Below are 115,343 nucleotides of genomic sequence, written 5' to 3'. Positions count from 1 at the left end.
TCAACCGGCACTTCCAGGTTGAAGCTCTGCAGGCTCAGGGAGGTCTGCCAGGTGTTGGTGTTCACCATGAAGACCGGCAGGCCGGTAGCGAACGCGCGTTCGCACAGCTTGCTGACGCGTGGGTCCATCTCGTAGGCACCGGTCAGCAGGATCGCACCGATTTCCACGCCGTTCATTGCGGCCAGACAGGCTGCAACCAGAACGTCAGGACGGTCTGCGGAAGTCACCAGCAGGGAACCTGCGCGGAAGTGTTCCAGCATGTGCGGAATGCTACGCGCACAGAAGGTCACGGACTTCACACGACGGGTGTTGATGTCGCCTTCGTTAATCACGGTCGCGTTCAGGTGACGCGCCATGTCGATTGCACGGGTGGCAATCAGATCGAAGCTCCATGGCACCGCGCCCAGAACCGGAAGCGGGCTGGATTCCTGCAGCTTAGCCGGGTCAACTTTGATGACTTTCGCTTTGGACGAGTCGTCGAAGATCTCGGACAGGTCAGGGCGAGTACGGCCCTGCTCATCCACTGGCGCGTTCAGCTTGTTGACGATCACGCCGGTGATGTTGGTATTTTTCGCGCCGCCGAAGCTGCTGCGCGTCAGTTCGATACGCTCGTTCAGCTGCTCTGGGGTATCAGTGCCCTGAGACATCACGAAAACGATCTCTGCGTTCAGGGTTTTCGCGATTTCGAAGTTCAGAGACTGGGCAAACTGGTGTTTGCGGGTTGGCACCAGACCTTCAACCAGCACCACTTCCGCGTCTTGCGCGTTAGCATGGTAGTTGGCGATGATCTCTTCCATCAGCACGTCTTTCTGGTTGCTGGACAGCAGAGATTCAACGTGGCTCATCTTCAGCGGTTCGGCCGCCGGCAGATTGGAGTTCTTGCGAACGATGGTGGTGGTCTGGTCTGGCGCATCGCCACCGGCACGTGGCTGGGCGATTGGCTTAAAGACGCTCAGACGAACGCCTTTGCGTTCCATAGCACGGATCACGCCAAGGCTGACGCTGGTCAGGCCGACGCTGGTTCCGGTAGGGATCAGCATAATAGTACGGGACACGGTTTATCCTCTTTCGTTACCGCCCAAATGGGGCGGGTTACAAAACAGCACCGCCAGCATTGCTGGCGGTGTGGAATCAGGCAGTCAGGCGGTGCGCGTCTTGCGCGATGACCAGCTCTTCGTTAGTTGGGATAACGAGAGCAGGGCGGGTGCCTTCTTTGTTGATGAAGCCAGACTTGCCGAAGCGGGCAGCCAGGTTACGCTCGTGATCAACTTCGAAGCCCAGAACGCCCAGTTTGCCCAGGGACAGTTCACGAACCATTGCCGCGTTCTCACCGATACCACCGGTGAAGATAACCGCGTCCAGACGGCCTTCCATCAGCGCAGTGTAAGAGCCGATGTATTTCGCCAGACGGTGGCAGTAAACGTCCATTGCACGTTTAGCGTCTTCTTTCTCTGCGTAGTTGTCTTCAACGTAACGGCAGTCGCTGGTGACTTCGGTCAGACCCAGCAGGCCAGACTCTTTGGTCAGCATTTTGTTGATCTGGTCAACGCTCATGCCCAGGGTGTCGTGCAGGTGGAAGATGATCGCCGGGTCGATGTCACCGGAACGGGTACCCATCACCAGACCTTCCAGCGGGGTCAGACCCATGGAGGTATCAACACATTTACCGTTGCGGATAGCCGAAACAGAACCACCGTTGCCCAGGTGGCAGGTGATGATGTTCAGTTCTTCAACCGGCTTGTTCAGCACTTTTGCCGCTTCCTGAGTCACATAGAAGTGGCTGGTGCCGTGCGCGCCGTAACGACGTACGCCGTGCTCTTTGTACAGGCTGTATGGCAGGGCATAGAGGTAAGATTCTTCCGGCATGGTCTGATGGAACGCGGTGTCGAATACGGCCACGTTTTTGTCTTTCAGATTCGGGAAGGATTTCAGCGCTTCAGCGATACCGATCAGGTGAGCCGGGTTGTGCAGCGGTGCGAAAGAGGCAGAGTCTTTGATGCCCTGGATCACAGAGTCGTCGATCACGACGGAGCTGGTGTATTTTTCGCCGCCGTGGACGATACGGTGACCAATCGCAGTCAGCTGAGCAGACAGTTCTGGTTTTTGTGCCAGAATAGTGTTAACGATAAAGTTCAGCGCTTCACTGTGAGCGGCGCCTGCACCTAAAGCCGCTTCTTGTTTGCTGCCGTCCATCTTCCACTTGATACGTGCTTCAGGCAGATGGAAACATTCGGCCAAACCAGAGAGGTATTCGTCACCGTTGAGCGCATCGATGATGGCGAATTTCAGTGAGGAGCTACCGCAGTTCAGAACCAGTACTAACTTACTCGACATGGAAGTACCTATTATTGATACGTGGCTAAAAAAACGTCAGTGAGTCTAACAGCGTAACGCATGATGACTCGGACATTTATGATTAACATCATGCCAAACGAACATTGTGGCATGATGGAAGAAATAACTATGATTTTATGCCATTTTGCACAATTTTCAGCCAATGGCATAATATGCAATAATTTGACGAGCTAATGATTCTCGTCTATGGCCCTATCAGGCTGGCACAGGATACCCGATACGGGGTAGAGATGACAAAATATTTTGAACGTTGTCATAGCTTGTTGTGGTTTTGCACGAAAATTTTAATTTTTATATGTGAAGTTGAGGTACAGCCATGTCGACACCAGAGAACCCGTCCGTAAATTTCTTCAGTCTGTTTCGTCGGGGACAGCATTACGCAAAGACGTGGCCAATGGAAAAGCGCCTTGCGCCGATGTTTATTGAGAATCGCACCATCCGCGCCACGCGCTATGCGATTCGCTTTATGCCGCCTGTCGCTATCTTTACGCTGTGCTGGCAGATTGCGCTGGGTGGGCAGCTTGGACCTGCCGTTGCCACGGCGCTCTTCGCATTAAGCCTGCCGATGCAGGGTCTGTGGTGGTTAGGTAAACGGTCCATCACGCCACTTCCTCCTTCTATTTTACACTGGTTTTATGAAGTGCGCGGTAAGCTGGAAGAGGCCGGTCAGGCGCTCGCCCCGGTGGAAGGCAAGCCGGATTACCAGGCGCTGGCGGACACGTTAAAGCGTGCTTTTAAGCAACTGGATAAAACATTCCTCGATGATTTGTGATTGATCATCGAAACGACGACGAAAAGAGGGCACAGTAACAATCAGTTACCGTGTCTTTTTTTTAAGTGCAATGCGCTACAGGAGTCGAAAGATGGAAATGACCCATGCTCAACGTCTGATTTTGTCCAACCAGTACAAGATGATGACTATGCTTGATCCCGATAACGCTGCGCGCTACAGCCGCCTGCAAACCATCGTCGAACGCGGCTTTGGTCTGCAAATGCGCGAACTGGACCGCGAGTTTGGCGAGCTGAAAGAAGAAACCTGTCGCATCGTGATCGACATTATGGAGATGTATCACGCCCTGCACGTCTCCTGGACGAATCTCAAAGATCAACAGTCCATTGACGAGCGCCGCGTCACCTTCTTAGGCTTTGATGCCGCAACGGAAGCGCGTTATCTGAGCTATGTTCGCTTTATGGTGAATACAGAAGGGCGTTATACCCACTTTGACGCGGGTACCCACGGCTTCAACGCGCAGACCCCGATGTGGGATAAATATCAGCGCATGCTGAGCGCGTGGCATGCCTGCCCGCGTCAGTACCATTTAAGCAGCAACGAAATTCAACAAATCATTAATGCCTGACGGAGGTGCGTGTGCAGTGTAGAGGTTTTCTGTTTGATCTGGACGGTACGCTGGTGGATTCGCTGCCGGTTGTGGAACGTTCCTGGTGCCATTGGGCTGACAGACATGGCATCGACCATCAGGACGTGCTGAATTTTATCCATGGCAAACAGGCCATCACCTCGCTACGGCACTTCCTGGCCGGACGCTCTGAGGACGACATTCAGGCGGAGTTCAAATACCTGGAACACATTGAAGCCACCGATACGGACGGCATCACCGCGTTACCGGGCGCGCGCGAACTGCTTGAGCATCTGAACGAGGCGCAGATCCCGTGGGCTATCGTCACCTCCGGTTCCGTGCCGGTTGCCCACGCCCGACACAAGGCGGCAGGGTTGCCGACGCCGGACGTGTTTATCACGGCGGAGCGCGTGAAGCGGGGTAAACCGGAGCCTGACGCATTTTTACTGGGCGCTGAACTGCTGGGCCTCGATCCTGCAGAGTGCGTGGTGGTGGAAGATGCGGCGGCTGGCGTACTGGCCGGGTTGAACGCAGGTAGCCACGTCATCGCCGTTAACGTTCCGGCCGGTTCGCCCCGCCTGGAGGAGGCGGATTTGGTGCTGGATTCCCTGACGGCACTGTCTGTTTCAAAAGCCTCTGACGGAGTTGTAACCGTCTCGCTAAAAGTGTAATCCCATGATATGGCCCCACATTGCTGGGGCTTTTTTATGGCAAAATTCCTCATCTTCCACTGACAAGGATAGGTTGTGAACGGTGAACTGATTTGGGTCCTGAGCCTGCTTTTAATCGCCATCATTCTTTTTGCCACGGGCAAGGTACGCATGGACGCCGTCGCCCTGTTTGTTATCGTCGCGTTTGTGCTGAGCGGAACGCTGACGCTGCCGGAAGCCTTCTCCGGATTTAGCGATCCCAACGTTATCCTGATTGCCGCCCTGTTTATCATCGGGGATGGGCTGGTGCGCACCGGCGTAGCGACCATCATGGGGTCGTGGCTGGTGAAGGTGGCGGGCAGCAGCGAAACCAAGATGCTGATCTACCTGATGGTGACCGTCGCCGGACTGGGGGCGTTTATGAGCTCCACGGGCGTGGTCGCCATCTTTATCCCGGTGGTGTTGAGTGTTTCCATGCGGATGCAGAGCTCGCCGTCGCGCCTGATGATGCCCCTGAGTTTTGCCGGTTTGATCAGCGGGATGATGACGCTGGTGGCCACGCCGCCGAATCTGGTCGTTAACAGCGAACTGATCCGGGAAGGATTTGAGGGCTTCAGCTTTTTCAGCGTCACCCCGCTTGGGCTGGTCATTCTGGTCATGGGCGTGGTCTACATGCTGCTGACCCGGTTCGCCCTGAAGGGTGAAAAACAGGACAAAAACAAAGAAGGATGGAAGCGACGCACCTTCCGCGATTTGATTAAAGAGTACCGCCTTACCGGGCGCGCGCGCCGTCTGGCTATTCGCCCCGGCTCGCCGATGGTGGGACAGCGGCTGGATGACCTGAAGCTGCGTGAGCGCTATGGCGCGAACGTGATCGGCGTAGAGCGCTGGCGGCGGTTTCGTCGGGTGATCGTCAACGTCAACGGGGTGTCGGAATTCCGCGCGCGTGACGTCCTGCTGATTGATATGTCCACCGCGGATGTGGACCTGCGCGAGTTTTGCAGCGAACAGCTGCTGGAGCCGATGGTGCTGCGCGGGGAGTATTTCTCCGATCAGGCGCTGGATGTCGGCATGGCCGAGGTGTCGCTGATCCCGGAGTCGGAACTGTTGGGTAAAACCGTGCGGGAGATGGGGTTCCGTACCCGCTATGGCCTGAACGTCGTGGGGCTGAAGCGCGATGGCGTAGCGATGGAAGGGGCGGTGGTGGATGAGCCGATCCTGCTGGGCGATATCTTTCTCGTTGTCGGTAACTGGAAGCTCATTAGCCAGCTCGGACAAAAAGGGCGTGATTTTGTGGTGCTCAACATGCCTGTCGAGGAGAGCGACGCATCGCCAGCGCACAGCCAGGCGCCACACGCGATTTTTTGTCTGGTGCTGATGGTGGCGCTGATGCTGACCGATGAGATCCCCAATCCGGTCGCCGCAATCATCGCCTGCCTGTTGATGGGCAAATTCCGCTGCATTGACGCCGAAAGCGCCTATAAAGCCATTCACTGGCCGAGCATCATTCTCATTGTCGGGATGATGCCCTTCGCCCTGGCGCTGCAAAAAACCGGTGGGGTGGATCTGATCGTTAAAGGCTTAATGGACGTGGGCGGCGGGTATGGGCCGTACATGATGATGGTCTGCCTGTTTATCATGTGCGCCACCATCGGCCTGTTTATCTCGAACACCGCGACGGCGGTACTGATGGCGCCTATCGCGCTGGCGATGGCGAAGTCCATGGGCGTGTCGCCGTATCCGTTTGCGATGATGGTGGCGATGGCCGCATCCGCGGCATTTATGACGCCGGTCTCTTCACCGGTGAACACGCTGGTGCTGGGACCGGGGAACTATCGATTCAGCGATTTCGTGAAGCTGGGCGTGCCGTTCACCGTGCTGGTGATGGTGGTGTGCGTGGTACTGATACCGGTCCTGTTTCCGTTCTGAGCATTTTGCCGGGTGGCGGCTACGCCTTACCCGGCCTACAACCCCGTAGGCCCTGCAAGCGCAGCGCCGCTGGGCGAAAATCAGAGTGGCGAATCCTGGCTGATTTCATCCAGCGATAAATGGAAGCTCGGTACAAACACCTGCATAAAGTAATCCATCTCTTCGCTGCGGCGGGATTCCAGCGTTTTTTCCAGGCGCGTTTTCGCCAGCAGGAATTCGTTATTCCCTGCGGACAACTCTTCGAGACACTTCAGATAGGCACACAGCGCGTCGGCCTGTTTGACCAGCGACTTTTCATCTTCCGTATACTGATGCTCGCTGATAAGCGGCTCGAAGATATCACGCAGTTCTTCGGGCACCATCTCAATCAGCTTCTGCTGGGCAATTTTCTCAATGGCCTTATATTCCTGCGCAATTTGCGAGTTGAAATATTTCACCGGCGTAGGCAGATCGCCGGTCAGCACTTCTGACGCATCGTGGTACATCGCCAGCAGGGCGATGCGCTCTGGATTGACCTGACCGTTGAATTTGCGGTTTTTAATGGCGGCCAGCGCGTGAGCGACCATCGCAACCTGCAGGCTGTGCTCTGACACATTTTCCGTGCGAACATTGCGCATCAGCGGCCAGCGGTTGATGAGTTTCAGGCGGGAGAGGTGGGCAAAGAAATGACTCTGACTCATAGGTTACCTTTTGTCTTCACTGCGACAGGCGTTCATTGTGCGGGGAGGGGAGGCAAGATGCAAATTTGCGGATTTTGTAGGCCGGGTAAGCGAAGCGCCACCCGGCCGAAAGGCAATGTTACTGATGGTATCCGGAGAGGAAGCGCCCGAAGCGGCTGATGGCCATTTCGAGGTCATCTTCGCGCGGCAGCGTCACGATACGCACGTGATCCGGCCACGGCCAGTTAAACGCCGTCCCCTGAACCAGCAGCACTTTTTCCTGCAGCAGGAAATCGAGCACCATTTTCTGGTCGTCGTGAATATTGAAGCGCTTCGCGTCAATTTTCGGGAACATATAGAGCGCCCCGTTCGGCTTCACGCAGGAGACGCCCGGGATATCGTTGATCAGCTCCCACGCGCGGTTACGCTGTTCGTACAGGCGACCACCGGGCACGATAAACTCGCTAATGCTCTGATAGCCGCCGAGCGCGGTCTGGATCGCGTGCTGTGCCGGAACGTTGGCGCATAAACGCATGGAGGCCAGCATCTCCAGCCCTTCAATATAGCCTTTGGCGTGCTTTTTCGGACCGTTTAACACCATCCAGCCCTGACGGAAACCGGCCACGCGGTAGGTTTTAGACAGGCCGTTAAAGGTGACGGTCAGCAGATCCGGGGCCAGCGCAGCGATTGAGTGGTGCTGTGCCGCGTCATACAGGATCTTGTCGTAGATTTCGTCGGCGAAGATGATCAGGTTGTGCTGACGCGCCAGCTCGACGATCTCCATCAGCAGCTCTTTTGAGTAGACCGCGCCCGTCGGGTTGTTCGGGTTAATAATGACGATACCGCGCGTGCGGGGCGTAATTTTTGCGCGAATATCGTCCAGGTCCGGGAACCAGTCAGAGGATTCGTCGCACAGATAGTGCACCGCTTTACCACTGGACAGCGACACGGCAGCCGTCCACAGCGGATAGTCCGGCGCAGGGACCAGCATTTCGTCCCCGCTGTTCAGCAGGGCCTGCATGGCTTGCACAATCAGTTCGGAGACGCCGTTGCCGATATAGATATCTTCAACGGTAACATCGCGCATACCACGTGCCTGGTAGTGCTGCATGATGGCTTTACGTGCGGAGTAAAGTCCTTTTGAATCGCAATAGCCTTGTGCAGTGGGAAGATTGCGGATCACATCAACCAGAATTTCATCCGGCGCTTCAAAACCAAATGGCGCAGGGTTACCAATGTTGAGTTTCAGAACCTTGTTGCCCTCTTCTTCAAGGCGTTTTGCCTCTTTCAGAACCGGGCCGCGGATGTCATAACAGACGTTATCTAGCTTGCTGGATTTTTCGATAGGGGACATGAACCTTTAACCTTTTCGCTATTATTGCCGCTCCCTGCCGTGGAAGTCAGCACGGAATAATGTACTCCCCCCTCGCTTCGTTTTGAAGGGTGTGCAGTAGAAGATTTTGTGCGGGGTGCAAATTTTTGATGAATCTTTTTCGCTGCGGGTACGCTTTTTCACTGTCTTAAAGTTGTGCGCATAGCGAGAGCATAGGTTAAATGTGCTATTCATTTACCAAAATACTGTATAATGTGCTGTTAAAAATAAGTGGTGAGCTGGACAGCGGTGGCAGTCACCCTGAGTGACTTTTCGTAAAACCTGAATGCTTGATACCTGTTTCTGTAATAGCATACTGTGGATAAAAGTTACCCATGTGAAATTAATGTTAAGTGCCATTAATGAATGGTCTTAATCTAAATTAAAATTTATTTATTATTAACCTATAAAATGCAACTTTAGTTAATTTTAATAAAATTAGTTTAGAAGCTTAACATTCTTCTTTAATCCTTAATATTGCAATAAGACTTATAAATAAAGTGGATTTGGGTTAAGATGTCTTCCAGGAAAGCAGAGGGCAGATGCACGTTTTTTGTATATCTGACCCTGGTTTTCCGAATTAATTGATTGTTATTGTTAGAGTTATCTCTGGCTGGAATGTGTCGCACATCTCCTGCTACGTTGACAGCGCTGCGATACAGATGGCAGAAAAGGTGTTATACCTTTAATGTAATTTACATAAACCTGCGAACATCTAAATATCCTGAACGTTTAAGAGAATAAAAATATCGTCATGAAACGTGCTTTCTGACTGTTGATATAAAGCAGCACAATAACTATCTGTCAGGCAGTCTGCCGGGCCGGGATGCGAGGGAAAATCTTCAGAGGGAATTGCTTAACTGTACACACACAGCTTCAACCCGGGCAGCTCCGCACGAGCAACCTGAAAGTGAATAGATATGATAAATGCAAATCGTCCGATAATGAATCTCGACCTCGATCTGCTGAGAACGTTTGTTGCGGTCGCCGATCTCAACACTTTTGCAGCAGCTGCTGCCGCCGTTTGCCGAACTCAGTCCGCCGTCAGCCAGCAAATGCAGCGGCTGGAGCAACTGGTTGGTAAAGAGCTTTTTGCCCGTCACGGGCGTAATAAGCTCTTAACGGAACACGGTATTCAGCTTCTGGGTTATGCCAGGAAAATTCTTCGCTTTAATGATGAAGCATGTATGTCATTAATGTTTAGCAACCTTCAGGGCGTGCTAACGTTAGGTGCATCTGATGAGTCGGCGGATACTATATTGCCGTTTCTTCTCAATCGTATTAGTTCGGTTTATCCGAAGCTTGCGCTGGACGTGAGCGTAAAGCGCAATGCTTTTATGGTTGAGATGTTAAATGAGAATAAAGTCGACCTGGTGGTCACCACGCATCGTCCCGGGCAGTTTGACTGCCTGACGCTGCGTACATCGCCTACGCACTGGTATTGCGCGGCCGAATACGTGCTGCAAAAAGGGGAGCCGGTGCCGCTGGTGTTGCTGGATGACCCGAGCCCGTTCCGCGATATGGTACTGACGGCGCTGAATGAGGCCAATATTCCGTGGCGTCTGGCGTATGTGGCATCCACGCTGCCAGCGGTGCGTGCCGCCGTGAAAGCCGGTCTGGGTGTCACCGCCCGTCCGGTAGAAATGATGAGCCCCGATCTGCGCGTTCTGGGCAAATCCGATGGCCTGCCTGCACTGCCGGATACGGAGTATCTGCTCTGCCACAATTCGTCCAGTCATAACGAACTGGCGAAGGTGGTGTTCGAGGCGATGGAAAACTACCATAACCCATGGCAGTTCGAGCGCGTTACCTCCGAAGGGGGGGATGACTCCCTGATCGTTGAAGGGGATTTTGAGTGATCGCCAGCTCAGAATTCTGGTAACAAAATGTAAGTGTAAAAAAAAGCCACTCGTGTGATTTTCACATGCAGTGGCTTTTTTTTAGCAAAAATACCCGCTTATGGTGCGTGGTTTTTAAGGATGTTCTATATTTATCAATGAACTAAATGCTTTTGTCTAAAACTTGTCCGCTTTCCGTTCTAACTTCATCCACATCCCTCCTATGTTAAAAAAACAGGAAATATGTTGCCGTTTTCCAGGTTGAATTAACAAAAGCGTGTCGCAGATCAAGAAAATACTCCTATTTGGGGGGAGGAATCGTTGGCAAATCCTGTCAAAATAGGAGGGTTATTTTTTTTACTTCCGAAACGGACACGATTCAACAACATACATTTGACGGAAAGTCATGTACCCACCAGGGTTAAAGGGCACCAAATGTTAATGAGAATCGCTCGATGTAATTTAATGTGAAGAAACCTTTGTTAAAGTTGACAATAGGTTATAGAAAGGAGTAAAAAACCCCATCATTTTGCTGTCTACGTCTCATTTCTGACAGTTAGTGTAAGGTTATTTGTTCCTCCCCATGAATCGATGTGATGCCCATCTGCCAGCAAGAGCAGTGTCGTTGGTATCACTTTTGATGAGTAAGCAATGAGTATGTCAACATCCACAGAAGTCATCGCTCATCACTGGGCATTCGCAATCTTTCTTATTGTAGCCATTGGCCTGTGCTGCCTGATGTTAGTCGGCGGCTGGTTCCTGGGCGGTCGCGCCCGTGCAAGGCACAAAAACACACCTTTCGAATCAGGTATTGATTCAGTAGGTACCGCTCGCTTACGCCTGTCTGCCAAGTTTTATCTGGTAGCCATGTTCTTCGTCATCTTCGACGTGGAAGCGCTTTACCTTTTCGCATGGTCGACCTCCATTCGCGAAAGTGGTTGGGTGGGCTTTGTCGAGGCCGCAATTTTCATTTTAGTGCTACTGGCCGGTCTGGTTTATCTGGTGCGTATTGGCGCGCTTGACTGGACGCCTGCGCGTTCACGTCGTGAACACATCAACCCGGAAAACAGTATCTCTAATCGTCAGCAGTAACAGCGAGGCAATAAGATGGATTATACGCTCACCCGCATAGATCCTAACGGTGAGAATGACCGTTACCCCCTGCAAAAACAGGAGATCGTAACCGACCCCCTGGAGCAAGAAGTCAATAAAAGCGTGTACATGGGCAAACTCGAACATGCCATGCACGATATGGTCAACTGGGGTCGTAAGAACTCCATCTGGCCTTACAACTTTGGCCTTTCTTGCTGCTACGTTGAAATGGTGACGTCATTCACTGCGGTGCATGACGTTGCGCGTTTTGGGGCAGAGGTACTGCGTGCTTCCCCACGTCAGGCTGACCTGATGGTGGTAGCCGGTACCTGCTTTACCAAGATGGCACCTGTTATTCAGCGTCTTTATGACCAGATGCTGGAGCCAAAATGGGTTATCTCCATGGGCGCATGTGCTAACTCTGGCGGTATGTACGACATCTATTCCGTCGTACAGGGCGTAGATAAATTTATCCCAGTGGATGTGTATATCCCGGGTTGTCCGCCTCGTCCGGAAGCCTACATGCAGGCGCTGATGCTGCTGCAGGAGTCTATCGGTAAAGAACGTCGCCCACTGTCGTGGGTCGTTGGCGATCAGGGTGTGTATCGCGCGAACATGCAGTCTGAGCGCGAGCGTAAACGTGGTGAACGTATTGCCGTCACCAATCTGCGTACGCCTGACGAAATTTAATTTGCGCCTGTAGGCCTGGAGAACACCTTCGCATATCACTACTCAAATAGCGCGAAGCCAGGCTCAACAGTCACCACGGACCATTTGCAATGGTGAACAATATGACCGACTTAACCGCGCAAGAAGCCGCCTGGCAGACCCGGGATCATCTGGATGACCCAGTCATTGGCGAACTGCGCAACCGTTTTGGGCCGGATGCCTTTACTGTTCAGGCTACCCGCACCGGGGTACCCGTTGTTTGGGTGAAGCGTGAACAATTGCTGGAAGTTGTCGATTTCCTCAAGAAATTGCCAAAACCGTACGTCATGCTGTTTGACTTACACGGCATGGATGAACGTCTCAGAACGCACCGCCAGGGTCTCCCTGCTGCGGATTTTTCCGTTTTCTACCACCTGATCTCAATAGACCGTAATACGGATATCATGCTCAAGGTGGCATTGTCTGAAAACGACATGCATCTGCCGACGATCACCAAACTTTTCCCGAACGCCAACTGGTACGAGCGTGAAACCTGGGAAATGTTCGGCATGACCTTTGACGGCCACCCGCACCTGACGCGCATCATGATGCCGCAGACCTGGACCGGCCACCCGCTGCGTAAAGACTACCCGGCACGTGCCACCGAATTCGATCCGTTTGAGCTGACCAAAGCCAAGCAGGATCTGGAGATGGAAGCGCTGACCTTCAAACCGGAAGACTGGGGCATGAAGCGCGGTACCGACAACGAGGACTTCATGTTCCTCAACCTCGGTCCAAACCACCCGTCTGCGCACGGTGCATTCCGTATTATTCTTCAGCTCGACGGCGAAGAGATTGTCGACTGCGTGCCTGACATCGGTTACCACCACCGTGGTGCTGAGAAGATGGGCGAGCGTCAGTCCTGGCACAGCTACATTCCGTATACCGACCGTATCGAGTACCTCGGCGGCTGCGTCAACGAAATGCCATACGTGCTGGCCGTTGAGAAACTGGCGGGTATTGTTACGCCGGATCGCGTTAACGTGATTCGCGTCATGCTGTCAGAACTGTTCCGTATCAACAGCCACCTGCTGTACATCTCCACGTTCATTCAGGACGTCGGCGCGATGACCCCGGTCTTCTTCGCCTTTACCGACCGTCAGAAAATCTACGATCTGGTAGAAGCCATTACCGGTTTCCGTATGCACCCGGCCTGGTTCCGTATCGGCGGTGTGGCACACGATCTGCCGCGCGGCTGGGACCGTCTGCTGCGTGAATTCCTCGACTGGATGCCGAAACGTCTGGCGTCTTACGAGAAAGCCGCGCTGCGCAACACTATCCTGAAAGGCCGTTCCCAGGGCGTTGCTGCCTACGGCGCGAAAGAGGCGCTGGAGTGGGGGACGACAGGGGCAGGTCTGCGCGCAACCGGTATTGATTTCGACGTGCGTAAAGCCCGTCCTTACTCTGGCTACGAGAACTTCGACTTTGAAGTCCCGGTGGGCGGCGGCGTGTCCGACTGCTACACCCGCGTGATGCTGAAAGTGGAAGAGCTGCGCCAGAGTCTGCGCATCCTTGAGCAGTGCCTCAACAACATGCCGGAAGGCCCGTTCAAGGCGGATCACCCGCTGACGACGCCGCCACCGAAAGAGCGCACGCTGCAACATATCGAAACCCTGATCACCCACTTCCTGCAGGTTTCCTGGGGTCCGGTCATGCCGGCGCAAGAATCCTTCCAGATGATTGAAGCGACCAAGGGTATTAACAGTTACTACCTGACCAGTGACGGCAGCACCATGAGCTACCGTACCCGCGTGCGTACGCCGAGCTTTGCGCACCTGCAGCAGATCCCGTCCGCCATCCGCGGCAGTCTGGTCTCCGACCTGATTGTGTATCTGGGTAGTATCGATTTTGTTATGTCAGATGTGGACCGCTAATTATGCACGAGAATCAACAACCACAAACCGAGGCTTTTGAGCTGAGTGAAGCAGAACGTGCCGCCATTGAGCACGAGATGCACCACTACGAAGACCCGCGTGCGGCGTCCATTGAAGCGCTGAAAATCGTACAGAAACAGCGTGGTTGGGTGCCGGATGGGGCGATCTATGCGATCGCGAAAGTGCTGGGTATTCCGGCAAGTGACGTAGAAGGCGTAGCCACGTTCTACAGCCAGATCTTCCGTCAGCCGGTGGGCCGCCATGTGATCCGCTACTGTGACAGCGTGGTCTGCCACATCACCGGTTATCAGGGCATTCAGGCTGCGATTGAGAAGAAGCTCAATATCAAGCCGGGCCAGACCACATTCGATGGTCGCTTTACTCTGCTGCCAACCTGCTGCCTGGGTAACTGCGACAAGGGGCCGACCATGATGATTGATGAGGACACTCACAGCCATCTGACGCCGGAAGCGATTCCTGACCTGCTGGAGCAGTACAAATGAAAACTGTAATTCGTACTGCTGAGACGCATCCGCTGACCTGGCGTCTGCGTGATGACAAACAGCCGGTATGGCTCGACGAATATCAGAGCAAAAACGGCTATGCCGGTGCGCGTAAAGCCCTTGGCGGCATGGCGCCGGACGACATCGTTAACGCGGTAAAAGAGTCTGGCCTGAAAGGCCGCGGCGGCGCGGGCTTCTCCACTGGTCTGAAGTGGAGCCTGATGCCAAAAGACGAATCCATGAACATCCGTTACCTGCTGTGTAACGCCGATGAAATGGAGCCGGGCACCTATAAAGACCGCCTGCTGATGGAGCAGCTACCGCACCTGCTGGTGGAAGGCATGCTGATCTCCGCGTTTGCGCTGAAAGCGTACCGTGGTTACATCTTCCTGCGCGGTGAGTACATCGAAGCAGCGGAAAACCTGCGTCGCGCGATTGCCGAAGCCACCGAAGCGGGACTGCTGGGCAAAAACATCCTGGGCACCGGGTTTGACTTCGAACTGTTCGTGCACACCGGTGCCGGGCGTTACATCTGCGGTGAAGAGACTGCGCTGATTAACTCCCTTGAAGGCCGCCGCGCGAACCCGCGTTCCAAGCCACCGTTCCCGGCCAGCTCCGGCGTGTGGGGGAAACCGACCTGCGTAAACAACGTCGAAACCCTGTGTAACGTTCCGGCTATCCTCGCGAACGGCGTGGAGTGGTATCAGGGCATCTCCTCAAGCAAAGATGCCGGTACCAAGCTGATGGGCTTCTCCGGTCGCGTGAAAAATCCTGGCGTCTGGGAACTGCCGTTCGGTACCACCGCGCGCGAAATTCTTGAAGACTACGCCGGCGGCATGCGCGATGGCCTGAAATTTAAAGCCTGGCAGCCGGGTGGGGCAGGGACAGACTTCCTGACCGAAGCCCACCTTGACCTGCCGATGGAATTCGAAAGCATTGGTAAAGCAGGCAGCCGTCTGGGTACGGCGCTGGCGATGGCCGTCGACCACGAGATCGGCATGGTGTCGCTGGTGCGTAACCTGGAAGAGTTCTTCGCCCGTGAGTCCTGCGGCTGGTGTACACCGTGCCGTGATGGTCTGCCGTGGAGCGTGAAGATCCTGCGTGCAATCGAACGTGGCGAAGGCCAGCCTGGCGATATCGAAACACTTGAGCAACTGTGTCGATTCTTAGGCCCGGGTAAAACCTTCTGTGCCCACGCACCGGGTGCCGTCGAACCTCTGCAGAGCGCGATCAAATATTTCCGCGACGAGTTCGAAGCAGGCATCAAGCAGCCGTTCAGCAATACCCATGCGATCAATGGGATTCAGCCGAACCTGCTTAAAGCGCGCTGGTAACGACAAGAATTTTGATTAACGCTCGGTTTCGACCGAGCCAACTGGAAGCATGCTAATGGCTACGATTCATGTAGACGGCAAAGAATACGAAGTCAACGGGGCGGACAACCTGCTGGAAGCTTGTCTGTCTCTTGGCCTCGATATTCCGTACTTTTGCTGGCATCCGGCGCTGGGCAGCGTCGGTGCTTGCCGCCAGTGTGCGGTGAAGCAATATCAAAACGCGGAAGACACGCGTGGTCGCCTGGTGATGTCCTGTATGACGCCAGCCACCGAAGGCACCTTTATTTCGATTGATGACGAAGAAGCCAAACAGTTCCGCGAAAGCGTGGTGGAGTGGTTGATGACCAACCACCCGCACGACTGTCCGGTTTGTGAAGAGGGCGGTAACTGCCACCTTCAGGATATGACCGTGATGACCGGTCACAGCTTCCGTCGCTATCGCTTTACCAAGCGTACCCACCGTAACCAGGATCTGGGGCCGTTCATCTCTCACGAAATGAACCGCTGCATCGCCTGCTATCGCTGCGTGCGTTACTACAAAGACTATGCAGACGGTCAGGATCTGGGCGTGTATGGCGCGCATGACAACGTCTACTTCGGTCGTCCGGAAGACGGCGTGCTGGAGAGCGAATTCTCCGGTAACCTGGTAGAAATCTGCCCGACCGGCGTCTTCACGGATAAAACTCACTCCGAGCGTTACAACCGTAAATGGGACATGCAGTTTGCGCCAAGCATCTGCCAGCAGTGTTCCCTCGGCTGTAACACCAGCCCGGGTGAGCGCTACGGCGAACTGCGTCGTATCGAAAACCGCTACAACGGTACCGTTAACCACTACTTCCTGTGCGACCGCGGTCGTTTCGGCTATGGCTATGTGAACCTGAAAGACCGTCCGCGTCAGCCGGTTCAGCGCCGTGGCGACGATTTCATTACCCTGAACGCAGAACAGGCGATGCAGGGCGCGGCAGATATTCTGCGCCAGTCGAAGAAAGTGATCGGTATCGGCTCCCCGCGTGCCAGCATCGAAAGCAACTTCGCGCTGCGCGAGCTGGTCGGGGCGGAAAACTTCTATACCGGCATCGCCCAGGGCGAGCAGGAACGTCTGCAGCTGGTACTGAAAGTGCTGCGTGAAGGCGGTATCCATACCCCTGCGCTGCGCGAAATCGAATCCTATGATGCGGTCCTGGTGCTGGGTGAAGACCTGACCCAGACCGGCGCCCGCGCGGCTCTGGCGGTTCGTCAGGCGGTGAAGGGTAAAGCACGTGAAATGGCAGCGGCGCAAAAAGTGGCTGACTGGCAGATTGCGGCGATCCTGAACATCGGTCAGCGCGCGAAGCATCCTCTGTTTGTGACCAACGTCGACAATACCCGTCTGGACGATATCGCGGCGTGGACCTACTGCGCCCCGGTTGAAGATCAGGCGCGTCTTGGTTTTGCCATTGCCCACGCGCTGGACAACAACTCACCGGCCGTTGAGCTGGATCGCGACCTGCAAAACAAGGTTGACGTGATTGTTCAGGCCCTGGCCGGTGCGAAGAAACCGCTGATTATTTCCGGTACCAACGCCGGTAGCGCAGAGATCATTCAGGCCGCAGCCAACGTGGCCAAAGCTCTGAAAGGCCGCGGTGCTGACGTCGGTGTGACCATGATTGCCCGTGCGGTGAACAGCATTGGTCTGGGCATGATTGGCGGCGGCTCGCTGGAAGCCGCGTTAAGCGAACTGGAATCCGGTGCCGCTGATGCCGTGGTGGTGCTGGAAAACGACCTGCATCGTCATGCTTCTGCCGCTCGCGTTGACGCCGCGCTCTCCAAAGCGCCGCTGGTGATGGTGATTGACCATCAGCGCACCGCGATTATGGACAAAGCGCACCTGGTGCTCTCTGCGGCAAGCTTCGCAGAAAGCGACGGTACCGTTATCAACAACGAAGGCCGCGCGCAGCGTTTCTTCCAGGTTTATGACCCGGCTTACTACGACAGCAACACCGTGATGCTGGAAAGCTGGCGCTGGCTGCACTCCCTGCACAGCACCGTGCAGAGCCGTGAAGTGGGCTGGACGCAGCTCGACCACGTTATCGACGCGGTGGTGGAAAAACTGCCTCAGCTGGCAGGCATTAAAGATGCCGCGCCTGAAGCCAGCTTCCGCATTCGCGGCCAGAAACTGGCGCGTGAACCGCACCGTTACAGTGGCCGTACCGCAATGCGCGCCAATATCAGCGTGCACGAACCGCGCCAGCCGCAGGATAAAGACACCATGTTCGCCTTCTCCATGGAAGGGAACAACCAGCCGTCTGCGCCGCGTTCGCAAATCCCGTTCGCATGGGCACCGGGCTGGAACTCCCCGCAGGCATGGAACAAGTTCCAGGCTGAAGTGGGCGGTTCCCTGCGCCACGGCGATCCGGGCGTGCGTCTGATTGAAGCTTCCGAAACCGGTCTGGACTTCTTCACCACCGTACCGGCGAGCTTCCAGGCGCAGGACGGTAGCTGGCGTATTGCGCCGTACTACCACCTGTTCGGTAGCGACGAGCTGTCCCAGCGTTCACCGGTCTTCCAGACCCGTATGCCGCAGCCGTACATCAAGCTTAACCCGGCGGATGCCGCGAAGCTTGGCGTTAACGCGGGTGCGAACATCGCCTTTAGCTATGACGGCCAGACTATCAGCCTGCCGCTGATTATTTCTGAAAGTCTAACAGCAGGGCAGGTCGGTCTGCCGATGGGTATGCCTGGCATCGCGCCGGTTCTGGCGGGTGCGCGTCTTGATAATCTGCAGGAGGCAAAAGCATGAGTTGGTTAACGCCGGATCTTATCGACATCCTGCTGAGCATTCTGAAAGCGATTGTTATCCTGCTGGTGGTGGTCACCTGCGGCGCGTTCATGAGCTTTGGTGAACGTCGTCTGCTCGGTCTGTTCCAGAACCGTTACGGACCGAACCGCGTGGGCTGGGGTGGTTCACTCCAGCTGGTCGCGGATATGATCAAGATGTTCTTTAAAGAGGACTGGATCCCGCGCTTCTCGGATCGCGTGATCTTTACTCTGGCACCGATGATCGCCTTCACCTCGCTGCTGCTGGCGTTTGCTATCGTGCCGGTCAGCCCGACCTGGGTGGTCGCTGACCTGAACATCGGCATTCTGTTCTTCCTGATGATGGCAGGCCTCGCGGTTTACGCGGTCCTGTTCGCAGGCTGGTCCAGTAACAACAAATACTCGCTGCTGGGTGCGATGCGTGCTTCCGCGCAGACCCTGAGCTACGAAGTGTTCCTGGGGCTCTCCCTGATGGGCGTGGTGGCGCAGGCCGGTTCATTCAACATGACCGACATCGTCAACAACCAGGCCGACATCTGGAACGTTATTCCGCAGTTCTTTGGGTTTATTACCTTTGCCATCGCGGGCGTGGCAGTGTGTCACCGTCACCCGTTTGACCAGCCAGAAGCCGAACAGGAACTGGCCGACGGTTACCACATCGAATATTCCGGTATGAAATTCGGTCTGTTCTTCGTGGGCGAGTACATCGGTATTGTCACCATTTCCGCGTTGATGGTAACGCTGTTCTTCGGTGGCTGGCATGGCCCGTTCTTACCGCCGTTCATCTGGTTCGCGCTGAAAACCGCGTTCTTCATGATGATGTTCATTTTGATTCGCGCAGCGTTACCGCGTCCGCGTTATGACCAGGTAATGTCCTTCGGCTGGAAAGTGTGCCTGCCGCTGACGCTCGTCAACTTGTTGGTAACGGCCGCTGTCATTCTCTGGCAGCAGCCATAAGGGGCAATAGACCATGACCTTAAAAGAATTACTGGTAGGCTTCGGTACCCAGGTACGTAGTATCTGGATGATCGGCCTGCATGCGTTTGCCAAACGCGAAACCCGGATGTACCCGGAAGAGCCGGTATATCTGCCGCCGCGCTACCGTGGCCGTATCGTGCTGACGCGCGACCCGGACGGTTCCGAGCGCTGCGTTGCCTGTAACCTGTGTGCGGTAGCGTGCCCGGTCGGCTGTATCTCTCTGCAGAAAGCCGAGACGGTAGACGGCCGCTGGTACCCTGAGTTTTTCCGCATCAACTTCTCACGCTGCATCTTCTGCGGTCTGTGTGAAGAAGCGTGCCCAACCACGGCGATTCAGCTGACTCCAGACTTCGAACTGGGTGAGTACAAGCGTCAGGACCTGGTGTACGAGAAAGAGGATCTGCTGATTTCCGGTCCGGGCAAATACCCGGAATATAACTTCTACCGGATGGCGGGTATGGCAATCGACGGCAAAGATAAGGGCGAAGCAGAGAACGAAGCTAAGCCTATCGACGTCAAGAGCCTGTTACCGTAAGGAGAGGGCAATGGAATTCGCTTTTTATATCTGTGGCCTTATCGCCATCCTGGCTACGCTGCGAGTGATCACGCACACCAATCCGGTGCATGCGCTGCTGTACTTAATCATCTCGCTGCTGGCCATTTCCGGGGTGTTCTTCGCACTGGGCGCGCACTTCGCCGGTGCGCTGGAAATCATCGTCTACGCCGGGGCCATCATGGTGCTGTTCGTGTTCGTGGTGATGATGCTGAACCTGGGCGGCTCTGAAATTGAGCAGGAACGTCAGTGGTTAAAACCGCAGGTGTGGATCGGCCCGGCAATTTTGTCGGCCATCATGCTGGTGGTGATCGTTTACGCCATTCTGGGTGTTAACGATCAGGGCATCGACGGCACGCCGATTGGCGCGAAAGAGGTGGGTATCACGCTCTTTGGCCCATACGTTCTGGCAGTGGAACTGGCCTCAATGCTGCTGCTGGCAGGTCTGGTTGTGGCTTTCCACGTTGGCCGCGAAGAGCGTGCTGGCGAGGTGCTGAGCAACCGCACTGACGACCGCGCGAAAAGAAAAACGGAGGAGCGCGCATGATCCCCTTAACACATGGACTGATCCTCGCTGCGATTTTATTCGTTCTGGGTCTGACCGGTCTGGTTATCCGCCGCAATCTGCTGTTTATGCTGATCGGGCTGGAAATCATGATTAACGCCTCCGCGCTGGCCTTCGTGGTCGCAGGAAGCTACTGGGGCCAGACCGATGGTCAGGTGATGTACATTCTCGCCATCAGCCTCGCGGCTGCCGAAGCGAGTATTGGCCTGGCGCTGTTGTTGCAGCTCCATCGTCGCCGCCAGAATCTGAACATCGATTCAGTAAGTGAGTTGCGTGGATGAACATGCTTGCCTTAACCATTATTTTTCCGCTGATTGGCTTCGTGCTGCTGGCGTTTTCTCGCGGCCGCTGGTCTGAGAATCTGTCTGCAACCGTCGGCATGGGCTCTGTTGGCCTGGCCGCGCTGGTGACAGCGTATGCGGGTATCGACTTCTTTAACAACGGGCGTCAGCCTTTCAGCGTGCCGCTGTGGACCTGGATGTCAGTCGGTGATTTCAACATCGGTTTCAACCTGGTGCTGGATGGTCTCTCCCTGACCATGCTCTCCGTGGTCACCGGCGTCGGCTTCCTGATCCACATGTTCGCCTCCTGGTATATGCGCGGTGAAGAGGGGTACTCCCGCTTCTTCGCCTACACCAACCTGTTTATCGCCAGCATGGTGGTTCTGGTCCTGGCCGATAACCTGCTGCTGATGTATCTGGGCTGGGAAGGCGTGGGTCTGTGTTCTTACCTGCTGATCGGTTTCTACTATACCGATCCGAAGAATGGCGCAGCGGCCATGAAAGCGTTCGTCGTGACCCGCGTGGGTGACGTCTTCCTCGCTTTCGCGCTGTTCATTCTTTACAACGAACTGGGCACGCTGAACTTCCGCGAAATGGTGGAACTGGCGCCAGCGCACTTCGCCGCAGGCAATAACATGCTGTGGTGGGCAACGCTGATGCTGCTGGGTGGTGCCGTGGGTAAATCCGCACAGCTGCCGTTGCAGACATGGCTGGCCGACGCGATGGCGGGTCCAACCCCTGTCTCCGCGCTGATCCACGCTGCGACCATGGTTACCGCCGGTGTCTACCTGATTGCGCGTACCCATGGCCTGTTCCTGATGACCCCGGAAATTCTGCATCTGGTGGGTATCGTCGGTGCGGTCACGCTGGTGCTGGCAGGCTTTGCCGCGCTGGTGCAGACCGACATCAAGCGCGTTCTCGCGTACTCAACCATGAGCCAGATTGGTTACATGTTCCTCGCGCTGGGCGTTCAGGCGTGGGACGCGGCCATTTTCCACCTGATGACGCACGCGTTCTTTAAAGCGCTGCTGTTCCTCTCATCCGGTTCGGTGATTCTGGCCTGCCATCACGAGCAGAACATCTTCAAAATGGGCGGACTGCGTAAGTCTATCCCGCTGGTCTATGTCTGCTTCCTGGTGGGCGGCGCGGCGCTGGCGGCACTGCCGCTGATCACCGCGGGCTTCTTCAGTAAGGACGAAATCCTTGCGGGTGCCATGGCGAATGGTCATATCAATCTGATGGTTGCGGGTCTGGTCGGTGCGTTCATGACCTCCCTGTATACCTTCCGTATGATTTTCATCGTATTCCACGGTAAAGAACAAATTCATGCTCACGCAGGGAAGGGGATTACCCATCACCTGCCGCTGATTGTGCTGCTGGTACTGTCCACCTTCGTTGGCGCGATGATTGTGCCTCCGCTGCAGGGCGTACTGCCAGACACCACCGAGCTTGAGCACGGTCGCGTTCTGACGCTTGAAATCACCTCCGGTGTGGTCGCTATCGCGGGCATCCTGATCGCAGCATGGCTGTGGCTGGGCAAACGTACGCTGGTCACTGCTGTGGCCAACAGTGCGCCGGGCCGCCTGCTGGGCACCTGGTGGTACAACGCGTGGGGCTTCGACTGGCTGTACGACATGATCTTCGTTAAGCCGTTCCTGGGCATCGCGTGGCTGCTGAAGCGCGACCCGCTGAACAGCCTGATGAATATCCCGGCGATCCTTTCCCGCTTTGCAGGCAAAGGCCTGCTGTACAGCGAGAACGGTTACCTGCGCTGGTATGTGGCGTCCATGAGCATCGGTGCGGTTGTCGTGCTGGCGCTGCTGATGGTGTTGCGTTGATCGTTAAGTGAATTTTATTCGAATTCGTTGAAAATCAGGCCCCTGCTGGGGGCCTTAAAAAGGAATGTAAATCGCCATGTTACTACCCTGGCTAATATTAATTCCCTTCATCGGCGGCTTCCTGTGCTGGCAGACTGAACGCTTTGGCGTGAAGATGCCGCGCTGGATCGCGCTGATCACCATGGGATTGACGCTCGCGCTTGGCCTGCAACTGTGGTTGCAGGGCGGTTACTCACTGACCCAGTCTGCGGGTATTCCGCAGTGGCAGTCTGAGTTCATCCTGCCGTGGATCCCACGTTTCGGCATTACGATCCACCTGGCGATTGACGGTCTCTCACTGCTGATGGTGGTGCTGACCGGTCTGCTCGGCGTTCTGGCGGTACTCTGCTCCTGGCGTGAAATCGAAAAATACCAGGGCTTCTTCCACCTGAACCTGATGTGGATCCTGGGCGGCGTAATCGGCGTGTTCCTTGCCATCGACATGTTCCTGTTCTTCTTCTTCTGGGAGATGATGCTGGTGCCGATGTACTTCCTGATCGCGCTGTGGGGCCACAAGGCGTCCGACGGTAAAACGCGTATCACGGCGGCAACCAAGTTCTTCATCTATACCCAGGCGAGTGGTCTGGTGATGCTGATTGCCATTCTGGCGCTGGTGTTTGTTCACCACAACGCGACCGGCACCTGGACCTTCAACTACGAAGACCTGCTGAAGACCCCAATGTCGCACGGCGTGGAATATCTGCTGATGCTGGGCTTCTTCATCGCGTTCGCGGTGAAAATGCCGGTGGTTCCGCTGCACGGCTGGCTGCCAGACGCGCACTCTCAGGCACCAACGGCGGGTTCCGTTGACCTGGCGGGCATCTTGCTGAAAACGGCGGCCTACGGTCTGCTGCGTTTCGCTCTGCCGCTGTTCCCGAACGCCTCCGCAGAATTCGCACCGATTGCCATGTGGCTGGGTGTGATCGGTATCTTCTACGGTGCCTGGATGGCCTTCACCCAGTACGACATCAAGCGTCTGATTGCTTATACCTCCGTTTCCCACATGGGCTTCGTGCTGATTGCTATCTACACCGGCAGCCAGCTGGCGTACCAGGGGGCGGTGATCCAGATGATTGCGCACGGTCTGTCCGCAGCCGGTCTCTTCATCCTGTGCGGCCAGCTGTATGAACGTCTGCACACTCGCGACATGCGTATGATGGGCGGTCTGTGGAGCAAAATTAAGTGGCTGCCAGCGCTCTCCATGTTCTTCGCGGTGGCGACTCTGGGGATGCCGGGCACCGGTAACTTCGTCGGCGAATTTATGATTCTGTTCGGCAGCTTCAAAGTGGTACCGGTGATTACCGTGATCTCCACCTTTGGTCTGGTGTTCGCTTCCGTCTACTCGCTGGCGATGCTGCACCGCGCTTACTTCGGTAAAGCGAAGAGCGAAATTGCTGCACAAGAACTGCCGGGGATGTCGCTGCGTGAGCTGTTCATCATCCTGCTGCTGGTCGTACTGCTGGTGCTGCTGGGCTTCTTCCCGCAGCCGATTCTGGATACCTCGCACAGCGCGATGGGCAATATCCAGCAGTGGTTTGTTAATTCTGTTTCTACTACAAGGCCGTAATTCGCCATGACAATAACTCCACAACAACTGATCGCGCTGCTACCGCTGCTGATCGTCGGATTGACGGTGGTGGTTGTGATGCTCTCCATTGCGTGGCGACGCAATCACTTCCTGAATGCCACGCTGTCGGTCATCGGCCTGAACGCCGCGTTAGTCTCTCTCTGGTTTGTTGGCCAGGGTGGGGCGATGGACGTCACCCCGCTGATGCGCGTTGACGGTTACGCCATGCTGTATACCGGTCTGGTGCTGCTGGCGAGCCTGGCAACCTGTACCTTTGCGTACCCGTGGCTCGAAGGCTACAACGACAACAAAGAAGAGTTTTACCTGCTGGTTCTGATTGCCGCGCTGGGCGGCATTCTGCTGGCGAATGCGAACCACCTGGCCGCGCTGTTCCTCGGCATTGAGCTGATCTCTCTGCCGCTGTTCGGTCTGATTGGTTACGCTTTCCGCCAGAAGCGCTCGCTGGAAGCAAGCATCAAGTACACCATCCTGTCTGCGGCGGCGTCCTCGTTCCTGCTGTTTGGTATTGCGCTGGTGTACGCACAGTCCGGTAACCTCTCCTTTATGGCGCTCGGCAAGAGCCTCGGTGACGGCATGCTGCATGAGCCGCTGCTGCTGGCGGGTCTGGGCATGATGATTGTTGGCCTTGGCTTCAAACTCTCTCTGGTGCCGTTCCACCTGTGGACGCCAGACGTTTACCAGGGCGCGCCAGCGCCGGTGTCGACCTTCCTGGCGACGGCGAGCAAAATCGCCATCTTCGGGGTGGTTATGCGTCTGTTCCTGTACGCACCGGTGGGTGACAGCGAAGCGGTTCGCGTAGTGCTGGGCATTATTGCGTTCGTCTCCATCATCTTCGGTAACCTGATGGCGCTGAGCCAGACCAACATCAAACGTCTGCTGGGCTACTCGTCTATCTCTCATCTGGGCTACCTGATGGTGGCGCTGATTGCGCTGCAGAGCGGTGAGATGTCAATGGAAGCCGTGGGCGTCTATCTGGCCGGTTACCTGTTCAGCAGCCTCGGCGCCTTCGGCGTGGTGAGCCTGATGTCCAGCCCGTACCGTGGTCCGGATGCCGATTCACTGTTCTCCTACCGTGGTCTGTTCTGGCACCGTCCGATCCTGTCTGCGGTGATGACGGTGATGATGCTCTCTCTGGCGGGTATCCCGATGACGCTCGGCTTTATCGGTAAGTTCTACGTGCTGGCCGTCGGTGTGCAGGCGCACCTGTGGTGGCTGACTGCGGGCGTGGTGATCGGCTCCGCGATTGGTCTCTACTACTACCTGCGCGTGGCCGTGAGCCTGTACCTGAGCGCGCCTCAGCAGCTCAACCGTGATGCCCCAACCAACTGGCAGTACAGCGCTGGCGGTATTGTGGTTCTCATCTCCGCGCTGCTGGTGCTGATCTTCGGTATCTATCCGCAGCCGCTGATTGATATCGTGCAGCGAGCGATGCCATTAATGTAAAAACAAAAAACCCGCCTCGGCGGGTTTTTTTATGGTTTTCTCCCTCTCCCTGTGGGAGAGGGCCGGGGTGAGGGCACCAGCCCGCACCATGCTTAAGCCAGCTGTTTGCGGCTAATCAACGGCCCGTCAATCTTCTTCATCGAGCGGTCCAGCACTTCCTCAATCACTGACGACAGCTCGTTCAGCTCAAACTTCGCGACGTAGCCATCCGCTTTCACCTTACGAATATGGTCTTCGTTGGCGTTGCCGGAAAGGGAAGAGTGGATCACCACCGGAATATCTTTCAGTACCGGGTCGGTTTTGATTTTGCGCGTCAGCGTAAAACCGTCCATCTCCGGCATTTCGAGGTCGGTCAGCACCAGCGCGATCTTATCGGTGATGGGAACGCCTTCAGCCTGCGCCTGTGCGGCCAGAACCCCAATTTTCTCCCACGCCTCTTTGCCGGTAATATGCAGCTGCGCCGGGATCTCCATCGCCTGCAGACCTTTCTCCAGCATCGAGCGCGCCACTTTGGAGTCTTCCGCGACGATGGCGACCGCGCCCGGCTTAATATGGAATTTGGTCGTCTTTAGATTGGTGGCGTGCAGATCGTGATTGGCCGGGGTGATGTCGTACAGGATCTGCTCAACGTCCAGCACCATCGCCAGATCGTTGGTATCGCTCTTCTCGTCAAGACACGCAATGCTGGTGATGTAGCGACCGCTGACGGCGGTTTCCGCCGCGTGCACCTGCTTCCAGTCCAGACGCATGATGTTCTCAACCGACTCCACGGCAAACGCCTGCACGCTGCGCGCGTATTCGGTGATCAGCAGGATATTCAGCCCGGTGGTAGGCTTACAGCCCGCCACGGCGGCCAGGTCGATCACCGGGATCACCTGATCGCGAATATTCACCATTCCCATCAGCGGTGATTTCATCCCGGCGGGTTTCGTGAACTCCGGCATCGGCACAATTTCACGCAGCTTAAAGACGTTAATGCCAAACAGCTCAGATTTATTTTCGTTTAGAGAGGTGCCAAGACGGAACAGCAACAGTTCAAAACGGTTCGACAGGGTCAGATTCGCCCTGTCATCAATATCTTTCTGGAAATTATCCATTCTACCCTCGAGAGAAATGCTGACCTTTTAATCGTTATCGGCATCCTGAGGGAAAAATGAAGGACTAAACGCTGACCTGAGCGAAATCTTCGGCCAGCTCACATTCCGGGAACAGCGCGCGACACTCTGTCAGCAGCTTTTCACAGCCCCGCGCGTCGTAGCGGGAGCTGACGTGGGTGACGATGAGCCTCCCGACGCCCGCGTCACGGGCCAACTGCGCCGCCTGTCGCGTCGAGCTGTGGCCCCGGCTGTTGGCTTTCTCTTCCATCGCCGTTTCAAGCGTCGCTTCATGTACCATCACGTCCACGCCCTGGGCCAGCGTGAGCGCCGCCCGGCACGGGGCCGTGTCGCCAAAAATAGCCAGCTTCTTGCCGGGCTGCGGTGCGGCGAGATAATCCTGACCGTTAATGACGCGCCCGTCCTCCAGCGTGACGGTCTCACCGTGCTTCAGGCGCTGGAACAGCGGTCCGGGTTTTACGCCATCGGCCATCAGCGCGGCGGCGTCCAGCGCGCCGGGTTTGTCATGCGCGTCAATGCGATAGCCATAGCACTCGACAGGGTGATTGAGCGGCTGAGCGCTCACCTTATAATCGCCGTCATCGAAAATCAGGCCTTCGCTAATCTCAACGACCTCCAGCGGATAATCCGTCCACGACCCGCTCAGGCGCAGCGTAGTTTCAACAAATTCACGAATACCCGCAGGCCCGTAAATCGTCAGCGGGTTGGCGTTACCGGCCATCGAGCGGCTGCACAGCAGGCCGGGAAGGCCAAACAGATGGTCGCCATGCAGATGGGTGATAAAAATTTTATCCAGCTTGCCGGGGTGATAAGCGGTGTGTAACAGCTGATGCTGCGTCCCTTCACCACAGTCAAACAGCCACAGCCCGCCGCGGGTGGGGTGTTTAAGATCCAGCAGAATCGCCGTCACATTTCGTGAGCGGGTTGGCACGCCCGCGGACGTACCCAGAAAAATCAGTTCCATAACGCAATCAGCCCTTTGCCGAACGGGGAGGGGTTTAGTATAACGTGATGAACCCCAGGAAGGAGACTGACATGATCCAGTGGCAAGATTTACACCATAGTGACCTCACCGTTCATTCACTTTACGCCCTGCTGAAACTGCGCTGCGAAGTGTTCGTGGTTGAACAGACCTGCCCGTATCAGGACATCGACGGCGACGATCTCGTCGGCGAGAACCGCCATATCCTCGGCTGGCGGAATAACGAGCTGGTGGCGTATGCGAGGATTCTGAAAAGCGAAGACGATTTTGAGCCTGTCGTCATTGGCCGCGTCATCATCAGCGGCAAAGCGCGCGGTGAAAAACTGGGCTATCAGCTGATGGAGAAAACGCTGGAGGCATGCCAGAAACAGTGGCCGAACAAGGCGTTATACCTGGGCGCGCAGGCGCACCTGCAGTCCTTCTACGGCCACTTTGGTTTCGTGCCGGTCACCGAGGTGTACGATGAAGACGGCATTCCCCACATCGGCATGGCGCGGGAAGCGAAGCAGGCGTAATGGCGAGTCGTTGGCTATAGTTAGCGGACTGGTGTACTAACATGGAGAAAAATATGTCATTTCAATCCTGGGATACCCGTATCGACGACGACCTGGCCTTACTGAGCGAAACGCTGGAAGAGGTGTTACGTTCCTCGGGCGACCCTGCCGATCAGAAATATATTGAGCTAAAAGCCCGCGCCGAGCAGGCGCTGCATGAAGTGAAAAACCGCGTCAGCCATGCGTCTGATACCTACTACTACCGCGCCAAAAAAGCGGTGTACCGTGCCGATGATTACGTGCATGAAAAACCGTGGCAGGGTATTGGAGTAGGTGCTGCCGTCGGGCTGGTACTGGGGCTGCTCTTAGCCCGTCGTTAAGCCGCTTAACCACTCCCTATACGTGGGTACTGCTATTTATTGCCAGTACCCCGTATAATACGAGGTTTTAACAGGGAGAGGTTCGCGTGAATTCGATTTTCCTCGCGCTGGAGCAATTGCGTACCCAGCTTTCGCAAGCGTTACCCGCAACACCCGGCATATGTCATTTCGACGTCTCTTTCCCGTTAAACGACGCTTTCGACCCTCTCGCCTGGCTTGGGGCGCAGCAGTGCTATCCGCAGTTTTACTGGCAGCAGCGTAACGGCGATGAAGAACTGGCTGCGCTGGGGGCGGTGATCCCCTTTTCCTCTCTGGCGTTAGCCACGCAGTTTTTGCGCGAGCAAAACGCGGCAGGTGATACCCGTATCTGTGGCCTGAACGCCTTTACTCCGGAGCAGGGCAGCCTCTTTTTACCGCGGCTGCTCTGGCGACGTACCGCCGGCACCGCTACGCTGCGTCTGCAGCTGTGGAGTGATTATTCACTTCAGGAAGATGCCCTCGCCGCGCGGGATTTTTTACAGCAACTCCGTCCTGCGAGATCTATCCGTCCGCTATCCGTTCAGGTTGAGCACGAAACCCATCAGCCGCAGCAGGCCGAATGGCTGACGCTTATCCGCAGAGCGACAGAGACCATCGCGCGCGGTGATTTCGAAAAGGTGGTTCTCGCCCGGGCAACCGATATCCGGTTTACACAGCGCGTTAACCCTGTCGCGCTGATGGCGGCCAGCCGCGCCCTGAATTTACATTGCTACCATTTCTGCATGGTATTCGACGCCAGCAACGCGTTTCTTGGCTCGACCCCCGAGCGTCTCTGGCGGCGGCGCGGCACGCTGCTGCGCACCGAAGCGCTGGCGGGCACCGTCGCCAGCCATGCCGATGATGGCGAGGCGCAGCGTCTCGGCGAGTGGCTGCTGAACGACGATAAAAACCAGCGCGAAAATATGCTGGTCGTGGAAGATATTTGCCAGCGTCTTCAGCACTACACGCAGACGCTTGAGGTACTGCCCCCCCAGGTGGTGCGCCTGCGTAAAGTGCAGCATTTGCGCCGCTGTATCTGGACCGAACTCAAACAGGCCGACGACGAGCAGTGCCTGCATATGCTACAGCCGACGGCGGCCGTTGCCGGTTTGCCGCGACAGCCTGCGCGCGAATTTATTCAGAAGGTTGAGCCCTTTAACCGCGAGTGGTACGCCGGTTCTGCCGGGTATTTATCGCCTGACCAGAGTGAATTTTGCGTGGCGTTGCGCTCCGCCCGCGTCCAGGATGACTCCCTGCGGCTCTACGCCGGGGCGGGCATTGTCAGCGGGTCTGACCCGGAACAGGAGTGGCAGGAGATCGAAAACAAAGCGGCCGGATTGCGCTCTCTGCTCCTTAGGGATTAATACTGATTCGCGCAATCCCGATTCATATCAAAATTCCAATTTTTTCTATTATTTATACTGTGTCGCATTCTTGATACCGGACAATCTCATGTCAGTAAGTTCTTTTAACCGACGCTGGGCGGCGGTGATCCTTGAAGCCCTGACGCGCCACGGCGTCAGGCACGTGTGTATTGCACCGGGTTCTCGCTCAACGCCGCTGACGCTGGCGGCCGCCGAAAACCGGGCGTTGATTCACCACACCCACTTTGATGAGCGTGGCCTCGGGCATCTCGCGCTGGGTCTGGCAAAGGTCAGCAAAGAACCCGTGGCGGTGATTGTTACTTCCGGTACTGCCGTGGCGAACCTCTATCCGGCTCTGATTGAAGCCGGGTTAACCGGTGAAAAGCTGATTCTGCTGACGGCCGATCGTCCCCCTGAGCTTATCGACTGCGGCGCCAATCAGGCCATCCGTCAGCCGGGACTCTTTTCTTCGCATCCTTCGCAGACGATTTCGCTGCCCCGTCCCACCCAGGATATTCCGGCAAGCTGGCTGGTCTCCACCGTCGATCATGCCATGGAGACGCTGCGCAGCGGGGCGCTGCATATTAACTGCCCGTTTGCCGAGCCGCTGTACGGCGAGCTGGACGATACGGGTCTTGACTGGCAGCAGACCCTCGGCGACTGGTGGCAGAGTGAGAAACCGTGGCTGCGCGAGCAGACGCACCTTGAGAGCGCGAAACAGCGCGACTGGTTCTTCTGGCGGCAGAAGCGCGGCGTGGTTATCGCCGGGCGCATGAGCGCCGCCGAAGGCAAGCTGGTCGCCGAGTGGGCGCAAACCCTGGGTTGGCCGCTGATAGGCGACGTGCTTTCCCAGACCGGGCAGCCGCTGCCGTGCGCGGATCTCTGGCTGGGTAATGCCAAAGCGGTCACCGAGCTGTCGCAGGCGCAGATTGTGGTCCAGCTTGGATCGAGTTTAACCGGCAAACGGTTACTGCAGTGGCAGGCCACCTGCACACCGGACGAATACTGGCTGGTGGACGCGCTGGAAGGGCGTCTTGACCCGGCGCACCATCGCGGTCGTCGTCTGGTCAGCCATATCGACGCCTGGCTGGCGCTCCATCCGGCTGAAAAACGCAAACCCTGGGCGGTTACCCTCCCGGACCTGTCGCGCCAGGCGTGGGAACTGACCCATGCGCGCTGTGAAGCGTTCAGCGAGGCCGGGCTGGCGCACCGTATTCGCCAGTACCTGCCCGAGCAGGGGCAGCTGTTTGTCGGCAACAGCCTGGTCGTGCGGCTGATAGACGCCTTTTCGCAGCTGCCAGCAGGCTACCCCGTGTACAGCAACCGTGGCGCCAGCGGCATCGACGGGCTGATCTCCACGGCGGCAGGCGTGCAGCGCGCCAGCGCGAAATCGACGCTGGCCATCGTGGGGGATCTCTCCGCGCTCTACGATCTCAACGCGCTGGCGCTGCTGCGTCAGGTGTCAGCCCCGTTCGTGCTGATTGTGGTCAACAACAACGGCGGGCAGATTTTCTCCCTGCTGCCTACGCCGCAGAGCGAGCGCGAGCGCTTCTATCTGATGCCGCAGAACGTGCAGTTCGAACACGCCGCAGCGATGTTCAGCCTGAAATATCATCGCCCGGAAAGCTGGGAACAGCTGGGTGCCGCGCTCGGTACAGCCTGGAAACAGCCCGGCGCGACGCTGATTGAGCTGGTGGTGAACGAGGCTGACGGTGCGCAGACCCTGCAAAGCCTGCTGGCGCAGGTGAGCCAGCTGTGATCCTCTCGGGCGTGCAGCAGGCCGGAAAACCAGGCTATCCCTGGCTGGTCTTTTTGCACGGTTTTTCCGGCGATTGCCGCGAGTGGCAGGGTGTTGGGGAGCGACTTCGTGACTATCCCCGGCTGTATCTGGATCTGCCGGGTCACGGTGGATCCCGGCACCTGGGCGTCGAGGGCTTCGACGAGATGAGCGCGTTGCTCACCCGAACTCTGATTAGTTACAACATACTGAAATTCTGGCTCGTCGGGTACTCCCTCGGCGGCCGCATTGCGATGTTCCATGCCTGCCAGCAGCCAAAGGGGCTGTTGGGCCTGACGGTAGAAGGGGGACATCCGGGCCTGCAGGATGCTGATGCGCGACAGGCGCGGCTGGCATCCGACCGCCGCTGGGCAGCACGTTTTCGCAGCGAACCGCTGGATAAGGTGTTCGCTGACTGGTACCAACAGCCCGTGTTTGCCTCCCTGACGGACGCCCAGCGCGACGCGCTGATTACCCTGCGCAGCCAGAACTGCGGCGCGGCGCTGGCGATGATGCTCGAGGCAACGTCGCTGGCCGTGCAGCCCGATCTGCGTGCTGCCTTGAGCGCGCGCCATTTCTCTTTTGATCATCTCTATGGCGAACATGATGAGAAGTTTGCGGCCCTTGCCGCGGAGCTGAATGCTGTTCGCCATGCAATTCCCAACGCCGGACACAACGCCCACCGGGAAAACCCCGATGCGGTTGCGGCAAGTCTGGCTCAGATACTGCGTCTTCGAATAAAGGACACTCTATGATCTACCCTGATGAACACATGCTTTACGCCCCGGTTGAATGGCAGGACTGCTCCGAAGGCTACACCGACATTCGTTACCACAAATCCACCGACGGCATTGCCAAAATCACCATCAACCGCCCGCAGGTGCGTAACGCCTTCCGTCCGCTGACCGTGAAAGAGATGATTCAGGCCCTGGCGGATGCGCGCTACGACGACAACATCGGCGTGATTGTCCTGACCGGCGAAGGCGAGAAAGCGTTCTGCTCCGGTGGCGATCAGAAAGTGCGCGGTGACTACGGCGGATACCAGGACGACGCGGGTACGCATCACCTGAACGTCCTCGATTTCCAGCGTCAGATCCGCACCTGTCCAAAACCGGTGGTGGCGATGGTGGCGGGCTACTCCATCGGCGGCGGCCACGTGCTGCACATGATGTGTGACCTGACCATTGCCGCCGAGAACGCCATCTTCGGCCAGACGGGCCCGAAAGTGGGATCTTTCGATGGCGGCTGGGGGGCCTCATACATGGCGCGCATCGTCGGTCAGAAAAAAGCCCGCGAAATCTGGTTCCTGTGCCGTCAGTACAACGCGCAGGAAGCGCTGGATATGGGCCTGGTGAACACCGTGGTGCCGCTTGCCGATCTCGAAAAAGAGACCGTGCGCTGGTGCCGTGAAATGCTGCAAAACAGCCCGATGGCGCTGCGCTGCCTGAAGGCCGCGCTCAACGCCGACTGCGACGGTCAGGCGGGTCTGCAGGAGCTGGCGGGCAATGCCACCATGCTGTTCTACATGACCGAAGAGGGTCAGGAAGGGCGCAACGCGTTTAACGAAAAACGCCAGCCGGACTTCAGCAAATACAAACGGAACCCGTAATGCGTCGCGCGCAGGTTTACCGCTGGCAGATACCGATGGACGCGGGCGTGGTGCTGCGTGAACGGCGGTTAAAAACCCGTGACGGCTTCTTCGTGCATCTGCAGCAGGGCGAGCGGGAAGGCTGGGGCGAGATTTCGCCTCTGCCGGGGTTTAGCCTCGAGTCGCTGGATGACGCGCGGGCGGCCTTGCTGGCGTGGGCGGACGCGTGGCGCGAGGGTGCAAATCCGGCGCTGCCGGAGGTGCCTTCCGCGGCCTTTGGTATCAGCTGCGCGCTGGCCGAGCTGGACGGCAGCCTGCCGGAGGCGGGGAATTACCGCGCAGCACCGCTCTGCACGGGCGATCCGGACGAGCTGTTCGCGCTGCTCTCCGCCATGCCGGGCGAGAAAGTCGCGAAAATCAAAGTCGGGCTGTATGAAGCGGTGCGCGACGGCATGGTCGCCAACCTGCTGCTGGAGGCGATCCCCGATCTGCATCTGCGTCTGGACGCCAACCGCGCCTGGACGCCGCTTAAGGCGCAGCAGTTTGCGAAGTACGTCAACCCGGCCTACCGGAGCCGTATTGCCTTCCTGGAAGAGCCGTGCAAAACCCGCGAGGATTCGCGCGCGTTTGCCCGCGAAACGGGGATTGCCATCGCCTGGGATGAAAGCCTGCGCGAGGCCGATTTTGAATTCGCTGCCGAGCCCGGCGTCAGCGCGGTGGTGATTAAACCGACGCTGACCGGTAGCCTGGCGAAAGTGCGCGAGCAGGTCGCGGCGGCGCATGCCTTAGGGCTGACGGCGGTGATCAGCTCGTCGATTGAGTCCAGCCTTGGGCTAACCCAGCTGGCGCGCATGGCCGCCTGGCTAACGCCGGATACGGTTCCTGGCCTCGACACGCTGAACCTGATGCAGGCTCAGCTTCTCCGCCCGTGGCCGGACAGCGCGCTGCCGTGCCTCGACGTCGCGGCGCTGGAGCCGTTGCGATGAGTTTTACCGACTGGCCGTGGCGACACTGGTGCGCGCTGTTTGCCGATAAACCGGCCCTGAGGCTGAACGACGAGGTGCTCAGCTGGCAACAGCTGTGCGCGCGCATCGACAGCCTTGCGGCAGGCTTTCACCGGCAGGGCGTGGAGGAGGGCTGCGGCGTGCTGCTGCAGGCCCATAATCATCCGCAAACCCTGCTGGCGTGGCTGGCGCTGCTCCAGTGCGGAGCGCGTATTCTTCCCGTTAATCCGCAGCTACCGCGCCCGCTGCTGGACGTGCTGCTCCCGCAGATGACGCTGCGCTTTGCGCTGGTGCTGGACGGCAGCTACGACGGCCTTCCTGCCCTGCGCATGCACGAGACAGCCGATGCGTATTGCGCTGCGTGGCAACCGGCGCGGCTGGCCTCCATGACGCTGACCTCCGGCTCCACCGGACTGCCGAAAGCGGCGGTCCATACCTGCGAGGCCCACCTTGCCAGCGCGCGCGGCGTTTTGGCGCTGATGCCCTACGGTGAAGACGACGACTGGCTGCTTTCGCTGCCGCTGTTTCACGTTTCCGGCCAGGGGATCTTATGGCGCTGGCTGCAGGCCGGCGCGCGGTTAACCGTACGCGAGAAACAGCCTCTGGAGCAGGCGCTGTGCGGCTGCACCCACGCCTCGCTGGTGCCAACCCAGCTCTGGCGTCTGCTGAATGCCCACCAGCCTGTCGCACTGAAAGCGGTGCTGCTGGGCGGGGCGGCCATCCCTGTTGAATTGACCGAACAGGCGCGAGAGCAGCATATACGCACCTTCTGCGGCTACGGTCTGACCGAGTTTGCCTCTACCGTCTGTGCGAAAGAGGCGGACGGCGAGCCGGACGTGGGCTGTGCGCTGCCGGGCAGAGAGGTGCAGGTCGTTAACGGTGAAGTCTGGATCAGGGCGCAAAGCATGGCCTCAGGCTACTGGCGGGATGGCGAACTGATTCCGCTGACCAACGCGCAGGGATGGTTCGCCACACGCGATCGCGGCGAATGGCATGACGGCCGTCTGACGATCCTTGGCCGCATGGACAACCTCTTTTTTAGCGGCGGAGAAGGGATCCAGCCGGAATCGCTGGAGCGGGTTATCGCCACGCACCCGCAGGTTAACCAGGTGTTTATCGTTCCGCTGGACGACGCTGAATTCGGGCAACGCCCGGTGGCGGTCGTGGAGTGCGAGCCGGGAACGGATATCACCTGCTTACCCGACTGGGTGAGGGACAAGGTGGCGCGTTTTGAGCAACCTGTCCGCTGGTTGCTGCTGCCGACCGAACTCAAAAATGGCGGCATTAAAGTTTCGCGCCGCGCGCTGCAGGAGTGGGTTAACGCAACGCTGAAGGGATAATAGCCGTTTCAAATAGTTACAATCTACTGACCTGCCGCACGCAGAGTGCTTGATCCCCGGAAGACCCAGGTTAAAATCTCGCGGTTTTGGGACTTCTCTATAAAAATTGTGCGGGATCACGACAATGAAAAAAGTGGCATTACTGGGCTTCGGCCTGATGGTTGTATCTGCGGCGGCGAACGCCATTAGCATTAACGGCTCGGCGGGTCAGGATTATACCCACCTGGGCTTTGGCATGGGTACCGAGACATCCGGTCTGGCGATGACCGGCGGCTGGACGCATAACGATGACGACGGCGACGCGGCCAGCCTCGGCCTGGGTCTCAACGTTCCTCTTGGCCCGTTCCTGGCGACCGTCGGCGGTAAAGGTATCTATACCAACCCAAATGATGGTGATGAAGGGTATGCGGCGGCAGTGGGCGGCGGTCTGCAGTGGAAAATTGGCGACAGCTTCGGGCTGTTTGGTGAGTACTACTACTCTCCGGATTCCCTCTCAAGCGGTATCGACAGCTATGAAGAGGCCAACGCTGGCGCACGCTGGACCATCATGCGTCCAATCACAATCGAAGCAGGCTATCGCTATCTGAACCTGGCCGGCAAAGACGGTAACCGCGATAACGCGCTGGCCGACGGCCCGTACGTGGGCGTCAGCGCAGGCTTCTAATCTCTCCGGCGCGGCATGCTGTCGCGCCAGTTTCTCTCTGCTCCACCCCGCATTTGCGCTATAGTGTTTTGACCAAATAAGCGGGAGAACACAATGATTAACGTGGAGATGTTATCCACCGGCGACGAAGTGCTGCATGGACAAATTATTGATACCAATGCTGCCTGGCTGGCCGATCTTTTCTTTGAGCAAGGATTACCGTTAACGCGCCGCAATACGGTGGGCGACAATCTTGAGTCACTGGTCGCAGTTCTGCGCGAGCGCAGTGAACAGTGCGACGTGCTGATTGTGAACGGCGGGCTCGGTCCCACCAGTGACGATCTCAGTGCCCTGGCCGCCGCGACCGCAAAAGGCGAAGGGCTGGTGCTGCATGAGGCGTGGCTCTCGCAGATGGCGCGTTTTTTCTCCGAACGTGGCCGCGTCATGGCCCCCAGCAACCGCAAACAGGCTGAAATTCCCGCCAGTGCTGAACTGGTCGATAACCCGGTCGGTACCGCGTGTGGGTTTGCCATGCAGCTGAACCGCTGTCTGATGTTCTTCACGCCGGGCGTGCCCTCAGAATTTAAAGTGATGGTCGAGCAGCAGATCCTGCCGCGCCTTCGCGATCGTTTTACCCTGCCGGAACCGCCGCTGTGCCTGCGTCTGACCACCTTTGGCCGCTCGGAAAGCGATCTGGCCCAGAGCCTCGATCACCTTCCGCTGCCGCCGGGCGTGTCCATGGGCTATCGCTCCTCCATGCCGATCATTGAACTTAAGCTGACAGGCCCGGCCGAACAGAAAGAGGCGATGCTGGCGTTGTGGCCCGAGGTGCAGCGCGTGGCGGGCGAAAGCCTGATCTTTGAAGGTACGGAAGGGTTGCCCGCGCAGATTGCGAAGCAGCTGCAGGCGCGTCAACTGAGCGTGACCTTAAGCGAGCAGTTCACCGGTGGCCTGCTGGCACTTCAGCTGTCGCGCGTCAACGCGCCGCTGCTGGCGAGCGAAGTGGTGCCGTTCCAGCAGGAGACCCTGGCGCAGACCGCCCGCTGGGCGTCCGAGAGAAGGGTGAAGCATTTTGCCGGTCTGGCGCTGTTTGTCGGCGGGCTGGATGAAGAACATCTCAACTTCGCGCTGGCGACGCCCGAGGGCACCCACGCCCTGCGGGTAAAAATGAGCATTACCCGCCACAGTCTGGCGGTGCGTCAGGAGGTGTGCGCTATGATGGCGCTGAACATGCTGCGCCGCTGGCTGAATGGCAAAGAGGTGGCCAGCGAGCACGGCTGGATTAACGTGGTTGAGTCGCTGTTCGTGGAGTAACGCCTGTGCCGGGGCCTTTCGCCCCGGCCATGTTCACCCGAGCGCCTTTGCCAGCAGCGTAATCGGATGCTCGCAGCGCTTGCTGGTGGACATCTCAATCTGCCACTTGCAGGTTTCGCAGTCCGTCACCACGATATCCGCGCCGCTCTCCTCAATCTGACGGAACAGCGGAGCGCCGATCGCCTGCGACGTTTCGTAGTTTTCACGCTTAAAGCCGTAGGTTCCCGCAATCCCGCAGCAGCGCGAGTCCAGCACCGTCAGCTCCAGCCCTGGGATTAAGCGCAGCAGCTCCAGCGTATAGAGCGACCAGCCCATCTTCTCCATATGACACGGCGTGTGATACACCACTTTCAGCGGCAATTTCCCCAGCGGCAACCTCTGCCCGCTGTCCAGCTTGCGCCACAGGAAGCGTGTTGCCAGCTCGATGTGCTCTCGCAGGCCGGTGTTGTCCACGTCCAGCAGATGCGGATACTCATCGCGCAGGGTGAAGGTACAGGTGGACGAGGTCGCCAGCACCGGTATGCCTTTGTCGACGATGGCTTCGCGCAGGGAGGTGACATTGCTTTGAGCCTGCCTGCGCGCTTTATCGGTAAACCCGTTAGCAATCAGCGGCACGCCGCAGCACTTCTCCTTGCTAAGCAGCTGTACGCCGGTTCCCATGGCGTTCAGCACCTTCAGCAGATCTTTACCCAACTGCGGATGGTTGTAATTCACATAGCAGCCGTGGAAAAAGGCCACCTGCTCGGCGTACTGCGCCTGCTCCGCCGCCAAGGATTTATACCAGCGGCGGAAGGTGCCGTGGGAATATTTCGGCAGGCTGCGGTGATGGTCTATCTTCAGCGTGGCATCCAGCAGCTGGCGCACCGGTTTGAGAGAGGTCGCGGCATTCACCAGCGGGGCAAACGGCGTAGAGACGCTGCCCATCAGATCGGTGTGGCTCAGAATCGCGTCCCGCAGCGACGGCTTTTGCGTACTGTAGCGCGCCCTAGCGCGCTGGATGATATCGCCGATTTTCACATCCGACGGGCAGGCGACTTCGCAGCGTTTGCAGTTGATGCAGTATTTCAGCGCCTCATCGTACAGCTTGCCGTCCTTCAGGCGCAGACGCTCGCCGTCCGGCCCGGCCTGTTTAGGGCCGGGATAGCGTGGGTTCACGCCGCTGACCGGGCAGACGGTGGTACACACCGTGCATTTGATGCAGCTTTCAAAACGGGTGTCGTTCATTGTTCAGCCTCCGTGCGCTGGCTAATCTGCTCTGCCACATACAGCGCCGTGATGGCGCAGACGCCGCCACCGCATCCCTGGGCGATGGGATCGTATCCGCCCAGCAGCGAACCGATGGCAAAAAGAGTACTGACGGGCTTACCGGAAAGCTGCGGATGCAGGTGGTTATCGACAATCACGCCGAACTGCTGCCAGGGCTGCGGCGAGAAGAAATCACTCTGATACCAGTCCGCGCGAGAGGCTCGCTGGCGAACATCCAGCCCCATAATGGCTTCCCGAATGCCTTCCCGGCTGCTCAGCAGCCCGTTGCTGAAGAAACTGCCGCTTGCCAGCACCGTATAGCGGGCGCGAAGCGGAATATCCTCGTGGTTTCGCGTCCAGATTTCGCTTACCGCGCCGTCCACCAGGGTAATTTTCTTCACCTCATCCCCCGCCATCCACACGCCGCCCTGGGCAACAAACTGGCGCTGGAGCTGGGTGTGCAGGCGGATGCCGGGGACTGACGGGGGCAGCGTTGGCAGCAGGCCGAGCGAGCAGGGCAGACGATCCGAGAGCCAGCGCCAGAGCCGGTTGTCGCGTAAACCGAAGCAGGCGGGCATCAGCAGGGCGTCACAGTTGTCGCTAAGCGGCCTGAGGGCGTCATACAGCAGCGGCCATTTTTCTTCGTTATCCAGAAAACGGGCGATATTCACCGCGCGAAACTCGCTCGGGTTATCGCGCAGGACATCAAGCTCAGGTAGTTCTATCTCTGCCGTTTCGGCGTTAACGCCCTGGCGACAAAGCGACGCCGCCGCGAGATGGGGCTGGAAATCCAGAAAGCCGCTAATCCCTACCACCCGCACGCGTTCCGCGCGAATGGGGGCAACGGGCACCTCCTCCGGGCTGAGCCACGCGGAACGCAGGGTGCCGAGCGGCGTGACGCGCTGATGATTGAGCCGGGCGCTGCCCTGCAGACGTGCGCCGCAGTCCGCCAGCAGCGCTTCGGTCTCCAGCGCAAAGCGGTCAATATGCTGCGCGCCAATCAGGTGATACGGGTGCTCGGGTGGCAGCTTATCGCGGTACGTTTCGTCCACCAGATCCAGCGAGCCCGACGAGAAGTGCAGGGCGCTCTGCCCCCGGGTGATAATCGCGCAGCGCAGCCCCTGCTTCGTGAGCTTAATGCCGCAGAGCAGGCCCGCCAGCCCGCCGCCGACAATCACGGTATCAAATTTCATCGTGTTGCTCCTTCTCAAGACCGCAAAGCCCCTGGTAGACCCAGCGGGTAAATTCACTTTCACGCAGGGCATCGCCCCAGGCGACAGGCTGTATGCCTTTCCAGCGTTCGTTTAAAAACGCGCTGAGCTGATCGAGCGACTGGGTAGCGGTGGTGGTGTGAAAACGCTGCAACAGCCCGGCGGCGCGACAGGCGCACAACTCGCCCTGGCAGGTGCCCATTCCGACGCGAGTGCGTCGGCGAAGATCGAGCAGGCTGGTGACCGTCAGGTTCTCCACCGCGTACTGCACCTCACCGGCGGTGACGGCTTCGCACTCGCACACGAGGCTTCTACTCAGTCGTCCTTCACCGAGCCACGGTGGCGTTCTGTCGCCGTGGCGGTATACCGCGGACCCGCGCAGCGGCGCAGGCAAAGAGATGATTTTTTGCAGCGTTTTTTCGGTGGACTGCCGCGATCCTGGCAGCGGCTGTTCTGCCGTCACGCACGGCCTGGTATTCCCCAGCTTGCGGCAGACGGCATCGGTTGCCCACTCGGACATCAGGCGATAGGTCATCAGCTTGCCGCCGGTGATGGTGATAAACCCGTCCATGCCGTCGCGCGCGGCGTGATCGAGCAGCACAATGCCCCGGCTGACGTTACGTCCGCTCGGATCGTTGTCGCTGGCGACCAGCGGACGCACGCCCGCGTAGGCGCGCAGAATGCGCGTCTGCGCCATCACCGGCGCCAGTTTTTCCCCTTCGCGCAGCAGGATATCCACCTCTTCAGCGGTGACGCGGTTGTAGTCAATTTCGCTGTAGTCCACGTGGGTTGAGGTCGTCCCGATTAACGAAATGGTATCTCCTGGCACGAGGATATCGGCGTCAGACGGTTTGCGGCAGCGGTTGATCACGTGGTTATTAATGCGGTGGTCGAGGATCAGCAGCGAGCCTTTCGCCGGGAACATGCGCACCGACAGGTCAGCGTATTCCGCAATCCGTTGCCCCCAGATCCCCGCCGCGTTGACCACCACGGTGGCATACAGCTCGCTGTGTTCATTGTATTGCGCATTAAAAAGCCGTACGCCGCAGATGCGGTGGCCTTCGCGGATAAGGCCGGTCACTTCGTGCCCGGTGAGGATATGTGCGCCATGCTCCCGGGCGTCCAGCATGTTGGCGGCGGTCAGGCGGAACGGATCGACGGTGCCGTCAGGGACTTTCACCGCGCCGATAAGCGCCGGGTTAACTGACGGTTCCAGCCTACGCGCCAGCGCCGGATCCATGGCTTCAGCCTGAATGCCCGCGGCGCCGCAGGCGGTAATAAAGGTGTCCTGAAAGGCGAGGTCATCTTCAGGAAGGGTAATAAAGAGGCCGTCGGTCGGTTCAATGCAGTGTCGGGCGATACGCTTGAGGATCTGGTTTTCAGCAATACATTCGCGTGCGGATTCCGCGTCGGTGACCGCATACCGGGCGCCGCTGTGCAGCAGGCCGTGGTTACGCCCGGTTGCGCCCGTGGCGATATCATGGCGTTCCAGAAGCGTGACGCTTAAGCCGCGAAGGGCGCAATCGCGCGCGATCCCGGCGCCGGTTGCGCCACCACCAATGATTATCACATCACTATAACGAGGATCGTGACTGGTCATTGTTTACCCTCTATGTTCGTTTTTTATCATTTAGCCATATTAATTTTGTGGTTTGTTTGATTTCGAACATAAACGCGCGGAATTCGAAAGTGAAACGTGATTTCATGCGCTTTTTTGCGCATTCTGTCATATTTCTGTAACAATCTGTGCGTTGATTCACAGTAACAATCACCGTGATTTCTTAACATCCCCGCCTCTGGAATTCAGGTGCGAGCCACCTGCTCATTCATTTCAAGGCCACGGAGGCTGTTATGCTCAGTATCTTCAAACCTGCGCCCCACAGGGCGCGTCTGCCAGAGGCAGAAATAGATCCGCTCTATCGCCGCCTGCGTTGGCAAATCTTCCTGGGGATCTTCTTCGGGTACGCGGCGTACTACCTTGTACGTAAAAACTTCGCGCTCGCCATGCCGTATCTGGTGGAGCAGGGCTTTTCCCGCGGCGATCTGGGGTTCGCGCTGTCGGGGATCTCTATCGCCTACGGTTTTTCCAAATTCATCATGGGCTCCGTGTCGGATCGCTCGAATCCGCGCGTGTTCCTGCCCGCCGGTCTGATCCTGGCGGCCGCGGTCATGCTGTTTATGGGCTTTGTACCATGGGCAACCTCCAGCATTGCCATCATGTTCGTGCTGCTGTTCCTCTGCGGCTGGTTCCAGGGGATGGGGTGGCCGCCGTGCGGGCGTACCATGGTGCACTGGTGGTCGCAGAAAGAGCGCGGCGGCATCGTGTCGGTGTGGAACTGCGCCCATAACGTGGGCGGCGGTATTCCGCCTCTGCTGTTCCTGCTGGGGATGGCCTGGTTCAACGACTGGCACGCGGCGCTCTACATGCCTGCCTTTGGCGCCATTCTGGTGGCGATTATTGCCTTCGCCCTGATGCGCGATACGCCGCAGTCCTGCGGCCTGCCGCCGATTGAAGAGTACAAAAACGACTATCCGGATGATTACAGCAAGGAACATGAAGAAGAGCTGACCGCAAAACAGATCTTCATGAAGTACGTGCTGCCGAACAAGCTGCTGTGGTACATCGCGGTCGCGAACGTGTTCGTTTACCTGCTGCGCTACGGCATCCTCGACTGGTCGCCAACCTACCTGAAAGAGGTGAAGCACTTCGCGCTGGATAAATCCTCCTGGGCGTACTTCCTGTATGAATACGCCGGGATCCCAGGCACGCTGCTTTGCGGCTGGATGTCGGACAAAGTGTTTAAAGGTAACCGCGGTGCGACGGGCGTGTTCTTTATGACGCTGGTGACCATCGCGACCGTGGTGTACTGGCTCAACCCGCCGGGCAACCCATCAGTAGATATGGCCTGCATGATCGTCATCGGCTTCCTGATTTACGGTCCGGTGATGCTGATCGGTCTGCATGCCCTGGAGCTGGCGCCGAAAAAAGCGGCGGGCACGGCGGCGGGCTTTACCGGCCTGTTCGGCTACCTCGGCGGTTCGGTCGCGGCGAGCGCCATTGTGGGCTACACCGTTGACTTCTTCGGCTGGGACGGCGGCTTTATGGTGATGATCGGCGGTAGCGTGCTGGCGGTACTGCTGCTGATTGTTGTGATGATCGGAGAAAAACGTCACCACGCTGAAGTGCTGGCGCGTCGTCAATAAGGAGCTTTGCGATGAAATTAACTCAGTTAGCGACAGGCCTGCTGCTGGCGGGCCTGATGACCGGGTCCGCGCTGGCGGCGGATAAAATCGTTATTGCCCACCGCGGCGCGAGCGGCTATCTGCCGGAGCATACGCTGCCGGCGAAAGCGATGGCCTATGCGCAGGGCGCGGATTACCTGGAGCAGGATCTGGTGATGACGAAGGACGACCAGTTGGTCGTCCTGCACGATCACTATCTTGACCGCGTGACGGACGTGGCGGAGCGCTTCCCTGACCGCGCCCGTAAAGATGGCCGCTTCTATGCCATCGACTTCACGCTGGCGGAGATCCGCTCTCTGAAGTTTACCGAAGGCTTCGAGATTGAAAACGGCAAGAAGGTACAGGTCTATCCGGGACGTTTCCCGATGGGCAAATCTGACTTCCGGATCCATACCTTCCAGGAAGAGATTGAGTTTGTTCAGGGGCTGAACCACTCAACCGGTAAAAACATCGGCATCTATCCGGAAATCAAAGCGCCGTGGTTCCACCATCAGGAAGGGAAGGACATTGCCGCGAAGACGCTGGAGGTGCTGAAACAGTACGGCTACACCAGCAAGAAGGACAAGGTCTACCTGCAGTGTTTTGATGCCGCCGAGCTGAAGCGCATCAAAACCGAGCTGGAGCCGAAGATGGGCATGAACCTCAACCTGGTGCAGCTGATTGCCTACACTGACTGGAATGAAACCCAGGAGAAGCAGCCGGACGGGACGTGGGTGAACTACAACTACGACTGGATGTTTAAGCCGGGCGCGATGAAGCAGATTGCGCAGTACGCCGACGGCATTGGGCCGGATTACCATATGCTGGTGGCGGAAGGCTCAACGCCGGGCCACGTGAAGCTGACGGCGATGGTGAAAGAGGCGCATGCCAGCAAGATGCAGGTGCATCCGTACACCGTGCGTGCAGACCAGCTGCCGCCGTATGCCACGGATGTGAATCAGCTTTATGAGGTGTTGTATAAGCAGGCGGGCGTGGACGGCCTGTTTACGGATTTCCCGGATAAAGCGGTGAGCTTTTTGAAGGATTAACGCTGAAATTGCCGGGTGGCGGCTGCGCCTTACCCGGCCTACGAACTGCGGTTTTGTAGGTCGGGTAAGCGAAGCGCCACCCGACACACTCACATCTCGATCTCGATATCGCCTTTTGCCCGGCAGCAGCAGGGCAAAATTTCCCCTTCGTTGATGAAGGCCAGCGGTTCGGTCAGCCAGTCCACCTGGCCGGCGACCAGACGGCAGCGGCACGAGCCGCAATAGCCTTCACGACACTGGTACTCGACCTCCACCTGATGCGCTTCAAGCGCCACCAGCAGGGAAGGGTGCTCTTCCTGGCACAGCACTTCTGTACCCGAAAGGCTCAGCGTGACGCGCGTCATCAGAGCTGGAAATCGCTCAGGTCGTCGGTGTTGACTTCAGAATCAATCTGACCGACCAGATAAGAACTCACTTCCACTTCCTGCGGCGCGACCTGCACGTTATCGGACACCAGCCAGGTGTTGATCCACGGGATAGGGTTAGAGCGCGTCTGGAACGGCAGGTCGAGACCGACCGCCTGCATGCGGATGTTGGTGATGTACTCCACGTACTGGCACAGGATGTCTTTGTTCAGGCCAATCATGGAGCCGTCACGGAACAGGTAGTCTGCCCACTCTTTCTCCTGCTGGGCCGCCAGCACGAACAGGTCGTAGCACTCCTGCTTGCACTCTTCGGCGATTGCCGCCATCTCAGGATCGTCCGTGCCGCTGCGCAGCAGGTTCAGCATGTGCTGGGTACCGGTCAGGTGCAGGGCTTCATCACGGGCAATCAGACGGATGATCTTGGCGTTGCCTTCCATCAGCTTGCGCTCGGCAAAGGCGAAGGAGCAGGCGAAGCTCACGTAGAAGCGGATCGCTTCCAGCGCGTTAACGCTCATCAGGCACAGATACAGCTGCTTTTTCAGCGCACGCAGGTTTACGGTGATGGTTTTGCCATCCACGTGGTGGGTGCCTTCGCCCAGCAGGTGCCAGTAGCTGGTCATCTCGATCAGCTCGTCGTAGTAATGGGCAATGCCTTCCGCGCGCTTCTGGATCTGCTCGTTGGTGACGATATCGTCAAACACCACCGCCGGATCGTTCACGATGTTGCGGATGATGTGGGTATAAGAGCGGGAGTGGATCGTCTCGGAGAACGCCCAGGTTTCCACCCAGGTTTCCAGCTCTGGAATCGAGATCAGCGGCAGCAGCGCCACGTTCGGGCTACGGCCCTGAATGGAGTCCAGCAGCGTCTGGTACTTCAGGTTGCTGATGAAGATATGTTTTTCGTGATCCGGCAGCGACTGGTAATCAATACGGTCGCGGGAGACGTCCACTTCTTCCGGACGCCAGAAGAAGGAGAGTTGCTTTTCAATCAGCTTTTCGAAGATGTCATATTTTTGCTGATCGTAGCGTGCCACGTTGACCGGCTGGCCGAAGAACATCGGCTCTTTGAGCTGGTCGTTTTTCGTCTGTGAAAAGGTGGTATATGCCATTGCGGTGAGTCCTGTTGAGATTTTATTGCCCGGCGGCACTGCGTTTGCCGGGCCTACAAAACCGTAGGCCGGGTAAGCGTAGCGCCACCCGGCGAAGTGCTTAGATCTTACATGCGCCGCTTTCGCAGCCATCGTCCTGAATTGACGGAACCAGGTCGTCCTGCGCGTCTTCCGCACCATCACGGGTGTTGTGATAGTACAGCGTTTTCACGCCAAATTTGTAGGCGGTGAGCAGGTCTTTCAGCAGTTGCTGCATCGGAACCTTGCCTGACGGGAAGCGCGTCGGGTCATAGTTGGTATTGGCAGAGATCGACTGGTCGATAAACTTCTGCATGATACCCACCAGCTGCAGGTAGCCGTCGTTGTTTGGCATTTCCCACAGCAGCTCGTAGTTGTCACCCAGCGTCTCGTAATCCGGCACCACCTGACGCAGCACGCCGTCTTTCGAGGCTTTGATGCTGACGTGGCCACGCGGTGGCTCAATGCCGTTGGTGGCGTTAGAGATCTGCGAAGAGGTCTCAGACGGCATCAGGGCAGAGAGCGTGGAGTTACGCAGGCCGTGCGTTTTGATGGACTCGCGCAGGCCTTCCCAGTCGAGATGCAGCGGCTCGCTGACAATCGCATCCAGGTCTTTCTTGTAGGTGTCGATCGGCAGAATGCCTTTCGCGTAGGTGGTCTCGTTGAACCACGGGCACGCGCCTTGCTCTTTCGCCAGCTCGTTGGACGCTTTCATCAGGTAGTACTGAATGGCTTCGAACGTCTGGTGCGTCAGGTTATTAGCGCTGCCGTCAGAGTAACGCTTGCCGTTTTTCGCCAGCCAGTAGGCGAAGTTGATCACGCCGATACCCAGGGTACGGCGGCCCATCGCACCGCGTTTCGCTGCCGGGATTGGGTAATCCTGGTAGTCCAGCAGAGCGTCGAGGGCACGAACTGCCAGCACGGCCAGCTCTTCCAGCTCGTCCAGGCTCTTAATTGCGCCCAGGTTGAATGCGGACAGCGTACACAGCGCAATTTCACCGTTTTCGTCGTTCACGTCTTCCAGCGGTTTGGTCGGCAGGGCGATCTCCAGGCACAGGTTAGACTGGCGCACTGGCGCAACGACCGGATCAAACGGGCTGTGGGTGTTGCAGTGGTCAACGTTCTGGATGTAGATACGGCCGGTAGAGGCACGTTCCTGCATCATCAGGGAGAACAGATCGACCGCCTTCACGCGCTGCTTGCGGATGCTGTCGTCTTTTTCGTATTTGGTGTACAGACGCTCGAACTCGTCCTGATCGGCGAAGAACGCGTCGTACAGGCCCGGGACGTCGGACGGGCTGAACAAGGTAATGTCTTCGCCCTTCAGCAGACGGGTGTACATCAGCTTGTTGATCTGCACGCCGTAGTCCATGTGACGCACGCGGTTGCCTTCGACACCACGGTTGTTCTTCAGAACCAGCAGGCTTTCCACTTCCAGGTGCCACATTGGGTAGAACAGGGTCGCAGCACCGCCGCGCACGCCGCCCTGAGAGCAGGATTTTACTGCCGTCTGGAAGTGCTTATAGAACGGGATACAGCCGGTGTGGAACGCTTCACCGCCGCGAATCGGGCTGCCCAGCGCACGGATGCGGCCGGCGTTGATGCCGATACCGGCGCGCTGGGAAACGTATTTCACAATGGCGCTGGAGGTGGCGTTGATGGAATCCAGGCTGTCACCACACTCGATCAGCACGCAGGAGCTGAACTGACGGGTAGGGGTGCGCACGCCAGACATGATTGGCGTCGGCAGAGAAATCTTGAACGTCGATACCGCATCGTAGAAACGCTTCACGTAATCCAGACGGGTATCACGTGGGTAGTTTGAGAACAGGCAGGCGGCCACCAGAATGTAGAGGAACTGGGCGCTTTCGTAGATCTCACCGGTTACACGGTTCTGAACCAGGTATTTGCCTTCGAGCTGCTTCACCGCCGCGTAGGAGAAGTTCATGTCGCGCCAGTGATCGATAAACCCGTTCATCTGCTCGAACTCTTCTTCCGTATAGTCTTCCAGCAGATGCGTGTCGTATTTGCCCAGCTCAACCATTTTCACCACGTGATCGTAAAGCTTCGGCGGCTCAAACTGGCCATAGGCTTTTTTACGCAGGTGGAAAATCGCCAGACGTGCAGCCAGGTACTGATAATCCGGTGCTTCGCGGGAGATCAGGTCCGCCGCCGCTTTGATGATGGTTTCGTGAATATCAGACGTTTTGATGCCGTCGTAGAACTGAATATGAGAACGCAGTTCAACCTGGGAGATAGATACGTTGTTCAGTCCTTCTGCTGCCCAGTCGAGAACTCGATGGATTTTGTCCAGATTGATACGCTCGGTAGTACCGTCGCGCTTTGTCACCAGCAGACTCTGATTCATGTGGGTTTTACCTGTCCGTGAAATAAAAAATATCCCCCGCTTATCCACAGAACCGTCTTGTGACTAACTCTGTGGATAAATACTACATATAGGGGGTTTGCGATAAGAAAAACGCTATATGGTGAGTATTCTAGTATCGAATCTTTTCAGCACAAGGGTTGATTTTGACGTTAAATTGAGGTTGTGAAAGGGTAAAAAAGGCTAAGTCCTCGTACCGTAAGGCCTGGAAGACATGTCAATAATTAAGAAAAAAAATTCAAAATTTGATCGAGTGCTGATTTCTTCAACGGGAGGTCAGAATTGCGCAACATGATGTCGCGCAATCTTTATAAGAATAACGAATGACGTTAGTCGTTTTTGGCGGTTGTGTGCAACATATAGTTAACATCAACGCCCGGTGCGAGTTTGAATTTATTGGTCAGCGGATTGTAGTGCAGGCCGGTGATGTGCTGCTCCTTGAGCCACGTCTGGTCAACCCAGCTTAACAGCTCCGCCGGCTTGATGAATTTCTTCACGTCGTGCGTGCCTTTCGGCACCATGCGCAGCACATACTCCGCGCCGACGACGGCCATCAGCCAGGCTTTAGCGTTGCGGTTGAGGGTTGAGAAGAAGACCTGGCCGCCCGGTTTCACCAGTTTTGCACAGGCGTGCACCACGGACTGCGGATCGGGAACGTGCTCCAGCATCTCCATGCAGGTCACCACATCGTACTGATGGGCATGTTTTGCCGCATGTTCTTCCACGGTTTCCTGCACGTAGTCTACCTGTATGCCAGACTCCAGCGCGTGAAGACGGGCAACCTGCAGCGGTTCAAAACCCATATCCAGGCCCGTGACGTTCGCCCCTTCGCGCGCCATGCTTTCCGCCAGGATACCGCCGCCGCAGCCGACATCGAGCACTTTTTTACCGAACAGACCGCCGGAACGCTCCGCGATATAGCCCAGACGCAGCGGGTTAATACGGTGCAGCGGTTTGAACTCACCTTCGAGATCCCACCAGCGGGACGCCACCGCTTCAAATTTGGCAATCTCTTCGTGGTCAACGTTGTGAGCCACCGGGGATTTTTCGGCATTCATGGGCGCTTTTACTCCTTATTTAGCAAGACGAATGAGTATATCAGGCAATCCCTGTGAATAAAGCGTATAGGTTTACCTCAATCACCTCGGCTGTGTTATAATTTGCGACCTTTGAATCCGGGATACAGTAGAGGGATAGCGGTTAGATGAGCGACCTTGCGAGAGAAATTACACCGGTTAACATCGAGGAAGAGCTGAAAAGCTCCTATCTGGACTATGCGATGTCGGTCATTGTTGGCCGTGCGCTGCCGGACGTCCGCGATGGCCTGAAGCCGGTACACCGTCGCGTACTATACGCCATGAACGTATTGGGCAATGACTGGAATAAAGCCTATAAAAAATCTGCCCGCGTCGTCGGTGACGTCATCGGTAAATATCACCCGCATGGTGATACCGCCGTTTATGACACCATCGTTCGTATGGCGCAGCCATTCTCCTTGCGCTACATGCTGGTAGATGGCCAGGGTAACTTTGGTTCAGTCGACGGCGACTCCGCTGCAGCGATGCGTTATACGGAAATCCGTATGTCGAAAATCGCTCATGAGCTGATGGCCGACCTGGAAAAAGAGACCGTTGATTTCGTCGATAACTACGACGGCACCGAGCGCATCCCAGATGTGATGCCCACCAAGATCCCGAACCTGTTAGTGAACGGTTCGTCCGGCATCGCGGTCGGTATGGCAACCAACATTCCGCCGCACAATATCACTGAGGTGATCAACGGCTGTCTGGCCTATATCGATGATGAAGACATCAGCATTGAAGGGCTGATGACACACATTCCGGGCCCGGACTTCCCGACGGCGGCGATCATCAACGGTCGTCGCGGTATTGAAGAAGCGTACCGTACCGGCCGCGGCAAGATTTACATCCGTGCCCGCGCCGAAGTGGAAGCGGACGCCAAAACCGGCCGTGAAACTATCATTGTTCACGAGATCCCGTATCAGGTGAACAAAGCGCGTCTGATTGAAAAAATCGCCGAGCTGGTAAAAGAAAAACGTGTTGAAGGCATCAGCGCGCTGCGTGACGAGTCTGACAAAGACGGTATGCGCATCGTGATTGAGATCAAACGCGATGCAGTGGGTGAGGTTGTCCTGAATAACCTGTACTCCCAGACGCAGCTTCAGGTCTCCTTCGGTATCAACATGGTTGCACTGCACCATGGTCAGCCGAAGATCATGAACCTGAAAGAGATCCTGAGTGCGTTCGTCCGTCACCGCCGTGAAGTGGTGACCCGTCGTACTATCTTCGAACTGCGCAAAGCGCGCGACCGTGCGCACATCCTTGAAGCGCTGGCGGTTGCGCTGGCCAACATCGACCCGATCATCGAACTGATCCGTCGTGCGCCAACCCCGGCGGAAGCGAAAACTGCGCTGATTTCCCGTCCATGGGATCTGGGCAACGTCGCCGCGATGCTGGAACGTGCGGGTGATGACGCAGCGCGTCCTGAGTGGCTGGAACCTGAGTTCGGCGTGCGTGACGGTCAGTACTACCTGACGGAACAGCAGGCTCAGGCGATTCTGGATCTGCGTCTGCAGAAACTGACCGGCCTTGAGCATGAAAAACTGCTCGACGAATACAAAGAGCTGCTGGAACAGATTGCTGAGCTGCTTCATATTCTGGGCAGCGCAGAGCGCCTGATGGAAGTGATCCGTGAAGAGCTGGAGCTGGTCCGCGATCAGTTCGGTGACGAGCGCCGCACCGAAATCACCGCCAACAGCGCGGACATCAACATCGAAGACCTGATCAACCAGGAAGACGTTGTTGTGACCCTGTCTCACCAGGGCTACGTGAAGTATCAGCCGTTAACCGACTACGAAGCACAGCGTCGTGGCGGTAAAGGTAAGTCTGCAGCACGTATTAAAGAAGAAGACTTCATTGACCGCCTGCTCGTGGCGAACACCCATGACACGATCCTCTGCTTCTCCAGCCGCGGCCGTCTGTACTGGATGAAAGTCTATCAGTTGCCGGAAGCAAGCCGTGGCGCGCGTGGTCGTCCAATCGTTAACCTGCTGCCGCTGGAAGCGAACGAACGTATCACCGCTATCCTGCCGGTACGCGAGTACGAAGAGGGCGTGAACGTCTTTATGGCGACCGCCAGCGGTACAGTGAAGAAAACCGCGCTAACCGAATTCAGCCGTCCGCGTTCTGCCGGTATTATCGCCGTGAACCTGAACGAAGGCGACGAGCTGATTGGCGTGGATCTGACCTCCGGTTCCGATGAAGTGATGCTCTTCTCTGCTGCCGGTAAAGTGGTGCGCTTCAAAGAAGACGCCGTTCGTGCGATGGGCCGTACCGCGACGGGCGTGCGTGGTATCAAGCTGGCTGGCGAAGATAGCGTTGTTTCTCTGATTATTCCGCGCGGTGAAGGGGCTATCCTGACCGTGACGCAGAATGGTTACGGTAAACGTACGGCGGAAGGGGAATACCCGACCAAGTCTCGCGGCACGCAGGGCGTAATCTCCATCAAGGTGACCGAGCGCAACGGTTCCGTTGTCGGCGCGGTGCAGGTGGACGATGCGGACCAGATCATGATGATCACCGATGCCGGTACCCTGGTGCGTACCCGCGTGTCTGAGATTAGCGTGGTGGGTCGTAACACCCAGGGCGTGATCCTCATCCGTACAGCGGAAGATGAAAACGTGGTGGGTCTGCAGCGCGTTGCCGAGCCGGTGGATGACGAAGAGCTCGACTCCATCGATGGTAGCGTCGCGGAAGGCGATGAGGATATCGCGCCGGAAGCCGACACCGACGATGACGTAGCGGATGACGCTGACGAGTAATGTCTCCTGATGCAAAAAAGGGCCGGATTCCGGCCCTTTTCTTTTGCACAAGCAGATAAGTCAACGTTGCGACCTGGCGCGTTTACCGCTACCTTAACCACATTCTTTTGACCCCGACGGCGGAGCCTCGCCCCCTTGAAATACCTCGTCTCCTTTCGTACTACGCTGAAAGTCTCTCGCTATCTGTTTCGGGCGCTGGCGCTCCTGCTTTGGCTGCTGGTAGCCCTGTTCTCGGTGTTTTACATCGTTAACGCCCTGCACCAGAAAGAAGCGGAGATCCGCCAGGAGTTTAACTTAAGCTCCGACCAGGCCCAGCGCTACATTCAGCGAACGTCTGACGTGATGAAGGAGCTGAAGTATATTGCCGAAAATCGTCTGACGGCGGAAAACGGTATCCTTGCGCTTCGCGGGCGTGATGATAAAACCGAAGTCCCGGATTTCCAGCCGCTGTTCCCGGATTCCGATTGCTCCACCATGAGCAATACCTGGCGCGGCTCTCTGGAATCGCTCGCCTGGTTTATGCGCTACTGGCGCGACAATTTCTCCGCCGCCTATGACCTGAACCGCGTCTTCCTGATTGGCAGCGAGAATCTCTGCATGGCTGACTTTGGCCTGCGCGACGTGCCCGTTGAGCGTGACGATGCGCTGAAAAGCCTGCATGAACGTATTGTCAAATACCGCAATGCACCGCAGGACGAGCGCGGCAATAACATCTTCTGGGTGAGCCAGGGCCCGCGTCCGGGCGTGGGCTATTTCTACGCCCTGACGCCGGTTTATCTGGGCAATCGCCTGCAGGCGCTGCTGGGGATTGAGCAGACCATTCGCATGGAAAACTTCTTCACCCCGGGCAGCCTGCCCATGGGCGTGACCATTCTGGATGAAAACGGTCATCAACTGATCTCGCTTGCCGGGCCTGATAACCGTCTAAACGTCGAACCGCACTGGATGCAGGAGCGGTCGTGGTTTGGCTATACCTCAGGTTTCCGCGAGCTGGTGCTGAAGAAGAGCCTGCCGCCTTCGTCGCTCAGTATCGTCTATTCGCTGCCGGTGGATATGGTGCTTGAGCGGATACGCATTCTTATTATGAATGCAATTCTGCTCAACCTGCTGGCCGGGGGCGCGCTGTTCACGCTGGCGCGCATGTATGAGCGGAAAATCTTTATTCCTGCCGAAAGCGACGCCCAGCGACTGGAGGAACACGAGCAGTTTAACCGCAAGATTGTTGCCTCGGCGCCGGTGGGGATCTGTATTCTGCGTACCCAGGACGGGACCAATATCCTGAGTAACGAACTGGCACATAACTACCTGAACATGCTGACGCACGAAGACCGGCAGAGGCTGACGCAAATTATCTGCGGTCAGCAGGTTAACTTTGTCGACGTGTTGACCAGTACGCACACCAACCTGCAGATCAGCTTTGTGCATTCCCGCTATCGCAATGAAAACGTGGCGATTTGCGTGCTGGTGGATGTCTCCGCGCGCGTGAAGATGGAAGAGTCCTTGCAGGAGATGGCGCAGGCGGCAGAGCAGGCCAGCCAGTCGAAGTCCATGTTCCTTGCCACCGTCAGCCACGAGCTGCGTACGCCGCTGTACGGGATTATCGGTAACCTCGATCTGCTGCAGACCAAGGAATTGCCGAAAGGCGTTGACCGGCTGGTGACGGCGATGAACAACTCCTCCAGCCTGTTGCTGAAGATCATCAGCGATATTCTCGACTTCTCTAAAATCGAGTCCGAGCAGCTGAAAATCGAGCCGCGCGAGTTTTCGCCGCGCGAGGTGATGAACCATATCAGCGCCAACTATCTCCCGCTGGTGGTGCGTAAACAGCTGGGGCTCTACTGCTTTATCGAACCGGACGTGCCGCTGACGCTGCACGGCGATCCGATGCGCCTGCAGCAGGTCATCTCTAACCTGCTCAGCAACGCCATTAAATTCACCGATACCGGCTGTATTGTGCTGCACGTCTGCCGGGCGGGGGATTACCTGAGCATTCGCGTGCGCGACACGGGCGTCGGCATCCCGGCGAAGGAAGTGGTTCGCCTGTTCGACCCGTTCTTCCAGGTCGGTACCGGCGTGCAGCGTAACTTCCAGGGAACCGGACTGGGGCTGGCAATTTGTGAGAAGCTCGTCAGCATGATGGATGGCGACATCTCCGTGGATACCGAGCCCGGCATGGGCAGCCAGTTCACCATCCGCATTCCGCTCTATTCGGCGCAGTATCCGGCAAAAGCCACGGTAGACGGGCTGAGCGATAAGCGCTGCTGGCTGGCGGTGCATAACGCCTCGCTGAATGACTATCTGACGGCACTGCTTACCCACAGCGGCGTGAGGGTGTGCCGCTATGAAGGTCAAACACCGGATGTGGACGATGTGCTGATCGCCGACGAGATGCTGGAACAGCCGTGGCAGGGGAGAGGGTCAGTGCTCTTCTGCCGTCGCCACATCGGTATCCCGGTTGAGCGTGCGCCAGGGGAATGGGTACACAGTGTCGCCACCCCGCACGAGCTGTTGAGCCTGCTGGCGCGCATCTACAAAGTGGAACTGGAAGAGAGCGACGGTGCGGGCGGACTGCCGTCACCGGAGTCTCTGGCGTCGGTGAATGACGATATGATGATTCTGGTGGTGGATGATCATCCGATTAACCGTCGCCTGCTGGCTGACCAGCTTGGATCGCTGGGCTACCAGTGCAAAACCGCCAATGACGGCGTGGATGCGCTGAACGTGCTGAGTAAGAATCATATTGATATCGTGTTGAGCGACGTCAACATGCCTAACATGGACGGCTACCGTCTGACGCAGCGCATCCGACAGCTTGGCCTGACGCTGCCGGTGGTGGGCGTAACGGCGAACGCGCTGGCGGAAGAGAAGCAGCGCTGTCTGGAGTCAGGCATGGACAGCTGTTTGTCGAAACCGGTGACGCTGGACGTGCTGAAGCAGACATTGTCGATTTACGCGGAGCGCGTGAGAAAAACACGGATATAAAAAAGGCCCGGAAGGGCCTTTTTAATTGCCCGGCGGCACTGCGCTTGCGCGGGCCTGCGGGTTCTGTAGGCCGGGTAAGCGCGAGCGCCACCCGGCATAAACAGCGGCGATTAATCCTTGTCGGTTGCGCTCAGCGTGACGGAGGAGAGATAGTTCAGCAGAGCAATATCGTTGTCCACGCCCAGCTTCATCATCGCTGATTTCTTCTGGCTGCTGATGGTTTTAATACTGCGGTTCAGCTTCTTGGCAATCTCGGTCACCAGGAAACCTTCTGCGAACAGGCGCAGAACTTCACTCTCTTTCGGCGACAGGCGTTTGTCACCGTAGCCACCCGCGCTGATTTTTTCCAGCAGACGAGAAACGCTTTCAGGCGTGAACTTCTTGCCTTTCTGCAGCGCCGCAAGCGCTTTAGGCAGATCGGTCGGTGCGCCTTGTTTCAGCACAATCCCTTCGATGTCCAGATCCAGTACCGCGCTCAGGATCGCCGGGTTGTTGTTCATGGTCAGAACAATGATCGAGATATCCGGGAAGTGACGTTTAATATATTTGATGAGCGTGATCCCATCACCGTATTTGTCTCCAGGCATGGAGAGATCGGTAATGAGCACGTGTGCATCAAGCTTTGGGAGGTTATTGATCAGTGCTGTAGAGTCTTCAAATTCACCGACTACATTCACCCACTCGATCTGTTCAAGTGATTTGCGAATACCGAACAGTACAATCGGATGGTCATCGGCAATAATTACGTTCATATTGTTCATGTATAAGGCTACCTTGCTACAGCAAGCTTTTGACGTAGGCGTCAATGTCGCTGATGTATTTTTCAATGCCAGAGGCATCTTTCTCACGAATTAGATGTTCCAGCGTTTCACATAACTGCTTGCCGGGAACCAGATTAAGCATGGCAAACACCCCTTTAAGCCGGTGTGCTGTCTGTGCCAGCGCTGCAAAATCATTCGCAGCGGACTCAGTATACAACCGCTTAACATCATCTGGTACTGTATCAACAAAGAGTGAATAGTATCCGCTGGCGTGAAGCTCGGCATTTTCATTACCGCCTAACGGTGATTCCGCTATCTCTTCCTGCGCCAGCTGCTCTTCTATTAGTTGTAGTACAGCTTCCTGCATCGCATTGCTTATATTAAAGTTGACGCGCAGCTGGCCAGGGCCGATTTTCCGCACGCCTGACTCATCATCGCTTAAAAGCAAGCCGGAGGCAGTAAGATTAGACGGATTATCAGTTAAAAACAGATCAAATTCTTGACTTGCAAGTCTTTCATCCGGTGTGATGCAGGCCGCACCCCAGTTTTCTAACTGACGAACGACGATATTGCGGATCTCGTTCGACGTAACATCGACCATCACCACGACATCATCCAGCAGACGTTCTTCATCTTCTTCCTGCGGATTGGCCGCCATTTTCACGTGCAGAGAATAGCGGGTGCCGAGAGATTCACGGGCCTTGATATTGAGATGGCCACCGAGCTTACGCGCCAGCTGATCGCACAGCCAGAAGGTAAGGGCATTTGCCTTGCCGTAGCGATCGCTTTGCGTGTCATTCAGGAACGGGAAGTGCAGATTATCAATTTCACTCGTGGTGACGCCTTCCCCGGTGTCCAGAATGCGGAACGTCAGGCGGTCTTCTGCCGACTCCTCCGTACTGACTTCGAGGGTGATCTTGCCGATCTGCGTGGTGGTCACTGCGTACTGAATAATCATCAACAGTATGCGGCGCAGTGCTTCACGATCGCCGTGGCGTTCATCATTTGCCGGGAGATTGTTATTGATCAGCAGCTGCAGACCTTTGCGCTTAATCACGGGCAGGACTTCCGGAACCACTTCATCGATCAGATCCTGAATGGAGAAGAGGGTGGGGGTTCCCTTCCAGAAATCATTCTCCAGCATGTTCGCCAGCTGGATCTCATCAACCATTCTGACCAGCGAGTCGGCCTGACAGGCAAGCTGGTGGCTTTCTGACGTATTTAACGCCGCCGCCTGGGTCGCCAGCGTTTTTAACGGCTGCTTGAAGGCATCGCCAATGTTCTGCATAAATGCGGCGCGCCCCTGCTGGTTTTTCTCATACAGTCTTTGCGCCTGCTTGAGCTTTTTATTCACCAGCACTTCGCGATCCTGATCGCGGATGATGAAGATTTGCGTGCGGGGAGCCACCTGGCTGCGGAACTGGCGGATCTCGTACAGTTCATTGTTGATGGTGGCCTGAATCACCCCCTGGTGCTGATCCGCCATGGTGGTGATGTTCTGCAGGTTAAGATGCGGCAGCAGATGGTCGGCAATTTTATTGCTCATTACCGTACGATTTGCTTCCTGATCGTGAACTAAGACCCCAAGCGGCAGCACGGAAACAATCTCTTCATTCAGCGCGCGTAATACGCGCAGCTCATTGCTGGTACCGGCCGGGACCGCCGCGGCGTCGCTCTGACGTCCCGACTGGAAGCGGAAGGTGCTGTAGCCAAACAGCGCCAGCGCCAGCAGACCGATATTCAGCAGCAGAGGCAGCAGGATATTTTGCAGCGTGTCGAGCAACAGCGTACCAAACGGCACCTGCCACACAAGACGCATACCGGTCGAGTTCAGGGATGAGGCAATTTCGATTTTTGAACCGTTAAAGGAGATCGATACGCTCTCTGCGGCCTCTTTGTCAGACGCCGCACGCATGTTCTGGGTGCTGCTGTCGGGCTCCAGACGGAAGCTATCGAGCGGCATGTCCGGCGGGATTAAATCATTAATGGGTAAATCGAAGGCGACCACCGTCGCCAGATGTCCTGGCTGGTTGAAGGTGGTGCGCAGAGTAAAATAATGACCGTTTTGCCAGGCCAGGCGGCGCAGGGAAGAGAAGCTCTCACGTTCATCAAGAGCGTTCGCCTGCTGCAGCATCTCTGCCCGGCGGGAATCGACGATGCTGCCCACGGTGGTCTCTTTAAACCCGGAAGAGAGATCTTTTAACGGCAGCGTTGAGATCAGGATCATGCTGTTGTCCTGACCGTTCAGATAGTACATCGACCATGGCACCGTTTCGGCACCCCAGAGGGTATCCAGATAGGTCGAAATACGCTGCGTCATCTCAAGCGTCGCGCTGTCGTGAGAGCCAAAAATAAGCGCCTCAGTCTTACGCTGCGGTTTTTCGAGGTAATAGACATCCTGCTTAAGCCGTGTCTCCTGAAGTCCATCTCCGGATGAGGAGGCCGGTGCAGCTGCAATATTGTCGTAAATCTGCCAAGTGGCGTAGCGCCAGGTATCGATGCGCTTATGCACGGCGTGGGTGATATCGACGACCTGATAGCTCTTGTCCTTCAGCCAGGCATTAACCGCGCTTTGTACCATCACCCCCATGGTCACTAACAGCACAACGATCAAAAGAAGAAAGAAACGGGTGATGCTCCCGGGGAGGAGGGAGAATTTGCTCGGGGCGGTGGTTTCAGTCTGACTCATTGATATCTTTAACCCGTCATGGTCATGCTCTGTGGCGATAGGGCAGTATAAAGGGTAATAACTGAATTTCCAGCGCCACTGTCCGGGAAAAGGCGACTTTTTCAACGGACAATATCGGCGGCGGGCGGCGCAGTAAACATGTACAAACACGCCGTGCGCGTACAAATAATAAGTGCGCTCAGCCAGCAAATAGCACGAATTAACAAGAAATTAAGTTTTACATCAATTGTGCGTTCGCGAAGGACGGCCGATGAGAATTTAGTTAATAGTCGTTACAATTTCGGCTCGGTAGCACAAAAAATGAGAAGTTACGTAAAGAAAGGTAAAAAAAAACCGAATGCGAAGCATCCGGCTCAATTAGGGATAAACAGACATTCAAAACTGAATGACGGTAATAAATAAAGTTAATGATGATAGCGAGAGATATTTTAGAGATTAGGTACGATCTTGTTTTGTCATTCAGTGCTGTAACGATTTTTATTATAACCTATTGATTATCATGGTTCTGTTTTTTCTTTTGATTATAAGTGCTAAATTTCTAAGCTCTTTGTGCTTTGTAAAAGTTCCTTGATTTTTACATTTTGAAACATGTTGACTGATAAATGAAACATCTTCAAAGTTTTCGTATCATATTCGCGTTGGATTATTCTGTAATTTTGCGGAGAATGAAATTGCCGACTGGTTAATGAGGGTTAACCAGTAAGCAGTGGCAATTATAAGGCATATAACAGAGGGTTAATAAAATGAAAGTTAAAGTACTGTCCCTCCTGGTACCAGCACTCCTGGTGGCAGGCGCAGCAAATGCGGCCGAAATTTATAACAAAGATGGCAACAAATTAGATCTGTACGGTAAAGTTGATGGTCTGCACTATTTCTCTGACGACAAGGGTAACGATGGCGACAAGACCTACATGCGTCTTGGCTTCAAAGGCGAAACTCAGGTTAACGATCAGCTGACCGGTTACGGCCAGTGGGAATATCAGATCCAGGGCAACACCAATGAAGGTGACAACCAGTCCTGGACGCGTGTGGCGTTCGCAGGTCTGAAGTTTGCTGAAGCTGGCTCCTTTGATTATGGTCGTAACTACGGCGTGATTTACGACGTGACCTCCTGGACCGACGTGCTGCCAGAATTCGGCGGTGACACCTATGGTGCCGACAACTTCCTGCAGTCTCGTGCTAACGGCGTGGCAACCTACCGTAACCAGGACTTCTTCGGTCTGGTTGATGGCCTGAACTTTGCTCTGCAGTATCAGGGTAAAAACGGCAGCGTAAGCGGTGAAAACACTAACGGTCGCAGCCTGCTGAACCAGAACGGCGACGGCTACGGTGCATCCGTGACCTATAACCTGGGCGAAGGCTTCAGCGTGGGTGGTGCGATGTCCTCCTCCAAACGTACCGCCGACCAGAATGCAGCTGGCGTATACGGTAAGGGCGATCACGCAGAAGTTTATTCTGGTGGCCTGAAATACGATGCCAACAACATCTATCTGGCAGCGCAGTACTCTCAGACCTACAACGCAACCCGTTTCGGTACCTCTAACGGCAGCAACCCAACTACCGCTTACGGCTTTGCCAACAAAGCGCAGAACTTCGAAGTGGTTGCTCAGTACCAGTTCGACTTCGGCCTGCGTCCATCCGTGGCTTACCTGCAGTCTAAAGGCAAAGACATCGAAGGTTACGGCGATCAGGATCTGCTGAAATATGTTGATGTGGGTGCGACTTACTACTTCAACAAAAACATGTCCACCTACGTGGATTACAAAATCAACCTGGTTGATGAAAATGACTTCACCCGTCAGGCGGGTATCGGTACTGACGATATCGTCGCGCTGGGCCTGGTTTACCAGTTCTAATCGCGTTAACGTGTGACGTAAGGGGGCCTGATGGCCCCCTTTTTTGTGCTTCTCAGATTCTCACAACGCCCCTTTTTTGGTGTACTCTTGCCGCCCTGGCATGAGGATAATAATGAATGGACATGACTTTTTTACGCGCCAGCTTTCTGGCTATGCTTTTTTTCCTGACCGCGTGTAACGATCCCGCGACCGTGGCGAAAACCGATGCACCTGCCGCGACGGTGCTCGAAGGTAAAACGATGGGCACCTTCTGGCGCGTCAGCGTGATGAACCTCGATAAAACACGCACGGATGAACTTCGCGGCAAAATCCAGTCGCAGCTGGACGCCGACGATCAGCTGCTGTCGACCTATAAAAATGACTCGGCGCTGATGCGCTTTAACCTCTCGACCAGCACCTCTCTGTGGCCGGTGAGCGAGGCGATGGCCGATATCGTGACCGAGGCAATGCGCGTAGGTTATAAAACCAACGGGGCGATGGATGTGACCGTCGGTCCTCTGGTGAACCTCTGGGGATTTGGCCCTAATAAACAGCCGGTGAAGACGCCCGAACAGGCGGCCATTGATGACGCCCGCGCCCGGACAGGGCTACAGCATCTGACCGTGATCAACCAGTACGGGCAGCAGTACCTGCAAAAAGATATCCCCGATCTGTTTGTCGATCTGTCGACGGTCGGGGAAGGCTATGCGGCGGATCATCTTGCTGCACTGATGGCGCAGGAAGGAATTTCCCGTTATCTGGTCTCGGTGGGCGGCGCGTTGGTCAGTCGGGGCATGAACGCCAGCGATAAACCGTGGCGCGTAGCGATTCAAAAACCGACCGATCGGCAAAATGCCGTGCAGGCGATAGTGGATATCAACGGACATGGCATCAGCACCTCCGGAAGCTATCGCAACTATTACGAGCTTGACGGGAAGCGTATTTCGCACGTGATTGATCCGCAGACCGGACGCCCCATCACGCATAACCTGGTCTCGGTGACGGTCATTGCCCCCACCGCGCTGGAAGCGGATGCCTGGGATACCGGATTAATGGTTCTCGGCCCGGAAAAAGCCAAAGAGGTGGTCCGTCAGGAAGGGCTGGCGGTTTATATGATCACCAAAGAGGGCGACGGGTTCAAAACCTGGAGCTCGCCGCAGTTCAACAGTTTCCTGGTCAGCGACAAAAATTAAAAAGCAAGGTTGCGGGTTTTTTATCGGTGGCGCTCAGGCACGCTCTATGTATGCTTATACAAGGAGCCGATCATGAAAAACCCAACCTTAATGACCGATGAGGATCGCTGGCAGGCCGTGCTGGCCCGCGATCCGCTCGCAGACGATCAGTTTGTCTTCGCCGTGCAGACGACGGGCATTTTCTGCCGCCCGTCATGCCGTGCCCGCCACGCGCTGCGTAAAAATGTCCGTTTTTATCCCGATGCCCGGCACGCCGCTCAGGCAGGCTTTCGTCCGTGCAAGCGCTGCATGCCGGACAAACGCGATCCGCAGGCGCAGAAGCTGGCAAAAGTGGAACATGCCTGCCGGCTTCTGGAGCAGGATCCCGCGTTAACCCTGGAGAGACTGGCGGAGCAAGTTGCCATGAGTCCTTTCCATTTCCACCGCCTGTTTAAGTCGGTGACCGGCATGACGCCAAAAGCCTGGCAGCAGGCGGCGCGGGGTCAGCGTCTGCGCACCGCGCTTGCGCAGGGAGACAAAATTACCGATGCCGTGCTGGCGGCGGGATTTCCCGACAGCAGTAGCTATTATCGTAAAGCCAACGATGCGTTGGGCATGACGGCGAAGCAGTACCGTAAAGGAGAGGTGGCCGTGCGGTATGCCATCGATGACTGTTCGTTAGGACGCTGTCTGGTTGCCGAAAGCGAGCGGGGGATCTGCGCGATTCTGCTGGGTGACACCGATGCGGAAGTCACCGCAGAGCTTGCCACGCAATTTCCAAAAGCTACGCACGCGCCGCTGGACGACGCCTTTGTGCAGCGGATCCACCAGGTCATTGCCAGTATTGATAACCGCGACGTACCGCTTGCGCTGCCGCTGGATATTCGCGGTACCGCGTTCCAGCAGCGCGTCTGGCAGGCCCTTCGCACTATTCCCTGCGGCGAAACGGCAAGCTACCAGCAGGTGGCGCAGGCGATTGGCCAACCCGGTGCGGTACGCGCCGTAGCAGGCGCCTGTGCGGCAAACACGCTGGCAATTGTGATCCCCTGTCATCGGGTGGTTCGCAACGACGGTGCGCTGTCGGGCTATCGCTGGGGGACGGCGCGAAAAGCGCTGTTACTGAAACGTGAGGCGAAACGCCGGGAGGAATAATGCTCGATCTTTTTGCGGATGCTGAACCCTGGCAGGAACCGCTTGCGCCAGGGGCGGTGATCCTCCGCCGCTTTGCTCTCTCCCGTGCGGCGGCGTTGCTTGCCGGTATTGAAGAGGTCACGGCGGTTTCACCGTTTCGCCATATGGTGACACCGGGCGGCTACACCATGTCGGTGGCCATGGCCAACTGCGGCGAACTGGGCTGGGCGACAAACGAACGTGGGTATGTGTATGCTCCAAACGATCCCACGACCGACCGGCCGTGGCCTCCCATACCTGCGGTTTTTCAGGCACTTTGTCACGAGGCTGCCGTGGCAGCGGATTATCCGGATTTTCGTCCTGATGCTTGTCTGATTAACCGCTACGCCGTCGGTGCGAAGCTCTCGCTGCATCAGGACAAGGATGAGCCCGATCTGCGCGCGCCTATCGTTTCGGTATCGTTAGGTCTGCCCGCCGTCTTTCAGTTTGGGGGATTACGCCGCAACGATCCGCTCAAACGCATTATGCTGGAACATGGCGATGTGGTGGTGTGGGGCAGGGAATCGCGGCTTTATTATCACGGCATTCAGCCGCTGAAACCCGGCGTTCACCCCCTCACGGGCGAGTACCGCTTTAATCTGACCTTCCGTCAGGCGGGGATGCGTAAACTAAAATAAGAATTATTCTTGATGTCCGCGCAGGGCAGTTTACACTGCTCGCTGATTTTTATTGTCCGGATTGCCTGCATGCAACTACTTCTCCTCGTCTGGCGTCAGTACCGCTGGCCCTTCATCGCCGTTATGGCGTTAAGCCTGGCCAGCGCCGCACTGGGTATTGGCCTGATCGCGTTTATTAACGTGCGGTTGATTGAAATGGTCGACACCTCGCTCTCCGTATTGCCGGAGTTTCTTGGCCTGCTGCTGCTGCTGATGGCGGTTACGCTCGGCTCCCAGCTGGCGCTGACCGCGCTCGGCCACCATTTCGTTTTTCGTTTGCGCAGTGAGTTTATCAAGCGGATCCTGGACACCCAGGTCGAACGCGTTGAGCAGCTCGGCAGCGCCTCCCTGCTGGCGGGGCTGACCAGCGACGTACGCGCCATTACCATCGCGTTCGTTCGTCTGCCCGAGCTGGTGCAGGGGATCATTCTGACCTTTGGCTCGGCGGCTTATCTCGCCTGGCTCTCCAGCAAAATGCTGGCGGTGACTGCGCTGTGGATCGCCATCACCATCTGGGGCGGTTTTGTCCTGGTGTCACGCGTCTATAAACACATGGCGGTGCTGCGCGAAACCGAAGATAAGCTCTATAACGACTACCAGACGGTACTGGAAGGGCGCAAAGAGCTCACCCTGAACCGCGAGCGCGCCGAGTATATCTTTAACCATCTCTATATTCCGGACGCACGCGAGTACCGGCATCACATCATTCGCGCTGATACCTTCCACCTGAGCGCGGTGAACTGGTCAAACATTATGATGCTGGGCGCCATTGGCCTGGTATTCTGGATGGCGAACAGCCTGGGCTGGGCGGACACCAACGTCGCGGCAACCTACTCGCTGACGCTGCTGTTTTTGCGCACGCCGCTGCTCTCTGCGGTCGGCGCGTTGCCCACCTTACTGAGTGCGCAGGTGGCCTTTAATAAGCTCAACAAATTCGATCTCGCGCCGTTTAAAGCCGAATTCCCGCGCCCGCAAGCCTTCCCTGACTGGCAGACGCTGGAGCTGCGTAACGTCACGTTCCGCTATCAGGACAGCGCCTTCTCCGTGGGGCCGGTCAACCTGACGATCCGCCGCGGCGAGCTGCTGTTCCTGATTGGCGGCAACGGCAGCGGTAAATCGACGCTGGCGATGCTGCTCACCGGGCTTTATCAGCCGCAGTCGGGCGAGATTTTACTGGATGGCAGAGCGCTGAGCGCGGAGAAGCCCGAGGATTACCGCAAGCTTTTCTCGGCGGTGTTCACCGACGTCTGGCTGTTTGAGCAACTGCTGGGTCCGGAAGGGCAGCAGGCCAATCCTGCGCTGGTGGAAAAATGGCTGGCGCAGCTGCAGATGTCCCACAAGCTGGAACTTCAGGACGGTAAAATTCTCAATCTGAAGCTTTCCAAAGGGCAGAAAAAGCGCGTGGCGCTGCTGCTGGCGCTGGCGGAAGAGCGTGACATCATTCTGCTGGATGAGTGGGCGGCGGATCAGGACCCGCACTTCCGCCGCGAGTTTTATCAGGTGCTGCTGCCGCTGATGCAGCAGATGGGTAAAACCATTTTCGCCATCAGCCACGACGATCATTACTTTATTCATGCCGACCGCCTGCTGGAGATGCGCGACGGCAGGCTGAGCGAGCTGACCGGTGAAGAGCGCGATGCAGCCTCGCGTGACGCGGTGGCGCGTACGGCCTGATGCCCTCACCCTAACCCTCTCCCACAGGGAGAGGGGATAATCGTGGCCGTAATGCTGCTTTTTTCTCCATCCCGCCCCGTTGTTTATTCTTATTTACATATCCTCGCGCTATGCTTAATACCAACTTATTTCATGGATTTATGATTGATGTCGGTATTAAAGAAAAACAGCGCCAGACAGCGTGACCAGGAACGTGCGCGACTGATCTGGCTTCTCACGACCGATAAAGCGGTCACCTCTACGCTATTAGGCAAACTGACCCTGGCTGAGCAATATGATGTCGGCACTTTAGCCGACGATATTGCTGAGGTAGGTGCGCTGGTTGCTCACTTACCCCCGCCGGATCTGGCGGATACCCTGGAAGCGCTTCCCTCGGAAGAACGTCACGCCCTGTGGCGGCTGGTGCAGGATCACGAGCGCGGACAGGTGCTGCTTGAGGCCTCCGAAAACGTCTGGGACGACCTGATCGACGAGATGAGCGACCGGGATATACTTGACGCTCTGCAAACCCTGGATATCGACGAGCAGATTTACCTGGTTCAGCACCTGCCGCGAAACCTGACCGGTCGCCTGCTGGCGTCACTGCCTGCCGATGAACGCGCGCGCGTGCGTCAGGTGATGCACTACGAGAAAAACAGCGTCGGCGCGATCATGGAGTTCGGCGTTATCACGGTGCGCCCGGACGTGACGCTCGGCACCGTGCAGCGCTATCTGCGTCGCCTGGGCAAAATGCCGGATAACACCGATAAGCTGTTTGTTACCTCCCGGGATAAAACCCTGCTCGGCGAGCTGGAGCTGAAAACCATCCTGCTCAACAGCACCCAGCGGAAGGTGAGCGAGGTGATGGAAAACGAGCCGATGGTCTTCTCCCCGGAGGACGATGCGGAGAAAGCGGCGCGTACCTTCGAACGTGACGACCTCGTCAGTGCCGCCGTCGTGGACTCCGTTGGCAAACTGATGGGGCGTCTGACCATCGACGAGATCGTTGACGTCGTTTATGAAGAAACCGACAACGACCTGCGTGCGCTGGGGGGGATCAGTGCGGGAGATGACGTCCATGCCTCCGTCGGCAAGGCGGTGAAAACGCGCTGGGCGTGGCTGGCCATTAACCTGTGTACCGCGTTTATCGCCTCCCGCGTGATTGACGGTTTTGAACATACCATTTCGCAGCTGGTGGCGCTGGCCTCGCTGATGCCGATTGTGGCCGGGATTGGCGGTAATACTGGCAATCAGACTATCACGATGATCGTTCGCGCGCTGGCGCTGGAGAATATTCAGCCCGGCAACTTCGCCTTTCTGATCTTCAGAGAGATGGGTGTGGCGCTGATCAACGGCCTGGTCTGGGGCGGCATTATGGGGGGCATCACCTGGTGGTTGTATGACGATATGGCGCTGGGTGGGGTGATGATGCTGGCGATGGTGCTGAATCTGCTGGTGGCATCGATGATGGGCGTTATTATCCCGTTGACCATGACCAAACTGGGTCGCGACCCCGCGGTGGGGTCGAGCGTGATGATCACCGCCATCACCGATACCGGCGGTTTCTTTATTTTTCTTGGGCTGGCGACGATTTTTCTGCTTTAAGCCGACGCTTAATGCGGGCGGGAAGCAGCACCATGACGATAATCCCGCCCAGCACGCCAATCGCCAGATTGCCGGTTGATACAGTGGCGGCAACGGTCACCAGCATGACGACCGTTTCTGCAATCGGGGCCGTTTTCAGCGTGGCTGGCTGAAGGCTGTGCCAGCTGAAGGTTTTGACGGCGACGATCGCCATAATGCCCGCCAGCACCGCCATCGGGATGTTGGCCATCACGTCGCTGAGCGCCGTCACCAGGATCAGCAGCACGATGCCCGCAGCGAAGGTTGAAATGCGGCTTCGGCCTTTCCCCATCTCCACGTTAACAATGGTTTGTCCGATCATCGCGCAGCCCGCAATACCACCGTAAAATCCGGACAGGATATTGCCGATGCCTAATCCAATGCTTTCGCGGCGTTTACTTGACGGTGTCGCGGTCAGCTCATCCACCAGCTTTGCGGTCAGCAGGGATTCCAGCAGGCCGACAAACGCGATGCTCAACGCGCACGGCCAGATTATGCTCAGCGTCTGGAGATTGAGAGGGACCAGAAGTTCACTAAGACCCGGCAAGCCGCCGCTCATGGCGCCTTCATCGCCCACGGTCGGCAGGCTTTGCCCGGTTGAAACGGTAAACAAGGTTAACAGCACAATCGCAATCAGTGGGGAAGGGATGCTTTTGATATAGCGCGGCACCCACAGCACGATCAGTATCGTCAGCACGAACAGGCCCACAATCAGCGGGCTTCGGCTCCAGAAATGGGGAACCTGCGCAAAGAAAATCAATATCCCGAGGGCGTTAACAAACCCGGTCATGACCGACTGGGGAATAAAGCGCATCAGCCTTGCCATGCCCAGCACACCAAACAGAATCTGAATCACGCCAGCCATGAGCACGGCGGGAAGAATGTACTGTACGCCGTGCTGATGCACCATGGGCCCAATAACCAGTGCCACGGAACCGGCCGCGGCCGTGACCATCGCCGGGCGACCGCCCAGTACAGACAGGGCAAGACAGAGCACCACGGAAGCGATCAGGCTGACCTTCGGGTCAACGCCCGCCACCACGGAAAATGAGATGACCTCGGGGATCAGCGCCAGGGCGGTAATCACGCCCGCCAGCGTTTCACGCGTCAGCTGCTTAGGGGAACGCAGCACGCTGGCGACACGGTTTTCGGGAGATAAAGGAGAATGGGGTAGGGACATAACGTTTCGCTGGTTAGGGCAGGCTTCCGTGCGCGCGATCACAAAACGCAACATACTAGCCCGTTAAACCGCCCTTTACCAGACGCTTCGAGAATTCCTCACAAACAATCCATCATTAAATTTCACAATTACAATAATTTCGTAACCTTTAAACAATATTTAAAAGTTGTTACCGTGCCCCCGCAGCTTTTTTCACCTGCAATTTCCACGCATCAAGCACTTTTACACTAAGGCATAAATTATGAAAAAAATGACTGCCATGCTCTTTTCTCTGGCCGTGGGGCTTAACACCGTCTCCATGGCGGCGAAAGCTGACGCACCAAAAGAGCAGGAAACGGACGTCCTTTTAATCGGTGGCGGTATCATGAGCGCCACGCTGGGAACCTATCTGCAAGAACTGCAGCCGGACTGGTCAATGACCATGGTCGAGCGCCTTGATGGCGTGGCGCAGGAGAGTTCGAACGGCTGGAACAACGCCGGTACCGGCCATTCGGCACTCATGGAACTGAACTATACGCCGCAGAAAAAGGACGGTTCCATTAGTATCGAGAAAGCGGTAGAGATCAACGAGGCGTTCCAGGTTTCTCGTCAGTTCTGGTCTCACCAGGTCAACAGCGGCGTGCTGCACGACCCGCACTCCTTTATCAATACCGTACCGCACATGAGCTTTGTGTGGGGCGAGCAGAACGTCAACTTCCTGCGCGCGCGCTACGCCGCACTGCAGCAGAGCACGCTGTTCCGCGGGATGAAATACTCTGAAGATCACGCGCAGATTAAAGAGTGGGCTCCGCTGGTCATGGAAGGTCGTGACCCGAACCAGAAAGTGGCGGCGACCCGTACCGAAATTGGTACCGACGTCAACTACGGTGAAATTACCCGTCAGCTGGTGACGTCTCTGAAGAAAAAAGAGAACTTCAATCTGCAGCTCAGCACCGAAGTGCGCGGTTTCAAGCGCAACGCGGATAACAGCTGGAGCGTGACCGTTGCCGATCTGAAAAACAATGAAGCCGAGCACGTCATCAAGGCGAAGTTTGTCTTTATCGGTGCGGGCGGCGCGGCGCTGAAGCTGCTGCAGGAGTCCGGCATTCCGGAAGCGGACGACTACGCGGGCTTCCCGGTCGGCGGTCAGTTCCTGGTGTCCGATAACCCGGAAGTGGTGAACCGTCATCTGGCAAAAGTGTACGGTCAGGCTTCCGTGGGTGCGCCGCCAATGTCTGTTCCGCACATCGACACCCGTATGCTTGACGGCAAACGCGTGGTGCTGTTTGGACCGTTCGCGACCTTCTCCACGAAGTTCCTGAAAAACGGCTCCCTGTGGGATCTGCTGAGCGCAACCACCACCTCTAACGTCAAGCCGATGATGGACGTGGGGCTGGATAACTTCGATCTGGTGAAATACCTGATTAGCCAGGTGATGCTCTCTGACGACGACCGTTTCGAGGCGCTGAAAGAGTACTATCCGCAGGCGAAGAAAGAAGACTGGCGCCTGTGGCAGGCGGGTCAGCGCGTACAAATCATCAAGCGCGATCCGAAAGAGGGCGGCGTGCTGCGTCTGGGTACCGAAGTGGTAAGCGATAAGGATGGCACCATCGCCGCGCTGCTGGGTGCGTCACCGGGTGCGTCTACCGCTGCGCCAATCATGCTGCACCTGATGGAAAAAGTGTTTAAAGATAAAGTCGCCAGTCCGGAATGGCAGGCGAAGCTGAAGACCATTATTCCATCCTACGGCACGAAGCTGAACGGTAACGTGAGCGCGACGGAGCAGGAGCTGGAATACACCAGCCGCGTACTGCAGCTGCAGTACATCAAACCGCAGGCTGCGGATGCTGCCCCAAAAGCGGAGCTGAAGCCTCAGCCGGAAAACAAACCGGTTGCGGATATCGCGCTGTAAGGTAAAAAAGCCGGGTGGCGCTGACGCCTACCCGGCCTATGTTCGGTGTTGTTTTGTAGGTCGGGTAAGGCGAAGCCGCCACCCGACTTAATTTCAACGTACGACAGCCTGCTCAATCTTCTCTTCAGCCTTCCACACGCGATACTTCACTTCCACGTTTTCAGGCGTATAAACCACGATCGGCAACTTGCTGTTGTAGCGCAGCAGGCTATTGTCGCCCAGATACGCTGTCACAAATTTCTTCTCTTTCTTGCCATCCGGGCAGGCCATCATGGTAGAGACCGGCGAGGTCACTTTATCAAAGACGTAGTAGTCGTAACCCCAGCCTTCCAGCGTTTTGCTTTCCAACTGACCACCCAAGCGATGCTGGTTGCAATCCACTTCCAGCGTCTTGCCAATTAACAGCTCTACTTTGAAATTCGCTTCATCCTGCTGTGCCGGCAGCTGGATCACCTGACGCTTCATCCCTTTATCCGCTTTCGGATACGGGGCGATTTTTTCCAGCGGCTGCTCTTTAGGGGGTTCGCTGGCGAAAGCACTGGTGCTGACACACGCGGCGGCGATGAGTGCGATGGCAAATTTAGGTGCGTTTTTCATTGTCATTCCTTTATGTCAAAACGATCCTGCACAGGTTAACATATCAACTATGAATGATTGGTGTTATTTACTTACATTTTCAATATGAATAGCGTAATAAACCACATATTTGCCATTTAAGTAGAGATTTGTACTGGCGTGGAGTCCGGCAGGCGTTTGTGTTATTTTAGACCCTCTATAATGTTATTCATCTGTAAAAGGGAAGAGAGATGGTTCGTGCAAAACTGAAAACGCCTCAAGGCCGCAAGTTCCTCCTGGCGCTGCTGGTTGTGTTTATGATTGCTGCCGCGTGCGTGGGGCGGGCCACCATTGTTGGCGTCATCGAACAGTACAACATTCCACTCTCAGCCTGGACAACCAGCATGTATGTCCTGCAATCGGCGATGATCTTTGTCTACAGCCTGGTGTTCACCGTTCTGCTGGCCATCCCGCTGGGCATTTTCTTCCTGGGCGGACGTGATAAACACTAGACGCCGATTTGCGATATCGAAGCCATCCTGCGGGGTGGCTTTTTTTATGTCTAATAATTTTTATTCGCATTTCCAGGATATTCTGTTTCGAACAAGACAGTTCAACATGAAGCAGGAGATGCGCAATGTTATCCCGGTTTGCAACGCTCAGCCGGATCCCGAAAGGAGTCTGGGTGGTGGGCGGCGTCAGTATGTTAATGGATATCTCCTCGGAGATTATTCACAGTCTGCTGCCGCTGTTTATGGTGACGACGCTGGGCGCCAGCGTTATTTTCATTGGTTTGATTGAAGGTCTGGCTGAGGCTACGGCGCTGTTTATCAAGGTGTTTTCCGGCGCCATCAGTGACTATCTGGGCAAGCGTAAAGGACTGGCGGTTCTGGGCTACGGTCTTGGCGCATTGAGTAAACCGTTGTTCGCTATCGCCTCTTCTTCCGGCATGATCCTTGGGGCGCGCTTAATCGACCGGGTCGGGAAGGGGATACGGGGAGCGCCGCGCGATGCGCTGGTTGCTGACGTTACGCCGCCGGAACTTCGCGGCGCGGCCTTTGGGCTGCGTCAGTCGATGGACACCGTCGGCGCATTTCTCGGGCCGCTGCTGGCCGTAGGATTAATGCTGCTGTGGAACGATGATTTCCGCACGATTTTCTGGATCGCGGTGATCCCCGGCGTGCTCGCCGTGGCGCTGCTTTTCTTCGGCCTGCATGAGCCGAAAACGCCCGTCGAACATAAACGCACGAACCCCATCAAAAAAGAGAACCTCAGGCGTCTCGGGAAAGGCTGCTGGTGGGTCATTGGCCTGGGGGCCATCTTCACGCTCGCACGTTTCAGTGAAGCCTTTCTTGTGCTGCGTGCACAGCAGTCGGGGGTGCCGCTGGCGCTGATCCCGCTGGTGATGGTGGCCATGAATCTGCTCTATTTCCTCTCTGCCTATCCGTTTGGCAAGTTATCGGACGGGATGAGCCATACCCGATTACTGCAGTGGGGTCTGGTGATGCTGATTGGGGCAGATGTTGTGCTGGCGCTGAGCACCCACTGGGCTGGAATGCTTCTGGGCGTTGCGCTTTGGGGAGTGCATATGGGGATGACGCAGGGGCTGCTGGCGGCAATGATTGCGAAAACCGCGCCTGGGGATCTGCGCGGTACCGCCTACGGCATTTTTAGTCTGGTCAGTGGCGTGGGATTGTTAGTCGCCAGTCTGGGCGCCGGGGTCATCTGGGAAACGTTTGGCGCAGAATATACGTTCTATGCCGGAGCGGTGATTTGCCTGGTTACGCTGGTGTACCTGCGCAAAACGCCGGACGAGGCGAAATAAAAAAACCAGCCATAAAAGGCTGGTTTTCAATGTGTTTTTGGTCGGCACGAGAGGATTTGAACCTCCGACCCCCGACACCCCATGACGGTGCGCTACCAGGCTGCGCTACGTGCCGACGCATAGAAAGAATACTACTCGATTCCGTTTCGAATGCAAGGGAATCCGTCGCTAACTGGTTTATTATTAATCAGTTAGCGACGAAGCGTTTCTCATCCGTCAGGACCTGCAGCAGCAGGCTCAGCTGCGGTTTCTGGTCTTTAAGCCGTTCACCCTGCAGGTTATACGTCTGATAATTCCCATTGTTGTTCAGCACCAGCGTCAGCTTCGGCGTGGTCACCACCAGCGTATTATTCCCCGCAGCCGTGACCCAGTTATGGCGGCGCGCGGCGCTGAAGAGATCCTGCCCCTGGGAATACTCATTGGCAGGCGTGCTGACGTGCAACAGGCGTTGCATCAGGGTGGTCATCACATCTTTATGCTCGGTAAGCATATTGATGCGCTGCGCCGGCGTACCCGGCCAGTGGATGACCAGCGGAACCTGCAGGTTCGGGCGTGACCAGCTCATGCTCTTCGTCTCGTCACCTAACGGGACGCCATGGCCTGCGGTCACGATCACTACGGTGTTATCCAGCTTGCCGGACTCACGTAGCGCGTCAAGCACGCGGCCAATCTGCGCATCAACATCACCCGCCGCGCGGCCGTAGCGGCGCGCGAAATCACTCTTATTGCTGTTGGCAAGCGTAGTGCCGTTAAAGGAAACCCATGAGAACCAGCGGTTATCTTCCTGGGCATAGCGCTGGAGCCAGTTTATCCATTGGCTGGCGGTCTGCGCATCGGACTGATTTTGTGCCGCTGGCAGTGAGAAATCAGACAGCAGCGCCTGGCGGTAGAGCGGGCTGTTAAAGCCATCGGATGAGAACAACCCTAACTGATAGCCCTGCTGATTCAGCCCGGTGATCAGCGCCGCAGGTGTGCGGGTAGAGAGTACGCCGTCCATGTATCCGGCTGAAATGCCATAGAAGAGGCCAAAGATGCCCGCGTCGGTTGTGTTACCGGAGCTCATATGCTGAGTAAACGTGACGTTTTGACTCGCGAAATTGGCCAGCGCAGGCATCTGCTTCTCGTAACGGGAATAGTTCAGGCCATCGACGGTGATCAGCAGGACGTTTTGCCCGCGGCCCATATCGCGATAGCGCAGGTCGCTCAGCGGATACTGCACGCTGACGGCTTCCGGGTTACCCTGCTCGATAAGACGTCGCTGGTACTCCTGCGCATCAAGCAGGCCATGTTTTTCGAGGAAGCGACGTGCCGTCATCGGGTACGAGAGCGGCAGGTTCGCGCGCTGCATGGTAATCGGGCGATAGAAGTTCGCATCCGCCCAGATATACATGATGTGCGAACTGATAAAGGAGACGAAGAAGAGCGCGGCGACGGGCTTCGCGTAGTGGCGTCGGCGGGTCAGGCTGCGCAGTTTTTGCCAGCTCCAGGTGGCAAACAGCATCTCAATCAACAGGATCACCGGGACGCTGATAAACATCAGCTGCCAGTCACGGGCCGTTTCGTTCTGGTCGGGGTTAATCACCAGTTCCCAGACGATGGGGTTGAGATGCAGGTGGAAGCGGGTGAACACTTCACTGTCGATAAGCAGCAGCGTCATCCCCACCGTCGCAAGGATGGCGGACAAGAATCGCATCAGACGCTGCGACATGACGATAAACGTCAAGGGGAACAGGATCAGCAGATAGGTGGCGAAAACCAAAAAGCTAAAGTGACCGACAACACTTATCCAGGAGTAGATACGCCCGGTGAGCGTTGTTGGCCAGTCTGCGACAAACAGATAACGACAGCCAATGACCGTCGCCAACAGAATGTTGAACAGGGCAAACCAGTGCCCCCAGCTGACCATCTGGGAGACTTTTTCACGGTAGCGCTGACGATTCGTCACCATAAACTGTTGTTCGTATCCCTTAATGGGCCGGGTCGTTGCTGACGGACGACTGTAAAGCCTGGGCGAAAGATTTTGCGATCGCCTGACGCTGAGCCGGAGCAACGCTGGTGTTAATCAGATTGGTGACCATATTTCCCAAAACCATCAGGGAGAGATCGGTCGGCGTTTTATGTTTTTCCAGTACGTTGACCAGCTCACTGAGCAGTTGTTCAACGTGTTCATCACTGTAGCGGGAATGTTGTGGCATAAATCAAAATCAGTTTGTTGATGAAAGGGCAACATATTACCGTAGCAACAGCTTTTTTTCCCCTTTTTTATCTGTTGTTGCACACATGTCCTGGTGGTGGTTGAATACCGCCCGGTCTAAAAGGAGAGTTTATCATGAGTCTGGAAATCAACCAGATTGCCTTGCACCAGCTTATCAAGCGCGATGAGCAAACCCTTGAAGTGGTGCTACGCGATTCGTTACTGGAACCTACGGCGACCGTTGTGGAGATGATGGCAGAGCTGCATCGCGTCTACAGCGCCAAAAATAAAGCCTATGGGCTGTTCAGCGAAGAGAGTGAACTGGCCGATAGCCTGCGCCTGCAGCGCCAGGGTGAAGAGGATTTCCTGGCGTTTAGCCGTGCGGCAACCGGGCGTCTGCGCGACGAGCTGGCGAAATATCCGTTCGCTGACGGTGGGATCGTGCTGTTCTGCCACTACCGCTACCTGGCGGTCGAGTATCTGCTGGTTACCGTGCTGAATAACTTAAGCAGCATGCGCGTGAACGAGCAGCTGGATATCAGCTCGACGCACTATCTGGACATTAACCATGCGGATATCGTGGCGCGTATTGATTTGACCGAGTGGGAAACCAACCCGGAATCGACCCGCTACCTGACTTTCCTGAAGGGACGCGTGGGCCGCAAAGTGGCGGATTTCTTCATGGACTTCCTCGGTGCCAGTGAAGGGCTTAACGCCAAAGCGCAGAACAAAGGGCTGCTCCAGGCGGTGGACGATTTCACAGCCGAAGCGCAGCTTGATAAATCTGAGCGCCAGACGGTGCGCCAGCAGGTTTACAGCTACTGCAACGAACAGCTGCAGGCTGGGGAAGAGATTGAGCTGGAGTCGCTGTCAAAAGAGTTGGCGGGCGTCAGCGAAGTCAGCTTCCAGGAATTTACCGCAGAGAAGGGCTATGAGCTTGAAGAGAGCTTCCCGGCAGATCGCAGCACGCTGCGTCAGTTAACCAAGTTTGCCGGCAGCGGCGGCGGGTTAACCATCAACTTTGATGCGATGCTGCTGGGGGAACGTATCTTCTGGGATCCGGCCACCGATACGCTGACCATTAAGGGGACGCCGCCGAATCTGCGCGATCAGCTTCAGCGCCGCACCTCGGGCGGTAAATAGCAGGCACAAAAAACCCCGCAGAAGCGGGGTTTTTTTCGACAGGTTTGCGATTACGCGCGAACGAAGTCGATGTGAGTCAGTTTTGGCTTGAACGCGTGACGCTGAACAGCCTGAACTTTCACTTTTTCTTCTTTACCGCCAACAACGATGGTCAGAACTTCGCTGTAGAATTCAGCTTTGGTCTGCAGGTTCCACAGTTTGTCGTGATCCAGTTCGATTGCAACTGGAGCAGCTTCGCCACCGTAAACGATAGCCGGGAACTTGTTAGCGGTACGCAGGCGGCGGCTCGCACCCTTACCCTGCACGTTACGTACTTCTGCTTCGATAGTAAACATTGATTTCTCTCTGTATTTAAAACCCTACTACAGGCGACCCAGCAGCAGGTGAGTGTTCTGCCTCACGGATGTGAAGCGGGCGGCATTTTATACTCAAATGCCCCTCACATCAATGAAAAGTCCCGCTACCCGCGCAATTCGTTGGCGCGACGGAAGCGACCTTCGTAGTCGAAGAGTTTTTCGCGCACCTGCCAGAACTGGCCTTTTTTGCGGGCGACCACAAAATCCGGATGGCGCAATAGCACCTGCTGGCGCACGATATCGGCCACGGTGATCCAGCGCAGGGGCACGCCCGGAGTGCGGGTGTGCGGGCGGATAAACAGCTGTTCGAAGGCCGTTCGCTGGGCAGGCGTCTGAAGCCGGAAGCGCTCGCTGACGTCCGCCCCGTCTTCATCGTAATAAGTGATTTTCAGCCATTCGCCTTTTTCATCGGCGCCGGGCTGCAACGCCATGCCGGAACAGCGCAGCACCAGCGCATCTTTCAGCTTTAATGCCGCTTTCAGCATGTCGTCCGGGTCAACCAGCACCGTGTCGCACTCCCGACAGCGGCGAGCGGCAATGTCATTTTCGGCGTTGCACTGCGGGCAGTTTTTAAAGCGGAAACGAAAATCGCACTGCTCGCGATGCCCGTCATCATCTTCAAACCAGCCCTGACAGCGGCGGCCAAAATGTTCGATCAGCGTGCCGTCGGCGGTGGTTTTGCCCCAGAAGGTGTTGGCAAACCCGCAGGCAGGGCAAAAGACCTGAACGGGCACGTTGTCGCTTTTCCCTTTTGGCGCGCCGACCTCAGGCGTATAGAGATCGTGTGGGTTACCGGCATAATCCAGAATCAGGCAGTCGGTTTTCCCCGGCGCCAGACGCAGGCCGCGGCCAACAATTTGCTGATACAGACTGACCGATTCGGTCGGACGCAAAATAGCGATCAGGTCGACGTGCGGGGCGTCAAAGCCGGTGGTCAATACCGATACGTTGACCAGATAGCGGAACTGCTGGGCTTTAAAGGCTTCAATCAGGCGATCACGCTCCGGGCCGGGCGTCTCGCCGGTGATGAGCGCCGCGTCGCCGGGGGGCAGTAACCCGGTGATTTCGCGTGCGTGCTCAACGGTGGCGGCAAAGATCATCACCCCTTTGCGCGTCGCGGCGAACTCCTCAATCTGGCTGATGATATGCGGCGTAATGCGCTTTTGCTTTTTCAGCTCCTGGTTAAGATCCGCTTCGCTGAATAACCCGTTGCTCTGCGCCTGCAGGCGGCTGAAGTCGTACTGCACCACCGGCATATCCAGCCGTTCAGGCGGCGTCAGGTAGCCATGTTTAATCATGTAGCGCAGCGGAAGCTCGTAGATGCAGTCGCTAAACAGGGCCTTGTCATCGCCGCGCACCATGCCGTGATAATGGTAGCGATAGATCCAGCCTTTCCCCAGACGAAACGGGGTCGCCGTCAGGCCCAGCAGGCGCAGGTGAGGGTTCACCTCTTTCAGGTGTGACAGGATTTGCTGATACTGGCTGTCGTCGTCATCGCTGATGCGGTGACATTCGTCGACAATCAGCAGCGAAAATTCGCTGCGAAATAGATCCAGATTGCGGGCCACCGACTGCACGCTGCCAAACACCACTTTGCCGTGGCTCTCTTTACGCTTTAGCCCGGCGGCGAAAATGTCGGCTTCCAGTCCAAGCGCACAATATTTGGCATGGTTTTGCGCGACGAGCTCTTTAACGTGCGCCAGCACCAGCACGCGGCCGCGGGCCAGACGCGCCAGTTCGGCAATGACCAGGCTTTTGCCTGCACCGGTCGGCAGCACAATCGCCGCCGGCTCGCGATGTTTGCGGAACCAGGCGAGGGTGGCGTCAACGGCTTCCTGCTGATAGGGACGAAGTGTAAAAGTCATGGGGTCTCGGTTTCGTTATTCCGCACATATACCCGTCATACTTCAAGTTGCCTGTGCGTTGGCTGCACTCGTTCACCCCGGTCACTTACTTATGTAAGCTCCCGGTGATTCACTCCTTTGCCGCGTGACTCGGCCTGTGGCCTCGCCCCTACGGGGCCAGCGCAAGCGCTGTTCAAAACGCTATAGGCGTTTTGTCATGCAACTCGAATTATTTAGGGTATAGATAGTATGCCACGAAACTTTTTCCCTTGAGTGGCGCAACCAGACCATTATACTGAACCGTTCCAGACTGCTTCTTTTTTCGGACCTGTTGTCCGACTTCCTGCACCATTAAGGCTAAAAAGATTTCATGCGACTTGATAAGTTTATCGCTCAGCAACTCGGCGTAAGCCGCGCTATTGCCGGGCGCGAAATTCGCGCCAGCCGCGTTACCGTGGATGGCGACATTGTGAGAGACAGCGCGTTCAAACTGCAACCTGACCATCAGGTGGAGTATGACGGCAATCCGCTGACCCAGCAGCACGGTCCGCGCTACTTCATGCTCAATAAGCCGGAAGGCTACGTCTGCTCAACGGACGATCCGGATCACCCGACGGTGCTCTATTTCCTCGACGAGCCGGTGGCGCACAAGCTGCACGCCGCAGGTCGACTCGATATCGACACCACCGGGCTGGTGCTGATGACCGACGACGGTCAGTGGTCGCACCGCATCACCTCTCCACGCCACCACTGCGAGAAAACCTATCTCGTGACGCTGGAGTCACCGGTGTCGGATGACACGGCAGAGCACTTCGCGAAAGGCGTTCAGCTGCATAATGAAAAAGATCTGACCAAACCGGCGGTGCTCGAAGTCATCACCCCGACCGAGGTCCGTCTGACCATCAGCGAAGGGCGCTATCATCAGGTGAAACGTATGTTTGCCGCGGTGGGGAACCACGTTGTTGGCCTGCATCGCGAACGGATTGGTGCGATTGAACTCGATCCCGACCTGGCGCCTGGCGAATATCGCCCGTTAACGGAAGAAGAGATCGCCAGCGTCGGTCTGCCTTCGCACTAATTTCAGGAGAACTCTGTGACCACCAGGCCACACTCGTCGTTCAAAATCGTCTTCATTCTTGGCCTGCTGGCCATGCTGATGCCGCTGTCTATTGATATGTACCTGCCCGCGCTGCCGGTGATTTCCGCGCAATTTGGCGTTCCGGCGGGCAGCGCGCAGATGACGCTCAGCACCTATATTCTTGGCTTTGCCCTCGGCCAGCTGTTTTATGGCCCGATGGCCGACAGCCTTGGACGCAAGCCGGTCATTCTGGGCGGGACGCTGGTCTTTGCGGCCGCAGCGGTTGCCTGCGCGCTGGCGCAGACTATCGATCATCTGATTATCATGCGTTTCTTCCACGGTCTGGCGGCGGCAGCGGCAAGCGTTGTGATTAATGCCCTGATGCGCGATATCTACCCGAAAGAAGAGTTCTCCCGCATGATGTCGTTTGTCATGCTGGTGACGACGATTGCGCCGCTGGTGGCCCCGATGGCCGGTGGTGCGGTGTTGGTGTGGTTCAGCTGGCATGTGATTTTCTGGATCCTGGCCCTGGCCGCGCTGCTGGCCTCCGCGATGATCTTCTTCTTTATTGATGAAACGCTTCCCGTCGAGCGCCGCCAGAAGTTTCACATCCGAACCACAATTGGTAACTTTGCCTCGCTGTTTCGCCACAAGCGCGTGCTCAGCTATATGCTGGCGAGCGGGTTCAGCTTCGCCGGAATGTTCTCCTTCCTGAGCGCCGGGCCGTTTGTCTACATCGAGCTGAACCACGTTTCGCCGCAGCACTTCGGCTATTACTTTGCGCTTAACATCGTCTTCCTGTTCATTATGACCATCATTAACAGCCGCTTTGTCCGACGGGTGGGGGCGCTGAACATGTTCCGCGCCGGGCTGTGGATCCAGTTTGTGATGGCGATCTGGCTGGTGGTGAGCGCGTTTCTGGGCGTGGGCTTCTGGGCGCTGGTGGTCGGCGTGGCGGCCTTTGTCGGCTGCGTGTCGATGGTGTCATCCAATGCGATGGCGGTGATTCTGGATGAGTTCCCGCACATGGCAGGAACCGCATCTTCCCTGGCCGGGACATTCCGCTTCGGCATTGGCGCTATCGTCGGCGCGTTGCTTTCGATGGCCACCTTTACGACGGCATGGCCCATGCTGTGGGCGATGGCTTTTTGCGCAACCAGCTCGATACTCTTCTATCTTTACGCCAGCCGACCGCGAAAAGCGGTCCACTAAAACACAGAGAAGGCCCGGTAGGGCCTTTTTTGTTGATGCATATCAACCAAACCCCGTTCGTTTATGCTGTGTTTGTTTATTTTATGTAAAATCTATTTGTGTAAAAAGTCACATCATTGTATTCAAAAAGGTTGAGTTAGATCGCAGAAACGGGTACATATAGCGCCGACGCGAGCCTGAATACCGATAAAAAAGTGCTGAATAGTGCAGGCTGACGATGATGTGTTACTATAAATGTAAATAAATTGTGAAGTAAATTTTGCTTCCGGGGAACGAACGTGAATACATTACAACTTTCTATTGTCCATCGCTTGCCCCAGAGCTATCGCTGGTCGGCGGGTTTTGCTGGTTCGAAAGTTGAACCGATTCCGCAAAACGTCGCGGGCTGTGAAAACTGCCTGGTAGCGCTCAAGCTGTTAAGCCCGAGTGACGAAAATGCCTGGCGGGTGATGGAGCGTCTCAGTCAGGCCCTGACGGATATCGAAGTGGACAGCTCCGTACTGGAGTGCGAAGGTGAGCCGTGCCTGTTTGTGAAAAGCCAGGACGAGTTTGCTGCCACCTGCCGTCTGAAAAATTTTGGTGTTGCCATTGCCGAGCCTTTCTCCGGCCAGTACCCGTTCTGAGCGCTAGTCTGACGACAACAGCTGGCGCGTGTAGCGCTGCGTTGGCGCGCTAAATACGCGCTGGCAATCACCCTGCTCGACCACCTCTCCCTGACGCAACACAATCACCTGATGGCATAGCGCCCGCACCACCTGCAAATCATGGCTGATAAAGATATAGGCCAGCCGGTGCTTTTCCTGTAACCCTTTCAGCAGCGCCAGGATCTGCGCCTGTACGGTCCTGTCCAGCGACGACGTGGGTTCATCCAGAATAATCAGCTCTGGTTTCAGGATCAGCGCGCGGGCAATGGCGATACGCTGGCGCTGCCCACCGGAAAATTCCGCAGGGTAGCGGTGGCGCGTCTCGGGATCTAGACCCACTTCGGCCATGACCCTAATGACCTCCTGCTCGCGCTGCTGCGCGCTCAGGCCGGGCTGGTGCACGCGCAGACCCTCTTCGATAATCTGTAACACGCTGAGCCGTGGGTTAAGCGAGGAGTTGGGATCCTGAAACACCACCTGCATGCGGGGCCGCACGGGCAGCATCTGGCGGCGGTTCCAGCGGTGCAGCGGCATATCGTCAAACAGGATCTCGCCCTGGGAGGCAATTAAGCGCAGCAGCGCCAGACCGGTGGTGCTTTTACCCGAGCCGGATTCGCCCACCAGCCCCAGGGATTCCCCCGGGCGCAGCGAGAAGCGGAGGTTTTTCAGCACCGGGTTGCAATCGACAATGCGGCGCAGAATACCTTTGCGGATCGGGAACGAGACGGACAGATCCTCAACGCGCAGCAGCGGCGTGCTGTCCGCATCGAGAGGAACCGGGTCGCCGGAGGGTTCGCTGTCGAGCAACCGCTGCGTATAGGGGTGCTGCGGTGCGCTCAGCAGCGTTGATGCCGTATTCTGTTCAACGCAGCGCCCGTTCTGCATCACCGCCACGCTGTCGGCCAGCTTTCTGACAATGCTCAGGTTGTGCGTGATAAACAGCAGGCTCATGTTCAGCTCGTCACGCAGTTCCCGCAGCAGCGTCAGTATTTGCGCCTGTACCGTCACGTCCAGCGCCGTTGTGGGCTCGTCGGCTATCAGCAGTTCGGGGCGCGTGAGCAGGGCCATGGCGATCATCACGCGCTGGCGTTCGCCGCCGGAGAGTTGATGCGGAAAATCATTCAGTCGTTTGGGCGCATTGCGTATGCCTGTGCGTTCAAGACAATCCAGAATTTCTCCCCGCGCGGCCTCTTTGCGCATCCCACGGTGCAGGGAGAGCACTTCATAGAGCTGTTTTTCCAGGCTGTGCAGCGGGTTAAGCGACACCATCGGCTCCTGGAAGATCATCGCGATTTTGTTGCCGCGAATGCCGCGCAGGGTCTGTTCGTCGGCGTGCAGCAGCGAACGGCCGTGAAAGAGAATATCCCCTTGCGGGTAGCTCACTGGCGGAGAAGGCAGCAGCCGCAGGATGGAGAGCGCCGAAACGCTCTTGCCTGAACCCGATTCACCCACCAGGGCCAGCGTTTCACCGCGCTGGATCTGCAGCGTCAGGTCGCTGACCACGGTGCGCGTCTCGTCCTGTTTTGAAAAGGCAATCGACAGGTTATCAATACTGAGCAGGGGCTGGGTCATCTTATACCGCCTTGTTCGGATCAAAGGCATCGCGCACGGCTTCGCCAATAAAAATCAGCAGCGACAGCAGCACGGCCACGGAAAGAAAGGCGGCGATGCCTAACCACGGCGCCTGCAGGTTGTTCTTGCCCTGCAGCAGCAGTTCGCCAAGCGATGGGGAACCCAACGGTAACCCGAAACCGAGAAAATCCAGTGAGGTGAGGGTGGTGATGGAGCTACACAGAATAAACGGCAGGAAGGTGAGCGTTGCCACCACGGCGTTGGGCAACATATGGCGGAAAATGATCCCGCGATCGCTCACGCCAAGCGCCTGCGCGGCGCGAATATAGTCGAAATTACGGGTGCGCAGAAACTCGGCCCTTACCACACCGACCAGCGCCATCCAGCCGAACAGGACGGTGATGCCTAATAGCCACCAGAAGTTGGGCTGTACGACGCTGGAAAGCAGGATGATCAGAAACAGCGTCGGCATGCCTGACCAGACTTCAATAATCCGCTGACACCACAGGTCAATCTTCCCGCCGTAGTAACCCTGAACGGCGCCCGCCACGACGCCCATCACGCTTGAGAAGAGCGTCAGCATCAGTCCAAAGAGAAGCGAGATTCGCGTGCCGTACAGGATGCGTGCCAGCACGTCGCCGCCGTTAGCATCCGTTCCCAGCCAGTTTTGCGCGGAGGGCGGGGAAGGGAAGGGGCTTGTGGTGGCGAAGTTAATGCTGTTTGCGCCAAAACGTACCGGCGCCCAGAGCGCCCAGCCGTGCTGCTCAATCTGCTGGCGAAGCCACGGATCCTGATACTCCGCTGGTGTCGCAAACGGGCCGCCAAAGTCGCTTTCGCTGTAATTGGCGATGACCGGCACGTACCAGCGATCGTTAAAATGCACCAGCAGCGGTTTGTCGTTGGCGATCAGTTCTGAAAACAGGCTTAAGACAAACAGCACGGCAAAAATCCACAGCGACCAGTAGCCGCGGCGGTTGTGGCGAAAGCGGGCCCAGCGGGCCTGGTTGACGGGGCTTAAACGCAGCATCATCGGCCCTCAAAATCGATTCGGGGATCGACCAGCGTATAGCTGATATCGCTGATGATATTCAGCAGCAGGCCAATCAGGGTAAATATATAGAGTGTGCCAAACATTACCGGATAATCGCGCGACACGGTGGCCTCATAGCCCAGCAGCCCCAGGCCGTTGAGCGAGAACATCACCTCTATCAGCAGCGAGCCGGTAAAAAACATACTGATGAACGTGGCCGGAAACCCGGCGATCACCAGCAGCATGGCGTTGCGGAACACGTGTTTCCACATGATCTGCTTCTCGCTCACGCCTTTGGCGCGGGCCGTGACGACGTACTGTTTACGAATTTCATCGAGAAAGGCGTTTTTGGTCAACATGGTCAGGGCCGCAAACCCGCCAATGACCGTTGCCAGAACCGGCAGTGTGATATGCCAGAGATAGTCGGTAATTTTCTGGTACCAGGGCAGGGAGCTGAAATCGGCGGAGACGAGCCCTCGCAGCGGGAAGAGGTCGAAATAGCTTCCCCCGGCAAAAAAGACGATCAGCAGGACGGCAAACAGAAACGCCGGGATGGCATAGCCGATAATGATGAACGTGCTGCTCCAGATATCGAACCGGCTGCCGTTGTACACCGCTTTGCGGATCCCGAGCGGAATAGAGACCAGATAGATGATAAGCGTACCCCACAGCCCCAGCGTGATCGAAACCGGCAGGCTTTGCTTGATCAGCGTCAGCACTGACGCACTGCGAAACAGGCTATCGCCAAAATCAAAGCGGATGTAATCCCAGAGCATTTTGAAATAGCGCTCGTGAATCGGTTTGTCAAAGCCGTAGCGGTGGGTGATCTCGGCGATCACTTCCGGATCCAGACCGCGTCCCCCGCGGTAGTGGCTTTCACTGATATTCCCTACGCCGGTTCGCGCATGGCTGGCACCCATCCCTTCACCGCCGCCGCCGGGCATGCCGCCGCTGTTGCCAAATTCAATGGCGGCAATGGCCTGATCGACCGGCCCACCGGGGGCGATTTGCACGATAAAAAAGTTAATCGTGATGATGGCCCACAGGGTGGGGATGACCAGCAGCAGACGGCGGAGAAGATAGGCACCCATGATAATTCCTTATCGCCGCTCAGCGGGAAGTCTGGCGGCTTTGTTAACGTCATACCACCAGGTATCAAAGCCCAGGGAGTAGACAGGGCGCACGGCTGGCACGGAGAACTTATCCCAGCGCGCAAGGCGATCTTCGCCCATATACCACATCGGCAGCATGTAGTAGTTCCAGGTTAAGACCCTGTCGAGGGCGCGCCCGAGCGGCAGAAGCTTGTCTTTATCCCCCTGCGCCGCCACGATTTTCGCAATCAGCGCATCAATCGCCGGGCTTTTTACCCCCGGCGCATTGTACGAGGAGTCGATGTAGCTGGAGGCCCAGGAGATTTGCAGGTCCGAGCTGGGCCACGGTTGGGCGGGCCACAGGCGCTGCATCATGTCGTAATCACGGCTGCGCATGCGGCTGGTGATCTGCGCGTTATCCACCTGGCGAATGTTCATGGTCACGCCCAGCCGCTCAAGGTTGTGCTTAAACGGCAGCACCCACTGATCGTTGCCTCCGGACGAGAGAAGCAGCTCAAAGCTGAGCGGCTTGCCCGTTTTGGCATCCACACGTTTTTGATTTTTCAGGTGCCAGCCCGCCTCATCCAGCAGCTTGCTGGCCTTCAGCAGGTTGTCGCGGTCGTAACCATCACCCTTCGATGCGGGCGGCTGAAACACGGTGGTGAAAACCTGCGGTGGCAGTTCCGCTTTCAGCGGCGCCAGCAGGACCAGTTCGTCGGCTTTCGGATAATCGCGCGCGGCGTATTCGGTATTCTGAAAATAGCTGTTGGCGCGGCTGTAGGCACCGTAAAACAGCGCTTTGTTCATCCACTCAAAATCAAAGGCCAGGGAGATGGCTTCCCGCACCCGGCGATCGCTAAATACCGGACGTTGAATATTAAACGCCAGCCAGCGCGTGTCTTGCGCAGACGCATTTTTGTGCTCGTCTTTGACGATATAGCCTTTAGCAAAATTTTTGCCGATATAGCGGGTCGCCCAGTTTTTGGCGCTGCTCTCGACGCGCAAATCGAAGGCCCCGGCTTTGAACGCCTCAAACGCCACGTTATCGTCGAGGTAGTAATCATAACGAAGGGTGTCGAAGTTCCAGCGCCCGCGGTTTACCGGCAGATTGGCCGCCCAGTAGTCTTTGACGCGGGAATAGACGACATATTGCCCCATGCGCCAGTCGGTAATGCGGTAGGGGCCGCCAGCCAGTGGTGGCGTGGAGAGCGGGTCGCTCAGCTTATGATCTTTCCAGAACGATTCCGGCATCACCGGCAGCGAGAACAGGCTCAGCATGTTCTCTTTGTTGGGGTCGCTCAGTTCGATGCGCACGGTGAGCGGCGCAATGGCTCTGACCGACGCGCCTTTATATACGATGCGGAACTGGGGCACGCCTTCGGTCATGAATTTATGGAAGGTGAAGGCGACGTCGCTGGCCTTAACCGGCGTGCCATCGTGAAAACGTGCTCGCGGGTTCAGCGAGATTTCCGCCCAGGCGAAGTTATCGGCGTAGCGCACGTTCTCGGCAATCAGCGGATAATAGCTACCGGGCTCGTCATCAGATGTGACAAAGAGCGTATCGTAAAGGGATTCCGTCCGCGCGGCCGCCACGCCGCGCAGGGCGTAGCGGTTGAAGTTGTCGAAGGTTCCCGTGGCGGAAAGCGTGACCTTACCGCCCTTCGGCGCGGCAGGGTTGACGTAATCAAAGTGCGTAAAATTGACCGCGTATTTCGGCTCGCCAATCACCGCGAAGGCGATATTTTCTTTGATGGCTTGCGCCTGGCTGGACAGGCTCGTGAATGCCAACATCAGCAACATAAAGCGCATAAGCATCTCGCGGCAGCTCCCTCTTTTACAGACCGGCTCGGTTAAGCTGAATAATAAGTGACGTCGCGGACAATGTGAAATTAATCGCCCTCGGGCGAAATATCAGGCCGCCATTCGCGGAACTGCGCCAGCGGCATCGGACGGCTAATCCAGTATCCTTGCAGGAAGTTAACGCCGTGTTCGCGTAGCCAGGCCGCCTGTTCCGGCGTCTCTACCCCTTCGGCGACGGTCGACATATTCAGTCGTCTTGCCAGCGTCAGAACGGCATCCAGCACCGGCGACGTCACGGTCTCAGTACCGATCGCATTAACAAAACCACGGTCTATTTTGAGGTAGTCCATGGTGAAATGCTCAAGATAAATCAGCGCGCTGTGGCCGGTTCCAAAATCATCAATGGCGATTTCAAACCCTTCGTTATGCAGCCATTCGAAGAGGCTGTTGGCTTCCCGATGGTTAAGCATATCGCGCTCGGTAATTTCCAGCACGATCTGGAAATAATCCGGCGGCAGTAACGCTTTGAAGGTGCGCATATCATCCTTGAAGCTTTCCGCATGCAAATGCCCCGGCGCAATGTTGATACCCACCTTCGCGCCCGGAGGTAACAGCGTTTGTAATACAGGAGCGTCGTGAATGATAAGATCAAAGAGATGCAGCGTCAGCGGGACAATCAGCTTCTGCGCTTCGGCAAAATTAATAAACGCGTCCGGCGGAATTTCCCCCATTGTCGGGTGTTTCCAGCGCATCAGGACCTCAAGCCCGGTCATCCTGAGCGATTTGGCATCGACGACGGGTTGATAGACCACATAGAACTGACCGCGCTTGATGGCGCTTAAAATTTCTTTACCCGGGTTGAGCCGAATGCTGAGGATGTAGTAGTTAAGCGATCCGGCACAAATACCGCATACCAGCCCGAAAAACAGTGCATAGAGGATTTCATCGCCTGTCCATGCGTCCGCATACAGGTTGATGGTCAGGGGGACGTCTTTCAGTGTCGCCGTGCGGACCGGGATGTCATGCAGTTCGTGTGCATGAACCAGGGTGCTGGACCGCGTCGACAGCGCGTTATCGCCGATGATGATGGCGATACCCGCGAACTCGTCCTGACGCTCCGTGTAGAGCAGGTAAGGCGTCAGATTAATATTCACTGAGGTGAACACGCCGCCATCCTTTACTAATGGGTTGCGGTACCAGATCGCAATCGCAGGCTCATCAGGCAGCATGGGGGTACCCGGAAGCAGGGCCATATCGATCTGTTTATCGATGTTCAGCTCAGGTATCAGCGTCTTCATCGGGACATTCATCGGGCCTGTCGCGGAAGAGCAGAACGCCATCTTGTCCCTGACCAGCAGGAAGGCGCGAACGTTAATGCTGAAGGCCGCGCGTGAGGTGAGTTCCTGATTGACGTCGTGGCAGGTATTTAGCGTGAGGGGCTGGAGAACATTGACCGCTTTTTTTAAATCGTCGAAATAGCTCCCCATGTAGGCGCTCACATCATTCACCAGGGTGTCGAATTTGACTTCTCGCTTGTGGTAACTCCAGGAAAATTGCAGGGAACCCAGGAGCAGGGCGGTAATGAAACCAGTGATAATACTGAGGATCAGTATCTTGCGATTACTGGAGAAGTAGCGGGTAAGCATAGACGTCGTGATTCCTGAAAAGCCGCTGGATGTATTCAGTGTAACGGGCAAAAAAAAACACTGCCGAAGCAGTGCTTTTTTTCATCGTATCGCCAGCCAAGGGATAACCAACGATACAATAGCGATATTAACTGCGGGTCAGTACGCGGCGCGCTTCGTTATAACGCTTCTTCCAGTACGGTTCGTTCATGCTGGAAATGGTCACACCGCTGCTGGTGGAGGCATGTACAAACTGATCATTACCAATGTAGATGCCAACATGTCGACCTGTCGAACCGGCACGGAACAGAACTAAATCACCGGTGCGCAGTTTGGTACGTGAAATCGACTTGCCCATCTCCTGCTGTTCATAGGTCGAACGCGGAAGATCTAACCCAAATTGCTCGCGGAACGTACGCTGTACAAAACCGGAACAATCAATACCTGTTTTCGTGCTGCCGCCAAGACGATAACGCACGCCTTTCCAGTCAGCATACTGGTCCATAATGCGGGACTTCACGTCCAGATTACGTACCATATTTTCAAATTCATCCTGAGAGGCTTGCAGTGAAGAGGAATCTTCCATTCCCACAACACGCGTCTCAGGATGCATATTCTTTGCGGTGTTCGATGTACTACATGCAGATAACAGTACCGCGACTGCTATCGCCGGGATCCCCCGTAAGATATATCTCAGAAACGGTTGAGATTTGACCATTTTGTTTATTATCCCTTGAAGTCCTTAACGACAAATATCGTTATAAAAATGCCAAACGTGACGAGACTAATTATCTGTTCACATTGAGACAATTCTTTCTGGTCACATTTGTGGCGTAGCGCACAAAATTATTCACCATCGAAATAATTATCCCTATGGGGCAAAACGAGTTCGAGATTAACCGATTGCCAGGGGTATTGCGAGTAAAAAAAGCCTTTTTTTTATAAGAAAATGTGATACAGAAAGTAAAAATCCGTAATTGCTTAAAATGCGGTCAGATCCGAGGCTTTATCGCGCAATTGCTTCATTTTTATCATGAATGTGATGACAAGAATATGACACGGGGAAAAGATCGTGGCGGGAAGGCTATCGGGGATCATGTCGATCCCTGATAGCTCACGTTAATTTAGGTTAGTTATTTGTTCAATTATTGTTGCGCTTTACCGGGAAGGTAGCGATCGAACAGCGCTATTATCCTGTCGCTCAGTGGGGTCATCAAACACCACGGCAGCGCAATCAGCGCAACGGAAAGCGAACCGACGGCAATATCGGTGAACCAGTGAGCGCCAATCATTACGCGCGGGAAGGCAAAAACCACAAAAATAATCAGGGCTATGGCAAACGCTTTTCTGCCGAAATAGCGAAGCATAATTGCGGAAAAAATAAGCAGCATCATGCCGTGATCGCCAGGGAAACTGTCCTTCGACGCATCTTTCGTTGGAATATGCAGCAGCTCACTGACGCGATAAATATCGGTGAAAAAGAGCGTTGGGCTGGAACGCTTAACCGGAATAATCGCGGTGGCCAGCTGGTTAATGATGACAGCAAACAGCAGCATCACCAGACCGATAATCAGAATACGTCGGCGTCCTGCTTTATCTTCTTTCAGCCAGAAAGAGAGCATCAGGCAGCCCATCGCCAGCAGCGAGAAGCCGTCAAAGGCGCGGTTGTTGGTGATGGCCACCAGCCACAGGAACGCCTTGCTCTTCACCAGCTCCTGGTTGAAGAAGTGGAAGAGGGCAGAATCCAGTGGGAACCAGAAACCATGATTCACCGGGATATACCAGGAGAAGAAAAGTGCCAGACCGGCGACATTAAGCAGTAATATCAGGAGAAATCGAGTTGTCATAACGTTCTGCATAGAGTGAAAACTGGGGCAACGTTAGCCGCCCGAACTTAAACGAATCCTCAACAGGCTGGACTGGAGGGCATTCCAGTCGGCGTTAACCGCACTAATTAACTCTATTCGGCTGTCGGGCGGCGCCACGTTTTGCGTTTCAATAAAGAAATCGTCGCCCTGGCGGTTGATCCGCACCAGTCCGTCCGGCGTGCGCATGATCCCTTTCACGCGATCGACGGGCGCAAGGCGGGCCCACTCCAGGATCCCAATGGTGTCAAAAACGGTTTCAGCATCAAAAATCCATCCGCAGGCCTGATATCCCTGACCGCTGTTCAGATTACGACGCCAGCGCTGGTGCTCCGGCAGACTCAGGGCTGCCAGACCCTGCTTAACCGGGTGACTGTGCGCATGCTCCACGCTGGCGGGCAGCTCGGTGAGGTTCAGACGAGGCAGGTCAAGCAGGGCGTTATCAATATTCCCCTGGGTGGCCTGCACAAGCGTGCGATTGCCGCCAAAATGCTGCCACCACGCCTCCAGCGCGGCCTGGCTTTCTGGCGTGGCGCGATCTTCCTTGTTGGCGACGATAACGTCCGCCGAGGCGAGCTGATCGCGGAAGTTCTCGTTGGCCACCGCCTTGTCATCCAGAAGCTGACGCGGATCGAGCAGGCACAGGGTGGCGCGCAGATCGATCCACGGCTCGTAAACCGGTGCGGTCAATAAATCGAGGATCTGCTTCGGGTGACCCAGCCCGGTAGGTTCAATCAGCAGGCGGTCAGGTTTGCCCTGACGCAGCAGGGTATTGAGCCCGACCTGCATCGGCAGGCCATTAACGCAGCACATGCATCCGCCAGGGATCTCTTTAATCATCGCACCGCTGGATGACAGCAACGCGCCGTCAATGCCCACCTCGCCAAATTCATTGACCAGCACGGCCCACTTCTCGGCCGGATCTTTATTCGCCAGCAGATGGAGAATTGAGGTGGTTTTACCGCTGCCGAGAAAACCGGTGATGAGGTTGGTTTTGGTCACGTGCGCTCCGGATGAGAATTGTGATGCTATAACACTGTTCTCTATCCTGGCGAAAAATGGGCCCCGTGAGAAGGGGAAGGGCGAACGGAGGCCTCATCCGTTCGCATTAAGCGCAATAATCGTTAAAGATTTAACGTTTCGATAACAGCCTGACGCGCGCCGTGGCGGGTAATGCGCTCATAGGCCTGGCTGACAGCCTCCACAAAAACGCGATTATGCGCAAGATCGTGCCCGAAGACCTCACTCAGCCCCAGCAGCGCGTGGACGCGGTTGGCGTCGCTGCTGGCGTTGACGATGGCGCGGATTTTATCGCTGAGGGGATCGCGAACGTCAATCGCGTTTCCGCGTTCGTCGGTACCGCTGACGTAGCGTATCCAGCCGGCCACGCCCAGGGCCAGCAGCGACCACGGCGTATTTCGCTCAAGATGAACGCGGATCCCGTCCAGCATTCTCTGGGGCAGCTTCTGGCTACCGTCCATCGCGATTTGCCAGGTCCGATGCTGGAGGGCCGGGTTGGCAAAGCGTTCGATCAGGCTATCGGCGTATGCCGTGAGGTCGACATCCTTGATGCGCAACGTGGGGGCCTGCTCGTCCAGCATCAGCCGACGGGCGGCTTCACGGAACGCCGCGTCCTCCATGCATTCATTTATATGGGCGTAGCCCGCGAGGTACCCCAGATACGCCAGGAAAGAGTGACTGCCGTTGAGCATACGTAATTTCATCTGCTCCCAAGGCAGCACATCCTGCACCATCTGGACACCCGCCACTTCCCACTCGGGACGCCCGGCGACAAAATTATCTTCCACGACCCACTGAATGAACGGCTCGCAGCTGATGGCGCACGGATCTTCCACGCCGAGTGCGTCGGTGATTTCCGCCAGCGAGGCCTCCGTTGCGGCGGGCACAATCCTGTCGACCATCGTCCCCGGGAAACTCACGTGGCTATCAATCCATTCAGATAACCCTGCGGAACGTTTTTGCGCCATGCCCAGCACCGCGTTTTTCACCACGTGCCCGTTGTCAGGGATATTGTCGCAGGACAGCACGGTAAATGCAGGCAAGCCGCGCTCGCGGCGGCGGTGGAGGGCTTCGACCAGGATCCCAGGGGCCGAATGTGGCTCGGAGGGGTTTTCAAGGTCGTGGACGATCCGGGGGTTATTCAGATCGAGTTTTCCGGTCGCGGGATCGATGCAATAGCCTTTTTCCGTGATGGTGAGCGAGACAATCGCAACCTGAGGCTCGCAAAATTTCTCAATAATGGCGGGCAAGGAGTCCAGCTTTGCGTTCAGGCATTCATGAACGGCACCGACGATAATGGCCTCATTTCCTTCAGCCCCTTTTTCCAGCACGGTGAACAGATGATCCTGCGCGCGCAGCTGGCTCATCAGCACATCGCCGCTGAAAAGGCTAATCTCACAAATCCCCCAGTCGCCGCCTTTTTCATTCAGCACCCGATTTGTTAACAATGCCTGGTGCGCACGGTGAAACGCCCCAAAGCCAAAGTGGACGATGCGGGAGCGTAATGACTGGCGATCGTAGCGAGGTTGCTGAACCCGGGCAGGAAGGGCGGTGGAGGCAATTGTCTTCATGAGATACACACCTGATTAACCATTAATTAACAATGCCAGTGTAAAGTTATATGACAGCAAATAAAATTGGTGAGCCGTAAATATCCCCGTTATGTGAGTTTGATCAATCAATGTGTGGCGGTGTATTGACCCTTCACGGCAAACATGTATGGTAGTCGTCATTGCAGTAGCACATATTGGTATAACAACTTAAGAGGGTGAGGCAATGGAACAAACCTGGCGTTGGTACGGGCCGAACGATCCGGTTTCTCTTGATGATGTGCGTCAGGCTGGCGCAACGGGTGTCGTCACGGCGCTGCATCATATTCCTAACGGTCAGGTCTGGCCGGTAGAGGAAATACAGACGCGTCAGGCGCTGCTGGCGGAGAAGGGATTAACCTGGTCTGTGGTAGAAAGCATTCCGGTTCATGAAGATATCAAAACCCATTCAGGGGAGTACCAGACCTGGATTGCTAACTACCAGCAGAGCATCCGTAACCTCGCGGCCTGCGGCATTGATACGGTTTGCTACAACTTCATGCCTATCCTGGACTGGACGCGAACCGACCTTGAATATCAGATGCCGGACGGCTCGAAAGCGCTGCGTTTCGATCAGATTGCCTTTGCGGCATTCGAACTGCACATTCTGAAACGCCCTGGCGCCGACGCGGATTACACCGCGGAAGAGCAGCAGCAGGCGCTCGCGTGGTTTAACGCCGCCAGTGACGCAGATATCGAAAAGCTGACCCGTAATATTATTGCGGGCCTGCCGGGGGCTGAAGAAGGGTATACGCTGGATCAGTTCCGCGCCCGCCTGGCGGAATACGGCGATATTGATAAGCAGCAGTTGCGTGAAAACATGGCGTATTTCCTGCGCGCTATCGTGCCGGTTGCGGAAGAAGTAGGGGTTCGCCTGGCCGTACATCCGGACGATCCACCGCGTCCAATCCTCGGCCTGCCGCGTATCGTGTCCACGATTGAAGATATGCAGTGGCTGAAAGAGACGGTCGACAGCATCTATAACGGTTTCACCATGTGTACCGGCTCCTACGGCGTGCGGGCGGATAACGACCTGGTGCGGATGATTGAAACCTTCGGCGATCGTATCCACTTCACGCATCTGCGCGCGACCTGCCGTGAAGAGAATCCAAAAACCTTCCACGAGGCGGCGCACCTGGGCGGTGATGTGAATATGGTGGCGGTGGTAGACGCCATTCTGGCGGAAGAGGCGCGTCGCAAGCAGATTGGCGATGTGCGTCCTATTCCGTTCCGTCCTGACCACGGCCATCAGATGCTGGACGATCTGCGTAAGAAAACTAACCCGGGTTATTCGGCGATTGGCCGTCTTAAAGGGATGGCGGAAGTGCGCGGCGTTGAGCTGGCGCTGAAGATGACGAAGTATCCGGAGCTGCTGTAACCGGAATTGCCGGGTGGCGGCTTCGCCTTACCCGGCCTACAAAAACACAAAAACCGGCTTCAGGGCCGGTTTTTTCGTAGGTCGGGTAAGCGTAGCGCCACCCGACAAATGCCGCAATCAGTCAGCACGACCCATATAGCGTTTTTCTTCAATATGGATGCGGATCTTCTCGCCAGCAGAGAGGTATTCCGGTACCTGCACAACCAGGCCGGTCGTCAGGGTCGCCGGTTTGTTGCGGGCACTGGCGGATGCGCCTTTGATGCCAGGTGCCGTTTCAACGATTTCCAGATCGACCGTCTGAGGCAGTTCCAGCGCCAGCAGCACGCCGTCCCAGGTCAGAACCTGCATGTCTGGCATACCGCCTTCCGGGATGAACAGCAGCTCTTCTTCAATCTGATCTTTGGTGAAGATGTACGGGGTGTAATCTTCTTTGTCCATGAACACATATTCGTTGCCGTCGATGTAGGAGAAATCAACATAGCGACGGGTCAGGGTCACGGTATCGACGATATCGTCACCTTTAAAGCGCTCTTCCACCTTCAGGCCGGTACGCACATCGGCGAAACGCATTTTGTACAGCGTAGCTGCACCACGGGCGCTTGGTGCCTGAATATCGATATCTTTCACAATCAGCAGTTTGCCGTTGTAATTCAGTACCATACCTTTCTTAATTTCGTTCGCTCTTGGCATTGCAGTAATCCTGTTTACGGGAGGTAAAAAATATCGCGCCAAATTACTCGCGCGCGGCCTTTCAGGCAAGAGGAATTCGTGGCTTTTGCTATCAATACGCAAAAGGTGTTACTGTGCGCGCGATGCCCGACTGTACGAGCATCCGCCAGCGAAAGAGAGCATTTATGGATTGCCGTCCCGATTGTGGCGCGTGCTGTACTGCACCGTCCATTTCAAGCCCCATTCCAGGAATGCCCGAGGGCAAGCCTGCCAATACCCGCTGCGTTCAGCTCTCGGAAACCAACCTGTGCATGATCTTTGGCTCACCGCTGCGTCCGAAGGTCTGCTCCGGGCTTCAGCCCACGGCCGAAATGTGTGGCAGCACGCGCGAGCAGGCGATGACATACCTTCTTGAGCTTGAATCGCTCACCGCACCTTAAACGTCTTTAATCTTCGCCAGACAGCCCATCGTCAGCGTACACATCACCAGCGCAATCCAGAACACCGTGTGATAGTTCCAGATTTCGGCCACAACACCGGCCATTGAGCCGGCAATAATCCAGCCCACGCGGGTGGTATTAGTATAAAGGGTGGTGGCAGAGCCTGCCTGACCCGGCATCAGATCCTGGAAATAGAGCATGCCTATCCCGGCGAGAATGCCAATATAGATGGCGTTCAGCAGCTGTAACGCCAGCAATAGCCCGGGCGTATGTACCGTCAGCATGCCGAGATAGAACAGCAGACCGGCGACGGCGGCGATGCGCATTAAAAAACGTTTCCCGAAGCGCTTTGCGTAATAGCCTGCGATAAGCATGGTCGGGATCTCAAGCCCGGCTGCGGTGCCCATCATGATCCCCGCCAGCTTCTCCGACAAGTGCAATTCATTAATAATAAACAGCGGCATATTGATGATATAGAGGCTATTCGTGCCCCACATCAGCGTGCAGATCGCGAACAGGAGCAGGGCATCGCGGCGGTTACGGCGCGGCGCTTCCAGCACGCCCGTTGCCACTTTGGGCTCTTTGCGCATGGACGGCAGGAAGAACCACACCAGCGCGCCGCACGCCACAAACGCGACCGCCGCGCTCAGGTACATCACCGTAAAGCCAAAACCCATCGCCAGCGCGTAAGCCAGCGGTGGGCCAATCACCCACGCCAGCGACACCTGTGCACGCAGGACAGAGCTGAACATCACCGCTTCACGTCCGGTATGGTCGGCGTGTTCGCGGGCAAGCGCGAACAGCTGTGGGTTCGCCGTCGAACCAAAGCTGCTCAGGAATACCCCGACGAAAAGCAGAATGAAGTAGTTGCGGTTCCAGGCAAACAGAACGCAGGCCAAAACCCCTAGCAGGCAGCAGAAAACGATCAGGCTTTTACGATCGCCTTTTCTGTCGGATCGCCCCGCCAGGAACTGACTGACCAGGATGCCGATGATGGCGCTTCCGGTAAAAAAGAAGCCAACCAGCGCCGGACGAACATGAACCTCATTGGTCAAAAATAAGCTCAGCGTCGGCGTCTGTAACGCACCGGCAATGCCCGTGAAGAAGGCAACAATCAGGAAGGCCGCTGAGGTCAAATCAAAGGGCTTCGGCGAGGCAGCCGCAGGGATGTTATGCATGTTTTATAATTAGCGAGTAGCAGAGAGGGGCGGAGTGTACGCCGTCAGCTAAAAAATAAACAGTGGGTGCGGTCAATGATGCCACGAAAAATCAAAATGGCATTTCATCTTGCATCCACATCGGCTGACCTTAGCTGAAACTGGCTTGCTGAACTTCAGCAAAATTCAGCTGAACGAAGAAGAAATGTGCTGTATCTCTAAATTCTGCAATCTGAAATACGAGTTTTCTTGCAAGGCATTGCAGAAAGCGCAAGACTTTTTGAAACGTTTCAGCGCTATCTTGTTTTAACAAACGGAGCAGGCTAGCGCATTTTTTCTCATTAAAGCTGAAACGATTCAAGTTCAGCAGGAGTGGAGAACCATGTTCCAGTTATCTGTTCAGGATATCCACCCGGGCGCTCAGGCCGGGGATAAAGAAGAAGCTATTCGCCAGGTTGCCGCTGCGCTTGTGCAGGCAGGTAACGTCGCGGACGGCTATGTCAACGGCATGCTGGCGCGCGAGCAGCAGACCTCAACCTTCCTCGGCAATGGGATCGCCATTCCGCACGGCACCACCGACACCCGCGATCAGGTGTTGAAAACCGGCGTTAAGGTTTACCAGTTCCCGCAGGGCGTACTCTGGGGAGACGGTCAGGTAGCCTATGTGGCCATCGGTATCGCGGCCAGCAGCGACGAACACTTAGGTCTGCTGCGTCAGCTGACGCATGTCCTGAGCGATGACGCGGTGGCTGAACAGCTTAAATCCGCCACCACCGCGGAAGAGCTGCGCGCCTTGCTGATGGGCGAAAAACAGAGTGAAGCGCTGAAACTGGATAATGAAACGCTGACGCTGGATGTAGTTGCTTCCGATCTGGTGACGCTGCAGGCGCTGAACGCGGGCCGCCTGAAAGAAGCTGGCGCGGCGGATGCCACCTTTGTGACGCGCGTGATTAACGATAAGCCGTTGAATCTGGGTCAGGGTATCTGGCTGAACGACAGTGCTGAAGGCAACCTGCGCAGTGCGATTGCCGTGAGCCGTGCGGCCACTGCATTTGACGTAGAAGGCGAACGCGCGGCCATGCTGGTGACCGTGGCGATGGCTGATGAACAGCCGGTTTCCGTGCTGAAGCGTCTGGGCGACCTGCTGCTGAACAACAAAGCTGAAAAGCTGCTGAACGCTGATGCCTCCACCGTGCTGGCACTGCTGACTAGTGATGATGCGCTGACGGATGACGTGCAAACCGCGGAGTTCGTGGTGCGTAACGAGCACGGCCTGCATGCCCGCCCGGGCACCATGCTGGTGAATACCATTAAACAATTCGAGAGTGAGATTACCGTGGCGAATCTTGACGGCACGGGCAAACCGGCCAACGGCCGTAGTCTGATGAAAGTGGTCGCGCTGGGCGTGAAGAAAGGCCACCGTCTGCGTTTCACCGCGCAAGGTGCCGATGCTGAACAGGCGCTGAAAGCGATTGGCGATGCCATCGCGGCAGGTCTGGGGGAGGGCGCATAATGAGCAGACGTGTTGCGACTATTACGCTAAACCCGGCTTATGACCTGGTAGGATTTTGCCCGGAAATTGAGCGCGGCGAAGTCAACCTCGTGCGTACCACCGGCCTGCATGCTGCGGGCAAAGGGATTAACGTCGCGAAAGTGCTCAAGGATCTCGGTATTGATGTCACCGTGGGCGGATTCCTCGGTAAAGACAACCAGGACGGTTTCCAGCAGCTGTTCAGCGAGCTGGGCATTGCCAACCGTTTTCAGGTTGTTCAGGGCCGTACCCGTATCAACGTTAAGCTGACGGAGAAAGACGGTGAAGTAACCGATCTGAACTTCTCGGGCTTCGAAGTGACGCCGTCAGACTGGGAACGCTTTGTCAACGACTCGCTGACATGGCTGGGGCAGTTTGACATGGTCTGCGTCAGCGGCAGCCTGCCGTCCGGCGTGAGCCCGGAAGCCTTTACCGACTGGATGACGCGCCTGCGCAGCCAGTGCCCATGCATCATTTTTGACAGCAGCCGTGACGCGCTGGTTGCGGGCCTGAAAGCCTCACCATGGCTGGTGAAGCCGAATCGCCGCGAGCTGGAGATCTGGGCGGGTCGTAAGCTGCCAGAATTAAAAGATGTGATTGACGCTGCCCATGCGCTGCGCGAGCAGGGTATCGCTCACGTAGTGATCTCGCTTGGTGCAGAAGGCGCGTTGTGGGTTAACGCGTCTGGCGAATGGATCGCCAAACCGCCGTCAATGGAGGTTGTGAGTACCGTTGGCGCAGGGGATTCCATGGTTGGCGGCCTGATTTATGGTCTGCTGATGCGGGAATCCAGTGAACATACCTTACGTCTTGCCACTGCCGTTGCTGCCCTGGCCGTCAGCCAGAGCAATGTCGGTATTACCGATCGTACCCAGTTAGCCGCGATGATGGCGCGCGTTGACTTAAAACCTTTTAACTAACAGCAGGAGAGGAATAATGAAAACGCTGCTGATCATTGACTCCGGTCTCGGACAGGCTCGCGCCTATATGGCGAAGACCTTGCTGGGCGCGGCGGCACAAAAAGCACATCTGGAGATTATCGATAATCCAGGCGATGCAGAACTGGCCATTGTCCTGGGCGACAAAATCCCGGCTGACAGTGCGCTGAACGGTAAAAAAGTGTGGCTGGGCGATATTAATCGCGCGGTGGCACACCCGGAACTGTTCCTGAGCGAAGCGAAAGGTCATGCGTCTGTCTACAGCGCGCCTGTCGCGACGGCACCGGCTACGGCCACGGGCCCGAAACGCATTGTGGCGGTGACGGCCTGCCCGACGGGGGTGGCTCACACCTTTATGGCGGCTGAAGCCATTGAAACCGAAGCGAAAAAACGCGGCTGGTGGGTAAAAGTTGAAACACGCGGCTCCGTCGGTGCCGGCAACGCGATCACCCCTGAAGAAGTGGCGGAGGCCGATCTGGTGATTGTGGCGGCGGATATCGAAGTGGACCTGGCGAAATTTGCCGGTAAGCCAATGTACCGTACCTCCACCGGCCTGGCGCTGAAAAAGACCGCGCAGGAGTTTGATAAAGCGCTGGTAGAAGCGAAGCCGTATCAGGCAACCGGCGCGCGTCAGACCGCGACGGAAGGGAAGAAAGAGTCCGCAGGCGCCTATCGTCACCTGCTGACCGGCGTGTCTTACATGCTGCCAATGGTAGTCGCGGGCGGTCTGTGTATCGCGCTCTCGTTCGCGTTTGGTATCACGGCGTTTAAAGAACAAGGTACGCTGGCGGCTGCGCTGATGCAGATCGGCGGCGGCTCAGCCTTCGCCCTGATGGTGCCGGTACTGGCAGGCTTTATTGCCTTCTCCATTGCTGACCGCCCGGGTCTGACCCCGGGGCTTATCGGCGGCATGTTGGCCGTGAGCACCGGTTCCGGCTTTATCGGCGGTATCATCGCGGGCTTCCTCGCCGGCTACGTCGCGAAGCTGATTAGCTCGAAGCTGAAGCTGCCGCAGAGTATGGAAGCGCTGAAGCCGATCCTGATCATCCCGCTGATTTCCAGCCTGGTGGTCGGTCTGGCGATGATTTACCTGATTGGTAAGCCGGTTGCGGGCATCCTGGCGGGTCTGACCCACTGGCTGCAAACCATGGGTACCGCGAATGCGGTTCTGCTGGGTGCAATCCTCGGCGGCATGATGTGTACTGACATGGGTGGTCCGGTGAACAAAGCGGCGTACGCCTTTGGTGTGGGCCTGCTGAGTACCCAGACCTACGCGCCGATGGCGGCGATCATGGCGGCAGGTATGGTGCCTCCGCTGGCGCTCGGTCTGGCGACGATTATTGCCCGTCGTAAGTTCGATAAAGCGCAGCAGGAAGGCGGTAAAGCCGCGCTGGTGCTGGGTCTGTGCTTCATCACCGAAGGGGCGATTCCGTTCGCGGCGCGTGACCCAATGCGTGTGCTGCCGTGCTGTATCGTAGGCGGTGCGGTAACGGGGGCGATCTCTATGGCTGTCGGTGCGAAGCTGATGGCACCACACGGCGGTCTGTTCGTGCTGCTGATCCCTGGCGCCATCACCCCGGTACTGGGCTACCTGCTGGCGATTGTTGCCGGTACGCTGGTGGCGGGCCTCTCTTACGCGGTGCTGAAACGTCCGGAAGCGGAAGTTGTGGCAAAAGCAGCGTAAGCGATAAACAACAAAAAAGCCGGGTTGCATTACGCACCCGGCTTTTTTTATGCCGCCTGTTCAGCGGGTTGCTGTGCCTTCAGCCAGGCAATCTCTTCTGCCCAGATGTCCGGATTAATGGTTTCCAGCACCATCGGAATACCGTCGAAGCGGGCGTCCTGCATAATAAAGCGAAACGCATCGTGGCCAATGTTGCCTTCGCCCAGGCTGTGGTGGCGGTCAACGCGGCTACCAAAGGCGCTTTTCGCATCGTTTAAGTGCATTCCGCGCAGGTACTTAAAGCCCACAATGCGCTCGAACTCATCAAACGTGTTTTTCGTTGCCTCGGTGGTGCGCAGGTCATAACCGGCGGCAAACGCGTGGCAGGTATCAATGCACACGCCCACGCGGGATTTATCCTCCACGCCGTCGATAATCGCCGCCAGATGTTCGAACTTAAAGCCGAGGTTGCTGCCCTGGCCAGCGGTGTTCTCAATCACCGCGGTGACGCCTTTGGTCTTGTCCAGGGTGATGTTGATGGACTCGGCAATGCGCGCCAGGCAGGCATCTTCGTCGATCTGCATCAGATGGCTGCCCGGATGGAAGTTCAGCAGCGTCAGCCCCAGCTGTTCGCAGCGCTGCACTTCATCAAGAAACGCCTCGCGGGATTTTTCCAGCGCCTCTTCAACCGGGTGACCGAGGTTGATCAGGTAGCTGTCGTGGGGGAGGATCTGGCCGGGCCCGTAGCGGTATTTCTCACAGGCGGCTTTGAAATCATCAATCACCTCAGCGGTGAGCGGTGCGGCGCGCCACTGGCGCTGATTTTTGGTGAACAGGGCGAAAGCGGTCGCCTCAATTTCGGCGGCACGAATGGCGGCATTCGCAAGGCCACCTGCAGCGCTGACGTGCGCTCCAACATATTTCATAAAGGGACTCCTGTTAACCCGAAATGCCTATGATAGCGGGTTAACAGGAGAAGGATGTAGTGGTTTATGCCATCAGGCTGTGGACCGCGAGGTTAATCGCGCCGCCGCCAACAATCAGCCAGATGAAGAGTACCAGCGCCATCAGCAGCGGTTTCGCACCGGCTTTTTTCAGCGCGCTGACGTGCGTGGTCACCCCCAGTGCCGCCATGGCCATCGCCAGCAGTACGGTATCCAGCGTCACCAGCATATCGACAACGGCTTTCGGCAGCAGGTGGAAGGAGTTAAAGATAGCGACCACGATGAACAGGATCGCAAACCACGGAATGGTGATTTTACTTTTCTCGCTGCCGCCCGCCGGAGCCAGTTGTTTAACCCGTGCGGCCAGAAAAATCAGGAACGGGGCCAGCATCATCACGCGCAGCATTTTGGCAATCACCGCTGCGTTTTCAGCGTCCGGGTTAATGGCGTGTCCTGCCGCGACCACCTGGGCCACTTCGTGCATGGTCGAACCGATATAGATGCCGTAGGTTTCCGGGCTGAACCAGTGGGCAACCAGCGGATACATGGCCGGGTAGAGGAAAATCGCCAGCGTACCGAAGATCACCACCGTCGCTACCGCCACCGTTACCTTGCTGGCTTCGGCCTTCACGACGGGTTCCGTAGCCAGCACCGCCGCTGCGCCACAGATACTGCTCCCGGCACCGATCAGCCAGCTGGTTTGCCTGTCCAGGCCAAACACTTTCTGACCGATAAAGCAGGCCAGTAAAAAGGTGCTGGTCAGGGTCAGAACGTCGATGGCGATCCCGCTCGCACCCACATCCGCAATCTGCGAAAAGGTAAGACGGAAACCGTAAAGAATGATCCCAAGACGCAGCAGATGCTGCTTGGCAAAGATTACGCCGCCGTCGCAGGATTTCCAGATATGCGGGTAAACGGTGTTACCCACGACCATGCCGAGCAAAATGGCGAGCGTCAGCGCGCTGAAACCTGCGCCTGCGATGGCCGGGATGCTGCCGCCCCATAGCGCTACGGCGGTGACTGCAGCGCTGAGCGCAAGACCCGGCACGAAGTGCCACACTGTACGATGATGTTGTAAGGTGATTTCTGACATAACCTTCTCCTTTGTCTGGCTAAAGGTTACGGCGCTCTGGCTTAAAAATAAAATTGATTATATACTTATAATTAATCTATATAAGTGGTAAGCAACCATGCACATTACTCTGCGTCAGCTGGAAGTGTTTGCCGAGGTGCTGAAAAGCGGCTCGACGACCCAGGCGTCACAAATGCTGGCGCTCTCACAGTCTGCGGTCAGCGCGGCGTTAACCGATCTTGAAGGACAGCTGGGCGTTCAGCTTTTTGACAGGGTAGGGAAGCGTCTGGTGGTCAACGAGCACGGTCGTCTTCTTTATCCGCGCGCGCTGGCGCTGCTCGAGCAGGCAATCGAAATCGAGCAGCTGTTCCGCGAAGACAACGGTGCGATCCGCGTCTACGCCAGCAGCACCATTGGGAACTACATTCTGCCGGAAGTGATTGCCCGCTACCGCCGGGATTTCCCTAGCCTGCCGCTGGAGATGAGCGTGGGCAATAGCCAGGACGTCATCAACGCAGTGATCGACTTCCGCGTGGATATCGGCCTCATCGAAGGACCCTGCCATAACGTCGATATCATTGCCGAGCCCTGGCTGGAAGACGAGCTGGTGGTGTTTGCGTCCCCGGCCTCGTCGTTATTGCAGGGAGAGGTGACGCTGGAGAGGCTGGCGCAGGCGCAGTGGATCCTGCGCGAGCAGGGCTCCGGCACGCGTGAAATTGTCGATTATCTGCTGCTTTCCCATCTGCCGCATTTCCAGTTAGGGATGGAGCTGGGGAACTCTGAGGCCATCAAGCACGCGGTGCGCCACGGGCTGGGCATCAGCTGTCTTTCCCGGCGCGTTATTGCCGAACAGCTGGAAACCGGATCGCTGGTTGAAATCCCCATTCCGCTGCCGAAGCTGGTGCGCACGCTGTGGTGCATTCATCATCGTCAGAAACACCTTTCCAGCTCGCTGCAGCGTTTTCTGCGCTATTGCGAAATCTGACAGCATCCCTCACCCCAAAGGGGAGAGGGAAAAATTATGCTTTACTTATAATCCTGGCCGCGTCATGAAGCTCTCTTATAACTGAGTATTTCTGCCGGAAGGAACGCGGATCGTCTGCTACAATCGCGCCTCATTTATTAAATGGACAGCATTTTCATATGGTTTCAGAAATTAAAACCACAGAAGCGCCCACGCTACGTCGTGAACTCAAGGCGCGTCACCTGACGATGATCGCCATTGGCGGCTCAATCGGTACAGGTCTTTTCGTTGCCTCTGGCGCAACGATTTCGGCAGCCGGCCCGGGTGGGGCACTTTTCTCTTATATCCTGATTGGCCTGATGGTGTACTTCCTGATGACCAGTCTCGGCGAACTGGCCGCGTACATGCCGGTATCCGGTTCGTTCTCGACCTACGGTCAAAAATACGTTGAAGAAGGCTTCGGCTTCGCGCTGGGCTGGAACTACTGGTACAACTGGGCGGTCACCATCGCCGTTGACCTTGTCGCCGCACAGCTGGTGATGAACTGGTGGTTCCCGGATACGCCGGGCTGGATCTGGAGCGCCCTGTTCCTGGCCGTCATCTTCCTGCTGAACTACATCTCCGTGCGCGGTTTCGGCGAAGCGGAATACTGGTTCTCTTTGATCAAAGTGGCAACCGTCATCATCTTTATCGTCGTCGGTGTGGCGATGATCGTTGGTATTTTCAAAGGCGCAGAACCTGCGGGCTGGAGTAACTGGACAATAGGCGATGCGCCGTTTGCCGGTGGACTGTCGGCAATGATTGGCGTGGCAATGATTGTCGGCTTCTCCTTCCAGGGAACCGAGCTGATTGGCATTGCTGCCGGTGAGTCAGAGAACCCGGAGAAGAATATTCCGCGCGCGGTTCGTCAGGTCTTCTGGCGTATCCTGCTGTTCTATGTGTTCGCGATCCTGATTATCAGCCTGATCATTCCGTACACCGATCCAAGCCTGCTGCGTAATGACGTTAAAGACATTAGCGTTAGCCCGTTCACGCTGGTCTTCCAGCACGCCGGACTGCTTTCTGCCGCGGCAGTGATGAACGCCGTTATCCTGACCGCTGTACTGTCAGCCGGTAACTCCGGGATGTACGCGTCCACCCGTATGCTCTACACGCTGGCATGCGACGGTAAAGCACCGCGTATTTTCGCGAAGCTGTCCCGTGGCGGCGTACCGCGTAACGCGCTGTACGCCACTACGGTGATCGCCGGTCTGTGCTTCCTGACCTCTATGTTTGGCAACCAGACGGTGTACCTGTGGCTGCTTAACACCTCCGGGATGACGGGCTTTATTGCCTGGCTGGGGATTGCCATTAGCCACTATCGTTTCCGCCGTGGCTACGTCAAACAGGGTTATGACGTTAACCAGCTGCCGTATCGCTCCGGCTTCTTCCCGCTGGGTCCCATTTTCGCCTTCATTCTGTGCCTGATCATTACGCTGGGACAGAACTATGAAGCGTTCCTGGCGGACACCATTGACTGGGGCGCCGTCACGGCAACCTACATTGGCATTCCGCTGTTCCTCGTCATCTGGTTTGGTTACAAGCTGACGAAAGGAACACACTTCGTTCGCTACAGTGAAATGGAATTCCCGGAACGATTTAAACAATAACCGCACTTCCTCTCTGTTAGCCCGCTCGTTTGAGCGGGCTTTTTTATTCCCGCCCCCTGAAACAAAGATATATTTCTTAACAATTTAATTGATAATAATTATCGTTTGCTTTATCGTTATCAAAAATAAGCGTGTCACCGACCCACCGGAGATGTGGGCGGCAAGGAAGACGCTGTGAGCAATGATGATTTGATTGAGTTGTATTTACCTCATGGAGATATGGAATGTTTAGGTTGAATCCCTTCGTCAGGGGAGGACTTTGCGCGTCCGCAATGTCCCTGGCCCTGCCTGTTATCGCAGCGGAATCCGGCGACACAATGGTTGTCACGGCCTCCGCGACCGAGCAAAACCTGAAAGACGCACCGGCAAGCATCAGCGTCATCACCCAGGAAGATTTGCAGCGCAAACCCGTTCAGAACCTGAAAGATGTGTTACGGGATGTGCCGGGCGTGCAGCTCACGAGCGAAGGGGACAACCGTAAAGGGGTAAGTATTCGCGGACTGGACAGCAGCTACACGCTGATCCTGATTGACGGCAAGCGCGTCAATTCCCGTAACGCGGTATTCCGCCATAATGATTTCGACCTCAACTGGGTGCCGGTTGACGCCATCGAACGAATTGAAGTGGTGCGCGGACCGATGTCTTCTCTTTACGGCTCCGATGCGCTGGGCGGCGTGGTGAACATTATCACCAAAAAAATCGGCCAGAAATGGACGGGTACCCTGAGCGCAGATTCCACGGTTCAGGAACATCGCGACCGTGGAGACACCTACAACGGTCAATTCTATACCAGCGGTCCGCTGGTGGACGGTCTGCTGGGGCTGAAAGCCTACGGTAGCCTCGCAAAGCGTGAGAAAGACGGTCAGCAGAAGTCCTCTACCACGGCGAGCGGTGAAACACCGCGCATTGAAGGCTTCACCAGCCGCGATGCGAATGTGGAATTCGCCTGGACGCCGTCTGAAAATCATGACTTTACGGCGGGCTACGGTTTCGACCGTCAGGATCGTGACTCGGATTCTCTCGACAAAAACCGCCTTGAGCGTCAGAACTACTCTCTCAGCCACAACGGCCGCTGGGGCGTCGGCAACAGCGAGCTGAAGGTGTACGGCGAGAAGGTGGATAACAAAAACCCGGGCAACAGCAATACGATCACCTCCGAGAGCAACGCGGTGGACGGGAAATACGTGCTGCCGCTGGGCGACATCAACCAGCTGATGACCTTCGGCGGCGAATGGCGTCACGATAAGCTGAAGGATCCGGTCAACCTGACGGGCGGTTCAAGCAGCAGTACGTCGACAAGCCAGTATGCCCTGTTCCTTGAAGATGAGTGGCGTATCTTTGAACCTCTGGCGCTGACCACCGGCATCCGTATGGATGACCATGATACCTACGGCGACCACTGGAGCCCGCGCGCCTATCTGGTCTACAACGCGACCGATACCGTCACGGTGAAAGGGGGCTGGGCGACCGCGTTTAAAGCGCCGTCGCTGCTGCAGCTGAGCCCGGACTGGGTCACCGGCTCGTGCCGCGGTGCCTGTGAGATTGTCGGTAACCCGGATCTGAAGCCGGAAACCAGCGAGAGCTTCGAGTTCGGTCTGTACTACAGTGGGGAAGAGGGCTGGTTAGAGGGCGTGCAGGCCAGCGTGACCACCTTCCAGAATAACGTCGATGACCGCATCAGCATCAGCCGTACGGCCAATGCGAAGCAGGCGCAGAGCTACCCTAACTACGTTGGCCTGAATGCGGACGGTGAACCGATATTCCGCTACTACAACGTCAACAAGGCGCGCATCCGCGGGGTGGAGACCGAGCTGAAATTCCCGCTGGCGGACGACTGGAAAGTGACGCTGAACTACACCTACAACGACGGTCGTGATATCAGCAACGGCGGCAACAAGCCGCTGTCCGATCTGCCGTTCCATACCGCCAACGGGACCGTTGACTGGAAGGCGACGCAGGACTGGTCGTTCTATGTTCAGGGCAACTACACCGGTGAGAAACGCGCGCTGACCAGCAGCGACCCAACGCCGGGTGGCTATGTTATCTGGAATACCGGCGCCGCGTGGCAGGCGACGAAAAGCGTGAAGTTGCGTGCGGGCGTGCAGAACCTGCTGGACAAAGATCTGAGCCGCGACGATTACAGCTACACGGAAGATGGCCGTCGCTACTTTGTCGGTGTGGATTATAAGTTCTGATGTAACCTTTATGCCCGGTGGCGCTTCGCTTACCGGGCCTACAAAACCCACGAATGTAGGCCGGGTAAGGCGAAGCCGCCACCCGGCAATCGGCCGCACTTATCCGAACAAATGCTCCGCATGGAAGCGGAGATGATCCTCAATAAAGGACGCAATGAAGTAATAGCTGTGATCGTATCCCGGCTGAATGCGCAGCGTCAGCGGCCAGTCCTTCTGGCGTGCCGCTTCTGCCAGCACCGCAGGCTGTAGCTGTCCGGCGAGGAACTGATCCGCATCGCCCTGATCGATAAGCATCGGGATCGCATTTGCTGAGCTGCTGGCCAGCATCAGCGCGCAGCTGTCCCATGCCTGCCATTTTTCCGTATCCTCACCCAGATAGTGTGTGAAGGCTTTCTGCCCCCACGGCACCTGTGTTGGGTTCACAATCGGTGCAAATGCCGACACGCTGACGTATTTCCCCGGATTTTTCAGCGCCATGATGAGCGCCCCGTGTCCGCCCATTGAGTGGCCGCTGATTGCGCAGCGCTCGCCGACCGCAAACTGCGACTGCACCAGCGCAGGAAGTTCATCGCGAAGGTAATCATACATGCGGTAGTGGCGCGCCCAGGGCTGCTCGGTCGCATTGAGATAAAACCCGGCGCCTTTGCCCAGGTCGTATCCGGCATCGTCGGCCACATCGTCGCCACGCGGGCTGGTGTCAGGCATCACCAGCGCAATGCCCAGCTCGGCGGCAATACGCTGCGCGCCCGCTTTGGCGGTGAAGTTTTCGTCGTTGCAGGTCAGGCCGGAAAGCCAGAACAGAACCGGTGGATTTTCCGTCGGCGGCAGGAAAATGCTGAACGTCATTGCACAGTTCAGGGTGGTGGAGTCGTGCCGCCAGCGCTGCTGTCGACCTTCAAAACAACGGTGCTCTTCGAGCAGTTCCATGCAGGGCTCCTTAATGAGAATGCGTATTCATAAAAACCATAATACAGCCTTTTCATTGACCTGTGAGTAACTTTCACTTTCGCCAGACGGCGAGATGCTGCATCATAAATTTACTTTTCTTTAACAATTGGAGCGGTCATGGCGCTGCGTATTGCGCTCAGTGGGTTTGTCGTGCTGGTGGTGGCGATGGGGATAGGGCGCTTTGCTTTTACGCCCCAGGTGCCGCTGATGATTGCTGCCGGACAGCTTACGCTGACCAGCGCGGGTCTGGTGGCGGCGATGAATTATCTGGGCTATCTGGTGGGCGCGTGGGATGCGATGCGTGCGCACCGCTTCGTTGAAACGCGCCTCTGGCTTGGCATCACCGGCGCGGTTGCGCTGACGCTGCTCTCCGCGGCGGCGGAGAACGCCGTCGTGCACGGCCTGCTGCGTTTTGTCATCGGCTGCATGAGCGGCTGGTCGATGGTACTCATTGCCGCCTGGACAAACGAACGGCTGGGACAGCTGGGTAAACCGGGTCTGAGCGCTGCCGTATTTGCCGGGCCGGGGGCGGGCATTGCGCTGAGCGGCCTGCTCGCCGTCTATATTCAGGCGAAGTCCCTGTCGGCCGGAGCGGCATGGCAAATCTACGGCGTGCTGGCGCTGGTGCTGATTGCCCTGGTGGCGCGCTACCTGCCGCGATCCGGGCAGCTCCATCGACCCGGCACCGCGCCGGAGCCGCTGGTGCTGACGGCGGATTTGACGCGTCTGGTCTGGAGCTACAGCCTGGCCGGGTTTGGCTATATCCTCCCGGCGACCTTCCTGTCACAAATGGCGGCCGTGCGTTTTCCCGGCAGCCTGTTTGCCCAGTTTGTCTGGCCGATTTTTGGTCTCGCCGCCGTGGTGGGAATTGCGCTCAGTATTCTGTTACGCCATACCTCAACCGCTAACCGCAGGCTGGCTATCGTACTGTGGTTACAGGGGGCGGGCGTGCTGGCGGCCTGGCTGCTGCCGGGGATTGGCGGGTTACTGACGGGCGGGCTGCTGGTGGGCGGCGGCTTTTTGTGTGCCGTGCAGCTCTCTCTTTTATACGGTCGCGAGCTGGCGCCAAACCACACGCGCTATATGGCGGGCCTGCTCACCACCGGGTATGCGATTGGGCAGTTGATTGGCCCCGTCATTTCGGCGTTATCAACCTGGCTTACCCACCGGCTGGAGCCGGCGCTGGGGCTGGCGGGCGTGGCGCTGTTCGTTGGCGGAGCCCTGGTCTGGAATCGTCACGCTGAAAGGCAACAGCAATTGCAATAATTATCGTCGTGAATACTGGATTATGTGCGCCGCCTCACGCACAATGAACGCATACTTTTGCCACAACGAGGGCAAAAGACGCCACACCTGCAGGAGAACAAAATGTCATCACTCAGTAAAGAAGCTGCCCTGGTCCACGAAGCCCTGGTTGCGCGCGGTCTTGAAACGCCACTGCGTCCGCCCGTACAGGACTTGGACAATGAAACCCGCAAGCGTCTGATTGCCGGTCATATGACCGACATCATGGAGCTGCTGAATCTCGATCTGAGTGACGACAGTCTGATGGAGACGCCGCACCGCATCGCGAAAATGTACGTCGACGAAATTTTCTCCGGCCTGGATTACGCCAACTTCCCGAAAATCACCGTCATTGAAAACAAGATGAAAGTGGATGAGATGGTGACGGTTCGCGATATCACGCTCACCAGCACCTGCGAACACCATTTCGTGACCATCGACGGTAAAGCGACCGTGGCGTATATCCCTAAAGACACGGTGATTGGCCTGTCGAAGATCAACCGCATCGTGCAGTTCTTCGCTCAGCGTCCGCAGGTGCAGGAGCGCCTGACCCAGCAGATCCTGACCGCGCTGCAAACGCTGCTGGGCACCAATAACGTGGCCGTCTCTATCGACGCGGTTCACTACTGCGTGAAAGCGCGCGGCGTGCGCGATGCCACCAGTGCGACCACTACAACCTCGCTGGGCGGTCTGTTTAAATCGAGCCAGAATACCCGCCAGGAGTTCCTGCGCGCCGTACGTCACCACAACTAAGTCTTACAGGGCAGGGACCATGGAGCGAAACGTCACGCTCGATTTTGTTCGCGGCGTCGCCATTCTCGGTATCCTGCTGCTTAATATCACCGCCTTCGGTTTGCCGAAGGCGGCGTATCTCAATCCCGCGTGGTATGGCGACATTACCCGCAGTGATGCCTGGACCTGGGCAATCCTCGATCTCTTTGCGCAGGTCAAATTCCTCACGCTCTTTGCCCTGCTGTTTGGCGCAGGCCTGCAGCTTCTCCTCAAACGCGGCACGCGCTGGATCCAGTCGCGCCTGACGCTGCTGGTTATCCTCGGCTTTATCCATGGCCTGTTCTTCTGGGACGGCGATATTCTTCTTGCCTATGGGTTAGTCGGGCTCATCTGCTGGCGCCTCATTCGCGATGCGCACAGCGTTAAAAGCCTGTTCAACACCGGGGTGATGCTCTATGTCATGGGGCTGGGAGTGCTGTTGCTGCTGGGGATGATCTCCGGCGAGACGACAAACCGTGCCTGGATCCCGGATGCCGCTAACCTGCAGTACGAGCAGTTCTGGAAGCTGAAGGGCGGTACGGAAGCGATAAGCAACCGCGCGGATATGCTGGGGGACAACCTCCTTGCGCTGGGCGCGCAATACGGCTGGCAGCTGGCGGGCATGATGCTGATGGGCGCGTCACTGATGCGCACCGGCTGGCTGAAAGGGGAATTCAGCCTGCGTCACTATCGTCGCACCGGCGCCGGTCTGGTGCTGCTCGGCGTGCTGATTAATCTCCCGGCGGTGATGGTGCAGTGGCACATCCACTGGGATTACCGCTGGTGCGCGTTCCTGCTCCAGGTGCCGCGTGAACTGAGCGCGCCGTTTCAGACCATCGGCTACGCGGCGCTGATCTACGGCTTCTGGCCCTCGCTTTCTCGTCTGTGGATGGTCAGCGCTATCGCCTGCGTGGGCCGCATGGCGTTAAGCAATTACCTCCTGCAAACGCTGATTTGCACCACGCTTTTCTATCGCTTTGGCCTGTTTATGAAATTCGACCGCCTTACGCTGCTGGCGTTTGTTATTCCGGTCTGGGCAGTAAACCTGGCGTTTTCTGTGCTCTGGCTACGCTATTTCCGCCAGGGACCGCTGGAGTGGGTATGGCGTCAGTTAACCGCACGTGCTTCAGGGATATCATTGAAAAATACATCCAGATAACGATCTGGATCACAATCATTAACAAAACGGATGTAAGCGTTTTCATGACTGTGAGCTTCTTCACGTAGTCCCCTTTCTCTCGCTGCCAAAATAGCCACCTTGCTAAACACAGGGGGTGTCTGTGAGTTGCTGCAATCCTTTGAAGGATGGTGAATATGATCACCATTCGTGACGTCGCCCGTCAGGCGGGCGTTTCTGTGGCTACCGTCTCACGCGTGCTCAACAATAGCGCGCTGGTCAGCCCTGAAACCCGTGAAACCGTAATGAAGGCCGTGACCCAGCTCGGGTACCGGCCAAATGCCAATGCCCAGGCGCTAGCGACGCAGGTTAGCGACACCATCGGCGTGGTGGTGATGGATGTCTCAGATGCCTTTTTTGGCGCACTGGTGAAAGCGGTCGATATGGTCGCCCAGCAGCATCAGAAATATGTCCTGATCGGCAATAGCTATCATGAGGCGGAAAAAGAACGTCATGCCATTGAAGTGCTGATCCGCCAGCGCTGTAACGCCTTGATTGTCCATTCAAAAGCCTTAAGCGATGAAGAGCTAACCGGATTGATGGAGCAGATCCCGGGCATGGTGCTGATCAACCGCATCGTCCCCGGCTATGCCCACCGCTGCGTCGGGCTGGATAACGTCAGCGGCGCCATGATGGCCACGAAAATGCTCATCAACAACGGACATCAGCGGATCGGTTATCTGGCCTCCAGCCATCAGATTGAAGATGACGAACTGCGGCGCGAGGGGTGGCAAAATGCCCTGAAAGAGCACGGCATTACGCCATCCGAAAGCTGGGTGGGGACCGGCACGCCGGACATGCAGGGCGGTGAAGCGGCGATGGTAGAGCTGCTGGGCCGCAATCTGCAGCTGTCTGCGGTGTTTGCCTATAACGACAGCATGGCGGCAGGCGCCCTGACGGCGCTGAAGGATAACGGCATTGCGGTGCCACAGCATTTATCACTCATTGGTTTCGATGATATCCCGATTGCCCGTTACACCGACCCGCAGCTGACAACCGTGCGTTACCCCATTGCCTCTATGGCAAAACTGGCGACTGAGCTGGCGTTACAGGGGGCTGCTGGCGTGCTGGATCCGGGGGCAACACACTGTTTCATGCCGACTTTAGTGCGTCGTCACTCCGTCGCGGCCCGGCAAACTGTGGTTCCGATCACTAACTGATTACATGTGGTGATGTAACCGTTTTCAATCTGTGAGTAAATTCACAGTATCTTAACAAGGCGCTGACTATGATGTCAGCGTTTTAGGGGCTGAAACGCTATGTAACAGTGATTATTCACTTTCACTATAGCCAATGTGCCGCAAACAACGAATAAAACGCATTTCTGGAGCGTTACCGAACACGGAAGAGAGAAATTTTATAAGTGAACCTCGGCTGTCAGTAACGTTTTATTAACATCTGCCCGCCGCTCGTTATTCACAAGAACTACCCTGCATAAAAAAAACCGGAGATACCATGAATAAGAAGGTGTTGACCCTGTCTGCTGTAATGGCAAGCATGCTTTTTGGTGCAGCAGCGCACGCTGCGGATACCCGTATTGGTGTGACCATCTATAAATACGACGACAACTTCATGTCTGTTGTGCGTAAAGCGATTGAGAAAGATGCGAAAGCAGCGCCAGACGTTCAGCTGCTGATGAACGACTCCCAGAATGACCAGTCCAAACAGAACGACCAGATCGACGTTCTGCTGGCGAAAGGCGTGAAAGCCCTGGCCATCAACCTGGTTGACCCGGCTGCAGCAGGCACGGTTATTGAAAAAGCGCGCGGCCAGAACGTGCCGATCGTCTTCTTCAACAAAGAACCTTCCCGTAAGGCGCTGGATAGCTACGATAAAGCGTATTACGTCGGTACCGACTCCAAAGAGTCCGGTATTATTCAGGGCGATCTGATCGCGAAACACTGGGCGGCGAACCCGAACTGGGACCTGAACAAAGACGGTCAGATTCAGTTCGTGCTGCTGAAAGGCGAACCTGGCCATCCGGATGCTGAAGCGCGTACCACCTACGTTATCAAAGAGCTGAACGACAAGGGCCTGAAAACCCAGCAGCTGGCGTTAGATACCGCGATGTGGGATACCGCTCAGGCGAAAGATAAGATGGACGCGTGGCTGTCCGGCCCTAACGCCAACAAAATCGAAGTGGTTATCGCCAACAACGATGCGATGGCAATGGGTGCGGTAGAAGCGCTGAAAGCACACAACAAATCCTCTATCCCGGTATTCGGTGTGGATGCGCTGCCAGAAGCGCTGGCGCTGGTTAAATCCGGTGCGATGGCCGGTACCGTGCTGAACGATGCCAACAACCAGGCGAAAGCGACCTTCGATCTGGCGAAAAACCTGGCCGATGGCAAAGGTGCGGCAGATGGCACCAACTGGAAAATTGACAACAAAATCGTTCGCGTACCTTACGTGGGCGTAGACCAGTCCAACCTGGCTGAGTTTATCGGTAAATAAGTAAGCGGTACTGTCTCCACTGGGCGCAATTCGTTGCGCCCTTTTATAACGCGATATGCGAGGCCAACAAGGTATAATTATGGTCAGCACAACAACTCAGTCATCCGGTGAATACCTGTTGGAAATGAGCGGTATCAACAAGTCATTTCCCGGCGTTAAGGCACTCGATAATGTTAATTTAAAAGTGCGTCCTCACTCTATTCATGCCTTAATGGGGGAGAACGGTGCGGGTAAATCAACATTATTAAAATGTCTTTTTGGGATCTATCAAAAAGATTCTGGCAGCATTCTTTTTCAGGGGAAAGAGATCGATTTCCATTCAGCGAAAGAAGCACTGGAAAACGGTATCTCGATGGTTCACCAGGAATTAAACCTGGTGCTGCAGCGCTCAGTCATGGATAACATGTGGTTGGGGCGTTATCCCACCAAAGGTGTCTTTGTCGATCAGGACAAAATGTATCGCGACACCAAGGCGATTTTCGACGAGCTGGATATTGATATCGATCCGCGCGCCCGCGTGGGAACATTATCCGTCTCCCAGATGCAGATGATCGAAATTGCCAAAGCGTTCTCCTATGATGCGAAAATCGTCATCATGGACGAACCGACATCGTCATTAACGGAAAAAGAGGTTAACCACCTTTTTACCATTATTCGTAAGCTGAAAGATCGCGGCTGCGGCATTGTGTACATCTCCCACAAAATGGAAGAGATCTTCCAGCTGTGCGATGAGATCACCATCCTGCGCGACGGCCAGTGGATTGCCACGCAGCCGCTGGAAGGGCTGGACATGGACAAGATCATCGCCATGATGGTCGGCCGTTCCCTGAACCAGCGCTTCCCGGACAAAGAAAACAAGCCGGGTGAAGTGATTCTGGAAGTGCGCAATCTGACCTCATTGCGTCAGCCGTCTATCCGCGATGTCTCCTTCGACCTGCACAAGGGTGAAATCCTGGGGATTGCCGGGCTGGTGGGGGCAAAGCGTACCGATATCGTAGAAACCCTGTTTGGCATTCGTGAGAAAGCCGAAGGCACCATTACGCTGCACGGTAAGAAAATCAATAACCACAACGCCAACGAAGCCATTAATAATGGTTTTGCGCTGGTGACGGAAGAGCGTCGTTCGACCGGTATTTATGCTTATCTGGATATTAACTTTAACTCGTTAATTTCTAACATTCGCAATTACAAAAACAAAGTCGGGCTGTTGGATAACTCCCGCATGAAGAGCGATACCCAATGGGTGATTGACTCCATGCGCGTGAAAACGCCAGGCCACCGCACCCAGATTGGTTCGCTGTCAGGCGGTAACCAGCAGAAAGTCATTATCGGCCGCTGGTTATTAACGCAGCCAGAAATTCTGATGCTGGATGAGCCGACCCGCGGTATTGACGTCGGCGCGAAGTTTGAAATTTATCAGCTGATTGCCGAGCTGGCGAAAAAGAATAAAGGGATCATTATTATTTCTTCCGAAATGCCGGAATTGTTAGGGATCACGGACCGTATTCTGGTTATGAGCAATGGTCTCGTCGCCGGTATTGTTGACACCAAAACGACAACGCAAAATGAAATTTTGCGTCTTGCGTCTTTGCACCTTTAAGATCAGGGGCTCCTCATGAGTGCGTTAAATAAAAAAAGTTTTCTCACTTACCTGAAAGAAGGCGGTATTTACGTTGTTCTTTTAGTCTTGCTGGCAATCATCATTTTCCAGGACCCTACGTTCTTAAGCCTGCTGAACCTGAGTAACATTCTGACCCAGTCCTCCGTGCGTATTATCATTGCGCTGGGCGTGGCGGGCCTGATCGTGACCCAGGG

At 56.5% G+C, this 115,343-nt stretch carries 95 protein-coding genes and 1 tRNA gene (2 of these 96 cut by a window edge); 60 read left to right on the top strand and 36 right to left on the bottom strand.

Features of this window, described 5'->3' with window-relative positions; translation table 11 throughout:
• Positions 1-1,055: the 5' end (the start) of a phosphate acetyltransferase gene (gene pta, locus LJA86_RS11495; protein ID WP_008502877.1), read on the bottom strand. The gene continues 1,087 nt to the left of window position 1, outside the view; only the first 1,055 of its 2,142 coding nucleotides appear in the window; the start codon lies at positions 1,053-1,055; its stop codon lies off the left edge, out of view.
• Between the two features lie 76 nt (positions 1,056-1,131).
• On the bottom strand, positions 1,132-2,334 hold the full coding sequence (gene ackA, locus LJA86_RS11490; protein ID WP_045334289.1) for an acetate kinase: 1,203 nt from the start codon (positions 2,332-2,334) through the stop codon (positions 1,132-1,134).
• 337 nt (positions 2,335-2,671) lie between these two features.
• On the opposite strand from ackA, the gene yfbV reads away from it, so the two are divergent.
• From yfbV to LJA86_RS11470, 4 genes are all read left to right on the top strand, one after another.
• The gene (gene yfbV, locus LJA86_RS11485; protein ID WP_008502875.1) at positions 2,672-3,127 is read left to right on the top strand and encodes a terminus macrodomain insulation protein YfbV; all 456 of its coding nucleotides are present in this window, start codon (positions 2,672-2,674) and stop codon (positions 3,125-3,127) included.
• A gap of 91 nt (positions 3,128-3,218) precedes the next feature.
• Entirely contained in the window at positions 3,219-3,713 is a 495-nt protein-coding gene (locus LJA86_RS11480) for a YfbU family protein (RefSeq protein WP_008502874.1), read from the top strand.
• A gap of 11 nt (positions 3,714-3,724) precedes the next feature.
• The gene (locus LJA86_RS11475) at positions 3,725-4,384 is read left to right on the top strand and encodes a sugar phosphatase (protein ID WP_045908726.1); all 660 of its coding nucleotides are present in this window, start codon (positions 3,725-3,727) and stop codon (positions 4,382-4,384) included.
• Positions 4,385-4,459: 75 nt separating this feature from the next.
• Positions 4,460-6,292, top strand: coding sequence for an SLC13 family permease (locus tag LJA86_RS11470; RefSeq protein WP_023344589.1), 1,833 nt, complete (start codon positions 4,460-4,462; stop codon positions 6,290-6,292).
• Positions 6,293-6,372: 80 nt separating this feature from the next.
• Here the strand turns inward: LJA86_RS11470 and yfbR are convergent, their stop codons facing one another.
• Together yfbR and alaA are read right to left on the bottom strand one after the other, a co-directional pair.
• Complete coding sequence (gene yfbR / locus LJA86_RS11465; RefSeq protein ID WP_229226169.1) at positions 6,373-6,972, bottom strand: 5'-deoxynucleotidase; 600 nt, start codon at positions 6,970-6,972, stop codon at positions 6,373-6,375.
• Positions 6,973-7,090: 118 nt separating this feature from the next.
• Positions 7,091-8,305, bottom strand: coding sequence for an alanine transaminase AlaA (alaA, locus tag LJA86_RS11460; protein ID WP_008500204.1), 1,215 nt, complete (start codon positions 8,303-8,305; stop codon positions 7,091-7,093).
• A gap of 938 nt (positions 8,306-9,243) precedes the next feature.
• On the opposite strand from alaA, the gene lrhA reads away from it, so the two are divergent.
• From lrhA to nuoN, 14 genes are all read left to right on the top strand, one after another.
• Positions 9,244-10,182 carry a transcriptional regulator LrhA gene (gene lrhA / locus LJA86_RS11455; protein WP_021241557.1) on the top strand — a complete coding sequence of 313 codons (939 nt, stop codon included), beginning with the start codon at positions 9,244-9,246 and terminating at the stop codon, positions 10,180-10,182.
• A 630-nt stretch (positions 10,183-10,812) separates the two neighbouring features.
• Entirely contained in the window at positions 10,813-11,253 is a 441-nt protein-coding gene (gene nuoA, locus LJA86_RS11450) for an NADH-quinone oxidoreductase subunit NuoA (protein ID WP_006176516.1), read from the top strand.
• Positions 11,254-11,268: 15 nt separating this feature from the next.
• Positions 11,269-11,943, top strand: a complete 675-nt coding sequence (gene nuoB, locus LJA86_RS11445; RefSeq protein WP_003861482.1) for an NADH-quinone oxidoreductase subunit NuoB — start codon at positions 11,269-11,271, stop codon at positions 11,941-11,943.
• A gap of 89 nt (positions 11,944-12,032) precedes the next feature.
• The gene (gene nuoC, locus LJA86_RS11440; RefSeq protein WP_023312537.1) at positions 12,033-13,835 is read left to right on the top strand and encodes an NADH-quinone oxidoreductase subunit C/D; all 1,803 of its coding nucleotides are present in this window, start codon (positions 12,033-12,035) and stop codon (positions 13,833-13,835) included.
• A 2-nt stretch (positions 13,836-13,837) separates the two neighbouring features.
• The gene (gene nuoE / locus LJA86_RS11435; RefSeq protein WP_008500208.1) at positions 13,838-14,338 is read left to right on the top strand and encodes an NADH-quinone oxidoreductase subunit NuoE; all 501 of its coding nucleotides are present in this window, start codon (positions 13,838-13,840) and stop codon (positions 14,336-14,338) included.
• Positions 14,335-15,672 (top strand): NADH-quinone oxidoreductase subunit NuoF, encoded by a 1,338-nt coding sequence (nuoF, locus tag LJA86_RS11430; RefSeq protein WP_008500209.1) that lies wholly within the window; start codon positions 14,335-14,337, stop codon positions 15,670-15,672. Before nuoE ends, nuoF begins: the two co-directional genes overlap by 4 nt.
• 55 nt (positions 15,673-15,727) lie before the next feature.
• On the top strand, positions 15,728-18,451 hold the full coding sequence (nuoG, locus tag LJA86_RS11425; protein WP_229226168.1) for an NADH-quinone oxidoreductase subunit NuoG: 2,724 nt from the start codon (positions 15,728-15,730) through the stop codon (positions 18,449-18,451).
• Complete coding sequence (nuoH, locus tag LJA86_RS11420; RefSeq protein WP_008500211.1) at positions 18,448-19,425, top strand: NADH-quinone oxidoreductase subunit NuoH; 978 nt, start codon at positions 18,448-18,450, stop codon at positions 19,423-19,425. Before nuoG ends, nuoH begins: the two co-directional genes overlap by 4 nt.
• A 13-nt stretch (positions 19,426-19,438) precedes the next feature.
• On the top strand, positions 19,439-19,981 hold the full coding sequence (gene nuoI / locus LJA86_RS11415) for an NADH-quinone oxidoreductase subunit NuoI (protein WP_003861491.1): 543 nt from the start codon (positions 19,439-19,441) through the stop codon (positions 19,979-19,981).
• Between the two features lie 10 nt (positions 19,982-19,991).
• The gene (nuoJ, locus tag LJA86_RS11410; RefSeq protein WP_008500212.1) at positions 19,992-20,546 is read left to right on the top strand and encodes an NADH-quinone oxidoreductase subunit J; all 555 of its coding nucleotides are present in this window, start codon (positions 19,992-19,994) and stop codon (positions 20,544-20,546) included.
• Entirely contained in the window at positions 20,543-20,845 is a 303-nt protein-coding gene (gene nuoK / locus LJA86_RS11405) for an NADH-quinone oxidoreductase subunit NuoK (protein WP_003861496.1), read from the top strand. The genes nuoJ and nuoK overlap by 4 nt, the downstream gene beginning before the upstream one ends.
• The gene (gene nuoL / locus LJA86_RS11400; protein ID WP_023325763.1) at positions 20,842-22,683 is read left to right on the top strand and encodes an NADH-quinone oxidoreductase subunit L; all 1,842 of its coding nucleotides are present in this window, start codon (positions 20,842-20,844) and stop codon (positions 22,681-22,683) included. Before nuoK ends, nuoL begins: the two co-directional genes overlap by 4 nt.
• A 76-nt stretch (positions 22,684-22,759) precedes the next feature.
• On the top strand, positions 22,760-24,289 hold the full coding sequence (gene nuoM / locus LJA86_RS11395) for an NADH-quinone oxidoreductase subunit M (protein ID WP_008500214.1): 1,530 nt from the start codon (positions 22,760-22,762) through the stop codon (positions 24,287-24,289).
• 6 nt (positions 24,290-24,295) lie between these two features.
• A complete protein-coding gene (nuoN, locus tag LJA86_RS11390; RefSeq protein WP_024908971.1) occupies positions 24,296-25,753 on the top strand; it encodes an NADH-quinone oxidoreductase subunit NuoN in 1,458 nt (485 codons plus the stop codon).
• Positions 25,754-25,845: 92 nt separating this feature from the next.
• On the opposite strand, the gene LJA86_RS11385 is transcribed toward nuoN, so the two are convergent.
• The gene (locus LJA86_RS11385) at positions 25,846-26,850 is read right to left on the bottom strand and encodes a chemotaxis protein (protein ID WP_032652809.1); all 1,005 of its coding nucleotides are present in this window, start codon (positions 26,848-26,850) and stop codon (positions 25,846-25,848) included.
• Between the two features lie 64 nt (positions 26,851-26,914).
• Positions 26,915-27,832: a ribonuclease BN gene (gene rbn / locus LJA86_RS11380; protein ID WP_229226167.1), complete on the bottom strand. Its 918-nt coding sequence runs from the start codon at positions 27,830-27,832 to the stop codon at positions 26,915-26,917.
• 71 nt (positions 27,833-27,903) lie between these two features.
• Between rbn and LJA86_RS11375 the strand changes: the two genes are divergently transcribed.
• The 10 genes from LJA86_RS11375 to LJA86_RS11330 all read left to right on the top strand — a co-directional run bounded on the left by LJA86_RS11375 (position 27,904) and on the right by LJA86_RS11330 (position 37,772).
• Complete coding sequence (locus LJA86_RS11375; protein ID WP_048029682.1) at positions 27,904-28,365, top strand: GNAT family N-acetyltransferase; 462 nt, start codon at positions 27,904-27,906, stop codon at positions 28,363-28,365.
• 53 nt (positions 28,366-28,418) lie between these two features.
• On the top strand, positions 28,419-28,724 hold the full coding sequence (gene elaB, locus LJA86_RS11370) for a stress response protein ElaB (protein ID WP_008500219.1): 306 nt from the start codon (positions 28,419-28,421) through the stop codon (positions 28,722-28,724).
• Between the two features lie 86 nt (positions 28,725-28,810).
• Positions 28,811-30,106, top strand: coding sequence for an isochorismate synthase MenF (gene menF, locus LJA86_RS11365; RefSeq protein ID WP_126534676.1), 1,296 nt, complete (start codon positions 28,811-28,813; stop codon positions 30,104-30,106).
• An 88-nt stretch (positions 30,107-30,194) separates the two neighbouring features.
• On the top strand, positions 30,195-31,865 hold the full coding sequence (gene menD / locus LJA86_RS11360) for a 2-succinyl-5-enolpyruvyl-6-hydroxy-3-cyclohexene-1-carboxylic-acid synthase (protein WP_126534675.1): 1,671 nt from the start codon (positions 30,195-30,197) through the stop codon (positions 31,863-31,865).
• Positions 31,862-32,638, top strand: coding sequence for a 2-succinyl-6-hydroxy-2,4-cyclohexadiene-1-carboxylate synthase (gene menH / locus LJA86_RS11355; protein WP_126534674.1), 777 nt, complete (start codon positions 31,862-31,864; stop codon positions 32,636-32,638). The genes menD and menH overlap by 4 nt, the downstream gene beginning before the upstream one ends.
• A complete protein-coding gene (gene menB / locus LJA86_RS11350; protein ID WP_008500223.1) occupies positions 32,635-33,492 on the top strand; it encodes a 1,4-dihydroxy-2-naphthoyl-CoA synthase in 858 nt (285 codons plus the stop codon). Before menH ends, menB begins: the two co-directional genes overlap by 4 nt.
• A complete protein-coding gene (gene menC, locus LJA86_RS11345) occupies positions 33,492-34,457 on the top strand; it encodes an o-succinylbenzoate synthase (RefSeq protein ID WP_229226166.1) in 966 nt (321 codons plus the stop codon). Before menB ends, menC begins: the two co-directional genes overlap by 1 nt.
• The gene (gene menE, locus LJA86_RS11340) at positions 34,454-35,815 is read left to right on the top strand and encodes an o-succinylbenzoate--CoA ligase (RefSeq protein WP_229226165.1); all 1,362 of its coding nucleotides are present in this window, start codon (positions 34,454-34,456) and stop codon (positions 35,813-35,815) included. Before menC ends, menE begins: the two co-directional genes overlap by 4 nt.
• 124 nt (positions 35,816-35,939) lie before the next feature.
• Positions 35,940-36,479 carry a YfaZ family outer membrane protein gene (locus LJA86_RS11335; protein WP_023616384.1) on the top strand — a complete coding sequence of 180 codons (540 nt, stop codon included), beginning with the start codon at positions 35,940-35,942 and terminating at the stop codon, positions 36,477-36,479.
• A gap of 93 nt (positions 36,480-36,572) precedes the next feature.
• Complete coding sequence (locus LJA86_RS11330) at positions 36,573-37,772, top strand: nicotinamide mononucleotide deamidase-related protein YfaY (RefSeq protein WP_045908716.1); 1,200 nt, start codon at positions 36,573-36,575, stop codon at positions 37,770-37,772.
• Between the two features lie 33 nt (positions 37,773-37,805).
• Here LJA86_RS11330 and glpC read toward each other — a convergent pair whose 3' ends face one another.
• Genes glpC through glpA form a run of 3 tightly spaced genes read right to left on the bottom strand, consistent with a single transcriptional unit; the run spans position 37,806 to position 41,828 of the window.
• The gene (gene glpC, locus LJA86_RS11325) at positions 37,806-38,996 is read right to left on the bottom strand and encodes an anaerobic glycerol-3-phosphate dehydrogenase subunit GlpC (RefSeq protein WP_229226164.1); all 1,191 of its coding nucleotides are present in this window, start codon (positions 38,994-38,996) and stop codon (positions 37,806-37,808) included.
• The gene (gene glpB, locus LJA86_RS11320; RefSeq protein WP_229226163.1) at positions 38,993-40,210 is read right to left on the bottom strand and encodes a glycerol-3-phosphate dehydrogenase subunit GlpB; all 1,218 of its coding nucleotides are present in this window, start codon (positions 40,208-40,210) and stop codon (positions 38,993-38,995) included. The genes glpC and glpB overlap by 4 nt, the downstream gene beginning before the upstream one ends.
• Entirely contained in the window at positions 40,200-41,828 is a 1,629-nt protein-coding gene (gene glpA, locus LJA86_RS11315) for an anaerobic glycerol-3-phosphate dehydrogenase subunit A (RefSeq protein WP_229226162.1), read from the bottom strand. Before glpA ends, glpB begins: the two co-directional genes overlap by 11 nt.
• A gap of 251 nt (positions 41,829-42,079) precedes the next feature.
• Here glpA and glpT point away from each other — a divergent pair, with 251 nt between their 5' ends.
• Together glpT and glpQ are read left to right on the top strand one after the other, a co-directional pair.
• The gene (gene glpT, locus LJA86_RS11310) at positions 42,080-43,432 is read left to right on the top strand and encodes a glycerol-3-phosphate transporter (RefSeq protein WP_045354273.1); all 1,353 of its coding nucleotides are present in this window, start codon (positions 42,080-42,082) and stop codon (positions 43,430-43,432) included.
• Positions 43,433-43,443: 11 nt separating this feature from the next.
• On the top strand, positions 43,444-44,499 hold the full coding sequence (gene glpQ / locus LJA86_RS11305; RefSeq protein ID WP_048029690.1) for a glycerophosphodiester phosphodiesterase: 1,056 nt from the start codon (positions 43,444-43,446) through the stop codon (positions 44,497-44,499).
• A gap of 89 nt (positions 44,500-44,588) precedes the next feature.
• Here the strand turns inward: glpQ and yfaE are convergent, their stop codons facing one another.
• The 4 genes from yfaE to ubiG form a co-directional block, all read right to left on the bottom strand.
• Positions 44,589-44,843, bottom strand: coding sequence for a class I ribonucleotide reductase maintenance protein YfaE (yfaE, locus tag LJA86_RS11300; RefSeq protein WP_025757202.1), 255 nt, complete (start codon positions 44,841-44,843; stop codon positions 44,589-44,591).
• The gene (gene nrdB / locus LJA86_RS11295) at positions 44,843-45,973 is read right to left on the bottom strand and encodes a class Ia ribonucleoside-diphosphate reductase subunit beta (protein WP_045908711.1); all 1,131 of its coding nucleotides are present in this window, start codon (positions 45,971-45,973) and stop codon (positions 44,843-44,845) included. The genes yfaE and nrdB overlap by 1 nt, the downstream gene beginning before the upstream one ends.
• 100 nt (positions 45,974-46,073) lie before the next feature.
• Positions 46,074-48,359: a class 1a ribonucleoside-diphosphate reductase subunit alpha gene (gene nrdA, locus LJA86_RS11290; protein ID WP_045908710.1), complete on the bottom strand. Its 2,286-nt coding sequence runs from the start codon at positions 48,357-48,359 to the stop codon at positions 46,074-46,076.
• Between the two features lie 347 nt (positions 48,360-48,706).
• Positions 48,707-49,435, bottom strand: coding sequence for a bifunctional 2-polyprenyl-6-hydroxyphenol methylase/3-demethylubiquinol 3-O-methyltransferase UbiG (ubiG, locus tag LJA86_RS11285; RefSeq protein ID WP_045908709.1), 729 nt, complete (start codon positions 49,433-49,435; stop codon positions 48,707-48,709).
• A gap of 146 nt (positions 49,436-49,581) precedes the next feature.
• Between ubiG and gyrA the strand changes: the two genes are divergently transcribed.
• Complete coding sequence (gyrA, locus tag LJA86_RS11280) at positions 49,582-52,218, top strand: DNA topoisomerase (ATP-hydrolyzing) subunit A (protein ID WP_048224205.1); 2,637 nt, start codon at positions 49,582-49,584, stop codon at positions 52,216-52,218.
• A gap of 135 nt (positions 52,219-52,353) precedes the next feature.
• Positions 52,354-55,200, top strand: coding sequence for a two-component system sensor histidine kinase RcsC (gene rcsC / locus LJA86_RS11275; protein ID WP_048224202.1), 2,847 nt, complete (start codon positions 52,354-52,356; stop codon positions 55,198-55,200).
• 110 nt (positions 55,201-55,310) lie between these two features.
• Here the strand turns inward: rcsC and rcsB are convergent, their stop codons facing one another.
• Together rcsB and rcsD are read right to left on the bottom strand one after the other, a co-directional pair.
• Entirely contained in the window at positions 55,311-55,961 is a 651-nt protein-coding gene (gene rcsB, locus LJA86_RS11270) for a response regulator transcription factor RcsB (RefSeq protein ID WP_003859405.1), read from the bottom strand.
• Positions 55,962-55,977: 16 nt separating this feature from the next.
• Positions 55,978-58,650 (bottom strand): phosphotransferase RcsD, encoded by a 2,673-nt coding sequence (gene rcsD / locus LJA86_RS11265; RefSeq protein WP_063622157.1) that lies wholly within the window; start codon positions 58,648-58,650, stop codon positions 55,978-55,980.
• A gap of 743 nt (positions 58,651-59,393) precedes the next feature.
• On the opposite strand from rcsD, the gene LJA86_RS11260 reads away from it, so the two are divergent.
• The 6 genes from LJA86_RS11260 (at position 59,394) to mgtE (ending at position 66,762) form a co-directional block, all read left to right on the top strand.
• Positions 59,394-60,506, top strand: coding sequence for a porin OmpC (locus LJA86_RS11260; protein ID WP_048224198.1), 1,113 nt, complete (start codon positions 59,394-59,396; stop codon positions 60,504-60,506).
• A 116-nt stretch (positions 60,507-60,622) separates the two neighbouring features.
• A complete protein-coding gene (gene apbE / locus LJA86_RS11255; RefSeq protein ID WP_045908705.1) occupies positions 60,623-61,678 on the top strand; it encodes an FAD:protein FMN transferase ApbE in 1,056 nt (351 codons plus the stop codon).
• Positions 61,679-61,750: 72 nt separating this feature from the next.
• Positions 61,751-62,809, top strand: coding sequence for a bifunctional DNA-binding transcriptional regulator/O6-methylguanine-DNA methyltransferase Ada (ada, locus tag LJA86_RS11250; RefSeq protein ID WP_063622155.1), 1,059 nt, complete (start codon positions 61,751-61,753; stop codon positions 62,807-62,809).
• Entirely contained in the window at positions 62,809-63,465 is a 657-nt protein-coding gene (gene alkB / locus LJA86_RS11245; RefSeq protein ID WP_229226161.1) for a DNA oxidative demethylase AlkB, read from the top strand. The genes ada and alkB overlap by 1 nt, the downstream gene beginning before the upstream one ends.
• A gap of 69 nt (positions 63,466-63,534) precedes the next feature.
• The gene (locus LJA86_RS11240) at positions 63,535-65,178 is read left to right on the top strand and encodes a multidrug ABC transporter permease/ATP-binding protein (protein ID WP_045908765.1); all 1,644 of its coding nucleotides are present in this window, start codon (positions 63,535-63,537) and stop codon (positions 65,176-65,178) included.
• Positions 65,179-65,325: 147 nt separating this feature from the next.
• The gene (mgtE, locus tag LJA86_RS11235; protein ID WP_045414667.1) at positions 65,326-66,762 is read left to right on the top strand and encodes a magnesium transporter; all 1,437 of its coding nucleotides are present in this window, start codon (positions 65,326-65,328) and stop codon (positions 66,760-66,762) included.
• On the opposite strand, the gene LJA86_RS11230 is transcribed toward mgtE, so the two are convergent.
• Positions 66,725-68,014, bottom strand: coding sequence for a SulP family inorganic anion transporter (locus LJA86_RS11230; RefSeq protein WP_229226160.1), 1,290 nt, complete (start codon positions 68,012-68,014; stop codon positions 66,725-66,727). The genes mgtE and LJA86_RS11230 overlap by 38 nt on opposite strands.
• 187 nt (positions 68,015-68,201) lie before the next feature.
• On the opposite strand from LJA86_RS11230, the gene mqo reads away from it, so the two are divergent.
• On the top strand, positions 68,202-69,851 hold the full coding sequence (gene mqo / locus LJA86_RS11225; RefSeq protein WP_023344564.1) for a malate dehydrogenase (quinone): 1,650 nt from the start codon (positions 68,202-68,204) through the stop codon (positions 69,849-69,851).
• Between the two features lie 93 nt (positions 69,852-69,944).
• On the opposite strand, the gene eco is transcribed toward mqo, so the two are convergent.
• Complete coding sequence (gene eco, locus LJA86_RS11220; protein WP_229226159.1) at positions 69,945-70,448, bottom strand: serine protease inhibitor ecotin; 504 nt, start codon at positions 70,446-70,448, stop codon at positions 69,945-69,947.
• A 209-nt stretch (positions 70,449-70,657) separates the two neighbouring features.
• Between eco and LJA86_RS11215 the strand changes: the two genes are divergently transcribed.
• Positions 70,658-70,918 (top strand): DUF2534 family protein, encoded by a 261-nt coding sequence (locus LJA86_RS11215; protein ID WP_229226158.1) that lies wholly within the window; start codon positions 70,658-70,660, stop codon positions 70,916-70,918.
• A 125-nt stretch (positions 70,919-71,043) separates the two neighbouring features.
• The gene (locus LJA86_RS11210) at positions 71,044-72,231 is read left to right on the top strand and encodes an MFS transporter (RefSeq protein WP_069720458.1); all 1,188 of its coding nucleotides are present in this window, start codon (positions 71,044-71,046) and stop codon (positions 72,229-72,231) included.
• A gap of 38 nt (positions 72,232-72,269) precedes the next feature.
• On the opposite strand, the gene LJA86_RS11205 is transcribed toward LJA86_RS11210, so the two are convergent.
• The 3 genes from LJA86_RS11205 to LJA86_RS11195 all read right to left on the bottom strand — a co-directional run bounded on the left by LJA86_RS11205 (position 72,270) and on the right by LJA86_RS11195 (position 74,426).
• Positions 72,270-72,346 (bottom strand) — tRNA-Pro (locus tag LJA86_RS11205).
• Between the two features lie 72 nt (positions 72,347-72,418).
• Complete coding sequence (gene yejM / locus LJA86_RS11200; protein ID WP_229226157.1) at positions 72,419-74,179, bottom strand: LPS biosynthesis-modulating metalloenzyme YejM; 1,761 nt, start codon at positions 74,177-74,179, stop codon at positions 72,419-72,421.
• A 19-nt stretch (positions 74,180-74,198) separates the two neighbouring features.
• Positions 74,199-74,426 carry a YejL family protein gene (locus tag LJA86_RS11195; RefSeq protein ID WP_008500958.1) on the bottom strand — a complete coding sequence of 76 codons (228 nt, stop codon included), beginning with the start codon at positions 74,424-74,426 and terminating at the stop codon, positions 74,199-74,201.
• A gap of 134 nt (positions 74,427-74,560) precedes the next feature.
• On the opposite strand from LJA86_RS11195, the gene yejK reads away from it, so the two are divergent.
• Positions 74,561-75,568: a nucleoid-associated protein YejK gene (gene yejK / locus LJA86_RS11190; protein WP_008500957.1), complete on the top strand. Its 1,008-nt coding sequence runs from the start codon at positions 74,561-74,563 to the stop codon at positions 75,566-75,568.
• 50 nt (positions 75,569-75,618) lie between these two features.
• Here yejK and rplY read toward each other — a convergent pair whose 3' ends face one another.
• Positions 75,619-75,903, bottom strand: coding sequence for a 50S ribosomal protein L25 (gene rplY / locus LJA86_RS11185; RefSeq protein ID WP_008500956.1), 285 nt, complete (start codon positions 75,901-75,903; stop codon positions 75,619-75,621).
• A gap of 125 nt (positions 75,904-76,028) precedes the next feature.
• Positions 76,029-77,789, bottom strand: coding sequence for a DEAD/DEAH box helicase (locus tag LJA86_RS11180; RefSeq protein WP_111967554.1), 1,761 nt, complete (start codon positions 77,787-77,789; stop codon positions 76,029-76,031).
• Positions 77,790-78,138: 349 nt separating this feature from the next.
• On the opposite strand from LJA86_RS11180, the gene rsuA reads away from it, so the two are divergent.
• The 3 genes from rsuA to LJA86_RS11165 all read left to right on the top strand — a co-directional run bounded on the left by rsuA (position 78,139) and on the right by LJA86_RS11165 (position 80,681).
• Entirely contained in the window at positions 78,139-78,846 is a 708-nt protein-coding gene (gene rsuA, locus LJA86_RS11175; protein ID WP_021241522.1) for a 16S rRNA pseudouridine(516) synthase RsuA, read from the top strand.
• Between the two features lie 15 nt (positions 78,847-78,861).
• Positions 78,862-80,058 (top strand): Bcr/CflA family multidrug efflux MFS transporter, encoded by a 1,197-nt coding sequence (locus LJA86_RS11170; protein ID WP_045334334.1) that lies wholly within the window; start codon positions 78,862-78,864, stop codon positions 80,056-80,058.
• Positions 80,059-80,336: 278 nt separating this feature from the next.
• The gene (locus LJA86_RS11165) at positions 80,337-80,681 is read left to right on the top strand and encodes a YejG family protein (RefSeq protein WP_008500952.1); all 345 of its coding nucleotides are present in this window, start codon (positions 80,337-80,339) and stop codon (positions 80,679-80,681) included.
• A 3-nt stretch (positions 80,682-80,684) separates the two neighbouring features.
• Here the strand turns inward: LJA86_RS11165 and yejF are convergent, their stop codons facing one another.
• The 9 genes from yejF to LJA86_RS11120 form a co-directional block, all read right to left on the bottom strand.
• Positions 80,685-82,274 carry a microcin C ABC transporter ATP-binding protein YejF gene (gene yejF, locus LJA86_RS11160; RefSeq protein ID WP_229226156.1) on the bottom strand — a complete coding sequence of 530 codons (1,590 nt, stop codon included), beginning with the start codon at positions 82,272-82,274 and terminating at the stop codon, positions 80,685-80,687.
• 1 nt (position 82,275) lies between these two features.
• A complete protein-coding gene (locus LJA86_RS11155; protein ID WP_045334341.1) occupies positions 82,276-83,301 on the bottom strand; it encodes an ABC transporter permease in 1,026 nt (341 codons plus the stop codon).
• Complete coding sequence (locus tag LJA86_RS11150) at positions 83,301-84,395, bottom strand: microcin C ABC transporter permease YejB (RefSeq protein ID WP_008500949.1); 1,095 nt, start codon at positions 84,393-84,395, stop codon at positions 83,301-83,303. The genes LJA86_RS11155 and LJA86_RS11150 overlap by 1 nt, the downstream gene beginning before the upstream one ends.
• A 9-nt stretch (positions 84,396-84,404) precedes the next feature.
• Positions 84,405-86,210, bottom strand: a complete 1,806-nt coding sequence (locus tag LJA86_RS11145; RefSeq protein WP_045908697.1) for an extracellular solute-binding protein — start codon at positions 86,208-86,210, stop codon at positions 84,405-84,407.
• Positions 86,211-86,284: 74 nt separating this feature from the next.
• A complete protein-coding gene (locus tag LJA86_RS11140) occupies positions 86,285-87,841 on the bottom strand; it encodes a cyclic di-GMP phosphodiesterase (protein WP_229226155.1) in 1,557 nt (518 codons plus the stop codon).
• 127 nt (positions 87,842-87,968) lie between these two features.
• The gene (gene mepS, locus LJA86_RS11135) at positions 87,969-88,538 is read right to left on the bottom strand and encodes a bifunctional murein DD-endopeptidase/murein LD-carboxypeptidase (RefSeq protein WP_008500946.1); all 570 of its coding nucleotides are present in this window, start codon (positions 88,536-88,538) and stop codon (positions 87,969-87,971) included.
• Between the two features lie 427 nt (positions 88,539-88,965).
• A complete protein-coding gene (locus LJA86_RS11130) occupies positions 88,966-89,667 on the bottom strand; it encodes a phosphatase PAP2 family protein (RefSeq protein ID WP_175481445.1) in 702 nt (233 codons plus the stop codon).
• A 33-nt stretch (positions 89,668-89,700) separates the two neighbouring features.
• Positions 89,701-90,687: a CobW family GTP-binding protein gene (locus LJA86_RS11125; RefSeq protein ID WP_229226154.1), complete on the bottom strand. Its 987-nt coding sequence runs from the start codon at positions 90,685-90,687 to the stop codon at positions 89,701-89,703.
• Between the two features lie 122 nt (positions 90,688-90,809).
• The gene (locus tag LJA86_RS11120; RefSeq protein ID WP_045908693.1) at positions 90,810-92,276 is read right to left on the bottom strand and encodes a mannitol dehydrogenase family protein; all 1,467 of its coding nucleotides are present in this window, start codon (positions 92,274-92,276) and stop codon (positions 90,810-90,812) included.
• 205 nt (positions 92,277-92,481) lie between these two features.
• Between LJA86_RS11120 and uxuA the strand changes: the two genes are divergently transcribed.
• On the top strand, positions 92,482-93,672 hold the full coding sequence (gene uxuA, locus LJA86_RS11115) for a mannonate dehydratase (protein WP_045414639.1): 1,191 nt from the start codon (positions 92,482-92,484) through the stop codon (positions 93,670-93,672).
• A gap of 117 nt (positions 93,673-93,789) precedes the next feature.
• Here uxuA and yeiP read toward each other — a convergent pair whose 3' ends face one another.
• Positions 93,790-94,362 carry an elongation factor P-like protein YeiP gene (yeiP, locus tag LJA86_RS11110; RefSeq protein WP_008500940.1) on the bottom strand — a complete coding sequence of 191 codons (573 nt, stop codon included), beginning with the start codon at positions 94,360-94,362 and terminating at the stop codon, positions 93,790-93,792.
• A 164-nt stretch (positions 94,363-94,526) separates the two neighbouring features.
• On the opposite strand from yeiP, the gene LJA86_RS11105 reads away from it, so the two are divergent.
• A complete protein-coding gene (locus LJA86_RS11105) occupies positions 94,527-94,781 on the top strand; it encodes a YkgJ family cysteine cluster protein (protein WP_045908692.1) in 255 nt (84 codons plus the stop codon).
• On the opposite strand, the gene setB is transcribed toward LJA86_RS11105, so the two are convergent.
• A complete protein-coding gene (gene setB, locus LJA86_RS11100) occupies positions 94,778-95,959 on the bottom strand; it encodes a sugar efflux transporter SetB (RefSeq protein WP_063622108.1) in 1,182 nt (393 codons plus the stop codon). The genes LJA86_RS11105 and setB overlap by 4 nt on opposite strands.
• A 361-nt stretch (positions 95,960-96,320) precedes the next feature.
• Here setB and fruB point away from each other — a divergent pair, with 361 nt between their 5' ends.
• The 3 genes from fruB to fruA are packed head-to-tail and all read left to right on the top strand — an operon-like array spanning position 96,321 to position 100,091.
• Positions 96,321-97,451, top strand: a complete 1,131-nt coding sequence (fruB, locus tag LJA86_RS11095; RefSeq protein ID WP_063622107.1) for a fused PTS fructose transporter subunit IIA/HPr protein — start codon at positions 96,321-96,323, stop codon at positions 97,449-97,451.
• Positions 97,451-98,389: a 1-phosphofructokinase gene (gene fruK, locus LJA86_RS11090; RefSeq protein WP_008500936.1), complete on the top strand. Its 939-nt coding sequence runs from the start codon at positions 97,451-97,453 to the stop codon at positions 98,387-98,389. Before fruB ends, fruK begins: the two co-directional genes overlap by 1 nt.
• Before the next feature lie 16 nt (positions 98,390-98,405).
• The gene (fruA, locus tag LJA86_RS11085) at positions 98,406-100,091 is read left to right on the top strand and encodes a PTS fructose transporter subunit IIBC (protein ID WP_063622106.1); all 1,686 of its coding nucleotides are present in this window, start codon (positions 98,406-98,408) and stop codon (positions 100,089-100,091) included.
• A gap of 47 nt (positions 100,092-100,138) precedes the next feature.
• On the opposite strand, the gene nfo is transcribed toward fruA, so the two are convergent.
• Entirely contained in the window at positions 100,139-100,996 is an 858-nt protein-coding gene (gene nfo, locus LJA86_RS11080) for a deoxyribonuclease IV (protein WP_063622105.1), read from the bottom strand.
• A gap of 64 nt (positions 100,997-101,060) precedes the next feature.
• Complete coding sequence (locus tag LJA86_RS11075; RefSeq protein WP_023294037.1) at positions 101,061-102,107, bottom strand: YeiH family protein; 1,047 nt, start codon at positions 102,105-102,107, stop codon at positions 101,061-101,063.
• Positions 102,108-102,204: 97 nt separating this feature from the next.
• Between LJA86_RS11075 and yieE the strand changes: the two genes are divergently transcribed.
• The 3 genes from yieE to cirA all read left to right on the top strand — a co-directional run bounded on the left by yieE (position 102,205) and on the right by cirA (position 106,894).
• Entirely contained in the window at positions 102,205-103,071 is an 867-nt protein-coding gene (gene yieE, locus LJA86_RS11070; RefSeq protein ID WP_045908684.1) for a DNA-binding transcriptional regulator YeiE, read from the top strand.
• Positions 103,072-103,229: 158 nt separating this feature from the next.
• Positions 103,230-104,699, top strand: a complete 1,470-nt coding sequence (locus tag LJA86_RS11065; RefSeq protein ID WP_008500931.1) for an amino acid permease — start codon at positions 103,230-103,232, stop codon at positions 104,697-104,699.
• 224 nt (positions 104,700-104,923) lie between these two features.
• On the top strand, positions 104,924-106,894 hold the full coding sequence (gene cirA, locus LJA86_RS11060; protein ID WP_229226153.1) for a catecholate siderophore receptor CirA: 1,971 nt from the start codon (positions 104,924-104,926) through the stop codon (positions 106,892-106,894).
• Between the two features lie 99 nt (positions 106,895-106,993).
• Here the strand turns inward: cirA and fghA are convergent, their stop codons facing one another.
• Positions 106,994-107,821 (bottom strand): S-formylglutathione hydrolase, encoded by an 828-nt coding sequence (fghA, locus tag LJA86_RS11055; RefSeq protein ID WP_229226152.1) that lies wholly within the window; start codon positions 107,819-107,821, stop codon positions 106,994-106,996.
• Positions 107,822-107,959: 138 nt separating this feature from the next.
• On the opposite strand from fghA, the gene LJA86_RS11050 reads away from it, so the two are divergent.
• The 7 genes from LJA86_RS11050 to mglC all read left to right on the top strand — a co-directional run.
• The gene (locus tag LJA86_RS11050; RefSeq protein WP_229226151.1) at positions 107,960-109,108 is read left to right on the top strand and encodes a YbfB/YjiJ family MFS transporter; all 1,149 of its coding nucleotides are present in this window, start codon (positions 107,960-107,962) and stop codon (positions 109,106-109,108) included.
• Between the two features lie 102 nt (positions 109,109-109,210).
• Positions 109,211-109,879 carry a GTP cyclohydrolase I FolE gene (folE, locus tag LJA86_RS11045; protein WP_008500927.1) on the top strand — a complete coding sequence of 223 codons (669 nt, stop codon included), beginning with the start codon at positions 109,211-109,213 and terminating at the stop codon, positions 109,877-109,879.
• A 19-nt stretch (positions 109,880-109,898) separates the two neighbouring features.
• Entirely contained in the window at positions 109,899-111,056 is a 1,158-nt protein-coding gene (gene yeiB, locus LJA86_RS11040) for a DUF418 domain-containing protein YeiB (RefSeq protein WP_032675203.1), read from the top strand.
• Positions 111,057-111,211: 155 nt separating this feature from the next.
• Positions 111,212-112,234, top strand: coding sequence for an HTH-type transcriptional regulator GalS (gene galS, locus LJA86_RS11035; protein ID WP_196365105.1), 1,023 nt, complete (start codon positions 111,212-111,214; stop codon positions 112,232-112,234).
• A 295-nt stretch (positions 112,235-112,529) separates the two neighbouring features.
• On the top strand, positions 112,530-113,528 hold the full coding sequence (gene mglB, locus LJA86_RS11030) for a galactose/glucose ABC transporter substrate-binding protein MglB (protein ID WP_008500923.1): 999 nt from the start codon (positions 112,530-112,532) through the stop codon (positions 113,526-113,528).
• Between the two features lie 79 nt (positions 113,529-113,607).
• Entirely contained in the window at positions 113,608-115,128 is a 1,521-nt protein-coding gene (gene mglA, locus LJA86_RS11025; protein WP_008500922.1) for a galactose/methyl galactoside ABC transporter ATP-binding protein MglA, read from the top strand.
• Between the two features lie 15 nt (positions 115,129-115,143).
• A protein-coding gene (gene mglC, locus LJA86_RS11020) for a galactose/methyl galactoside ABC transporter permease MglC (RefSeq protein WP_008500921.1) crosses the window boundary here: on the top strand, positions 115,144-115,343 show its start. 811 nt of this gene lie beyond the right edge of the window; only the first 200 of its 1,011 coding nucleotides appear in the window; the start codon lies at positions 115,144-115,146; its stop codon lies beyond the right edge, outside the window.

Origin of the sequence: Enterobacter sp. TCD1-1, from assembly GCF_020567405.1 — a bacterium.
Taxonomy (GTDB): domain Bacteria; phylum Pseudomonadota; class Gammaproteobacteria; order Enterobacterales; family Enterobacteriaceae; genus Enterobacter; species Enterobacter quasiroggenkampii.
This window is presented reverse-complemented; position numbering and strand designations above follow the sequence as displayed.

Excerpts from the sequence above, each read along its gene's own strand:
- ackA (WP_045334289.1), bottom strand. The coding sequence starts at position 2,334 with ATGTCGAGTAAGTTAGTACTGGTTCTGAACTGCGGTAGCTCCTCACTG.
- yfbV (WP_008502875.1), top strand. The coding sequence starts at position 2,672 with ATGTCGACACCAGAGAACCCGTCCGTAAATTTCTTCAGTCTGTTTCGT.
- LJA86_RS11480 (WP_008502874.1), top strand. The coding sequence starts at position 3,219 with ATGGAAATGACCCATGCTCAACGTCTGATTTTGTCCAACCAGTACAAG.
- yfbR (WP_229226169.1), bottom strand. The coding sequence starts at position 6,972 with ATGAGTCAGAGTCATTTCTTTGCCCACCTCTCCCGCCTGAAACTCATC.
- alaA (WP_008500204.1), bottom strand. The coding sequence starts at position 8,305 with ATGTCCCCTATCGAAAAATCCAGCAAGCTAGATAACGTCTGTTATGAC.
- lrhA (WP_021241557.1), top strand. The coding sequence starts at position 9,244 with ATGATAAATGCAAATCGTCCGATAATGAATCTCGACCTCGATCTGCTG.
- nuoA (WP_006176516.1), top strand. The coding sequence starts at position 10,813 with ATGAGTATGTCAACATCCACAGAAGTCATCGCTCATCACTGGGCATTC.
- nuoB (WP_003861482.1), top strand. The coding sequence starts at position 11,269 with ATGGATTATACGCTCACCCGCATAGATCCTAACGGTGAGAATGACCGT.
- nuoC (WP_023312537.1), top strand. The coding sequence starts at position 12,033 with ATGGTGAACAATATGACCGACTTAACCGCGCAAGAAGCCGCCTGGCAG.
- nuoE (WP_008500208.1), top strand. The coding sequence starts at position 13,838 with ATGCACGAGAATCAACAACCACAAACCGAGGCTTTTGAGCTGAGTGAA.
- nuoF (WP_008500209.1), top strand. The coding sequence starts at position 14,335 with ATGAAAACTGTAATTCGTACTGCTGAGACGCATCCGCTGACCTGGCGT.
- nuoG (WP_229226168.1), top strand. The coding sequence starts at position 15,728 with ATGGCTACGATTCATGTAGACGGCAAAGAATACGAAGTCAACGGGGCG.
- nuoH (WP_008500211.1), top strand. The coding sequence starts at position 18,448 with ATGAGTTGGTTAACGCCGGATCTTATCGACATCCTGCTGAGCATTCTG.
- nuoI (WP_003861491.1), top strand. The coding sequence starts at position 19,439 with ATGACCTTAAAAGAATTACTGGTAGGCTTCGGTACCCAGGTACGTAGT.
- nuoJ (WP_008500212.1), top strand. The coding sequence starts at position 19,992 with ATGGAATTCGCTTTTTATATCTGTGGCCTTATCGCCATCCTGGCTACG.
- nuoK (WP_003861496.1), top strand. The coding sequence starts at position 20,543 with ATGATCCCCTTAACACATGGACTGATCCTCGCTGCGATTTTATTCGTT.
- nuoL (WP_023325763.1), top strand. The coding sequence starts at position 20,842 with ATGAACATGCTTGCCTTAACCATTATTTTTCCGCTGATTGGCTTCGTG.
- nuoM (WP_008500214.1), top strand. The coding sequence starts at position 22,760 with ATGTTACTACCCTGGCTAATATTAATTCCCTTCATCGGCGGCTTCCTG.
- nuoN (WP_024908971.1), top strand. The coding sequence starts at position 24,296 with ATGACAATAACTCCACAACAACTGATCGCGCTGCTACCGCTGCTGATC.
- LJA86_RS11385 (WP_032652809.1), bottom strand. The coding sequence starts at position 26,850 with ATGGATAATTTCCAGAAAGATATTGATGACAGGGCGAATCTGACCCTG.
- rbn (WP_229226167.1), bottom strand. The coding sequence starts at position 27,832 with ATGGAACTGATTTTTCTGGGTACGTCCGCGGGCGTGCCAACCCGCTCA.
- LJA86_RS11375 (WP_048029682.1), top strand. The coding sequence starts at position 27,904 with ATGATCCAGTGGCAAGATTTACACCATAGTGACCTCACCGTTCATTCA.
- elaB (WP_008500219.1), top strand. The coding sequence starts at position 28,419 with ATGTCATTTCAATCCTGGGATACCCGTATCGACGACGACCTGGCCTTA.
- menD (WP_126534675.1), top strand. The coding sequence starts at position 30,195 with ATGTCAGTAAGTTCTTTTAACCGACGCTGGGCGGCGGTGATCCTTGAA.
- menB (WP_008500223.1), top strand. The coding sequence starts at position 32,635 with ATGATCTACCCTGATGAACACATGCTTTACGCCCCGGTTGAATGGCAG.
- menC (WP_229226166.1), top strand. The coding sequence starts at position 33,492 with ATGCGTCGCGCGCAGGTTTACCGCTGGCAGATACCGATGGACGCGGGC.
- menE (WP_229226165.1), top strand. The coding sequence starts at position 34,454 with ATGAGTTTTACCGACTGGCCGTGGCGACACTGGTGCGCGCTGTTTGCC.
- LJA86_RS11335 (WP_023616384.1), top strand. The coding sequence starts at position 35,940 with ATGAAAAAAGTGGCATTACTGGGCTTCGGCCTGATGGTTGTATCTGCG.
- LJA86_RS11330 (WP_045908716.1), top strand. The coding sequence starts at position 36,573 with ATGATTAACGTGGAGATGTTATCCACCGGCGACGAAGTGCTGCATGGA.
- glpC (WP_229226164.1), bottom strand. The coding sequence starts at position 38,996 with ATGAACGACACCCGTTTTGAAAGCTGCATCAAATGCACGGTGTGTACC.
- glpB (WP_229226163.1), bottom strand. The coding sequence starts at position 40,210 with ATGAAATTTGATACCGTGATTGTCGGCGGCGGGCTGGCGGGCCTGCTC.
- glpA (WP_229226162.1), bottom strand. The coding sequence starts at position 41,828 with ATGACCAGTCACGATCCTCGTTATAGTGATGTGATAATCATTGGTGGT.
- glpT (WP_045354273.1), top strand. The coding sequence starts at position 42,080 with ATGCTCAGTATCTTCAAACCTGCGCCCCACAGGGCGCGTCTGCCAGAG.
- glpQ (WP_048029690.1), top strand. The coding sequence starts at position 43,444 with ATGAAATTAACTCAGTTAGCGACAGGCCTGCTGCTGGCGGGCCTGATG.
- yfaE (WP_025757202.1), bottom strand. The coding sequence starts at position 44,843 with ATGACGCGCGTCACGCTGAGCCTTTCGGGTACAGAAGTGCTGTGCCAG.
- nrdB (WP_045908711.1), bottom strand. The coding sequence starts at position 45,973 with ATGGCATATACCACCTTTTCACAGACGAAAAACGACCAGCTCAAAGAG.
- nrdA (WP_045908710.1), bottom strand. The coding sequence starts at position 48,359 with ATGAATCAGAGTCTGCTGGTGACAAAGCGCGACGGTACTACCGAGCGT.
- ubiG (WP_045908709.1), bottom strand. The coding sequence starts at position 49,435 with ATGAATGCCGAAAAATCCCCGGTGGCTCACAACGTTGACCACGAAGAG.
- gyrA (WP_048224205.1), top strand. The coding sequence starts at position 49,582 with ATGAGCGACCTTGCGAGAGAAATTACACCGGTTAACATCGAGGAAGAG.
- rcsB (WP_003859405.1), bottom strand. The coding sequence starts at position 55,961 with ATGAACAATATGAACGTAATTATTGCCGATGACCATCCGATTGTACTG.
- rcsD (WP_063622157.1), bottom strand. The coding sequence starts at position 58,650 with ATGAGTCAGACTGAAACCACCGCCCCGAGCAAATTCTCCCTCCTCCCC.
- LJA86_RS11260 (WP_048224198.1), top strand. The coding sequence starts at position 59,394 with ATGAAAGTTAAAGTACTGTCCCTCCTGGTACCAGCACTCCTGGTGGCA.
- apbE (WP_045908705.1), top strand. The coding sequence starts at position 60,623 with ATGGACATGACTTTTTTACGCGCCAGCTTTCTGGCTATGCTTTTTTTC.
- ada (WP_063622155.1), top strand. The coding sequence starts at position 61,751 with ATGAAAAACCCAACCTTAATGACCGATGAGGATCGCTGGCAGGCCGTG.
- alkB (WP_229226161.1), top strand. The coding sequence starts at position 62,809 with ATGCTCGATCTTTTTGCGGATGCTGAACCCTGGCAGGAACCGCTTGCG.
- LJA86_RS11240 (WP_045908765.1), top strand. The coding sequence starts at position 63,535 with ATGCAACTACTTCTCCTCGTCTGGCGTCAGTACCGCTGGCCCTTCATC.
- mgtE (WP_045414667.1), top strand. The coding sequence starts at position 65,326 with ATGTCGGTATTAAAGAAAAACAGCGCCAGACAGCGTGACCAGGAACGT.
- LJA86_RS11230 (WP_229226160.1), bottom strand. The coding sequence starts at position 68,014 with ATGTTGCGTTTTGTGATCGCGCGCACGGAAGCCTGCCCTAACCAGCGA.
- mqo (WP_023344564.1), top strand. The coding sequence starts at position 68,202 with ATGAAAAAAATGACTGCCATGCTCTTTTCTCTGGCCGTGGGGCTTAAC.
- eco (WP_229226159.1), bottom strand. The coding sequence starts at position 70,448 with ATGAAAAACGCACCTAAATTTGCCATCGCACTCATCGCCGCCGCGTGT.
- LJA86_RS11215 (WP_229226158.1), top strand. The coding sequence starts at position 70,658 with ATGGTTCGTGCAAAACTGAAAACGCCTCAAGGCCGCAAGTTCCTCCTG.
- LJA86_RS11210 (WP_069720458.1), top strand. The coding sequence starts at position 71,044 with ATGTTATCCCGGTTTGCAACGCTCAGCCGGATCCCGAAAGGAGTCTGG.
- yejM (WP_229226157.1), bottom strand. The coding sequence starts at position 74,179 with ATGGTGACGAATCGTCAGCGCTACCGTGAAAAAGTCTCCCAGATGGTC.
- LJA86_RS11195 (WP_008500958.1), bottom strand. The coding sequence starts at position 74,426 with ATGCCACAACATTCCCGCTACAGTGATGAACACGTTGAACAACTGCTC.
- yejK (WP_008500957.1), top strand. The coding sequence starts at position 74,561 with ATGAGTCTGGAAATCAACCAGATTGCCTTGCACCAGCTTATCAAGCGC.
- rplY (WP_008500956.1), bottom strand. The coding sequence starts at position 75,903 with ATGTTTACTATCGAAGCAGAAGTACGTAACGTGCAGGGTAAGGGTGCG.
- LJA86_RS11180 (WP_111967554.1), bottom strand. The coding sequence starts at position 77,789 with ATGACTTTTACACTTCGTCCCTATCAGCAGGAAGCCGTTGACGCCACC.
- rsuA (WP_021241522.1), top strand. The coding sequence starts at position 78,139 with ATGCGACTTGATAAGTTTATCGCTCAGCAACTCGGCGTAAGCCGCGCT.
- yejF (WP_229226156.1), bottom strand. The coding sequence starts at position 82,274 with ATGACCCAGCCCCTGCTCAGTATTGATAACCTGTCGATTGCCTTTTCA.
- LJA86_RS11155 (WP_045334341.1), bottom strand. The coding sequence starts at position 83,301 with ATGCTGCGTTTAAGCCCCGTCAACCAGGCCCGCTGGGCCCGCTTTCGC.
- LJA86_RS11150 (WP_008500949.1), bottom strand. The coding sequence starts at position 84,395 with ATGGGTGCCTATCTTCTCCGCCGTCTGCTGCTGGTCATCCCCACCCTG.
- LJA86_RS11145 (WP_045908697.1), bottom strand. The coding sequence starts at position 86,210 with ATGCTTATGCGCTTTATGTTGCTGATGTTGGCATTCACGAGCCTGTCC.
- LJA86_RS11140 (WP_229226155.1), bottom strand. The coding sequence starts at position 87,841 with ATGCTTACCCGCTACTTCTCCAGTAATCGCAAGATACTGATCCTCAGT.
- mepS (WP_008500946.1), bottom strand. The coding sequence starts at position 88,538 with ATGGTCAAATCTCAACCGTTTCTGAGATATATCTTACGGGGGATCCCG.
- LJA86_RS11130 (WP_175481445.1), bottom strand. The coding sequence starts at position 89,667 with ATGACAACTCGATTTCTCCTGATATTACTGCTTAATGTCGCCGGTCTG.
- LJA86_RS11120 (WP_045908693.1), bottom strand. The coding sequence starts at position 92,276 with ATGAAGACAATTGCCTCCACCGCCCTTCCTGCCCGGGTTCAGCAACCT.
- uxuA (WP_045414639.1), top strand. The coding sequence starts at position 92,482 with ATGGAACAAACCTGGCGTTGGTACGGGCCGAACGATCCGGTTTCTCTT.
- yeiP (WP_008500940.1), bottom strand. The coding sequence starts at position 94,362 with ATGCCAAGAGCGAACGAAATTAAGAAAGGTATGGTACTGAATTACAAC.
- LJA86_RS11105 (WP_045908692.1), top strand. The coding sequence starts at position 94,527 with ATGGATTGCCGTCCCGATTGTGGCGCGTGCTGTACTGCACCGTCCATT.
- setB (WP_063622108.1), bottom strand. The coding sequence starts at position 95,959 with ATGCATAACATCCCTGCGGCTGCCTCGCCGAAGCCCTTTGATTTGACC.
- fruB (WP_063622107.1), top strand. The coding sequence starts at position 96,321 with ATGTTCCAGTTATCTGTTCAGGATATCCACCCGGGCGCTCAGGCCGGG.
- fruK (WP_008500936.1), top strand. The coding sequence starts at position 97,451 with ATGAGCAGACGTGTTGCGACTATTACGCTAAACCCGGCTTATGACCTG.
- fruA (WP_063622106.1), top strand. The coding sequence starts at position 98,406 with ATGAAAACGCTGCTGATCATTGACTCCGGTCTCGGACAGGCTCGCGCC.
- nfo (WP_063622105.1), bottom strand. The coding sequence starts at position 100,996 with ATGAAATATGTTGGAGCGCACGTCAGCGCTGCAGGTGGCCTTGCGAAT.
- LJA86_RS11075 (WP_023294037.1), bottom strand. The coding sequence starts at position 102,107 with ATGTCAGAAATCACCTTACAACATCATCGTACAGTGTGGCACTTCGTG.
- yieE (WP_045908684.1), top strand. The coding sequence starts at position 102,205 with ATGCACATTACTCTGCGTCAGCTGGAAGTGTTTGCCGAGGTGCTGAAA.
- LJA86_RS11065 (WP_008500931.1), top strand. The coding sequence starts at position 103,230 with ATGGTTTCAGAAATTAAAACCACAGAAGCGCCCACGCTACGTCGTGAA.
- cirA (WP_229226153.1), top strand. The coding sequence starts at position 104,924 with ATGTTTAGGTTGAATCCCTTCGTCAGGGGAGGACTTTGCGCGTCCGCA.
- fghA (WP_229226152.1), bottom strand. The coding sequence starts at position 107,821 with ATGGAACTGCTCGAAGAGCACCGTTGTTTTGAAGGTCGACAGCAGCGC.
- LJA86_RS11050 (WP_229226151.1), top strand. The coding sequence starts at position 107,960 with ATGGCGCTGCGTATTGCGCTCAGTGGGTTTGTCGTGCTGGTGGTGGCG.
- folE (WP_008500927.1), top strand. The coding sequence starts at position 109,211 with ATGTCATCACTCAGTAAAGAAGCTGCCCTGGTCCACGAAGCCCTGGTT.
- yeiB (WP_032675203.1), top strand. The coding sequence starts at position 109,899 with ATGGAGCGAAACGTCACGCTCGATTTTGTTCGCGGCGTCGCCATTCTC.
- galS (WP_196365105.1), top strand. The coding sequence starts at position 111,212 with ATGATCACCATTCGTGACGTCGCCCGTCAGGCGGGCGTTTCTGTGGCT.
- mglB (WP_008500923.1), top strand. The coding sequence starts at position 112,530 with ATGAATAAGAAGGTGTTGACCCTGTCTGCTGTAATGGCAAGCATGCTT.
- mglA (WP_008500922.1), top strand. The coding sequence starts at position 113,608 with ATGGTCAGCACAACAACTCAGTCATCCGGTGAATACCTGTTGGAAATG.